Annotated in this window: 107 protein-coding genes and 3 tRNA genes (1 of these 110 only partly in view); 69 read left to right on the top strand and 41 right to left on the bottom strand. The window is 71.2% G+C overall.

The genetic code is table 11. From position 1 onward, the window contains the following. Both EDF55_RS17760 and EDF55_RS17755 read right to left on the bottom strand, forming a co-directional pair. Positions 1-1280, bottom strand: partial view of a DUF4032 domain-containing protein gene (locus tag EDF55_RS17760; protein ID WP_123656309.1) — the 5' portion only. The gene continues 31 nt to the left of window position 1, outside the view; only the first 1280 of its 1311 coding nucleotides appear in the window; its start codon is at positions 1278-1280; its stop codon lies off the left edge, out of view. 119 nt (positions 1281-1399) lie between these two features. Further along, positions 1400-2500 carry an ABC transporter ATP-binding protein gene (locus tag EDF55_RS17755; protein ID WP_123656308.1) on the bottom strand — a complete coding sequence of 367 codons (1101 nt, stop codon included), beginning with the start codon at positions 2498-2500 and terminating at the stop codon, positions 1400-1402. Positions 2501-2779: 279 nt separating this feature from the next. On the opposite strand from EDF55_RS17755, the gene EDF55_RS17750 reads away from it, so the two are divergent. Next, the gene (locus EDF55_RS17750) at positions 2780-3754 is read left to right on the top strand and encodes a thioredoxin domain-containing protein (RefSeq protein WP_123656307.1); all 975 of its coding nucleotides are present in this window, start codon (positions 2780-2782) and stop codon (positions 3752-3754) included. 45 nt (positions 3755-3799) lie between these two features. Here EDF55_RS17750 and EDF55_RS17745 read toward each other — a convergent pair whose 3' ends face one another. Next, positions 3800-4693, bottom strand: a complete 894-nt coding sequence (locus EDF55_RS17745; protein ID WP_123656306.1) for a neutral zinc metallopeptidase — start codon at positions 4691-4693, stop codon at positions 3800-3802. 163 nt (positions 4694-4856) lie between these two features. Between EDF55_RS17745 and EDF55_RS17740 the strand changes: the two genes are divergently transcribed. Continuing rightward, entirely contained in the window at positions 4857-6002 is a 1146-nt protein-coding gene (locus EDF55_RS17740; RefSeq protein WP_123656305.1) for a glycerol dehydrogenase, read from the top strand. Positions 6003-6026: 24 nt separating this feature from the next. Continuing rightward, positions 6027-6968 carry a 2-deoxy-5-keto-D-gluconate 6-phosphate aldolase domain-containing protein gene (locus EDF55_RS17735; RefSeq protein WP_123656304.1) on the top strand — a complete coding sequence of 314 codons (942 nt, stop codon included), beginning with the start codon at positions 6027-6029 and terminating at the stop codon, positions 6966-6968. Positions 6969-6999: 31 nt separating this feature from the next. Here EDF55_RS17735 and EDF55_RS17730 read toward each other — a convergent pair whose 3' ends face one another. Then, on the bottom strand, positions 7000-7698 hold the full coding sequence (locus tag EDF55_RS17730; RefSeq protein WP_243698208.1) for an NAD(P)H-hydrate epimerase: 699 nt from the start codon (positions 7696-7698) through the stop codon (positions 7000-7002). Between the two features lie 34 nt (positions 7699-7732). Between EDF55_RS17730 and EDF55_RS17725 the strand changes: the two genes are divergently transcribed. Together EDF55_RS17725 and EDF55_RS17720 are read left to right on the top strand one after the other, a co-directional pair. Then, positions 7733-8521 carry an alpha/beta fold hydrolase gene (locus EDF55_RS17725; RefSeq protein WP_123656302.1) on the top strand — a complete coding sequence of 263 codons (789 nt, stop codon included), beginning with the start codon at positions 7733-7735 and terminating at the stop codon, positions 8519-8521. 198 nt (positions 8522-8719) lie between these two features. Next, a complete protein-coding gene (locus EDF55_RS17720; RefSeq protein WP_123656301.1) occupies positions 8720-9751 on the top strand; it encodes an aldo/keto reductase in 1032 nt (343 codons plus the stop codon). Between the two features lie 194 nt (positions 9752-9945). Here EDF55_RS17720 and EDF55_RS17715 read toward each other — a convergent pair whose 3' ends face one another. From EDF55_RS17715 to msrB, 3 genes are all read right to left on the bottom strand, one after another. Beyond that, complete coding sequence (locus EDF55_RS17715; RefSeq protein WP_123656300.1) at positions 9946-11469, bottom strand: glycosyltransferase family 39 protein; 1524 nt, start codon at positions 11467-11469, stop codon at positions 9946-9948. Between the two features lie 33 nt (positions 11470-11502). Next, positions 11503-11578 (bottom strand) — tRNA-Thr (locus tag EDF55_RS17710). A gap of 42 nt (positions 11579-11620) precedes the next feature. After that, the gene (gene msrB, locus EDF55_RS17705) at positions 11621-12031 is read right to left on the bottom strand and encodes a peptide-methionine (R)-S-oxide reductase MsrB (protein ID WP_123656299.1); all 411 of its coding nucleotides are present in this window, start codon (positions 12029-12031) and stop codon (positions 11621-11623) included. 55 nt (positions 12032-12086) lie between these two features. Here msrB and EDF55_RS17700 point away from each other — a divergent pair, with 55 nt between their 5' ends. The 6 genes from EDF55_RS17700 to groL all read left to right on the top strand — a co-directional run bounded on the left by EDF55_RS17700 (position 12087) and on the right by groL (position 16869). Continuing rightward, positions 12087-12569, top strand: a complete 483-nt coding sequence (locus EDF55_RS17700; RefSeq protein WP_123656298.1) for a GNAT family N-acetyltransferase — start codon at positions 12087-12089, stop codon at positions 12567-12569. Next, complete coding sequence (locus EDF55_RS17695; protein ID WP_123656297.1) at positions 12566-13555, top strand: DUF2332 family protein; 990 nt, start codon at positions 12566-12568, stop codon at positions 13553-13555. Before EDF55_RS17700 ends, EDF55_RS17695 begins: the two co-directional genes overlap by 4 nt. A 106-nt stretch (positions 13556-13661) precedes the next feature. Continuing rightward, a complete protein-coding gene (locus EDF55_RS17690) occupies positions 13662-13964 on the top strand; it encodes a DUF3263 domain-containing protein (protein ID WP_243698209.1) in 303 nt (100 codons plus the stop codon). Next, positions 13961-14545: a LytR C-terminal domain-containing protein gene (locus tag EDF55_RS17685; RefSeq protein WP_123656296.1), complete on the top strand. Its 585-nt coding sequence runs from the start codon at positions 13961-13963 to the stop codon at positions 14543-14545. Before EDF55_RS17690 ends, EDF55_RS17685 begins: the two co-directional genes overlap by 4 nt. Before the next feature lie 286 nt (positions 14546-14831). Next, positions 14832-15035, top strand: a complete 204-nt coding sequence (locus EDF55_RS17680) for a cold-shock protein (RefSeq protein WP_056120541.1) — start codon at positions 14832-14834, stop codon at positions 15033-15035. Positions 15036-15246: 211 nt separating this feature from the next. Beyond that, entirely contained in the window at positions 15247-16869 is a 1623-nt protein-coding gene (gene groL / locus EDF55_RS17675) for a chaperonin GroEL (RefSeq protein ID WP_123656295.1), read from the top strand. A gap of 159 nt (positions 16870-17028) precedes the next feature. Here the strand turns inward: groL and EDF55_RS17670 are convergent, their stop codons facing one another. From EDF55_RS17670 to EDF55_RS17645, 6 genes are all read right to left on the bottom strand, one after another. Further along, a complete protein-coding gene (locus EDF55_RS17670) occupies positions 17029-17943 on the bottom strand; it encodes a hypothetical protein (protein ID WP_123656294.1) in 915 nt (304 codons plus the stop codon). Positions 17944-18206: 263 nt separating this feature from the next. Beyond that, entirely contained in the window at positions 18207-19904 is a 1698-nt protein-coding gene (locus tag EDF55_RS17665; protein WP_123656293.1) for a cell wall metabolism sensor histidine kinase WalK, read from the bottom strand. Between the two features lie 97 nt (positions 19905-20001). Further along, positions 20002-20697, bottom strand: a complete 696-nt coding sequence (locus tag EDF55_RS17660) for a response regulator transcription factor (RefSeq protein WP_123656292.1) — start codon at positions 20695-20697, stop codon at positions 20002-20004. A gap of 62 nt (positions 20698-20759) precedes the next feature. Next, positions 20760-22457, bottom strand: coding sequence for a DNA repair helicase XPB (locus EDF55_RS17655; RefSeq protein WP_123656291.1), 1698 nt, complete (start codon positions 22455-22457; stop codon positions 20760-20762). A gap of 30 nt (positions 22458-22487) precedes the next feature. After that, entirely contained in the window at positions 22488-24257 is a 1770-nt protein-coding gene (locus EDF55_RS17650) for a helicase-associated domain-containing protein (RefSeq protein ID WP_123656290.1), read from the bottom strand. Positions 24258-24285: 28 nt separating this feature from the next. Continuing rightward, positions 24286-24588 carry a multidrug ABC transporter ATPase gene (locus tag EDF55_RS17645; RefSeq protein ID WP_123656289.1) on the bottom strand — a complete coding sequence of 101 codons (303 nt, stop codon included), beginning with the start codon at positions 24586-24588 and terminating at the stop codon, positions 24286-24288. 50 nt (positions 24589-24638) lie between these two features. Here EDF55_RS17645 and EDF55_RS17640 point away from each other — a divergent pair, with 50 nt between their 5' ends. After that, complete coding sequence (locus EDF55_RS17640) at positions 24639-25016, top strand: cold-shock protein (protein ID WP_123656288.1); 378 nt, start codon at positions 24639-24641, stop codon at positions 25014-25016. After that, on the top strand, positions 25013-25627 hold the full coding sequence (locus EDF55_RS17635) for a DUF3027 domain-containing protein (protein WP_123656287.1): 615 nt from the start codon (positions 25013-25015) through the stop codon (positions 25625-25627). Before EDF55_RS17640 ends, EDF55_RS17635 begins: the two co-directional genes overlap by 4 nt. Before the next feature lie 81 nt (positions 25628-25708). Here EDF55_RS17635 and serC read toward each other — a convergent pair whose 3' ends face one another. After that, entirely contained in the window at positions 25709-26827 is a 1119-nt protein-coding gene (gene serC, locus EDF55_RS17630) for a phosphoserine transaminase (RefSeq protein ID WP_123656286.1), read from the bottom strand. 123 nt (positions 26828-26950) lie between these two features. Here serC and EDF55_RS17625 point away from each other — a divergent pair, with 123 nt between their 5' ends. The 5 genes from EDF55_RS17625 (at position 26951) to EDF55_RS17605 (ending at position 31365) form a co-directional block, all read left to right on the top strand. After that, positions 26951-27646 carry a metal-dependent transcriptional regulator gene (locus EDF55_RS17625; RefSeq protein ID WP_123656285.1) on the top strand — a complete coding sequence of 232 codons (696 nt, stop codon included), beginning with the start codon at positions 26951-26953 and terminating at the stop codon, positions 27644-27646. A 284-nt stretch (positions 27647-27930) separates the two neighbouring features. Then, positions 27931-29004 carry a C40 family peptidase gene (locus EDF55_RS19190; RefSeq protein WP_123656284.1) on the top strand — a complete coding sequence of 358 codons (1074 nt, stop codon included), beginning with the start codon at positions 27931-27933 and terminating at the stop codon, positions 29002-29004. 338 nt (positions 29005-29342) lie between these two features. Next, positions 29343-29837 (top strand): HNH endonuclease, encoded by a 495-nt coding sequence (locus EDF55_RS17615; protein ID WP_123656283.1) that lies wholly within the window; start codon positions 29343-29345, stop codon positions 29835-29837. Positions 29838-30010: 173 nt separating this feature from the next. Further along, entirely contained in the window at positions 30011-30901 is an 891-nt protein-coding gene (locus tag EDF55_RS17610) for a PrsW family glutamic-type intramembrane protease (protein WP_123656282.1), read from the top strand. Next, complete coding sequence (locus EDF55_RS17605) at positions 30898-31365, top strand: DUF1648 domain-containing protein (protein WP_123656281.1); 468 nt, start codon at positions 30898-30900, stop codon at positions 31363-31365. The genes EDF55_RS17610 and EDF55_RS17605 overlap by 4 nt, the downstream gene beginning before the upstream one ends. Here EDF55_RS17605 and EDF55_RS17600 read toward each other — a convergent pair. After that, positions 31355-31759, bottom strand: a complete 405-nt coding sequence (locus EDF55_RS17600) for a heat-shock protein HtpX (RefSeq protein ID WP_260233320.1) — start codon at positions 31757-31759, stop codon at positions 31355-31357. The two genes, EDF55_RS17605 and EDF55_RS17600, sit on opposite strands and share 11 nt — an antisense overlap. A 44-nt stretch (positions 31760-31803) precedes the next feature. Here EDF55_RS17600 and EDF55_RS17595 point away from each other — a divergent pair, with 44 nt between their 5' ends. The 4 genes from EDF55_RS17595 (at position 31804) to EDF55_RS17580 (ending at position 36092) form a co-directional block, all read left to right on the top strand. Then, positions 31804-32904, top strand: coding sequence for an epoxide hydrolase family protein (locus EDF55_RS17595; protein ID WP_123656280.1), 1101 nt, complete (start codon positions 31804-31806; stop codon positions 32902-32904). Between the two features lie 59 nt (positions 32905-32963). Continuing rightward, positions 32964-33038: transfer RNA gene (locus tag EDF55_RS17590), tRNA-Arg, on the top strand. Positions 33039-33127: 89 nt separating this feature from the next. Beyond that, positions 33128-34036 carry a polyphosphate kinase 2 gene (ppk2, locus tag EDF55_RS17585; RefSeq protein ID WP_123656279.1) on the top strand — a complete coding sequence of 303 codons (909 nt, stop codon included), beginning with the start codon at positions 33128-33130 and terminating at the stop codon, positions 34034-34036. 106 nt (positions 34037-34142) lie between these two features. Beyond that, positions 34143-36092 carry a potassium transporter Kup gene (locus EDF55_RS17580; protein ID WP_123656278.1) on the top strand — a complete coding sequence of 650 codons (1950 nt, stop codon included), beginning with the start codon at positions 34143-34145 and terminating at the stop codon, positions 36090-36092. A gap of 95 nt (positions 36093-36187) precedes the next feature. Here the strand turns inward: EDF55_RS17580 and EDF55_RS17575 are convergent, their stop codons facing one another. Then, the gene (locus EDF55_RS17575; RefSeq protein WP_123656277.1) at positions 36188-37066 is read right to left on the bottom strand and encodes a LysR family transcriptional regulator; all 879 of its coding nucleotides are present in this window, start codon (positions 37064-37066) and stop codon (positions 36188-36190) included. 92 nt (positions 37067-37158) lie between these two features. Between EDF55_RS17575 and EDF55_RS17570 the strand changes: the two genes are divergently transcribed. Beyond that, positions 37159-37881 (top strand): SDR family oxidoreductase, encoded by a 723-nt coding sequence (locus EDF55_RS17570; RefSeq protein WP_123656276.1) that lies wholly within the window; start codon positions 37159-37161, stop codon positions 37879-37881. A 24-nt stretch (positions 37882-37905) separates the two neighbouring features. Here the strand turns inward: EDF55_RS17570 and EDF55_RS17565 are convergent, their stop codons facing one another. Then, the gene (locus EDF55_RS17565) at positions 37906-39312 is read right to left on the bottom strand and encodes a serine hydrolase (RefSeq protein ID WP_260236100.1); all 1407 of its coding nucleotides are present in this window, start codon (positions 39310-39312) and stop codon (positions 37906-37908) included. 84 nt (positions 39313-39396) lie between these two features. On the opposite strand from EDF55_RS17565, the gene EDF55_RS17560 reads away from it, so the two are divergent. Continuing rightward, on the top strand, positions 39397-40536 hold the full coding sequence (locus EDF55_RS17560; protein ID WP_123656274.1) for an AI-2E family transporter: 1140 nt from the start codon (positions 39397-39399) through the stop codon (positions 40534-40536). A 25-nt stretch (positions 40537-40561) separates the two neighbouring features. Continuing rightward, a complete protein-coding gene (gene nadE, locus EDF55_RS17555; protein ID WP_123656273.1) occupies positions 40562-41383 on the top strand; it encodes an ammonia-dependent NAD(+) synthetase in 822 nt (273 codons plus the stop codon). Positions 41384-41471: 88 nt separating this feature from the next. Here nadE and EDF55_RS17550 read toward each other — a convergent pair whose 3' ends face one another. Further along, the gene (locus EDF55_RS17550; protein ID WP_123656272.1) at positions 41472-42170 is read right to left on the bottom strand and encodes an SDR family oxidoreductase; all 699 of its coding nucleotides are present in this window, start codon (positions 42168-42170) and stop codon (positions 41472-41474) included. Between the two features lie 104 nt (positions 42171-42274). On the opposite strand from EDF55_RS17550, the gene EDF55_RS17545 reads away from it, so the two are divergent. Beyond that, positions 42275-42853, top strand: coding sequence for a TetR/AcrR family transcriptional regulator (locus EDF55_RS17545; RefSeq protein WP_123656271.1), 579 nt, complete (start codon positions 42275-42277; stop codon positions 42851-42853). Positions 42854-42866: 13 nt separating this feature from the next. Here the strand turns inward: EDF55_RS17545 and EDF55_RS17540 are convergent, their stop codons facing one another. Next, positions 42867-44231 carry an NtaA/DmoA family FMN-dependent monooxygenase gene (locus EDF55_RS17540; protein WP_123656270.1) on the bottom strand — a complete coding sequence of 455 codons (1365 nt, stop codon included), beginning with the start codon at positions 44229-44231 and terminating at the stop codon, positions 42867-42869. Positions 44232-44374: 143 nt separating this feature from the next. Between EDF55_RS17540 and EDF55_RS17535 the strand changes: the two genes are divergently transcribed. Then, positions 44375-45784, top strand: coding sequence for a flotillin family protein (locus EDF55_RS17535; RefSeq protein WP_123656269.1), 1410 nt, complete (start codon positions 44375-44377; stop codon positions 45782-45784). 13 nt (positions 45785-45797) lie between these two features. On the opposite strand, the gene EDF55_RS17530 is transcribed toward EDF55_RS17535, so the two are convergent. Both EDF55_RS17530 and EDF55_RS17525 read right to left on the bottom strand, forming a co-directional pair. Further along, a complete protein-coding gene (locus EDF55_RS17530) occupies positions 45798-46229 on the bottom strand; it encodes a hypothetical protein (RefSeq protein WP_123656268.1) in 432 nt (143 codons plus the stop codon). A gap of 72 nt (positions 46230-46301) precedes the next feature. Continuing rightward, a complete protein-coding gene (locus tag EDF55_RS17525) occupies positions 46302-47237 on the bottom strand; it encodes a phosphotransferase (RefSeq protein ID WP_185017518.1) in 936 nt (311 codons plus the stop codon). 159 nt (positions 47238-47396) lie between these two features. Between EDF55_RS17525 and EDF55_RS17520 the strand changes: the two genes are divergently transcribed. The 9 genes from EDF55_RS17520 (at position 47397) to EDF55_RS17480 (ending at position 57800) form a co-directional block, all read left to right on the top strand. Continuing rightward, the gene (locus tag EDF55_RS17520) at positions 47397-49559 is read left to right on the top strand and encodes an MDR family MFS transporter (protein WP_185017516.1); all 2163 of its coding nucleotides are present in this window, start codon (positions 47397-47399) and stop codon (positions 49557-49559) included. A 58-nt stretch (positions 49560-49617) separates the two neighbouring features. Then, entirely contained in the window at positions 49618-50214 is a 597-nt protein-coding gene (locus EDF55_RS17515; protein ID WP_243698212.1) for a TetR/AcrR family transcriptional regulator, read from the top strand. A gap of 332 nt (positions 50215-50546) precedes the next feature. Continuing rightward, positions 50547-51887, top strand: a complete 1341-nt coding sequence (locus EDF55_RS17510) for an enolase C-terminal domain-like protein (RefSeq protein ID WP_123656266.1) — start codon at positions 50547-50549, stop codon at positions 51885-51887. Between the two features lie 48 nt (positions 51888-51935). Continuing rightward, on the top strand, positions 51936-53171 hold the full coding sequence (locus EDF55_RS17505; RefSeq protein WP_243698213.1) for a sugar ABC transporter substrate-binding protein: 1236 nt from the start codon (positions 51936-51938) through the stop codon (positions 53169-53171). A 107-nt stretch (positions 53172-53278) separates the two neighbouring features. Then, positions 53279-54253 (top strand): carbohydrate ABC transporter permease, encoded by a 975-nt coding sequence (locus tag EDF55_RS17500; RefSeq protein ID WP_185017514.1) that lies wholly within the window; start codon positions 53279-53281, stop codon positions 54251-54253. Next, a complete protein-coding gene (locus EDF55_RS17495) occupies positions 54246-55154 on the top strand; it encodes a carbohydrate ABC transporter permease (RefSeq protein ID WP_123656264.1) in 909 nt (302 codons plus the stop codon). Before EDF55_RS17500 ends, EDF55_RS17495 begins: the two co-directional genes overlap by 8 nt. A 41-nt stretch (positions 55155-55195) precedes the next feature. Beyond that, positions 55196-56521 (top strand): alpha-L-fucosidase, encoded by a 1326-nt coding sequence (locus tag EDF55_RS17490; protein ID WP_123656263.1) that lies wholly within the window; start codon positions 55196-55198, stop codon positions 56519-56521. Then, positions 56521-56844: an L-rhamnose mutarotase gene (locus EDF55_RS17485; protein ID WP_123656262.1), complete on the top strand. Its 324-nt coding sequence runs from the start codon at positions 56521-56523 to the stop codon at positions 56842-56844. Before EDF55_RS17490 ends, EDF55_RS17485 begins: the two co-directional genes overlap by 1 nt. Beyond that, entirely contained in the window at positions 56841-57800 is a 960-nt protein-coding gene (locus tag EDF55_RS17480; RefSeq protein WP_123656261.1) for an aldo/keto reductase, read from the top strand. Before EDF55_RS17485 ends, EDF55_RS17480 begins: the two co-directional genes overlap by 4 nt. 155 nt (positions 57801-57955) lie before the next feature. Here EDF55_RS17480 and EDF55_RS17475 read toward each other — a convergent pair whose 3' ends face one another. From EDF55_RS17475 to EDF55_RS17450, 6 genes are all read right to left on the bottom strand, one after another. Beyond that, complete coding sequence (locus EDF55_RS17475) at positions 57956-58234, bottom strand: GlsB/YeaQ/YmgE family stress response membrane protein (protein ID WP_123656377.1); 279 nt, start codon at positions 58232-58234, stop codon at positions 57956-57958. Between the two features lie 113 nt (positions 58235-58347). Beyond that, entirely contained in the window at positions 58348-59025 is a 678-nt protein-coding gene (locus EDF55_RS17470; RefSeq protein WP_123656260.1) for a FadR/GntR family transcriptional regulator, read from the bottom strand. Between the two features lie 94 nt (positions 59026-59119). Then, positions 59120-59872 carry an SDR family NAD(P)-dependent oxidoreductase gene (locus tag EDF55_RS17465; protein WP_123656259.1) on the bottom strand — a complete coding sequence of 251 codons (753 nt, stop codon included), beginning with the start codon at positions 59870-59872 and terminating at the stop codon, positions 59120-59122. Next, positions 59872-60720: a fumarylacetoacetate hydrolase family protein gene (locus EDF55_RS17460; RefSeq protein ID WP_123656258.1), complete on the bottom strand. Its 849-nt coding sequence runs from the start codon at positions 60718-60720 to the stop codon at positions 59872-59874. Before EDF55_RS17460 ends, EDF55_RS17465 begins: the two co-directional genes overlap by 1 nt. Positions 60721-60762: 42 nt before the next feature. Continuing rightward, entirely contained in the window at positions 60763-61749 is a 987-nt protein-coding gene (locus tag EDF55_RS17455; RefSeq protein ID WP_221180781.1) for an amidohydrolase, read from the bottom strand. Between the two features lie 230 nt (positions 61750-61979). Further along, complete coding sequence (locus EDF55_RS17450; RefSeq protein ID WP_123656257.1) at positions 61980-62243, bottom strand: glutaredoxin domain-containing protein; 264 nt, start codon at positions 62241-62243, stop codon at positions 61980-61982. 73 nt (positions 62244-62316) lie between these two features. On the opposite strand from EDF55_RS17450, the gene EDF55_RS17445 reads away from it, so the two are divergent. The 7 genes from EDF55_RS17445 to EDF55_RS17415 all read left to right on the top strand — a co-directional run bounded on the left by EDF55_RS17445 (position 62317) and on the right by EDF55_RS17415 (position 69386). Continuing rightward, the gene (locus EDF55_RS17445) at positions 62317-63270 is read left to right on the top strand and encodes a PrsW family intramembrane metalloprotease (RefSeq protein WP_123656256.1); all 954 of its coding nucleotides are present in this window, start codon (positions 62317-62319) and stop codon (positions 63268-63270) included. Positions 63271-63358: 88 nt separating this feature from the next. Continuing rightward, the gene (locus tag EDF55_RS17440) at positions 63359-65062 is read left to right on the top strand and encodes an adenosylhomocysteinase (protein ID WP_123656255.1); all 1704 of its coding nucleotides are present in this window, start codon (positions 63359-63361) and stop codon (positions 65060-65062) included. Further along, a complete protein-coding gene (locus EDF55_RS17435) occupies positions 65059-66366 on the top strand; it encodes an amidohydrolase family protein (RefSeq protein WP_311316790.1) in 1308 nt (435 codons plus the stop codon). Before EDF55_RS17440 ends, EDF55_RS17435 begins: the two co-directional genes overlap by 4 nt. Positions 66367-66373: 7 nt before the next feature. After that, a complete protein-coding gene (locus EDF55_RS17430; protein ID WP_123656254.1) occupies positions 66374-66850 on the top strand; it encodes a cupin domain-containing protein in 477 nt (158 codons plus the stop codon). Positions 66851-66938: 88 nt separating this feature from the next. Beyond that, entirely contained in the window at positions 66939-67760 is an 822-nt protein-coding gene (locus tag EDF55_RS17425) for an ABC transporter substrate-binding protein (protein ID WP_123656253.1), read from the top strand. Position 67761: 1 nt separating this feature from the next. After that, a complete protein-coding gene (locus tag EDF55_RS17420; RefSeq protein WP_123656252.1) occupies positions 67762-68640 on the top strand; it encodes an amino acid ABC transporter permease in 879 nt (292 codons plus the stop codon). Next, on the top strand, positions 68637-69386 hold the full coding sequence (locus EDF55_RS17415; protein WP_123656251.1) for an amino acid ABC transporter ATP-binding protein: 750 nt from the start codon (positions 68637-68639) through the stop codon (positions 69384-69386). The genes EDF55_RS17420 and EDF55_RS17415 overlap by 4 nt, the downstream gene beginning before the upstream one ends. A gap of 167 nt (positions 69387-69553) precedes the next feature. Here the strand turns inward: EDF55_RS17415 and EDF55_RS17410 are convergent, their stop codons facing one another. Next, positions 69554-71041 carry a DHA2 family efflux MFS transporter permease subunit gene (locus tag EDF55_RS17410; RefSeq protein ID WP_123656250.1) on the bottom strand — a complete coding sequence of 496 codons (1488 nt, stop codon included), beginning with the start codon at positions 71039-71041 and terminating at the stop codon, positions 69554-69556. Between the two features lie 79 nt (positions 71042-71120). Between EDF55_RS17410 and EDF55_RS17405 the strand changes: the two genes are divergently transcribed. Further along, positions 71121-71726, top strand: a complete 606-nt coding sequence (locus tag EDF55_RS17405) for a TetR/AcrR family transcriptional regulator (RefSeq protein WP_123656249.1) — start codon at positions 71121-71123, stop codon at positions 71724-71726. Positions 71727-71817: 91 nt separating this feature from the next. On the opposite strand, the gene EDF55_RS17400 is transcribed toward EDF55_RS17405, so the two are convergent. Beyond that, positions 71818-72795, bottom strand: coding sequence for an NAD(P)H-quinone oxidoreductase (locus EDF55_RS17400; RefSeq protein ID WP_123656248.1), 978 nt, complete (start codon positions 72793-72795; stop codon positions 71818-71820). Between the two features lie 123 nt (positions 72796-72918). On the opposite strand from EDF55_RS17400, the gene EDF55_RS17395 reads away from it, so the two are divergent. Continuing rightward, entirely contained in the window at positions 72919-73371 is a 453-nt protein-coding gene (locus EDF55_RS17395) for a hypothetical protein (RefSeq protein ID WP_123656247.1), read from the top strand. On the opposite strand, the gene EDF55_RS17390 is transcribed toward EDF55_RS17395, so the two are convergent. The 4 genes from EDF55_RS17390 to EDF55_RS17375 form a co-directional block, all read right to left on the bottom strand. Beyond that, complete coding sequence (locus tag EDF55_RS17390) at positions 73368-74246, bottom strand: aldo/keto reductase (RefSeq protein ID WP_123656246.1); 879 nt, start codon at positions 74244-74246, stop codon at positions 73368-73370. The genes EDF55_RS17395 and EDF55_RS17390 overlap by 4 nt on opposite strands. 34 nt (positions 74247-74280) lie before the next feature. Further along, complete coding sequence (locus EDF55_RS17385; protein WP_123656245.1) at positions 74281-75558, bottom strand: FAD-dependent oxidoreductase; 1278 nt, start codon at positions 75556-75558, stop codon at positions 74281-74283. A gap of 136 nt (positions 75559-75694) precedes the next feature. Next, positions 75695-76159: a DUF6264 family protein gene (locus EDF55_RS17380; protein ID WP_123656244.1), complete on the bottom strand. Its 465-nt coding sequence runs from the start codon at positions 76157-76159 to the stop codon at positions 75695-75697. Positions 76160-76168: 9 nt separating this feature from the next. Next, positions 76169-77041, bottom strand: a complete 873-nt coding sequence (locus tag EDF55_RS17375; RefSeq protein WP_123656243.1) for a CoA ester lyase — start codon at positions 77039-77041, stop codon at positions 76169-76171. Between the two features lie 312 nt (positions 77042-77353). Here EDF55_RS17375 and EDF55_RS17370 point away from each other — a divergent pair, with 312 nt between their 5' ends. Both EDF55_RS17370 and EDF55_RS17360 read left to right on the top strand, forming a co-directional pair. Next, positions 77354-81064 carry an AAA family ATPase gene (locus EDF55_RS17370; protein WP_395867452.1) on the top strand — a complete coding sequence of 1237 codons (3711 nt, stop codon included), beginning with the start codon at positions 77354-77356 and terminating at the stop codon, positions 81062-81064. Between the two features lie 363 nt (positions 81065-81427). Continuing rightward, positions 81428-82018, top strand: coding sequence for a CDP-alcohol phosphatidyltransferase family protein (locus EDF55_RS17360; RefSeq protein ID WP_165931372.1), 591 nt, complete (start codon positions 81428-81430; stop codon positions 82016-82018). A gap of 190 nt (positions 82019-82208) precedes the next feature. Here the strand turns inward: EDF55_RS17360 and mscL are convergent, their stop codons facing one another. The 3 genes from mscL to EDF55_RS17345 all read right to left on the bottom strand — a co-directional run bounded on the left by mscL (position 82209) and on the right by EDF55_RS17345 (position 83639). Beyond that, positions 82209-82709: a large conductance mechanosensitive channel protein MscL gene (gene mscL, locus EDF55_RS17355; protein ID WP_123656240.1), complete on the bottom strand. Its 501-nt coding sequence runs from the start codon at positions 82707-82709 to the stop codon at positions 82209-82211. Between the two features lie 71 nt (positions 82710-82780). After that, on the bottom strand, positions 82781-83053 hold the full coding sequence (locus tag EDF55_RS17350; protein ID WP_123656239.1) for an FmdB family zinc ribbon protein: 273 nt from the start codon (positions 83051-83053) through the stop codon (positions 82781-82783). Between the two features lies 1 nt (position 83054). Then, positions 83055-83639 (bottom strand): 5-formyltetrahydrofolate cyclo-ligase, encoded by a 585-nt coding sequence (locus tag EDF55_RS17345; RefSeq protein ID WP_123656238.1) that lies wholly within the window; start codon positions 83637-83639, stop codon positions 83055-83057. A 114-nt stretch (positions 83640-83753) separates the two neighbouring features. On the opposite strand from EDF55_RS17345, the gene galU reads away from it, so the two are divergent. The 4 genes from galU to EDF55_RS17325 all read left to right on the top strand — a co-directional run bounded on the left by galU (position 83754) and on the right by EDF55_RS17325 (position 86754). Beyond that, positions 83754-84644, top strand: a complete 891-nt coding sequence (galU, locus tag EDF55_RS17340; RefSeq protein WP_123656237.1) for a UTP--glucose-1-phosphate uridylyltransferase GalU — start codon at positions 83754-83756, stop codon at positions 84642-84644. An 88-nt stretch (positions 84645-84732) separates the two neighbouring features. Further along, positions 84733-85392 carry a GNAT family N-acetyltransferase gene (locus EDF55_RS17335; protein ID WP_123656236.1) on the top strand — a complete coding sequence of 220 codons (660 nt, stop codon included), beginning with the start codon at positions 84733-84735 and terminating at the stop codon, positions 85390-85392. Positions 85393-85479: 87 nt separating this feature from the next. Continuing rightward, entirely contained in the window at positions 85480-86607 is a 1128-nt protein-coding gene (locus EDF55_RS17330) for a hypothetical protein (protein ID WP_123656235.1), read from the top strand. A 71-nt stretch (positions 86608-86678) separates the two neighbouring features. Further along, a tRNA-Ala gene (locus EDF55_RS17325) sits at positions 86679-86754 on the top strand. A gap of 79 nt (positions 86755-86833) precedes the next feature. Here EDF55_RS17325 and EDF55_RS17320 read toward each other — a convergent pair. Beyond that, positions 86834-87358, bottom strand: a complete 525-nt coding sequence (locus tag EDF55_RS17320; protein ID WP_123656234.1) for a hypothetical protein — start codon at positions 87356-87358, stop codon at positions 86834-86836. Between the two features lie 243 nt (positions 87359-87601). Between EDF55_RS17320 and EDF55_RS17315 the strand changes: the two genes are divergently transcribed. Together EDF55_RS17315 and EDF55_RS17310 are read left to right on the top strand one after the other, a co-directional pair. Next, the gene (locus EDF55_RS17315; protein ID WP_123656233.1) at positions 87602-88015 is read left to right on the top strand and encodes a VOC family protein; all 414 of its coding nucleotides are present in this window, start codon (positions 87602-87604) and stop codon (positions 88013-88015) included. Positions 88016-88068: 53 nt separating this feature from the next. Beyond that, complete coding sequence (locus EDF55_RS17310) at positions 88069-89112, top strand: amidase domain-containing protein (RefSeq protein ID WP_123656232.1); 1044 nt, start codon at positions 88069-88071, stop codon at positions 89110-89112. Positions 89113-89244: 132 nt separating this feature from the next. Here the strand turns inward: EDF55_RS17310 and EDF55_RS17305 are convergent, their stop codons facing one another. From EDF55_RS17305 to EDF55_RS19015, 3 genes are all read right to left on the bottom strand, one after another. Further along, positions 89245-90456 (bottom strand): hypothetical protein, encoded by a 1212-nt coding sequence (locus EDF55_RS17305; protein ID WP_185017512.1) that lies wholly within the window; start codon positions 90454-90456, stop codon positions 89245-89247. A 61-nt stretch (positions 90457-90517) separates the two neighbouring features. Continuing rightward, positions 90518-92377, bottom strand: coding sequence for a glycoside hydrolase family 2 protein (locus EDF55_RS17300; protein WP_123656231.1), 1860 nt, complete (start codon positions 92375-92377; stop codon positions 90518-90520). An 83-nt stretch (positions 92378-92460) separates the two neighbouring features. After that, complete coding sequence (locus EDF55_RS19015; protein WP_207909564.1) at positions 92461-93570, bottom strand: MaoC/PaaZ C-terminal domain-containing protein; 1110 nt, start codon at positions 93568-93570, stop codon at positions 92461-92463. Positions 93571-93698: 128 nt separating this feature from the next. On the opposite strand from EDF55_RS19015, the gene EDF55_RS17290 reads away from it, so the two are divergent. After that, on the top strand, positions 93699-95012 hold the full coding sequence (locus EDF55_RS17290; RefSeq protein WP_123656230.1) for a maltokinase N-terminal cap-like domain-containing protein: 1314 nt from the start codon (positions 93699-93701) through the stop codon (positions 95010-95012). Positions 95013-95105: 93 nt separating this feature from the next. Here the strand turns inward: EDF55_RS17290 and EDF55_RS17285 are convergent, their stop codons facing one another. Then, on the bottom strand, positions 95106-95468 hold the full coding sequence (locus EDF55_RS17285) for a DUF1844 domain-containing protein (protein WP_123656229.1): 363 nt from the start codon (positions 95466-95468) through the stop codon (positions 95106-95108). A 308-nt stretch (positions 95469-95776) separates the two neighbouring features. On the opposite strand from EDF55_RS17285, the gene infC reads away from it, so the two are divergent. The 15 genes from infC (at position 95777) to tyrS (ending at position 112249) form a co-directional block, all read left to right on the top strand. Next, positions 95777-96451 (top strand): translation initiation factor IF-3, encoded by a 675-nt coding sequence (gene infC / locus EDF55_RS17280; RefSeq protein ID WP_123656228.1) that lies wholly within the window; start codon positions 95777-95779, stop codon positions 96449-96451. 95 nt (positions 96452-96546) lie between these two features. After that, on the top strand, positions 96547-96741 hold the full coding sequence (gene rpmI / locus EDF55_RS17275) for a 50S ribosomal protein L35 (protein ID WP_071273122.1): 195 nt from the start codon (positions 96547-96549) through the stop codon (positions 96739-96741). A gap of 28 nt (positions 96742-96769) precedes the next feature. Then, positions 96770-97153: a 50S ribosomal protein L20 gene (gene rplT / locus EDF55_RS17270; RefSeq protein WP_056120821.1), complete on the top strand. Its 384-nt coding sequence runs from the start codon at positions 96770-96772 to the stop codon at positions 97151-97153. Between the two features lie 84 nt (positions 97154-97237). After that, positions 97238-98086, top strand: a complete 849-nt coding sequence (locus EDF55_RS17265; protein ID WP_260236098.1) for an RNA methyltransferase — start codon at positions 97238-97240, stop codon at positions 98084-98086. A 67-nt stretch (positions 98087-98153) separates the two neighbouring features. After that, positions 98154-99194: a phenylalanine--tRNA ligase subunit alpha gene (pheS, locus tag EDF55_RS17260; protein WP_123656226.1), complete on the top strand. Its 1041-nt coding sequence runs from the start codon at positions 98154-98156 to the stop codon at positions 99192-99194. Then, positions 99194-101683 carry a phenylalanine--tRNA ligase subunit beta gene (gene pheT, locus EDF55_RS17255; protein ID WP_123656225.1) on the top strand — a complete coding sequence of 830 codons (2490 nt, stop codon included), beginning with the start codon at positions 99194-99196 and terminating at the stop codon, positions 101681-101683. Before pheS ends, pheT begins: the two co-directional genes overlap by 1 nt. Before the next feature lie 75 nt (positions 101684-101758). Beyond that, positions 101759-102856: an N-acetyl-gamma-glutamyl-phosphate reductase gene (locus tag EDF55_RS17250; RefSeq protein ID WP_123656224.1), complete on the top strand. Its 1098-nt coding sequence runs from the start codon at positions 101759-101761 to the stop codon at positions 102854-102856. After that, the gene (gene argJ, locus EDF55_RS17245) at positions 102853-104166 is read left to right on the top strand and encodes a bifunctional glutamate N-acetyltransferase/amino-acid acetyltransferase ArgJ (RefSeq protein WP_123656223.1); all 1314 of its coding nucleotides are present in this window, start codon (positions 102853-102855) and stop codon (positions 104164-104166) included. Before EDF55_RS17250 ends, argJ begins: the two co-directional genes overlap by 4 nt. After that, positions 104166-105191: an acetylglutamate kinase gene (gene argB, locus EDF55_RS17240; protein WP_123656222.1), complete on the top strand. Its 1026-nt coding sequence runs from the start codon at positions 104166-104168 to the stop codon at positions 105189-105191. Before argJ ends, argB begins: the two co-directional genes overlap by 1 nt. 50 nt (positions 105192-105241) lie before the next feature. Further along, positions 105242-106402, top strand: a complete 1161-nt coding sequence (locus tag EDF55_RS17235) for an acetylornithine transaminase (protein WP_243698233.1) — start codon at positions 105242-105244, stop codon at positions 106400-106402. After that, the gene (gene argF / locus EDF55_RS17230) at positions 106399-107388 is read left to right on the top strand and encodes an ornithine carbamoyltransferase (RefSeq protein WP_260236097.1); all 990 of its coding nucleotides are present in this window, start codon (positions 106399-106401) and stop codon (positions 107386-107388) included. The genes EDF55_RS17235 and argF overlap by 4 nt, the downstream gene beginning before the upstream one ends. 26 nt (positions 107389-107414) lie before the next feature. After that, entirely contained in the window at positions 107415-108611 is a 1197-nt protein-coding gene (locus EDF55_RS17225; RefSeq protein WP_123656220.1) for an argininosuccinate synthase, read from the top strand. Positions 108612-108756: 145 nt separating this feature from the next. Next, positions 108757-110226 (top strand): argininosuccinate lyase, encoded by a 1470-nt coding sequence (gene argH / locus EDF55_RS17220; protein ID WP_185017511.1) that lies wholly within the window; start codon positions 108757-108759, stop codon positions 110224-110226. Next, positions 110223-110885, top strand: coding sequence for a DNA-3-methyladenine glycosylase (locus EDF55_RS17215; RefSeq protein WP_123656219.1), 663 nt, complete (start codon positions 110223-110225; stop codon positions 110883-110885). The genes argH and EDF55_RS17215 overlap by 4 nt, the downstream gene beginning before the upstream one ends. A 47-nt stretch (positions 110886-110932) precedes the next feature. Next, on the top strand, positions 110933-112249 hold the full coding sequence (gene tyrS, locus EDF55_RS17210; RefSeq protein WP_260236096.1) for a tyrosine--tRNA ligase: 1317 nt from the start codon (positions 110933-110935) through the stop codon (positions 112247-112249). Positions 112250-112743 lie beyond the last annotated feature (494 nt).

Raw genomic sequence — 112743 nt, 5'->3', positions numbered from 1 at the left:
TCGGACTCGTCGACGTCCCCGTCGGCGTCCACGATCGGGATCGGCATCGTGATCGACGAGGTCGGCGGGTTGATGAGCAGGCGCTCGTCCCGACGGTGCCGGAGCACGTCGTTGATGTAGGCCGTGGTCGCCTCGGGGAGTGAGACCGCACGTTCCTCCTGCTGGGACATGAACCAGCGGTGCTCGAGGAGCTCGTGGAAGACCTCGGCGGGCTCGAGCCGCCCGCGCAGATCCCGCGGGATCGCACGGACGACGGGCTCGAAGACCTTCGAGACCCACTCGTGCGCGACCATCTCCTCGTCGAGCTCGTCGCGGCCGTTCCGGGCGCGGTAGGCATCGAGGTCGTTGAGCAGGCGACGTGCCTGGTTCTCACCCGCGTCGAGTCCGGTGAGCCGGAGCAGCCGACGCTGGTGGTGTCCGGCGTCGACGACCTTCGGCTGGATCCGGACCTCGCCACCACCGGGGGCCGCGTTGATCGACAGCTCCTCGATGTCGAACCCGAGGGCGTTGAGCCGCTCCACGCGGTCGTTGATGCGCCAGCGCTCCTTGGCGTCGAACTGCTCGGTGCCGGTCAGTTCCTTCCACAGCGTGCGGTACTGCGCGACGATGCGGTTCGAGACGTCCACCGCGTCGGCGTTCTCGTCGAGGCGCCCACCGGCTTCGAGGTCGAGGAGCTCGCCGGCGATGTTGACCCGCGCCACCTCGAGGTCGTTCTCGCGCTGCCCGTTCGACAGCCCGCCCGGGTAGAGCTTGCCGGTCTCGGCGTCCACCAGGTACGCGGCGAAGGACCCGGCGTCGCGGCGGAACAGCGTGTTCGACAGCGAGACGTCGCCCCAGTAGAAGCCGAGGATGTGCAGGCGCACGAGGAGCAGGGCGAGCGCGTCGACGAGCCGGGTGGCGGTGTCCGGGCGCAGTGTCTGCGAGTACAGCGCGCGGTAGGGGAGCGAGAAGCGCAGGTGCCGGGTGACGAGCACGGGGTGCAGCGGTTCACCGTCCACGCTGAACCGGTTCGTGATGACGGCGACCGGGTCCACGCACGGCACGTCCATCCGCTGCAGGGTGCGGAGCATCTCGTACTCGGAACGGGCGATCTCCTCGCCGGTCTCCTTCACGGCGACGACGTACCCGCCGAGGTGCACGAACCGGACCAGGTGCCGGGAGATGCCCTTCGGCAGCGCGACGATCGTCTCCTCGGGCCACGCGTCGAGGGGCAGGTCCCACGGCAGGTCGAGTAGACCGGGATCCACGGTGGCTGCGGTGATGGAGAGCGATTCGGGCACGGTGGGTCCTTCTGGCGGTGCGGGTACCGGCGGCGTGGGCCCAGGCCGCCGGTGCGGAACGACGAGAGCCCGCCACCCGCCCTTGTGAGGCGGGCGCGGGCTCCCGGGTGGTGCGCTTCCTAGGCGCTGACGACGGCCTTGTCGTCGAGACGCTCACCGGACTCGGAGTCGAACACGTGGACGTGGCCCTGCTTCGGGCTCACGACGATGGTGTCGCCGATCGAGGGGTGGTTGCGGCCGTCGACGCGGGTGACGATGTCGGTACGCGTACCGTTCACATCGGCGTGGCCGTACAGGTAGCCGTCGGCGCCGAGCTCTTCGACGACGTCGACGGTGACGGGGAGGCCTTCGCCCGAGTTCGAGACGATGATGTCCTCGGGGCGGACGCCGACCGTGACCGAACCGGAACGCGCGTTGCCGAGCGTGTCGCGGTCGACCGGGTGGTTGAGCGAGCCGAAGGTGATGCCGCCCTCGACCACGGAGGCCGGGAGCAGGTTCATCGCCGGCGAACCGATGAAGCCGGCGACGAACACGTTGTTCGGCTTCTCGTAGAGGTCGCGCGGGGTGCCGACCTGCTGGAGGATGCCGTCCTTGAGGACCGCGATGCGGTCACCCATGGTCAGTGCCTCGGTCTGGTCGTGCGTGACGTAGACCGTGGTGACGCCGAGACGACGCTGCAGCGAGGCGATCTGCGTACGGGTCTGCACGCGGAGCTTGGCGTCGAGGTTCGACAGCGGCTCGTCCATGAGGAACACCTGCGGCTGACGGACGATCGCGCGGCCCATCGCGACGCGCTGACGCTGACCACCGGAGAGCGCCTTCGGCTTGCGGCCGAGGTACTGCTCGAGGTCGAGGAGCTTGGCGGCTTCCTGCACGCGGGTGGCGCGCTCTTCCTTGCCGATGCCGGCGATCTTGAGCGCGAAGCCCATGTTCTCGGCGACGGTCATGTGCGGGTACAGCGCGTAGTTCTGGAAGACCATCGCGATGTCGCGGTCCTTCGGCGGGACGTCGGTGACGTCGCGGTCACCGATGCGGATCGCGCCGGAGTTGACCTCTTCCAGACCCGCGAGCATGCGCAGCGAGGTCGACTTGCCACAGCCCGACGGGCCGACGAGGACGAGGAACTCGCCGTCAGCGACGTCCAGGTCGAGGGAGTCCACCGCGGGGCGGTTGCCTCCGGGGTAGAGACGGGTTGCCTTGTCATAGGTGACGGACGCCATGAGCGTTCGGTCCTTTCTCCACCGGCAGGTACGTGCCGGACGATCCGAGTGAAGCGGTGTGCCCGTTGGGGCCCCGGATGGTCGCCGTCGACCATCGAGGTTCATACAACACGAGTTCTCCTGGGTGCGCCAGTGCCACTTTCCCCACGGACGGAAGCGGTCGGCGGACTCCCAGCGCTGATTGGGTGGTTCCCAGAGCCCCCCACTACGATCGTTCGGGTCCGTCCGCCGTGCGGGGGTGAGCGCGTGCGGACCCCGATCAGGAGGACCCGGAATCCCATGACGAACCGCCCCGAGGGTGAAGCCCGCGCCGAGCGGAACCAGCGCCGAGCAGCAGCACGCGAGCGCGCCCAGCGCGCCCGACTCCAGCACAAGCGCCGGCAGCGTGGTCTCCGCCTCGGCCTGCAGATCGGACTCGGCGTCGTGCTCCTCGCCGCCGCGACCGTCGTGACGCTCGTGCTCGTCGACTCGACGAAGCCCGCCGGTCCGGGCCCGTCGTCGATGTCGCAGGGCGGCATCACCATCGGCCAGGACCTCAAGGCCGTGTCCGGGGCCTCGTCCTCGACGCCGACGCCGTCGGCCACCGCCGGAGCCGACCCGGTGCGCATCACGATGTACATCGACTACCTCTGCCCGATCTGCGGCGACTTCGAGCAGACGAACAGCGACTACATCGAGGGGCTCCTCGACTCGGGCGCCGCGACGGTGGACATCCACCCGATCGCGATCCTGTCGAACCGCTCGCAGGGCACGAAGTACTCCCTGCGTGCCGCCAACGCCGCGGCGTGCGTGGCCGAGTCGTCGCCGGACCAGTTCTGGGCCGTGAACCAGGCGCTCTTCGCGAAGCAGCCGGAGGAGGGCACGGCCGGGCTCACCGACGCGCAGCTGACGAAGCTCGTCACCGGGGTGTCGGGCATCCGGTCGAAGTCGACCATCGCGAAGTGCATCGACGAGCAGCACTACGGCAAGTGGGTCGACGAACGCACCAGTGCGGTGACCGGGGGCGACATCCCCGGCTCGACGCTGACGGAGTTCCCGGGCACGCCGCTCGTGCTCGTGAACGGGCAGCGGTACGAGTACTCGCAGCCGTTCACCAACGACGAGTTCCGCACCTTCGTGATCACGGCCGCCGGCTCCGGTGAGGAGACCCCGACGCCGACGCCGACCCCGTCGGGCTCGGCGACGCCGACGCCGACGCCGACGCCGACGCCGACGCCGACGTCGACACCGTCGGCTTCCGCTTCCGCCAGCTGATCCGGCCAGGCCCGGCCCGGCCCGGTCGGCCCGGCGTCGGCGCGGCTAGAGGGACGAGCCGGGGACGCTGAGCGTGTCGCAGGACGTCGCGCCCTGCTCGTACCCGCGCTCGAACCACCGCTGCCGCTGCGCGCTCGACCCGTGCGTGAACGAGTCCGGGTCGACGTGCCCGCTCGAGCGCTGCTGGATGCTGTCGTCGCCGACCGCGCTCGCGGCGGACAGTGCATCGGCGATCTGCGCGCGGGTGATCGGCTCGAAGAAGGTCGTGCCGTTCGCGGACTTCGTCGTGGCCGCGTCCCCGACCCAGGCGCCGGCGTAGCAGTCCGCCTGCAGCTCGACGCGGACGCTGCCGGAGGACGCCCCGGTCCCGCTCCGGTCGGTGTCGGCGAACGTGCCCTGGAGCTGCTGCACGTGGTGCCCCCACTCGTGCGCGACGACGTACATCTGCGCGAGGGGACCGCCGGAGGACCCGTACTGCGACTGCAGGTCGTCGTAGAACGCGGTGTCGAGGTAGATCGCCTTGTCGGGCGGGCAGTAGAACGGGCCGGTCGCGGCCGATGCCGTCCCGCACGCGGTGTCCGTGGACCCGTCGAACAGGAAGAAGTCCGGGGAGGTGTACCCGATCCCGAGCTGGCGGCTCTCGGTCGTCCAGTACGTGTCCAGCGACTCCGCCGCGCCCTCCATCCGGCAGTCGATGCTGGCGTTCGCGTCCCGCCCGGTGCGGCACTCGGCGACCGGTGACGCCTCGGAGCCGGCGTCCTGGATCTGGGTCACGCCGCCACCGTCACCGACGAGTCCGCTGAGGTCGACGCCGGTGAACTGGGCGATCAGGAACACGACGACGGCCGCGACGCCGACACCACCGCCGGCGATCGCCGTGGTGCGCCCGCGCCGCTTGACCTTGCCGCCCCGCAGCTGGGAGTCGTCGTTGAACGTCATGCACCGAACCTACGGACGGATGGCACGTCGCGGTGCGGCGCCTCGGACGGATGGCACGTCGCGGTGCGGCGCCTCGGACGGATGTCGCGTTGTGGTGCGGCGCGTAGCGTCGCGGAGGACGGCACGAACCGACACCTGTCGCGCAACACGGAAGGAAGCAGCCATGCCCACCCCCATCAACACCGTGATGAGCCCCGCCCGCTACGTGCAGGGTCGTGATGCGATCACCCGGGTCGGCGAGTTCATCGCCCCGATCGGCACCAAGCCGCTCATCGTCGCCGACGACGTCGTGTGGGGGATCGTCGAGGCGAAGCTCACCGAGAGCTTCACGGCGGCCGATCTGCCCGTCGAGCGTGTCGGGTTCGGCCGGTTCGCCACCCCGGCGGCGGTGGACGAGCTCGTCGCGAAGATCCAGGAGACCGGCTCCGACGTCGTCGTCGGGCTCGGCGGGGGTTCGGCCATCGACGCGGCGAAGGCATCGGGCCACCTCGCGGGCATCCGCTGGGTCAGCGTCCCGACGGCGGCCTCGACGGACGCCCCGACCTCGGCGCTCGCGGTGATCTACTCCGAGGAGGGCGAGTTCATCGAGTACCGCCTCTTCCCGCACAACCCCGACCTGGTGCTCATCGACACCCAGCTCGTCGCGAACGCGCCCGTCCAGTTCCTGATCGCGGGCATCGGCGATGCCCTGGCCACCTGGGTCGAGGCCCGAGCCGCCAAGCGCGCGCACGCGGACACCATGGCCGGTGGGCTGCAGACCGAGACCGGCGTCGCACTCGCGGAGCTGTCGTGGACGCTGCTGCACGAGAACGCCCTGCAGGCCATCGAGGCGGTCAAGGCGAAGGTCGTCACCCCCGCGCTCGAGAAGGTCGTCGAGGCGAACACGCTGCTCTCCGGCCTCGGCTTCGAGTCCGGCGGCCTCGCCGCCGCGCACGCGATCCACAACGGGCTGACCGCCGCTCCGCAGGCACACGGCCTGGCCCACGGGCAGAAGGTCAACGTCGGCACCATCGCGCAGCTCGTGATGGAGGGTGCCCCGGCCGAGGAGATCGAGGACTTCGTCGTCTTCACCACGAAGGTCGGGTTGCCGAACACCCTCACCGAGATCGGGCTCTCCGTCGACGACACGACGGAACTCCGCGCGGTCGCCGAAGCCGCCACGGTCGAGACCGAGACCATCCACAACATGCCGTTCCCGGTCACGCCCGAGCTCGTCGTCGACGCACTCGTCGCGATCGAGGGGCTGTCCCGGTCGATCCGCGCCGCGCACGGCCTGCCGGAGCCCGTCCGGTACGTTGCGAAGCACTGAGGACTGAGGGAGTAGCAACGGAGCATGCCCGTACTCGATGCAGCCCACCCCCTGTTCCTGTTCGCGATGGACCAGCGTTCGTCACTCCTCGAGCACACGTACGACGAGTCCGGCGGCGAACCGATCGACGAAGCCGAGGCCGAACGCGTCCGCGCCGGCAAGCAGCTCGTCTACCGCGGCGTCCTGACCGCGCTCGCCGCCGGTGCCGCGCGGGAGCACACCGGCGTCCTGGTCGACGAGCGGTACGGCGCGGACGTCGCACGACTCGCCAAGGACGCCGGCCTGCAGCTCGCGATGCCGATCGAGCGGTCCGGCCGCGAGTGGTTCGAGCTCGAGTACGGCGACGACTGGATGGCCCACGTCGACGCGTTCGACCCGGACTGGGTGAAGGTGCTCGTCCGCGACAACCCCGCGTTCGACGCCGATCGGCGCGCGCAGCAGGCGTCCGATCTGGCCGCCGTCGCGTCGGCACTGCACGACGCGGGACGGCCGTTCCTGGTGGAGCTGCTGGTACCGGGGACCGACGAGCAGCAGGCGTCCGTCGAGGACTACGACCGTGACCTCCGCCCCGACCTCGTCGTGCAGGTGCTCCAGTACCTGCAGGACCACGGGGTCGAGGCGGACGTCTGGAAGCTCGAGGGGCTCGACGCCCGGAGCGACGCCGAGCGGGTCGTCGCCACGGCTCGGCGGGACGGCCGGGACGCGGTGCAGTGCATCGTCCTCGGTCGGGACGCCCCCGAGGAGCAGCTCGACCACTGGCTCCGCACGGCGGCACCGGTGGACGGGTTCGTCGGGTTCGCGATCGGCCGGAGCAACTGGGAGGAACCGCTCGAGGACGTCGTCCGTGAGCACCTCGACACCGAGGCAGCCGAGGGGCTCATCGCCGCGAACTACCGGCACTTCGTCGACACGTGGCTGGAGGCCAGGGGCGACGTCGAGCACGGCGTGGACGCCGGCGCGATCTGACCTCGGCGGCGGTCGGACCGAACCGTGGCGGTCAGGTCCGGAACAGCGGCTCCACCGCAGCGAGGTCGCCGGCGATCCCGACGTCGACGAGCTCGATCCGTCCGGCGAGCGTGGCGGCCGGCCCCCGCAGGAGTCCCGCCTTCACCCCGCCGAACGTGACGGTGACGTCGGCCTGCAGCACGTGGTCGTCCGCGACGGCCCCGGTGTCCACGTCGATCCCGCTCGGCACGTCCACCGCGACGACGTACGGCGCACGCTGATCGCGGGCGAGCTCGCGGATCGCACCCACGACCTCGCGCGCCGGGGAGCGGAGCGCTGATGCTCCGGAGACCCCGATGCCGAGGATCGCGTCGAGCACCAGGTCCGCGCGGAGCGCGGCAGCGGTCGCGATCACCGCCGGTTCAGCCGGGTCGGACAGGAGGCTCGCACCGGCATCCAGCGCGGCCCTGAGGCCCGCCTCGTGGACACGTGAGCCGACACGGAGGATCTCCACGTGCCTCCCGGCCGAGGCGAGGTGCGCACCGGCGAACAGGGCGTCACCGCCGTTGTCGCCGCTGCCGACCAGCAGCAGGACCGATCCCGGGCCGTCACCCGGTCGCTCCGCCGGGTCGTCGAGCAGTCGCCCGACGATCTCCGCCAGCCCCGCAGCGGCACGCTGCATCAGCGGCTCGCCCGCGTCGAGGTGCGGCCGTTCCGCCGCCCGGATCTGATCGCCGCCGTAGCCGTCCATGCGGGCCACAGTGCCCCGATACCCTGGGGACGCCATGTCACTCGTCCCCGCAGCACCCCAGCCCCGCGCCGTGATGTCGCCCGACGGGCAGCGCATCGCCACGTACGACTTCGGCGACCCGGACGCCCCCGTGGTGGTGGCCGTGCACGGCTTCGCCTCCGCAGCGGTGCTGAACTGGCACGCGTCGGGCTGGACCCGTGACCTCGTGCGTGCCGGGTACCGTGTCATTGCGCTCGACCAGCGCGGGCACGGGGCGTCGTCGAAGCCGCACGAGCCGGGCGCCTACTCGATGGACCTGCTCGTGGCCGACGTCACCGCCGTCATCGACACGTACCTGCTCGACGACGTCGCGTTTCTCGGGTACTCGCTCGGCGCCCGCGTCGGGTGGCACACGGCGGAGCGGATCCCGGACCGGATCACCCGCGCGGTCTTCGGCGGGATCCCGGACGCCGACCCGATGCGCCGGGTGCGCGTCGACCAGGCGCGTGCGTACATCGCGGATGGCACGCCGATCGAGGACCGCGTGACGAACGGCTACCTGACGATGGCGGGGAACGTCGAGGGGAACGACCTGGCGGCGCTCGTGGCGATGGTCGAGGGCATGCGGAACAGCATCGAGCCGACGCCCGAGAACGCGCCGTCGCAGCCGATCCTGATGGCTGCGGGCAGTGAGGACGGCATCCGGGACAGCGCGGTGCGGTTGGCCGCTGCGGCGCCCGATGCCTCGTTCTTCGAGATCCCCGGCCGGAACCACTTCAACGCACCGACGAGCCGGGCGTTCCGGGAGGCGGCGATCGCGTTCCTGGGCGGAACCACGCGGTGACACCGTTCGGCGCACCGACGAGCCGGGCGTTCCGGGAAGCGGCGATCGCGTTCCTGGGCGGAACCACGCAGTGACACCGTTCGGCGCACCGACGGGCCGGGCGTTCCGGGAAGCGGCGATCGCCTTCCTGTCCGAGACGCGCTGACGGGTACTGCGGGGGCCTCTCGGTCCCCGGGCCTCCGGCGTAGCGTCCGCGGCATGGAATACAGACTCCTCGGGAACAGCGGGACAGCGGTGTCCTCCCTCACCCTCGGCACCATGACGTTCGGCAGCGAAGCCGACGAACCCACCTCGCACACCATCATCGACACGTTCGTCGAGGCCGGCGGCACCCTCATCGACACGGCCGACGTGTACTCCGGCAACGAGTCCGAGCGCATCATCGGGCGGTGGCTCGCAGCGCACCCGACCGAGGCCCAGCAGGTCGTCCTCGCGACGAAGGGCCGCTTCCCGCAGGGCGACGGCCCGAACGACCTCGGGCTCTCCCGCCGGCACCTCCGTGTGGCGCTCGACGCGTCGCTCGATCGGCTCGGCGTCGACCACATCGACCTCTACCAGATGCACGCGTGGGACGCCCTGACCCCGATCGAGGAGACCCTGCGCTTCCTCGACGACGCCGTCTCCGCCGGGAAGATCGGCTCCTACGGGTTCTCGAACTACCTCGGCCACCAGATCACCAAGGCCGTGTACGAAGCGAAGGCGCACCACTTCGCGCCGCCCGTGACCCTGCAGCCGCAGTACAACCTGCTCGTCCGTGACATCGAGCACGAGATCGTCCCCGCCTGCCTCGACGCCGGCATCGGACTGCTGCCGTGGTCGCCGCTCGCCGGTGGCTGGCTGTCCGGCAAGTACCAGCGCGACGAGGCCCCGACCGGCTCGACGCGGCTCGGCGAGAACCCGCAACGCGGCATGGAGGCGTGGGAGGCCCGGAACGGCGACGAGCGCACGTGGGAGGTGCTCGACGTGCTGTCCGGGGTGGCCGAGGCGCACGACGCGTCGCGGTCCCAGGTCGCCCTGGCGTGGCTGCTCGCCCGGCCCGCCGTGACCAGCGTCATCCTCGGCGCACGCACCGTCGAACAGCTGTCGGACAACCTCGGTGCGGCCGACCTCGTGCTCGACGACGCCGAACTGCAGGCGCTGACGGACGCCAGCGCACCGCGCATCGACGACTACCCGTACGGCACCGCCGGTGTCGCACAGCGGGAACGCAAGATCCGCGGCGGTCGCTGAGGTTCCTTGCGGGATACCGCGATGTCGGCGCAGCCCCTGGACGACCGGGTCGATGAGGTGTCATCATCCCGGTACGGCCGGCTGGTTACCGCGCCGAGCGCCAGGAACGCCCCCTGATCCGTGTTCCACCTGCGCCGAGAGCCCCGAGCGACCACGTCGCCCGGGGCTCTCGCTCGTCCGGAGCGCGGTGTGGTTCAGCGCGGGACGACGTCCCAGCCGGCCGCGGTCTTCACGAGCCGGCCGTCCGGCACCAGGACCTCGACGTCGTCGAGGTGGAACACCCGGAACTCGTCCGGGTGCGCCGCGACGTACGCCGGGATCGACGGGTCCAGCGTGTACCGGTCGTCCTGCCCGATCACGACGAGGTCGAACGGCCCCGCGTTCGGGTCCCGCGTCTGCCGCTTGAAGACGAACGCGGCGACCGAGGACGGGGACTGCCGCTGCGCCAGGACGAAGCCGTCCTCGCGGTGGGTCTCGGCCAGCACCTCCGGCAGTCGGCCGATCCCCATCGGGTGCATCGTGGCGGTCGCGACGGACAGCCGCACGCTGGTGGTCGCGGCGACGGCGACGATCGCGAGCGCCGCCGCGAAGGCTGCGGCGCGGAACCAGCCCGGGCCACGCAGGGTCGCGATCCGGCCGATGCCGATCGCGGCCAGGGCGACGAGCATCGGCATCCAGGCGAGGTAGTACTCGCCCAGCGCGACGTCGCTGACCCCGAGGAAGAAGACGAAGTACGGCACCGCGGCGAGGGCGAGCCAGAGCACCAGGCGGGACGGTCGGATGAGGAACGCCGCGAGCACCCCGACGGCCAGCACCGCGCACTCGAGCGTGCCGGTGCCCTGCCACTGGTACCAGAGGTTCGCCCACCAGGGGGAGTGCCGCGTGATGATGCCGGCGACCTCGACCAGGTGGCCGTCTGCGGCGTGCTGCCGCTGGAACGCGATCATCTCGCTGATCGTCGACACGACGCCGAACGGCAGGTACGGCACGACGACGGTGACCGCGAACCCGGCCGCGAACACGAGCCCGCCCCAGAGCAGCCCCCACCAGCGGCGGTACAGCAGCGGGAGGACGAGGAACACCGGGACCAGCAGGACACCGATCTCCTTCGAGGTCACCGACAGCCCCGCGGCGAGCCCGGCCGCCAGGATCCACGGCCACGCCCCGCCGCGGACCCACCGCCAGCCGCACCACATCGCGATGACGCCGAACGCCACCATCGGGCCGTCGAGCAGCGCCAGGCGGTCGATCCGGCTCGGGTCGTCGAGGATCCCGTGCGGTGGGAGCCACCACAGCCCGGCGGCCAGGAGCCCGGTCCACCACCCGACGTCGCGGCGCAGCCAGACGAACAGCACGAGGCCGGTGACCAGCCCGAGCACCGCGACGGCGATCCGTGCGGAGGGGACGCCCTCGCCGAACACCAGCTGGGCGAGGCCCATCAGGTACTTCGCGGTCGGCGGGTGCTGCCGGTTGTCGCTGAAGTCACCGTGCAGGTAGTCGTAGCCGGGCTGCTGGTACGCGGGTTCGTCGGTGACGACGTTGCCCGAGCCCAGCCGCCAGAACTGCTGGTAGACGGCCCACAGCGCGACGACGGTGAACGCCGTCCAGCGCGTCCACGGTGCGGTCGCGAGCGGGAGCCACCGTCCGGTGGACGGTTCGCGGCGGCGGCCACGCGCACGAGCGTGTGCTGGCGCCGCCGGCGCGGTCTGCGTGGACATCCGGGCCAGTTTATTGCGGGTCCGGGGAAGATCTGGGGCCAGCAGCGGGACTTGAACCCGCAACCCCCGTATTACAAGTACGGTGCGCTACCAATTGCGCCATGCTGGCTGACCCGCCCATCTTACCGACGAGCGGGTCGGGACTCGCGTGCTACTCGGCCGTGGTCTTCTCGGCGAAGTTCAGCGACAGCGAGTTCATGCAGTAGCGGTCTCCGGTGGGGGTGCCGAAGCCGTCCGGGAACACGTGCCCGAGGTGCGAGCCGCAGTTCGCGCAGCGGACCTCGGTGCGGGCCATGCCGAGCGAGTTGTCCTCGATCAGCTTCACCGCGTCCGGGTTCACCGACTCGTAGAACGACGGCCAGCCGCAGCCGGAGTCGAACTTCGTGCCGCTCTTGAACAGCTCAGCGCCGCACGCCGCACACGTGTAGATGCCGGCGCGCTCCTCGTCCAGGAGCTCACCGGTCCACGGGCGCTCCGTCCCCGCCTGCCGGAGGACGGCGTACTGCTCCGGGGAGAGTTCCTCGCGCCACTCGGCGTCGCTCTTCTCGACGTTGTATGCCATGGGTTCCTCCTGCTTCCGGTCGGGGTTCGTCGACCACTTCAGTAAACTCGTCGGGATGTCCGAGCATTCCGTGCACCGCACTCGATGGGCCCGCCTGACGACGGACGAACTGTACGGCATCGTCCGTCTGCGGAACCGGGTCTTCGCCCTCGAACAACACGTCTCGGACGAGGACTTCGACGGCCGCGACCGCGAGCCCGACACCGAGCACTGGTGGTTCGGAACGGACGGCGCGACGGACGGGTCGGCAGCGCTCGGGTACCTCCGCCTGATCCGCCCGGCGGCAGCGGAGGTGCACCCGGACGGCTCCGCCCCGCCGGCCTGGGTGATCGGCCGGGTCGCCACCCACCCGGACCACCGCGGGCAGGGGATCGCGAGCCGTCTCGTCGCCGCGGTCCTCGCGGCCCACGGGCACGAACCGATCGTCCTGCACGCACAGGAGTACGTCGCAGCACTCTACGAACGCCACGGCTTCGTGCGGTTCGGAGCCCCCTACGTGGAGGCCGGCATCACCCACGTCGGGATGCACCGGGCGTGAACACCCGGGCCCGCTACCGCGCCTACGCGGACCGGATCGCTCCGGTCTCGCCGTCGTACGCCGCATGGGCCCGGTCGCTCGACGACGACCTGGTCGCCCTGCTCGAGGAGGTCCCGGAGTCGAAGCGGCAGCCGGAGCTGCTCTTCGCGGTCGCGCGCCGGTTGGGTGCGGACCCGTCGGACCCAGCCGCGCTCCGCGCACTCGGACGGGAGGCCGGGCCCACCCTGGTCACGGACCTCGCCACCGCCACGGTGCAGGCCAACGACCCGCGGCGGCTCGGTCCGCTCGTCCCCCTGTTCGCGGCGCTCGCCGCGTCGGCGTCGCGGCCGCTCGGGCTCGTCGACGTGGGTGCCGCCGCGGGGCTGTGCTCGATCCCGGACCGCGTCACGCTCGACTACCGCACGTCGGACGGCACCGTGCGGATGCACACCGCGCAGGAAGACCCCTCGATCCGGTTGGTCGCCGACGCCTCGGGTACGGTGCCGGCGCCGGCCACTGAGCCGATCCGGATCGGGGCGCGCGTCGCCCTCGACCCGAACCCCATCGACCTCGCAGCGCCCCGTGCGTTCGACCGGTTGGTCGAGGCGGTCCCGCCGGAGGCCCTGGAGCGGACCGCCCTGATGCGGGCGGCCGCGCGCGCGACGCTCACCGTGCCTCCCGTCCGGATCACCGGCCGTGTGCCGGACGACCTGGACCGCGCGGTCGACGCCCTGCCGGACCGCCTCGAACCCGTCGTGCTGACCGCCGGCACCCTGATCTACGTGCCGGGAGCCGAGCGGCAGCGGTTCGTCGACCGGATCGCCGAACGCGGGCTGCACTGGATCGCGCTCGAGCGCACCGGGATCCTGACCGGGGTGGCCGCGACGCTGCCGGCGGACGTCGACGTAGCCGACCCGGCGTCCTTCGCGACCGTCTCCGTCGACGGGGTCGCCGTGGCCGTGTGCGACGCCTTCGGGACCGCGATCCGGTGGTTCCGCGAGCTGTGACGCTTCCCGGGTGGAATCCGCGACAGTCCAGCGCCATGCCAGGGTCGACATCGACCGCACCCCTACGATGTGCGAGACCCGTTACCCGAATGTGATCGGAACCGTCGTGACCACCATCCCCGCGGACGAGCTCAGCGAGCTCGCCAAGCACGTGCTCGCCTTCGAGCACGAGCGGGCACGGCACGACCGCACGAAAGAGGCGGAGATCCGGGTCGAGTTCGACATGTCGCCGGCGCGGTACTACCAGGTGCTGAACCGGGTCATCGACTCACCCGCGGCACTCGCGTACGACCCGCAGCTGGTCGGTCGCCTGCAGCGCCTGCGGCACGCGCGCACGAGCGCACGAGCGGCGCGGAGCTTCGTCGCTCCCGCCGCCGCCTCCGCCACCGGAACCGAAGAGGAACGATGACGAGATTCCCCCATGACCGTTTCGACGACGTGACCGACGGTCCGCGCGTCGGAGCGCACCGCGGCATGCACCGTCGTGGCCGCGGCTGGATCGCGTTCGCGTGGGCCGCGCTCGCCACCGGCGTGCTCGTCGGGATCGGGGTGCTCGTCCTGGCGCTCCTCAACGGCAGCTACTCGTTCTCCGGGGACGACGACGCCACGTCGTCGCCGTCGGCGTCCGCGTCGTCGTCCGCGTCCTCCTCGTCGTCGTCGTCACCGTCGGCGTCGTCGTCGTCCGCGCCCACCGCGGCGAAGCCCTCCGAGCAGGGCGACACCACGGTCGTCGTGCTCAACGGGACCACCACGGCCGGACTCGCGGCGAAGGGCACCTCGGCGCTGACCACCGCCGGGTGGACGGTGACGTCGAGCGGCAACGCGGGCACCACCGGGACCACGTCGACGATCGTGTACTACCAGCAGGACTCCCAGGCGGCCATCGCACGCGGTGTCGCCGCTGCCCTCGGTGTGACCGCCGTGCAGCAGTCGGCAGCGTTCCCGAACGCCGACGTGAGCGTCGTGCTCGGGTCCGACTACACGGGCTGATCCGACGCTTCCCGGAGTCGCCCGGGTGCGTTTCCCGGTCGTTCTGCGCAGCGCTTTGTAACGGCTGTGTTTCCGGCACGTTGAGTTCCGGCGGAATCAGCGTGAAATGTCCGTCACACCCCTTGCCGAAACGCACTTCCTGATTAGAGTCACAAGTGGTCACCGGAGTGATCGGAATGTCGTCGGACCTCGGTACGCACGATGCGGAACACCCGGGCTCGGACCCGACGGCGTCACCCGACGGCCCCGTCGTTCGCAACAGCAGTACCGCAGGGAGCAACAGATCATGGCCAACGGAACCGTCAAGTGGTTCAACGCTGAAAAGGGCTTCGGCTTCATCACCGTCGATGGAGGGGGCCAGGACGTGTTCGTCCACTACTCGGCCATCGACATGAACGGCTACAAGGTCCTCGAAGAGGGCCAGGCAGTGACGTTCGACGTCGGCACGGGGTCCAAGGGCCCGCAGGCCGAGTCGGTGCGTCCGGCCTAGTCGCCGAACCACTCCGGACGCGCCGTCCCCTCGGGGGCGGCGCGTTCGTCGTGTCCGGGCGGTGTGCTGGTGGGTGGGCTGGCGGGTGTGCTGGTGGGTGTGCCGGTGTGTGTTGCACTCTCAGGGGTCGAGTGCCAGAATCGGGCTTGGCACTCGCTGACGCTGAGTGCCAGAAGACCCCCACGACGTCCGGGAGGGACGAGAAACTCACATGGCTAAGATCATTGCTTTCGACGAGGAGGCCCGCCGTGGCCTCGAGCGCGGCCTGAACCAGCTGGCCGACGCCGTGAAGGTGACGCTCGGCCCGCGCGGCCGCAACGTCGTCCTCGAGAAGAAGTGGGGCGCCCCCACGATCACGAACGACGGTGTCTCCATCGCCAAGGAGATCGAGCTCGACGACCCGTACGAGAAGATCGGTGCCGAGCTCGTCAAGGAGGTCGCCAAGAAGACCGACGACGTCGCCGGTGACGGTACGACCACCGCGACCGTGCTCGCCCAGGCCCTCGTCCGCGAAGGCCTCCGCAACGTGGCCGCCGGCGCCGACCCCGTCTCGCTGAAGCGCGGCATCGAGAAGGCCGTCGCGGCCGTCTCCGACCAGCTGCTCGCGAACGCCAAGGAGATCGAGACCAAGGACCAGATCGCCGCCACCGCGTCGATCTCGGCCGCGGACCCGACCATCGGCGCGCTCATCGCCGAGGCCATCGACAAGGTCGGCAAGGAAGGCGTCGTCACCGTCGAGGAGTCGAACACCTTCGGCACCGAGCTCGAGCTCACCGAGGGCATGCGCTTCGACAAGGGCTACCTGTCGCAGTACTTCGTGACCGACCCCGAGCGCCAGGAAGCCGTCTTCGAAGACGCCTACATCCTGATCGTCAACTCGAAGATCTCGAACATCAAGGACCTCCTGCCGGTGGTCGACAAGGTGATCCAGGCTGGCAAGCAGCTCCTGATCATCGCCGAGGACGTCGACGGTGAGGCCCTGGCCACGCTCGTCGTGAACAAGATCCGCGGCATCTTCAAGTCCGTCGCCGTCAAGGCCCCGGGCTTCGGCGACCGTCGCAAGGCCATGCTGCAGGACATCGCGATCCTCACCGGCGGCCAGGTCATCTCGGAAGAGGTCGGCCTCAAGCTCGAGAACGCCACGCTCGACCTGCTCGGCAAGGCACGCAAGGTCGTCATCACCAAGGACGAGACCACCATCGTCGAAGGTGCCGGCGACACCGAGCAGATCGCGGGCCGCGTCCGTCAGATCCGCTCCGAGATCGAAGCGACCGACTCCGACTACGACCGCGAGAAGCTCCAGGAGCGCCTCGCGAAGCTCGCCGGTGGCGTCGCCGTCATCAAGGCGGGCGCTGCAACTGAGGTCGAGCTCAAGGAGCGCAAGCACCGCATCGAGGACGCCGTCCGCAACGCCAAGGCCGCTGTGGAAGAGGGCATCGTCGCCGGCGGTGGCGTCGCCCTGATCCAGGCCGGCAAGGTCGCGCTCGACTCCCTCACGCTCGAGGGCGACGAGGCGACCGGCGCGAACATCGTCCGCGTCGCCATCGACGCACCGCTCAAGCAGATCGCGCTCAACGCCGGTCTCGAGCCGGGTGTCGTGGCCGCCAAGGTCCGCGAGCTCGAAGCGGGCTGGGGCCTCAACGCCGCGACCGGTGAGTACGTCGACCTGATCGCTGCCGGCATCATCGACCCCGCCAAGGTCACGCGCTCGGCGCTGCAGAACGCTGCGTCGATCGCCGGTCTGTTCCTCACGACCGAGGTCGTCGTCGCCGACAAGCCCGAGCGCGCCGCGGCCGCTCCGGCCGGCGACCCGACGGGTGGCATGGACTTCTAGTCCGTCGTTCCGGAAGGGCCCTCGCACGCTGCGCGTGCGGGGGCCCTTCCGCGTGCGCCGCGCGCACGCCTCCGCCGCGTCCGCGTCCGGCCACGCCTCCGCCGGTGAGATCGCACTTCGTGTCGGCTGATCTTCGCGCAACCGACACGAAGTGCGATCTCACCGCGGTACCCCGTTGCGCTGACGCAATGCGAACGCCTCGCGGAGACGCTCCAGGAAGTCGGATGGGTGGTGCGCATCCTTCGCGGTGACGTGGATGGTCAGCCAGCTCGCGACAGTGAAGGCGTTGCCACGCGTGCGGTCGTGGCTGAAGGTGTCGCGGTCCGTCCGGTGGTGGTCGCCGTCGTACTCGAGGGCGATGCGGAGTTCGACCCAGGCCATGTCGACGCGCCCGATGAAGCGCCCCGATGCGTCGAAGACGTCCGCGTTCAAGTCGGGCTCCGGGAATCCGGCCTCCACGACGATCAGTCGCACGATCGTCTCCATCGGCGATTCAGCTCCGACTCGGACGAGATCGAGAGCGGCGCGGGCGAGCACGACAGCGCGATCCCCAGGGTGGATGGTCGCGGCGAGTTGCGCTGGAGATGCCAGCCGCCCGACGCCGACGAGGTGATCGCCGAGGATCACCAGTGCGCGGAGACTGAGCAGGGTCCGACATTCGTACCAGAACGCGGCCGGTGTGCTGACCCGCACGCCGAACACCGTGGTGACATCGGCGCGTGAGGGCCGGACGCGATGCCCGATCACGCCCTGCCGGCGTTCCACGGGTCCCGACCCGGTGGTCGACACGTGGAGCTCGCTGTTCGGAGCAGCGAACAAACGGGGGAGCGGGGCACTCCAGAGCCTGGCGGCCGTCGTGTGGCTGAAGTGCTGATCGGGGCGGAGCAAGAGGCCGTGGGCGAGTGCCGTGTCGATGAAGGCGAGCCGGTCGGCAGGGACCCGAACTCCGCGGGCCGGAGCGGCCAGGTCCTTCCTCCGAAGGCGTTCCCGTCCGACGCCCTGTTCGAGTGCGTCGGCGACGAGGAACGGCGTCCGCAGGAACCTGGACGGGAGTGGCTGAGGGTCCGTTGGCATGACGCCAGCGTGCCGAGCCACTGACAGCCGGGGGGCCGCGCCCGCGTTCCTGTGGAGGAGGACCCGCCCGGAACCGGCTGTGCAGGAGCCGCGAGATCGCGCCTTGTGTCGGAAGGCTCAGAGGGGAGGCGACACGTAGTGCGATCTCACCGGGGGTGGGGGTGGGGGTGCCGCGCGGGCGCGCGGGTGCGCGGGCGCGCGGGCGCGCGGGCGCGCGGGCGCGCGGGCGCGCGGGCGCGCGGGCGCGCGGGCGCGCGCCCGCGTCAGGCGGCGGCGGAGCCGGCGGGGGGCTGCGGGGTGTAGTCGCGGGGGAGGAGCGGGAGCCAGATGCGGAAGGTGGCACCGCCGCCCTCGGTGTCGATGACCTCGACGGAGCCCTGGTGCGCCGCGACGATGCCCGACACGATCGCGAGCCCGAGGCCCGACCCGCCGGTGTCCCGTGCGCGCGAGGTGTCGGCACGCCAGAAGCGCTGGAAGATCTTCTCGCGGAGCTGCGGCGGGATGCCCTCGCCGTGGTCGATGACGTCGATGTGCGCCATGCCCCGGTCGTCGTCCACGCCGATGCCGATCTCGATGGGGTCGTCGTGCGGCGTGAACCGCATCGCGTTGCCCATCAGGTTCGTCACGACCTGCCGGATCTTGTTCTCCTCGGCGAGGACGATCGGGGGACGCTTCGGCATCACGACGGTGGGCAGCGGCGTCGTCTCGTCGGAGACCGGCGCGTCGACGTTCATGGCGCGGCTCCGCCGGGCGCGCAGCCGCGCCAGGGTCTGCCGGGAGAACGCGATCGGCCCGGTGGTGTTCGCCGACGGGGACACGGGCGGGTTCTCCGACGACGACGGGGTGACCGCGGGGCCGAACGACGACGGTGCACGGACGGCCTGCGGCACGTCCTCGACGAGGACCTGGATCTCGCGGTCGGGGTTCGACGCCATCGTGTCGAGCGCGGAGTCGCGGGCGATGGCGACGAGGTCGACCGGGCCGAGCTCGAGCGGCTTCGACTCGTCGATGCGGGCGAGCTGCAGGAGATCCTGCACGAGGAGCCCCATCCGCTGCGCTTCCTTCTCGATGCGCTCCATCGCCTGGGCGACGTCCTCTTCCTTGCGGAGGGCACCCATCCGGTACAGCTCGGCGTACCCGCGGAGCGAGACCAGCGGGGTGCGGAGTTCGTGTGAGGCGTCACCGACGAACCGGCGCATCTGGTCGATGGTGCGCTGCCGGTCCTCGAACGCGCTGTCGATCCGCTCGAGCATGGCGTTGAGGGAGCGGTTCAGGCGCCCGACCTCGGTGTTCGGGGTGTCGTCTTCGAGTCGCTGGTTGAAGTCACCCGCGGCGAACCGGGCGGCGGTGTCCTCGACGTCGCGGAGCGGGTCGAAGGTCGCGGTGACGAGCAGCCGGGTGAGCATCGCGCCGAGCAGGATGACGGAGATGCCGAACCCGAGGAAGATCACCGTGAACCGGGCGATGGTCTGGTCGGTGTCCGCACTCGACACCGCGACGAGCACGTAACCGGTCTCGGTGGCGCCGGTGGAGATGTTCTGGAGGTTCGCCGGGATGACCTGGGCACGCCACTCGTGGTTGTGCTGCTTGTCGTAGAGGCTGAACGGGTTGCTGGTCTTCGTGGCCGCGGCGAAGTCGACCGACGAGATGTCAGGCTGCGATGTGGACTGGGTGTCGCAGATCTGCTTGCCGTCGCTGTCGTACGCCGCGACGTAGGAACTCTTCTCGAGCACCACGGAGAGCTTGCAGTACTGCTCACCGTCGGAGACGTTCTGCCCCTCGAGCTGCGACGTCGTCGTGGTGACCTGGTTGTCCAGGCGGGACACCAGGTAGGTGGAGAGCACCGTCATGGTGCCGAGCCCCGCGACGAGCAGGCCGAGCGCCACCAGGAGCACCGTGATGCCGGTGATCTTGGTGCGCAGGGAGATGCCGTCCCACCAGCGGTTCATTCTGGAGTGCATGCTGCCTCAACGGTAGACGGCGGCCGCCCGGTGAAACCGGACGACCGCCGAGAAAGACGGGCCAGACGAACGACCACGAGGGCCGGCCCGACGGAGCCTAGGAGGCCTTCGACGCCTTCAGCATGTAGCCGAACCCGCGCTTGGTCTGGATGATCGGCTCCGCCGAGTACTGGTCGAGCTTCCGACGCAGGTACGAGATGTAGGACTCGACGATGCCGGCGTCGCCGTTGAAGTCGTACTCCCACACGTGGTCGAGGATCTGCGCCTTCGACAGCACACGGTTCGGGTTGAGCATGAGGTAGCGGAGCAGCTTGAACTCGGTCGGGGAGAGCTCGATCTGCGCGTCGCCGATGGTGACCTCGTGCGTGTCCTGGTCCATCGTCAGCTCGCCGGCGCGGATGATCGCGTCTTCTTCGTCGTTCATCGTGCGGCGGAGGATCGCCTTGATGCGCGCGACGATCTCGTCGAGCGAGAACGGCTTCGTGACGTAGTCGTCGCCGCCGACCGTGAGGCCGGTGATCTTGTCCTCGGTGTCGTCCTTCGCGGTGAGGAACAGGATCGGGGAGGTGTAGCCGGAGGAACGGAGGCGCTTGGTCACGCCGAAGCCGTTCATGTCGGGCAGCATCACGTCGAGGATGATGAGGTCCGGCTCTTCCTCGAGCACGGCGGAGATCGCCTGCGCCCCGTTGCCGACCGCGCGCACGGCGAACCCGGCGAAGCGGAGCGAGGTCGTGAGGAGATCGCGGATGTTCGGCTCGTCGTCGACGATCAGGATCTTGGGGCCATCGGTCATGGTCCTATCTTCTGGCCGTTCCCTAAGCGTTACCTGGGAGCGACGCGAGAGCGTGGCGGGCGTCAGCCCACCGCGGCCTGGACCTGATCGGCGTCGAGGATCGTGTACGAGTACCCCTGCTCGGCGAGGAACCGCTGCCGGTTCTGCGCGAAGTCCTGGTCGACGGTGTCCCGTGTGACGAGCGTGTAGAACGACGCGGGCAGGCCGTCCTTGTTCGGGCGGAGCAGCCGGCCGAGGCGCTGCGCCTCTTCCTGCCGGGAGCCGAAGGACCCGGAGACCTGGATCGCCACGGTGGCGTCGGGCAGGTCCACCGAGAAGTTCGCGACCTTGGACACGACGAGCACGTCGATCGCGCCGTCGCGGAACGCCTGGTACAGCCGTTCCCGTTCGTCGATCGGCGTCGCTCCGGTGATCTTCGACGCGCCCAGGGAGTCGGCCAGGTCGTCGAGCTGGTCGATGTACTGCCCGATCACGAGGATCTGCTCGCCCCGGTGCTTCTCGATGAGTTCCCGGACGACCGGGGTCTTCGCCGGGGTCGTCGCCGCGAGCCGGTAGCGCTCGTCGTCGCTCGACGCCGCGTACTCCAGACGGTCCTCGTGGGGCAGGTCGATGCGGACCTCGAAGCAGGACGCGGGGGAGATGTACCCCTGCGCCTCGATCTCCTTCCACGGGGCGTCGTACCGCTTCGGCCCGATGAGGGAGAACACGTCGCCTTCGCGCCCGTCCTCGCGCACGAGGGTCGCGGTCAGGCCGAGGCGTCGACGGGCCTGCAGGTCGGCGGTCAGCTTGAAGACCGGGGCGGGGAGCAGGTGCACCTCGTCGTAGACCACGAGTCCCCAGTCGAGTGCATCGAGGAGCGACAGGTGCGTGTACTCGCCCTTCCGTCGTGCGGTGAGGATCTGGTACGTCGCGATCGTGACCGGCCGGATCTCCTTGACGCTGCCGGAGTACTCGCCGATCTCGTCCTCGGTCAGGGAGGTCCGGCGGAGCAGCTCGGACCGCCACTGCCGCGCGGACACGGTGTTCGTCACGAGGATGAGCGTCGTCGCCTTCACGGTGGCCATCGCCCCGGCGCCGACGAGCGTCTTGCCGGCGCCACAGGGCAGCACGACGACGCCGGAGCCCTGCGCGAAGAAGCTCTGCACGGCGTCCTGCTGGTACGGCCGCAGGTCCCACTCGCTGTTGTCGAGGTCGATCGCGTGCGGCTGCCCCGGCGTGTACCCGGCGAGGTCCTCGGCCGGCCAGCCGATCTTCACGAGCTCCTGCTTGATCTGCCCGCGGGCCCACTGCTGCAGCTCGATCGCGGTGTCGGAGCGCTTGTTCCCGAGGAGCGGTTTGATGCGCTTGGAGCGGACGACCTCGGCGAGGACTGTCGGATCCGTCGCGGTGAGCAGCAGCGTCGGCTGGCGCTCGAGTTCCTCGGAGGGGGAGTTCGCGATGACCGGCGCGTCGGCCGGGTCCTCGCGACGGATCACGAGCCGGCCGTACCGGGCGACGGTGTCGCGGATGTCGACGGTGACGCTCTGCGGGACCGGGAACTTCGCGAAGCGCTCGAGGGTGTCGATCATGCTCTCGGCGTCGTGGCCCGCGGCGCGCGCGTTCCACAGGCCGAGGCGGGTCACCCGGTAGGTGTGCACGTGTTCCGGGGCGCGTTCGAGTTCGGCGAACACGGCGAGCTCGTGGCGTGCGTCCTCGGCGTCGGGATGCGCCACCTCGAGCAGCACGGTGCGGTCGCTCTGGACGATCAGCGGTCCGTTCATGGCCTTCCAGCCTAGCCGTCGCCGACTGGGTCAGGCTTCGCTGTCGACGGACACGACCAACGACAGGGGCAGTGTGCGCTCCACGTCGGCGGCGGTGTCCTTCCCCCGGATGCGTCCGGCGGCGACCGAGGTCGGCACGATCGAGAACGGCCGCTCCGAGCCGTCCGGCATCCGGACCGTCACCCGGATCGGCGTGCGACCGCGCACGGCGAGGTCGATCTGTCGACCGAGCCACTCCTGTTCCGGTTCGGCAGCACCGCGTTCCGTCGTCAGTCGGAGCCGACCCACGACGGCGCGCGCTGCGGCTTCCGGGGTGCGCTGCGGCAGACGGCGACGGCCTGGAGGCCCGTGGTGCGTCTCGGGGCGGGCGCCGGGTTGCAGGACGGCCGGGTAGCGCTGGTCCTCCAGCGCCGCGTGGACCACGTGCGGTGGGTAGCGGGTCACCAGGGTCGTCAGGTCGGGGCGCTCCCACGCCAGCTGGCGGAGTTCGGCGTCGACCCCGATGAGGTCGAGCTGGTCGGCGGTGCCCCGCACGACCGATCCGAGGCCGTCCTCGGCGCGGTCGACCACGATGCTGCCGTCCCGCGCGGCGACCTGGTCGACCAGGTAGGCGAGGGGCTGCGGGACGCCGGCGAGCCCGATCCGCTCGAACAGTGCGACGACCTGGTCGCGGGTGCTCCCGGCGCGGAGGGCACGGCGGAGCGAGTCCTCGGACACGCGGTACCGGGCGGCGAGTCCCGGCGACTCGAGGTCGGCGACGCTCCGGAGTTCGGCGTCGGCATCCGGCGCGAGGGGCCCCGGTGCGATGACGGTGAGGTCGTGCTGGAGGTAGACGCCCTCGACGGTGTGCGGGAGGTCGGCGGTCGCCGCGCGCTCCGCAGCGTCGCGGTCCGCGCCGAGGAGCGTGCGACCGGTCTCGGTGACGATGCCGTCGACGGTGATGCCGAGCGCGTTCGCCGTGCCGGCGACGTCGAGCAGGGTCGCGTCGAGCCACCGCGCGCCGGCGGGGTACGCCCAGCGGCCGAGGCTCGGCAGGTCGCGCCAGTCGTCGCCGGCCACGTCGAGGACTTCACGGACGGCGTCGTCGAGTTCGTCGTGCCAGCGCTCGACGAGGTCCGTCCACCGGTCCGGCCACGCGGTCGTCAGCCAGGCGCGCCCGGCGTCGGTCAGGGACCACGTGCCGTCGTCCGTGCCGGTGAAGCGGATCCGCTCGAGCAGCTCGAGCCGGCCGGGCACCACCTCGGGGTCGGCGCCGGAGCGTTCCGCGAGCGCACGGGCGAGCGGTGAGCCGATGCCGCCCTTGACGAGTTCGCGCACGCCGCCGTCGTCCACGGACCGGAGGAGCTCGGCCAGCACCGTCATCGTCGCGAACGCGTGTTCCGCGCCCGTCGCACGTGCGGCACCGGACGTCCCGGTCCCCGTGTCGGGGGCAGCCTGGCGGACCGGTGCCGGGCCTCCCGTCAGCGCAGTGAGGTCCGGGTGCGCCGCCACGCGCAGCGCGACCGCGTCGTCGACCCGGCCGTCCGCTTCGGCCAGGCCGAGCGCGACCGCCGGGGCGAGTGCGTCACCGGCTTCGCCGTCGCGGAGCGCGACCAGCGTCCGGCGCGGGAGCCGTTCGACGGCGGCGTCGACCGCGGCGTCGGCGCGGAACGCCTCGGCCAGGTCGAAGAAGTCGGTGATGCTCTGGGGGCCCGTCTCACCGAGCACCGCCGCGGGGAGCCCGCGCGCGATGATGAGCCGTTCGAGGTCGTCGTCCGGCATCGCCCGCAGTCGGGCGGCGAGGTCGGCGGTGGTCGTCATCGTCCTCCGCATGCGTCCGGAGCGGACGTCAGCGGGCCTCGTTCCGGTGTGCGCGTGCCTTGCGGGTCCAGGTGACGGCCAGCAGCACGAAGATCAGGACCAGCGCGATGGGCGGTCCGAAGTACAGGATGCCGAGGACCACGGGCCAGATGCCGGTGCCCGGGATCGTCCCGAGGGTCAGCCAGCCGATGATCATCGCCGCGAAGCAGAGGACCGTGAAGAACACGATGCCGCCGATCATGAACGCGAGGGTGCGTTCGGTACGATTGAACGTCGCCGGGGATTCCGCGGAGTTCCGCGTGTCCTCGGTGGATCGGGTCGGCTTGGCCATCGCCCCAGGATATCCGCACCACGGCCGCACACCTATCGAGGAGTCCACGCATGCCCACCGGCAAGGTCAAGTTCTACGACGACCAGAAGGGTTTCGGGTTCATCACCGGAGACGACGGCGACCAGGTCTTCCTGCACGCCTCCTCGCTGCCCGACGGCGTGACCACCGTGAAGGCCGGTGCGCGCCTGGAGTACGGCGTGGTCCAGGGCAACAAGGGATCGCAGGCGCTGTCCGTCCGCCTGCTCGACCCGAAGCCGTCGCTGTCGAAGATGTCGCGCCGCTCGGCGGACGACATGGCCGTCATCGTCGAGGACCTCGTGAAGGAACTGGACCGGATCAGCGGAGACCTCCGCCACGGTCGCTACCCGAAGAACGGCACACGCATCGCCGCGATCCTGCGGCACGTCGCAGACCAATTGGACGCATGACCATGACGACCGACAACACCGACCTGACCGCACTCGCCCGCAGGGCGCTGCTCGAGGTCACCGAGGAGTCGACCGTCGGGTCCTCCGTCGGCACCACGGACGAGGGCGACGGGGTCGTCTCGGTCCTGTTCGCGAACCGGATGCCCGGGTACCCGGGGTGGCGCTGGACCGTCAGCATCGCCCAGGTCGAGGGCGACGAGCCGACCGTGCTCGAGGTCGAGCTGATGCCCGGTGACGGGTCGCTGCTCGCGCCGGACTGGGTGCCGTGGTCGGAGCGGCTGGCCGACTACCGCGCCGCGCAGGAGGGCGAGGAACACGGCGACGGCGACTCCGACGACGACGCTGACGCGGACGACGACGCTGACGAGTCCGATGAGGACGACGAGGACTACGAGTCCGACGACGAGGATGACGACGACGAGTCGGATGACGACGACGAGTCGGATGACGACGACGACGCGGACGACGACGACGACGCGGACGACGACGAGGACGACGACGACGACGAGTCGGACGACGACGACTTCGACGACGACGAGGACGACCTCCCCGAGTCGGACGACGACGAGATCGACGGCGTCGACGTCGACGAGCTCGACGACCAGCGCTGACACACCGCCGTCCTGCCGAGACGCCGCACGAACGACGAAACGCCGCCGGACCCGGCGGCGTTTCGCGTTGTGTGCGGCGTCTCAGCCCTTGAGTGCGCCCACGACGTAGGTGATCGCGCCGACGAGCTTCTGCACGTCGTCGGGGTCGATCGCGGTGAACGTCGCGACGCGCAGCTGGTTGCGGCCGAGCTTCCGGTACGGCTCGGTGTCGACGATGCCGTTCTCGCGGAGGGTCGCGGCGACCGCCTTCGCGTCGATGGAGTCGTCGAGGTCGATCGTCGCGACGACCTGCGAGCGGTGCTCCGGGTCCGTGACGAACGGCGTGGCCCAGTCGACCGACTCGGCCCAGTCGTACAGCGTCGAGGACGAGGTCTTCGTGCGGGTGTCCGCCCACGCCAGGCCGCCCGAGTTGTTGATCCACGAGATCTGGTCGTCGAGGAGCAGCAGCGTCGAGATCGCCGGGGTGTTCAGCGTCTGGTTCAGGCGCGAGTTGTCCACCGCGTTCTTCAGCGACAGGAACTCCGGGATGTACCGGCCGGACGCGGCGATGCGCTCGACGCGCTCGATCGCGGCGGGGGAGAACAGCGCGAGCCACAGCCCGCCGTCCGAGGCGAAGTTCTTCTGCGGGGCGAAGTAGTAGACGTCCGTCGCGCTGACGTCGAACAGGGCGCCGCCGGCAGCGCTCGTGGCGTCGACGACGGTCAGCGCACCGGGGTCGCCCTCGGCGCGGACGACCGGCGCCATGACGCCGGTCGAGGTCTCGTTGTGCGGGTAGGCGTAGACGTCGACACCGTCGACGATCTCGAGCTCGGAGCGCGAGCCGCCCGGTGCCTCGACCACGTGCGGGGCCTGGAGCCACGGCGCGGCGGCGGCCTTCGCGAACTTCGACCCGAACTCACCGAAGGAGAGGTTCTCGGCGCGCTGCTCGATGAGCCCGAACGCTGCGGCGTCCCAGAACGCGGTCGAGCCGCCGTTGCCGAGGACGACCTCGTAGCCGTCCGGCACCTGGAAGAGGTCGGCGAGGCCGGAGCGCACGGAGCCGACGAGGTCCTTCACGGGCTTCTGCCGGTGGGAGGTCCCGAGGATCGTCGCACCGCGGGTGACCAGGGACTCGAGCTGGGCGCCACGGATCTTGGACGGACCGCAGCCGAAGCGTCCGTCGGTGGGGAGGAATTCGGCCGGGATGACGATGTCTGCCATGGATCGATCCTACCGATCGCTGGTATCCCACTCGATTCCTTGCGCCGTGCAAGAGTTGGTCGTTCCGTGTCGGCCCGAACAAGTAGGGTGGGTCGCGCTGGGCCCAGACAGGAGAGGCGGACCGTGACCGATCTCGTCGACACCACGGAGATGTACCTGCGGACGATCCTCGACCTCGAGGAAGAGGGGATCGTCCCGCTGCGCGCGCGCATCTCCGAGCGCCTCGGGCACTCGGGTCCGACCGTCTCGCAGACGATCGCCCGGATGGAACGCGACGGACTCGTCGTCGTCTCCGGGGACCGCCACCTCGAACTCACCGGCGAAGGCCGCTCCCGCGCGACCCACGTGATGCGCAAGCACCGCCTCGCCGAACGACTGCTCTCCGACGTCATCGGCCTCGACTGGGCGTTCGTCCACGACGAAGCGTGCCGCTGGGAGCACGTGATGAGCGAGCAGGTGGAAGTGCGCCTGCTCGAGATGCTCGGCAACCCGACGGAGTCCCCGTACGGCAACCCGATCCCCGGCCTCGCCGAGATCGGTGGCCCCGACGCTGGCGGCTTCCTCGACGGCGTCCGCAACATCGTCTCCGCGACCGAGGGAACCGACGCCGTCGCGACCGGTGTCATCCGCCGCCTGGGCGAGCCCGTCCAGTTCGAGCCGGAGCTCCTGCACCAGCTGCGATCGGCGGGCGTGATGCCCGGCCGGCTCGCGAGCGTGCAGCGCGCAGGCGCCTACGTGGCGGTGCGCGTCGACGGCGAAGACGCCGGCATCGAGCTCCCGACCGAGGTCGCCCAGCACGTCTACATCGACGCCGCGTAACAGCGTCACCGACCCCGTCGGGGTACAGCTCCGGGGGACGACGTCGACCGCTTGACGTGGTGCCTGTCGCAAAATCAAACTCCGGCTCTGACCAGGGATTCTTTACCGTTCTGTTACAAAGCGGCGTTTTCGTCTCGACAAGGTAACGACGCGCCCGTACACTCGACGAGTCCCCGGGCTGACAACGACCCGGGAACCCGTGGCAGGACGTCTCGAACCCGTCTCCTGCCTCGATCGGAAACGATGACGAACGGATGGGGTTGCGCACGCACGGCGATCAGCACATGACGATCTGCCGGGCGGGTGATGACGAGACGCCGGAGACCCCACCCTTGACGCAGACCGGTTCCGCCGCGGACACGACGCCCGCGAACCCGACGAACTCAGGCCTTCCGAACACCGGCCACACCGACGCCCCGCTCACCCGGCGGGCTGCCCGCGACGCTGAAGCCAAGTCGAGCCGCCGCAGCGCGACGACGCCGGCCCGCCGCAGCACGACCGCTGCCCGCGCGGAGTCGCCCCGCCGTGCGAACGTCGCCGGTGCGATGCGTGCAACCGGCACCCACGCCGCGCGCCCCGCTGCCACCACCGCCCGCACCGCGTCGGACAAGCCCACGTCGAGCTCGCGCAAGCGCAAGTTCATGGCCCCGATCGTCCTGACGGTCGCCGCCGGCATGTTCGGCACGATGGCCGTCCCCGCAGCCTTCGCCAGCACGCAGTCGACCGGTGCCTCCGACACCGCGACCGCCCAGCAGGCGATCCGCACCACCCAGAGCCAGCAGCTGTCCGTCTCCGACGCGGCCGCCCTCGCCGACACCAGCCGCGACGGCTACTCCGCGACGTCGACCGCGACGCTCGCGTCCGAGAAGCACGCCGCCGAGGTCCAGGCAGCCCGCGCCGCGACCGCCAAGCAGTACGCGTCGTACTCCGGCCCGACGGCCACCGACTACCTCGCGTCCTCCTCGACGACGTCGACCGCCGCCAGCACGGCCACCACCGTCGCCCCCGGGACGCCGTTCTCGCTGCCCGCCGTGGTCGCCACCGCGAAGCAGTACATCGGCACCCCGTACGTCTTCGGCGGCGCCACCCCCGCCGGCTTCGACTGCTCGGGCTACGTGATGTTCGTCTACGCGCAGTACGGCATCAACCTCGCGCACTCGGTGCCGCTGCAGGACCAGGCCGGCACCACGATCCCGGAGTCCCAGGCCCAGCCCGGCGACGTCGTCATCTTCAACAACGAAGCGCACGACGGCTTCTACATGGGCAACGGCATGATCATGGACGCGCCGAAGCCCGGCGGCTCCGTGTCGATCCGCCCGATCTGGACGAGCGACTACCACATCGTCCGGATGGGCTGACGCCCGACCGGCATCTGAACAGTCCGAGAACCGGCCCAGCACACCTCGTGCTGGGCCGGTTTCTGGTTTAGCCTGAGCGCATCGGCCCGACACGGCCCGAACAGGAGACCCCATGTCATCGTCACGCACGACCCGCACCATGGGTCGGCGCGCGCACTTCGACATATGGTCGACCACGACCTGCGTGCACCTGCACGCCCCAGCGTGACGGAGAGCACTGCCCCCAGGGGTGGTGCTCTTCTTCGTTCCGGGACCGGTTCGCGGTCACTCGTTCGTCGTCGTCCGGTCCGGTGCCCCGCACCGCCTGGAAGCCGTCCAGGCTCGTCGGAAGGGAACCCATGCGCACTCTCGTCCTCAACGCCGGTTACGAGCCCCTCGCGGTCATCTCGTTCCGTCGGGCCCTCGTGCTGGTCATGAACCAGAAGGCCGCCATCGTCGCCGCCGACATCGAACACCCGGTCACCGGGTCGACGTCGAGCTTCGACCGTCCGTCCGTCATCATCCTCACCAGGTACGTGCGCATCCCGCACTCCAGGCTCGTGCCGGTGTCCCGACGCGGGGTCCTCCGCCGGGACGCCAACCGGTGCGCGTACTGCGATCGGCATGCGACCACGATCGACCACGTCCAGCCGAAGTCGCGCGGGGGTGAGGACTCGTGGGAGAACCTCGTCGCGTGCTGCCTCGCCTGCAACAACACCAAGGGGGACCGCACCCCGCGGGAGATGGGCTGGAACCTGCGGTTCCGTCCGAAGGCCCCGCACGGCTCGAGCTGGGTGGTGCGCGGGATGGAGCGGACGGAGCCGGACTGGGACGAGTTCCTGGTCGCCGCGTAGCGGCGTCACCACACCGGGGAACGGACACGGCACCGCGGAGTCGCGTGGTGCTGTGTCCGTTCGTCGTTCCGGACGGGAGGCCCGGTGCCAGGCCGGCCCGGGCCTCCCGTCCGGTCCTGGTCACCGCCGGTGACCGCCGCCGTCGATGACGGTGGCCTGGTAGTTTCGGCGGCATGTCGCGATCTCAGGGGACCGCACCACTCGTCGTCGGCCTCGGGGGCGCGCTCGCCGGTGCGCTCCTGGGGTACTGGGGCGGCACGCTGATGCTCGCCGTCGATCGCACCACCGGCGACGATCGTCCGACCTACCCGCTCGTGGTGGTCGTCGCCGCAGCGATCATCGGCATCGGTGTCCCGCTGGTCGCCCTCGGGTGGTACCTGCGGCGGAAGGTCCCCCTCGTCCGGACACCCCACCGGGTCCAGGCGCTGTGGATCGGTCTCGCCTGGGGGACCGTCGCGATGCTGCTGGCGGGGACCCTCAACGGTGTCGCCAGGCTGCTCCCGGGCGGTGCGATCTGGCCCGGACTCGTCGAGGAGTTCCTGAAGCTCCTGCTCCCGGTCGTCCTGCTCCTGTCCTCCCGTGCCTACCGGTCGCCCCGGCTCGCCATCTGGCTCGTCTTCGTCACGGCCGCCTGGTTCGGCTTCCTCGAGGGGATCAGCTACATCATCACGTCGCTGGACCCGATCCTCGACGGCGGGAGGGCGCCGGCCGACGCGCCGTTCATCATGATGATGGACGTCGTCGTCCGGATCATCGCCGAGGTCTCGCACCCCCTGATCACCGTCGGCGCCGCGGTCGTCATCTGGCTGGCCGCGAGGGCGCGGCCGAAGGGTGCGGCGATCGGCATCGGCGTGGTCGCGTACCTCGGTGCTGCCGCGATCCACGGCCTCAACGACGCCGTGATCGACGGCCCCGTCCGCGACTGGAGCGTCCCGGTGAGCATCGTCCTCGAGGCCGTGTACGTCGTCGCGGTCTTCCTGTTCTGGTTCCGGCCGCAGGTGCGGCGCCTGCAGCGGGACGACGCCGATGAGCTCGCCGTGTCAGCTCGGTCGGCGGTGCCGTGATCGCCGGTCGGCGGGGGCCGAGCCCCGCGCTCGTCGTGGCCGCGGTGATGTCGTGGGTGCCGCCCGTCGTCCTCGTGGTGGCCCGGCTCCGGTGGGCCGACGTGCCGGCGCGGGTGCCGACGCACTGGGGTGGCGCCGGCGTCGCGGACGGCTGGGGCTCGTCGGGCGCCGTGTTCTGGGCGCTGCTCGTGCCCGGTGTCGTGGGGGCGCTGATCTGTGCGGTGCTGGCGGTGACGCTCGCGACCGACACCACACGGGGCAGGGCAGCGCTCGCGATCGGCGTCGTCTCCGCGGTGACCGGTGCGATCGCCATGGCGTGGTTCACGATGGTCCTGAGCGCGGAGGGGGGCGCCGGAGCCCTACTGCCGGTGTTCGGTGCCCTCATGTGGGGCGGGCTCGTGGCGGCGGTGTGCCTGCTCCGCCGCGAACCAGCGTCGCTCGCCCCGCAGTCCGCTACGCCGTGAGCTCGGCGACGAGGTCCTCGACGCGGCGGCGGATGTCGTCGCGGATCGGGCGCACCGCCTCCAGGGGCAGTCCCGCGGGGTCGGTGAGCTCCCAGTCCTCGTAGCGCTTGCCCGGGAAGACCGGGCACGCGTCGCCGCACCCCATCGTGACCACCACGTCGGCCCGCCGGACGGCGTCGGTGGTGAGGATCGCCGGCTGCGCACCGAGGAGGTCGATGCCCTCCTCGGCCATCGCTGCGACCGCGACGGCGTTGACCCGGTCCGCGGGCTCGGAGCCGGCGGAGAACACGTCGATGCGGTCACCCGCGAGGTGCCGTAGGTAGCCGGCGGCCATCTGCGAGCGGCCGGCGTTGTGGACGCAGACGAACAGGACGGCGGGCTTCGAGGAGGTCACGGTGTCCATCATCGCGTGTCGGTGGCGGTGCGTATCGTCGGGGCATGACCGGGATGTGGATCGACGACGACACCATCGAAGACCTCCGTGCGCGGCTCCGCGCCACCCGCTGGCCGGACGCGCCCGCCGGCACCGGGTGGTCGCTCGGCGTCGACGTGGACGAGCTCCGCGACCTCGTCGCGTACTGGGCGGACGGGTTCGACTTCGACGCCCACCGGAACGCGTTGGCCGCGCTGCCGAGCCGCACCGTCCAGGTCGACGGTCTCGGGATCAACGTCCTCGTCGCGCCGGCTGACGGCGGACACGGATCCCCGTTGCTGCTCGCGCACGGCTGGCCGGACTCCAACTGGCGCTACCGGAAGGTGCTGCCGCTCCTGACCGCCGCCGGGTTCGACGTCGTCGTGCCGGACATGCCCGGGTACGGCTTCTCCGAAGCCCCGCCCTCGCCCCTGGACGCCCGTCAGGTCGCCGGGCTCTGGGCGCCGCTCATGACCGAGCTCGGGTACGAGCGGTTCGCCGTCGCCGGCGGTGACATCGGCACGCACGTCGCCCGGTTCCTCGCGCTCGACCACCCCGACCGGGTCGTCGCCGTGCACCGGATCGACGGCGGACTGCCGTGGCCGGGGATCGACGTGGACACGCTCTCGGCCCCGGAGCAGGCGTTCGTGGCCGCGACGACCGCGTGGCGGAACGCCGAGGGCGCCTACGCGATGATGCACCGGACGAAGCCGCAGACCGCCGCGGTCGGGCTGAACGACTCGCCCTCGGGACTCGCAGCGTGGATCGTCGAGAAGCTCCGCTCGTGGAGCGACTGCGACGGGGACCTCTGGTCCGTGTACGCGCGGGACGAGGTCCTGGCGCTCGTCACCGAGTACTGGGCCACGGGCACGATCGGCTCCGCGATGCGGATGTACCACGCGAACGCGGCGATCCCGCCGGAGCAGTCCGCACGACGGGTGGAGACACCGTCGGGGTTCTCGCTCTACCCGGGGGACCTCGTCACGGCGCCGCGGGAGTGGCTCGAGCGGACGACCAACCTGGTGTACCTCGCGGAACTGCCGCGGGGCGGGCACTTCGCGCCGTTCGAGCAGCCGGGGTCGTACGCGGCGGAGCTCGTCCGGTTCCTCGAGCCGTACCGGGCCTGACGGGCCGGAGCCGGTGGCGGGCGGGCCCTCGGCCGGCTCCCGCTAGAGTGGTCGGGCCGGCCTCTGTAGCTCAATGGAAGAGCAGTTCCGTCCTAAGGAAAGGGTTGGGGGTTCGAGTCCCTCCAGGGGCACCAGCCGGTCGCGTTCCGCTCCCGTTCACCACGACCCGGTAGACACGGGGCAGCGCCGCACGGACGACAGCGGCCGGACAGGGAGCACGACGATGCTGGACGCCACCCCGACCGCGGACCTCCGCGAGTACATCGAGGACCTCCGCCAGCGCGGGTTCACGGTCAGCGACGCGCACACGCCCGACCCGGAGCTGATCGACCCCCAGGGCAACCCGATCCACACGTGGCGCGAGGACTACCCGTACGACGAGCGGATGGACCGCGACGAGTACGAGTTCGAGAAGTACCGCCTGCAGGTCGAGCTGCTGAAGTTCCAGTACTGGCTCGAGGACGAGGGCCGCAAGGCGATCATCCTGTTCGAGGGCCGCGACGCCGCGGGCAAGGGCGGCACGATCAAGCGGTTCACCGAGCACCTCAACCCGCGGACGTCCCGGGTGGTCGCCCTGTCGAAGCCGAGCGAGCGCGAGCAGGGGCAGTGGTACTTCCAGCGCTACGTCGAGCACCTGCCGAGTGCCGGTGAGATCGTGATGTTCGACCGCTCCTGGTACAACCGGGCCGGGGTCGAGCGGGTGATGGGCTTCTGCTCGGACGAGCAGTACGAGACGTTCATGACCCAGGCGCCGTCGTTCGAGCGGATGCTCGTGGACGCCGGCATCCACGTGACGAAGTTCTGGTTCTCGGTGACCCGGAAGGAACAGCGGACCCGGTTCGCGATCCGGCAGCTCGACCCGGTCCGCCGGTGGAAGCTCTCGCCGATGGACGTGGCGTCCTTGCGGGTGTGGGACGACTACACCGCGGCGAAGGAGGAGATGTTCCGCCGGACCGACAAGCGGTACGCGCCGTGGACCATCGTCCGGTCGAACGACAAGAAGCGTGCGCGCGTCAACGCGATGCGCTACTTCCTCGCGCAGTTCGACTACGAGGGCAAGGACCCGGAGGTCGCGCTGCCGCCGGACCCGCTCCTCGTGATGCGCGGGAAGTCGCTCCAGCTCGAAGAGTGACCGGGCCGGGCTCCGAGAGTGACCGCGTGCTGCGAGGCGCACGGGCAGACGGTGGCAGGATGAGCGCGGGCCGCTTCCCTGGCGGTCAGATCTGGAGTGATCGAGCGTGACCGAAACCTCCGCCGCGGCACCCGTCAGCGAGGACACCGCGACCCCCGAGCACGACGGGCCGAAGGGCACCACCGCGCTCGCACTCGCTGCACTCGGCGTCGTCTTCGGCGACATCGGCACGAGCCCGCTGTACTCCCTGCGGACCGTGTTCACGATCGACAACGGCATCGTGAAGCCGATCCCGGAGGACGTCTACGGCGTCATCTCGCTGATGTTCTGGAGCATCACGGTCATCGTCTCGATCAAGTACGTGCTCGTCCTGATGCGCGCCGACAACAACGGCGAGGGCGGCGTGATGGCGCTCGCTGCTCTGGCCCGTCGGCTGTACGCGAAGCGCCGAGGGGGCGCGACGATCTTCCTCATCGTCGGGATCGTCGGCGTCTCCCTGTTCTACGGCGACTCGGTGATCACACCGGCGGTGTCCGTGCTCTCCGCGGTCGAGGGCCTCGGCACCGCGGCTCCGGCGGTGGGGCACCTGATCGTCCCGATCGCCGCCGTGATCCTGGTGATCCTGTTCTTCGTGCAGCGGTTCGGCACCGGCAAGGTCGGCACGCTGTTCGGCCCCGTGATGCTGCTCTGGTTCGTGGTGATCGCGGTGGCCGGCGTCCCGTTCATCGTCACGCACCCCGACGTCCTGCAGGGCCTCTCCCCGACGTGGGCGATCGTGTTCGTCTTCGCCCACCCGTACATCTCCTTCGTGGCGATGGGTGCCGTGGTGCTCGTCATCACCGGTGCCGAGGCGCTCTACGCCGACATGGGGCACTTCGGCCGCGTGCCGATCCGCCGTGCGTGGTTCTTCGTGGTGTTCCCGGCGCTCGTCCTCAACTACCTCGGTCAGGCGGCGCTCGTCCTCGAGCGCCCCGAGGCGACGAAGGACCCGTTCTTCCTGCTGTTCCCGAACTGGGCGCAGCTGCCCGTCGTGGTGCTCGCGACGGCCGCGACGGTGATCGCGAGCCAGGCCGTGATCTCCGGCGCCTTCTCGCTGACCCGGCAGGCCGTGCAGCTCGGGCTCCTGCCGCCGCTGACGATCCGCCAGACCTCGAAGGAGGAGGGCGGCCAGATCTACCTGCCGGCCGTGAACCTGCTGCTGTTCATCGGCGTGATGGCGATCATGCTGGCGTTCCGGTCGTCGGCGAGCCTGGCGACCGCGTACGGGGTGTCGGTCACGGGCGCGCTCGTGACGGACACGATCCTGCTGCTCCTCGTCGTGAAGCCGCTCTGGCACTGGGCGACGTGGAAGCTCGTCGTCGCGGCGGTCGTGTTCGGCGGCCTCGAGCTGACGTTCCTCGCCGGCAACCTGTCGAAGGTGCTCCACGGCGGGTGGGTGCCGCTCCTCATCGCGCTCGCGGTGATCACGGTCATGACGACGTGGCGCCGCGGTCGCCAGCTCGTGCAGGAGGAGCGGAAGGAGCGGGAGGGCTCCCTCGACGACTTCATCGAGCGGGTCAACACGGCGCACATCCCCCGGGTCGAGGGCGTCGCGGTGTTCCCGCACCCGAACAAGGAGACGACGCCGCTGGCGCTCCGGGCGAACACCGAGCACAACCACGTGGTGCACCGCCGGGTGATCATCGTGTCGGTCATCACGGCGAACGTCCCGCACGTGCCACATGCGAAGGCGTTCATGCGCGACGACCTCGGCTACGCGGACGACGGCATCGACCACGTCACGGTGAAGTTCGGGTTCTCCGACGACCAGGACCTGCCGCACGCGCTGCACGCGGCATGCCTGTCGGAGGTGCTGGACCTCGACCCGGAGGAGATGGCGAACGCGTCGTACTTCATCTCCCGTGGCGCACTCCGGCCGATGCGGGGGAGCCACGGCATGGTGGCGTGGCGGAAGAAGCTGTTCGTGGCGCTGGCCCACAACGCCGCCGACCCGGCAGCACGCTTCGGCCTGCCGCCGCAGCGCACGGTCACGATGGGCAGCGACGTCGAGATCTGACGACCGAGTGCGCGGACGATGCGCTCCTGCCGAGCGCAGAGCCCCACTGCTGCGCACTCGACCCCGGAAGCACGGCGCCGCCCCGGAGAGTCCGCTCAGGCCGAGCGGAACGCCGCGAACGCGTCCGCCGCCCTGATCGCGTTCCGCACCGCGCGTGCGACGTCCGGCGAGGTCGACGCGGCCGGCCACGCGATCACCGTCGTGGCGAGCGGGGCGTCGAGCACGGGGACGGCGACGTGCTCCGGCCACTGCAGGGTGCGGCTCGACCGCGGGATGACGATGACGGTGCGCCCGAGCGCGACCAGCTGCGCGAGCTGCGACTGGGAACGGACCTCGGGCCCTGGTCCGTCGGGGTAGGTACCGTCGGCCAGCGGCCACCGTGCCGCCGGCAGGTCGGGCAGGTCGCGCAGGTCGGCGGCGGCGAGCGCCGGCCGGGACGCCAGCGGGTGCGACCGCGGCAGGATCGCGACCTGCTGCTCGGTGCGCAGGTCCTCGGCGTCGAAGCCGGTGAGGTCGTCGTACGTCCGGTGCATGAGCGCGACGTCCGCGGTCCCGTCGCGCAGGAACGCCGCCTGCTCGTGGACCTCGCCGAACACCACCTCGACCGGCAGCGCGTCCGGGTCCGCGTCCTGCACGTCGAGGAACGCCTGCAGGATCTCGTGATCGGCACCGGCTTTCACGGCGAGGACGAGCTGACGCGTCGGCCGTCCGGCGCGCTGCGCTCGTCGGCCGGCCGCGGCCACGGCAGCGAGCGCCGGGCGGGCATCGCCGAGCAAGACCGTCCCGGCCGCGGTCAGGGTGACCCCGCGCGGCTCCCGCACGAACAGTGCCGTGCCGATGCGCTGCTCGAGCTGTCGGATCGCGCGGGACAGCGGCGGCTGCGACATGCCGAGGCGCACGGCCGCACGGCCGAAGTGCAACTCCTCGGCCACGGTCACGAAGTACCGGAGTTCGCGCGTCTCGAGATCGTCCACACGCGGAGCCTACGTCGTCGATACCCACCGGGTATCGACGGACACCGAACGGGTCTTGGACACGGGTGTCGGCCCGGACCGAGGATCGGGGCATGACAACAGCAACGACCGCCCTGGTCACCGGGGCGAACAAGGGCATCGGTTTCGCGATCGCAGCATCGCTCGGGAGGCTCGGCATGCGTGTCGTCGTCGGCGCGCGTGACGAGACGGCCGGCTCGGACGCCGCGGCCCGGTTGGTCGCCGAGGGCATCGACGCGACGAGTGTCCGGATCGATGTGACGAGCGACGAGGGCGTCGCGGCAGCGGCACGCGAACTCGACGAGCGGTTCGGCACGCTCGACGTCCTCGTGAACAACGCGGGCATCTCCGGACCCTTCGACCCGGAGACCTGGGAGCAGGACCCCACCGCCATCGACCTCGACGTGCTGCGCAGTGTCGTGGACACGAACGTGTACGGCGTGGTCCGGGTGACGAACGCGATGCTGCCGTTGCTCCGGCGGTCGGAGCACCCGCGGATCGTGAACGCGTCGAGCAGCATGGGGTCGCTCGCACGGCAGCCGGGCCCGGTCATGGCCGACTACTCGTCGTCGAAGACCTTCCTCAACGGTCTCACCGTGCAGTACGCCCGCGCGTTCGCGGACACCCCGGTGATCGTGAACGCGGCCTGCCCAGGGCTCGTCGCGACGGACTTCAACGGGTTCGCCGGGGATCGGACTCCCGAGCAGGGTGCGGCCACGGCGGTGCGCCTGGCGACGCTGCCGGACGGCGGTCCGCGCGGCGGGTTCTTCGACGATGCGGGTGTCGTCCCCTGGTGAACCGGGCGCGGCCGCGCCGCGCGCTCAGCCGGAGGCCGGGCGGTGCAACGTGCCGATCCGGTCGTGCAGCGGCTCGGTCATCCAGGACGCCGCGAACGTCCGGGTGACCGGGTCGAGCCGCAGCCGGAGCAGGTGCGGGGTGTCGACGAAGCGGAGCGCCACGACGACCTGGCCGTCCGCATCCACGGCTGTGCTCGCCGCGGTGGAGCCGGACACCGCCCAGCGGCCCTCGCCGAGCGGGGCGCGCACGGCGGAGCCGTCCTGGGTCACGGTGAGCACCCAGCCGTCGTCGCCGGCGTGCTCGAGCTCCACAGCGGTGAGCAGGGGTACCCCGGGGCCGGAGCCACGGGTGAAGGCGACCCCGGCCTCCAGGCCGACGGACCCGACAGATCCGACGGATCCGACGGAACCGAGTTGCGAGCCGGCGACCGGGGGCAAGGCCAGCCCGGACAGGTCCACCGGACCCGCCGGACCCGGCCGGTCGATCGCCGGCAGCAGGTGCTCCCACACCGCGTCGAGGACTGCCTGCATCTCGATGCTCTGGCCGGTCATCGCGAGCACGACGTCGTGCTCCGGCAGCACGATGCAGAACTGCCCGTAGGCGCCGTCGCCGCGGAACCCGTGCCGTGCCATCCAGAACTGGTAGCCGTAGCCGGCTGCCCAGTCCGGGTGCTCCGGGTCCTCGTTCGGGACCTGGAGCCGGGTCGCCTCGTGGACCCAGCCCTCGTCGAGGATCCGTGCGCCCTCCCACACCCCGCGCTGCAGGTACAGCTGCCCGAGCTTCGCGATCGCCTCGGTGGTGGCGTAGAACCCGCTGAAGCCGAGCTCACCGGTGGCGTCCCGCTTCCAGGCGACCTGGCCGATGCCGAGCGGGTCGAAGAGGCGCGGGCGCAGGTACTCGAGCAGCGTCGTGCCGCTCGCCCGGCGCACGATCTCGGCGAGCGTGTACGTGCACGGCTGGTTGTAGGCGAAGACGGTGCCCGGGTCCTCGTCCGGCGGGAGCAGCAGGAAGCCGCGCACGATGTTCGTCGGGTCGGTCTCCCGCGCCCGATCGAGGGTCTCCTCCCGGTGGCCGCTCGCCATCGCCAGGACGTTCCGCAGGGTCATCCGGCGGCTCCGTGCGTCGGTGACCTCGGCGTCGAGCTCGGGGAAGTGGCTGAGGACGGTGCTGCCCAGGTCGATCAGGCCCTCGCGCGCGGCGATGCCGACGGCCGCGGCGGTGAAGCTCTTGCTCAGCGAGTAGAGCAGGTGCGGTCGGTCCGCGGAGTACGGCGCCCACCAGCCCTCGGCGGCGACCTGACCGTGCCGGAGGAGCAGCAGGCTGTGCGGTTCCACGTCGGGCGTGGACTCGAGGGCCCGCACGAGCGCTTCGACCCCCGATGCGTCGATGTCGAGAGCGGACGGGGTACTGCGCGGGAACGTCGTCGTCACGAGCCTGAGCGTAGTCACGGGCGGCCTGACATCATCGGGGGAGCGCTCGACAGCAGATCGCACCACCGTCACGACAGGATCCGCATGCCGTTCTTCTCCCCGTCCACGTCCGCGCCGAAGGACCTCCCGCCGACCGGCGCACGGCGGGCCTGGTCCGACTCGTTCGGCGGCCTGGCCACCCGGTGCCTGCAGGTCATCATCGTGCTGGTCATCGTGATCGGCATCGTCTACGCCGCCTCCACGCTGAGCGTCGTCACGATCCCGGTGCTCCTCGCGCTCATCATCGCCTCCGCGATGCACCCGGTCGTGTCCTGGCTCCGACGGCACCACGTCCCCTCGGTCCTGGCGACGCTCGCGGTGCTCCTCGGCGTGCTCGTGGTGCTCGGACTCGTCGCGTGGCTGATCGTCGTCGCCGTGGAGAGCCAGTGGTCCGACCTGCAGGACTCCGCCGTCGACGGGTTCCAGCAGCTGCAGCAGTGGGCGACCTCGCTGCCGTTCTCGATCTCGGAGTCGCAGATCGACGACGCGACGAAGACCGTCACGGACTTCATCACGAGCGCCCAGTTCGGTTCCGGCGCGCTCGCCGGGGCGTCCGCGACCGCGAACTTCCTCACCGGGCTCGTGCTGATGGTCGTCGTGCTGTTCTTCTTCCTCAAGGACGGCCCGAAGATCTGGGAGTTCCTGCTCCGTCCGTTCACCGGCCAGCGCTACGCCCGCGCCCGCCGCGTCGGCGACCGCATCGTGTCCACCCTCGGCGGCTACGTCCGTGGCACGGCGACCGTGGCGGCGGTCGACGCGATCGGCATCGGCGTCGGCATCGCGATCGTCGGGGTCCCGCTCGCGCTGCCCCTGGCGGTCGTCGTGTTCATCACCGCGTTCATCCCGATCGTCGGTGCGACCGCCGCCGGCATCCTCGCCGCGCTCGTCGCACTGGTCGCGCTCGGCCCGGTGCAGGCGCTCGTCGTGATCGGCATCGTGGTCCTGGTGAACCAGCTCGAGGGCAACTTCCTCCAGCCGGTGCTGATGGGCCGGACGCTGCGCCTGCACGGCCTGGTCATCCTGATCGGCCTGACCGCCGGCACCGTCCTCGCCGGGATCTTCGGCGCCGTCATCTCGGTGCCGCTCCTCGCCGCCGCGTGGGGTGCCGTGCAGGTCTGGGACGGCCCGGACCAGCCCGCGAAGATGTGGCGACAGAAGCGCTCCGAATCGGTCGAGGCACGCTGACGGGTCCACGGTGAATACTGGACCGGTGCGTGAACTCCAAGCCGCCATCGCCGCGGACCTCAACGTCCAGCCCGTCATCGACCCGGCCACCGAGGTGGACCGTCGCGTGGGGTTCCTCCGGGACTACCTGCTGACCACCGGCGCGAAGGGCCTGCTCCTCGCGATCAGCGGCGGCCAGGACTCGACGCTCGCCGGGCGCCTGTCGCAGCTGGCGGTCGAGTCGCTCCGCGCGGAGGGGCACGACGTCACGTTCACGACCGTCCGGATGCCGTACCGGGTGCAGGCCGACGAGGACGACGCCCAGCTCGCGCTGCAGTTCATCGCCGCGGAGCCCGGGCTGACCGTCAACATCGAGCACGGGGTGGACGGCGTGGTGCAGGACACCACGGGTGCGGGGGTGCCGCTGAGCGACTTCGTGAAGGGCAACGTCAAGGCGCGGATGCGCATGGTCGCCCAGTACGCGGTCGCCGGGCAGCAGGGGCTCCTGGTCGTCGGCACGGACCATGCGGCAGAGGCGGTGACCGGCTTCTTCACGAAGTACGGTGACGGCGGCGTGGACACCACGCCGCTGACGGGGCTCACCAAGAGCCAGGGTCGCCAGCTGCTCGAGCACCTCGGCGCACCGGCCCGCCTGTACGAGAAGGCGCCGACCGCCGACCTCCTCGACGAGACCCCCGGTCAGACGGACGAGGCGAACCTCGGGCTCAGCTACGCGGAGATCGACGCGTACCTGCAGGGCCACGACGTCCCGATCGAGGTCGCCGAGGCGATCGAGACCCGGTACCGCTCGACGGAGCACAAGCGGCAGGTGCCGGCGACGCCGTTCGACGCCTGGTGGCGTTCCTGAGGCCATGATCGTCCTGATGTGACGGACGGGAGGCCCGGTGCCGGAAACGCACCGGGCCTCCCGTCCGTCTCGGGGTCCGTTCCGTGCGTCAGCCGGCCAGCGCGGCGTAGCGCTCGCTGATCGGGGCGCCGAGGGACGCGCGGACGCTGCGCGTCAGCTCGTCCGCGAGCACCTCGTGCTCGCCCTGCTCGACACCGTCGAAGACGGCCGTGACGACCTCTTCTGTGGTGTTCTTCGGGGCGTCGACGCCGTCGGTCATCGGGGTGTCCGTGTAGCCGAGGTAGGCGCCGACGACCTGGACGCCGTCGCCGGCGAGCTCCAGGCGGGTCGAGTCGGTCGCCGACCAGAGTCCGGCCTTCGAGACGCCGTACGCGCCGCTGCCGCCGAGCCAGCTGAGGACCGACGCGACGTTCACGACGGTTCCGCGTGTCGCGCGGAGTGCCGGGGCGAAGGCGCGGGTGACCAGGAGCGGGCCGATGAGGTTCGTCTCGATCTGGGTGCGGATGTCCGCCAGGGGGCCGTCGACCAGGCCGCCCGGGCGGAGCAGGCCGGCGTTGTTCACGACCACGGTGACGTCGGACGCGGTGGCTGCCGCAGCGGACACCGAGGCCTCGTCGCTGACGTCGAGCACGAGGGGGACGATGCGTGCGTCGTCCCAGTCACGGGGGCGTCGTGCGGCGGCGTACACCTTCGTCGCGCCGCGCTCGATGGCCTGGCGGACGAACTCGGTGCCGAGTCCGCCGTTCGCGCCGGTGACGAGGACGATCTGTCCGCTGAGTTCCGTCATGGGGTTCCTTCCGTCGGGGCGCCGATCGGTGCCGCTGGAGGAGGCAGCAATATGACCGGTCGTCTTATTCCGCTGTCCCGAACTCGGGGTGCGAAGATCGTTCCATGCCCCGAGCCAGTCTCCGCGACGCGATCGTCGACGCCGCCCTCGTCGAGTTCCACCAGCACGGGTACGCCGGCACCGGCGTCGCCGCCATCACCGGGGCAGCCGGGGCGCCGAAGGGCTCGTTCTACAACCACTTCCGGTCCAAGGCCGACCTGGCGATCGAGGTCGCCGACCGCTTCGCCGCCGCTTCGCCGACCGCGCTGCTCGACGACGAGTCCGTGCCGCGTGCCGTCGACCGCATCACCGGGTTCTTCGACGCCATGCTCGACCGGCTGGCGGGGATCGAGTTCCGGTACGGGTGCCTGCTCGGGAACCTGGCGATCGACACCGCGACCGACGAGCCCGCCGTCGCCACCCACGTCGACGGCGTCTTCGACGAGTGGGTCGCGCGGTTGGCAGCGGCGGTGCGGGCCGCGCAGGAGCAGGGGGACGTGTCGGACGCGCTCGACGCGTCGCTCGTCGGGGCGCAGCTCGTGGACCTCTGGGAAGGGGCGGCGCTGCGGGCGAAGGCGCGACGGGACGGCGAACTCACGCGGCGGGTCGTGACGGACGGGGTCCGGCGGCTGCTCGGGCTCTGACGGGCGCCGCGCGTCAGGCGGGGACGCTCGTGTGGCGGTGCGACGCGGCCGGGTGCGATGCGGGGAGCCGAGCCGGGCCTCCCGTCACGCGCTCGCGCAGGGTCTCGCCGTCGGTGTAGCGCTCGGGCAGGCGGCCGCGCTCCCGGAGGAGCGGGGTGACGTACGTGCCGAAGTCCCGGACGGTGTCGAACGAGTGGTACTGCCGCAGGTTGATCCCGTCGATGCCGTCGTCGTCGAGCCAGCCCTCGATCTGCTCCGTCACGGCCTCGGGGACGCCAGCCGCCCAGAACGCGCCGTGCCACGCCTCGTTCACGCGGTCGAGCAGCTCGCCGACGGTGGCGTCGAGTGCGACGCGGCCGACCAGGCGTTCGCCGCCCTCGACACCCTCGGCCTCGAGCGCGTCCCGCACGGTTCGGCTCCGCGGGTGCGACAGCGCGTCGAAGGGGACGCTGCCGTGCACGAGCGGACCCTCCTCGCTCGCGAAGGCCTTGTACTGCGCGACCTTGTCCTCGACCTCGCGCTGCGTCGGGGCCGTGATCACCGCGGCCTGCGTGACGAACCTGACGTCGCCGCGGTCACGCCCGGCGGCCTGGGCGGCGTCGCGGACGGCGTTCGCGGTGCGCTCGACACCGTGGCCGCCGGTGAAGACCACCTCGGCGTGCTGCCCGGCGCGGGCGATGCCGGCGGGGGAGCCGGTCGCCAGGAACAGCGTCGGTGTGCGCTGCAGCGACGGTTCGGACAGGTGCGGGCCGGCGACGCTGAAGTGCTCGCCGACGTGGTCGATCGGGTGCACCTTGTCCGGGTCCGTGTAGACCCCGCGCTCGGCGTCCCGGAGCACGGCGTCGTCCTCCCACGACCCCTCCCAGAGCTGGTAGAGGACGTCGAGGTACTCGTCCGCGATCTCGTACCGGGTGTCGTGCGGGATCTCCGTCGCGAGCCCGAAGTTCCGCGCGGCGTTCGGCAGGTAGCTCGTGACGACGTTCCAGCCGACGCGGCCGTTCGTCAGGTGGTCGAGCGTCGACATCCGGCGGGCGAAGGCGAAGGGCGGCTCGTAGCTCGTGGAGAACGTGATGCCGAAGCCGATGTGGTCCGTGACCGCGGCCATCGCCGGGACGACGAGCATCGGGTCGTTGTTCGGGATCTGGAGTCCCTGGCGGAGGGCGGGCGCCGCCGAGCCGCCGTACACGTCGTACGCGCCGAGGACGTCGGCGATGAACACCGCGTCGAACTGGCCGGCCTCGGCCGTGCGGGCGAGCTCGGTCCAGTACCGGATGTCGGTGTAGCGGTGCCGGTTGTTGCCCGGGATCCGCCAGAGACCGTGCGTGATGTGCCCGACACAGTTCATCTCGAAGACGTTGAGGAGGAGGCGCTTCGGCATGGTCGAGAGGCTACGGAACCCGCGGGTCCCGATGCCGGTTCGTGACCTCGTGTTTCACCCCGGGAGTCGGTCGGTTCCCCTAGGATCAGAACCAGAACGTCAGATACAGCATCCAGGTCGCATGCCTGGGCAAAGGGGGAACAATGTCGGCACTGCTCGCACTCGGGGCGATCCCGCTGGTCGTCGGCGCGGTGATCGTCGTGGCGGTCATCGCGCTCGTCTACGCCAAGGTCGTGTACCGGAACGCCGGCGCCGACGAAGCGCTGATCATCACGGGCAAGCGCTCGCGCAAGGTCAAGAACGACGACGGCACCGAGACGGTGGAGTCCGGCATCAAGGTCGTGCTCGGCGCCGGTGTCCTGGTGCGCCCGTTCTTCGAGAAGGTCGCGAAGCTCTCGCTGAGCTCCCGGGCGATCGACATCAACGTGAACGCGCAGGACTCCCGCGGGGTCACGATCGACGTCGAAGCGGTGGCGCTCGTCAAGGTCGGGGAGACCGACGCCTCCATCCGGGCCGCTGCGCAGCGGTTCCTCGGGCAGGAGAAGAAGATCGACGACTTCGCACGTGAAGTCCTCTCCGGGTCCCTCCGCGCCTCGATCGGTGCGACGGACGTCTCCACCATCATCCGGAACCGCGACCAGCTCACCGTCGCCGTGCTCGACGTCGCGAAGGACGCCCTGCACAGCCAGGGGCTCGACGTCGACTCCTTCGAGATCAAGGGCATCTCGGACCGCAACGAGTACATCAGCGACCTCGGTCGTGCCGAGCGTGCCCGGGTCCGGCTCGAAGCCGAGAACGCCGAGGCGCAGGCCGACCGCGAAGCCCGTGAAGCCCGGGCCCGCGCCGACCAGGCGATCGCGGAAGCGGAGAACACCCTGGCGATCCGCCGCGCCGCACTCCAGCTCGACGCCGACCGCGCTGCCGCCGAAGCCGCCGCCGCGGGCCCCCTCGCCCAGGCCCGCGCATCGCAGGGCGTCGTCGAGCAGGAGCAGATCACCGCGCAGAAGCGTGCGGAGCTCCGTCGCGCCGAGCTCGAGTCCGAGGTCAGTGCCGTCGCCGAGGCGAACGCGCGCAAGACCCGGGTGGAGGCAGAGGCCGCTGCGGCCGCACAGGTCGAGACCGCCCGCGCCCAGACCGAGGCGCGCAAGCTCGCGGCCGAGGCGTCCCGCGCCGAGGGTGAAGCCACTGCCGACGCCATCCGCGCGAAGGGCGCCGCCGAAGCGGAAGCCACCAAGGCGCAGGCTGACGCCCTCGCACAGCACTCCGAGGCGGTCCTCCGCGTCAAGGCCCTCGAGACCCTGCCGAGCATCGCGCGGGAACTCGCGGCGCCGATGGGGAACATCGACTCGCTGACGGTGGTGTCCTCGGACGGCGCCGGGTCGCTCTCGAAGAGCGTCGTGAGTCAGTTCAGCGAGGTCGATGCGTTGCTCGGGGCGACCGCCGGCTTCACGCTGAGCGACATCGTCCGGAGCACGACGACCGGGCACGCTGCCGCGCGAGCGATCTCGCGCGAGACCGTGCCGGAGTCGCCGGAGGTCTCGGCCGCCGAGTAGCGGTCAGCGCTCGTCAGCGCTCGTCGGCGCCCGAGTGGTCGGGACCGCCGTCGTCGGAGTCGCCTCCGTCGGCGTCGACCCGACCGTTCCCACTGTTGTCGCCGGCAGCGCTCTCGTTGCCGGACGCCAGGCGCTCCTGCCAGACGATCGCGGACGCGGCACCGCCGAGGACGTCCTCCACGGTTCGTCCGGTCTGGGCGGCGAGTGCGCCGCTCAGTCCCGCGGTGATGGTGCCGCCCGCTGAGGCCAGGCGTTGCACGACCTCTTCCTGCCGGGGCGTCAGGGGTTCGTCGATCAGTTCGTCGATGGTCTCGCGGATGTTCTCTTCGCTCGCGTTCAGAGCCGCCTCGTCGCCGGAGTGCAGCGCAGCCGCCTCTCCGACGACGACGAGTCCGAGCCGCGCAGCGTCCGCTTCCGGACGGTGGCCTTCTCGCTCGTCGTTCATGCGATGGACCGTACGCGCGGCCCCACCGCGGTTCCTGGACAATCGGGGGACCACGGCCTCGAACGCGTCGGGTCACACGCCCCAGCGGCGGAGGAGCCACCGCGCCGCGGTCATGCCCTCGGTGCGCTGGAAGGCGCGCAGCGTCGGCATGTTCGGCGGCGCGGGCTGTGCGGCCTTCTCGAGGAACATGCCGGCGAGTCCGGCGAGCACCGCGTCGACGAACTCCGGCGGGACCCCGGCGAACACCGGGTGCGTCGCGAGGTGCTGCTCCACGTCGACGTGCTCGCCGCGGACGAGTGCGTCGAGCAGGTACGTCAGCGGGTCGAGCCAGTGTGCGCCGATGCCCGCCCAGGGCCAGTCGACGACCCAGACGAGCCCGTCGGCGTCGACGAGCAGGTTGTCCGCGCGGCAGTCGAGGTGCACGAGGTGCTCGCCGTCGACCGCGGCGGCGCCCGTCTGCGCCGCTTCCGCGAAGCGCGGGGCGACGGCGGCGACGTCGGCCGGGACCACGTCCGGCAGCCCGGTCGCGAGCATCCGGTCCCATGCCGCGAACTCGGTCGCCAGGTCGGGCGCAGCCCGGGGCAGGTCGGCGAGCGTGCCGGTGGCCTCCGGCAGCGTGTCGAGCGCGTCGAGCACGGCTGTGACGTCGGAGCCGTCGAGTGCCGCGCCGGGGTGGTGTCCGTCGACGTCGTCGAGGACCAGCGCGATCCACTCGTCACCGTCGACGACGGTGGTGAGCGAAGCCCTGAGCCGGGGTGCCTGCACCCCGGACGGCAGCGCGGCGACGACCCGGGCCTCCCGTTCGTGGAAGCCGTACCCGTCTGCGTTCCGTGACCGGGAGAGCGTCTTGACGAACGCGCGGGTGCCGTCCGCCGTCGTGACGCGGTCGGCACCGCCGGGGGAGTACCCGCCCGCCTGTGAGGCGGCGTCGACCACCGGACCGCCGAGCACCCCTTCCACGCGTGTGCGCAGGACGAGCGGGACGTCGGTCCAGGTGGTTCTCCCCATGCGGCTCGACAGTAGCGGGCCCGGTTCCTGAAGGTGCATTCAACAACGTGCACAATCGGCAACTTTGCGGTGGCGGCAAGTCTTCCTGCGATGTAAACTTGCACGGTCTGCAAGGAAGCGGACCGATCACGAACCACGAACCGCCCTGAAGGACTCCCCATGTCAACTGCCACAGCACCCGTCACGGTGTCGGGCGGACGATCATCAGCACCGGCCGGCACGCCCGGCAAGCCGATCATGTCGCACCGCCAGATCCTCCTCGTCATCTACGGCCTGATGGCCGGCATGTTCCTGTCGTCCCTCGACCAGACGATCGTCGGCACGGCGATCCGCACCATCGGTGACGACCTCCACGGCCTCGACCAGCAGGCCTGGGTCACGACCGCGTACCTCATCGCGTCGACGATCACCACACCGATCTACGGCAAGCTCTCCGACGTCTTCGGCCGTCGCCCGCTCTACATCTTCGGCATCGCGGTCTTCATCCTCGGCTCGCTGCTCTCGACCATGTCGACGTCGATGATCATGCTCGCCGCGTTCCGCGCCTTCCAGGGCATCGGTGCCGGTGCGCTGATGTCGCTGCCGCTCGCGATCATGGGTGACATCCTCGCCCCGCGTGAGCGTGCCAAGTACCAGGGCTACTTCCTCGCGGTCTTCGGCATCTCCTCCGTCATCGGCCCGCTCATCGGTGGTCTCTTCGCCGGTGCGTCGACCATCCTGGGCGTCACCGGATGGCGCTGGGTCTTCCTGATCAACGTCCCGATCGGTGTCGGCGCGCTCCTCATGGTCATCGCGTTCCTGCACCTGCCGAAGTTCGGCGACGCCAAGGCGAAGCCGCGCATCGACTGGTGGGGTGCCACCTCGGTCATCGCGACCCTCGTCCCGCTGCTCCTCGTGGCCGAACAGGGCCGCACCTGGGGCTGGGGCTCGGCCGGCGCGATCGCCTGCTACGTCATCGGTGCCGTCGGCCTCGTCGCCTTCCTGGTCATCGAGACGCTCATGAAGGACGACGCGATCATCCCGCTGAAGCTCTTCCGCTCCAGCGTGTTCTCGATGGCGACGATCCTCGGCTTCCTCGTCGGCTTCGCGATGTTCGGCGCCATGCTGACCATCCCGCTGTACCTGCAGATCGTCACCGGGCTGACCCCGACCGAGTCGGGCTTCGCCACGCTGCCGATGATCGGTGGCCTGATGATCGCGTCGATCGCCTCGGGTCAGATCGTCGCCCGCACCGGCAAGTACCGCCAGTTCCCGATCATCGGCACGGCGCTCGTGTCGCTCGGGTACGTCGTCCTGACGTTCATGACGATCGACAAGCCGCTCTGGTTCCTGATGATCGGCATGTTCCTGATCGGCCTCGGCCTCGGGCAGCTCATGCAGAGCATCACGCTCGCCTCGCAGAACTCGGTCCAGCCGCGCGACATGGGCGTGGCCACGTCGTCGGCGACGTTCTTCCGTCAGATCGGTGGAACGCTCGGCACCGCGGTGCTCCTCTCCGTGCTGTTCTCGATCATGCCGGCGAACATCGTGCACGCCACGGCGGACAAGGGGAACCTGACCACCGCGCTCGACGCGGCGCTCAACCCGACCGTCGCCTCGGCGAAGGCGAACCAGGGCGTGATGGACCAGATCTGGAACCCGATCGTCACCCCGATCAAGCAGCAGGTCGCGTCCGGCCTGGCCGAGGGCACGACGGCGGCGAAGCAGGCGGCCGACCAGGCCGTCACGCAGCAGGTCACCGCAGCCGTGCAGGCGCAGGTCGCGGCGGGCACCGTCCCGGCTGCGGCAGCGCAGACCGTCATCGACCAGCAGGTCGCAGCGGCCACCCCGGCTGCCGAGGCCAGCGCACTCGCGCAGGCCGCCGACAAGGCGCACGCCACGGTGTCCGACGGGGCCCTCGTGGTCGACTGGTCGAACAAGGCCGACCGGACGTACTACGTCGACCAGGTCGTCCCGACGCTCGTCAAGCAGATCGACAAGGGCACCGGCTCCTCGAGCAGCTCCAGCGCCGAGACCAGCGACACGTCGTACCTCAACGGTGCGAACCCGGCGCTGACGCGGCCGTTCATGACCGGGTTCAACGCCTCGGCCGTGACCGTGTACTGGGTCGGCTTCGCGGTCATCCTCCTCGCGTTCGTGCTCAGCTTCTTCTTCAAGGCGCCGCCGCTCCGCAAGAGCTCGGCCCTGCAGGAGCAGGCCGACGCCGACGGGACCGCTGACGACCTCGAGGTCCAGGCAGTCGCCGCCGCGAACACGATGGGCTCGCCGACGGCGCCGTCCACCGGTTCGATCCCCGTCCAGCGTCCCCGGTCGGACGCGTAGCCCACTCGGGGCCTCCCGCACCACTGCGGGAGGCCCCGACCCGCATCAGGAGCACCACGTGAGCACCACCGAAGCGCTGGACACGGCCGTCGACCCGGAGTCGTGCGGCCTGCGGGAGCGCAAGAAGCAGCGCACCCGGCAGTCCCTCCACGAGTCGGCACTCGCACTCGTCACGGAGCGCGGGCTCGCCGGCGTCACCGTCGAGGAGATCTGCGCCGACGCCGGCGTCTCCCCGCGGACGTTCTTCAACTACTTCCCGTCGAAGGGCCACGCCGCGCTCGGGCTGCCCGCGACGGCGATCCCGGCCGAGGCCGCCGCGGTCTTCCTCGCGTCCGACGGCCCCCTCGTCGCTGACCTCTGCCGACTCGTCGCGCACACCGTCGACCTGCCGGCGGACCGGTCCCGGATGAAGGCGCTCGTGCAGGCGCGGCCCGAGATGGTCCCGACGATGCTGCAGTGGATGGCCGAGGCGCGGCTCGCGGTGTACGAGGTCGCGTGCGAGCGCACCGACGCCGACACCGCACGCACCGCGGTGACGCTCGTGATGGCGGCCGTGATCGAGACCGCGCACCGGGTCACTGTCGGCTCGCACGACGAGCTCGCCGAGCGCGTTCGCGGCGTCGTCGCAGAGATGGGACGTCTGGCCGCGTCCTGAGCGGCGGCGGCGCGCAGCCGCGGCGGCCGCCGCGGAGTGGTCGGCGAAAGCGACAGTGGTCGCGCGGGTTCCGCGCGACCACTGTCGCTTTCGCGCACCTGTCGACGCGGCCGGGCACACGGAGGCGTGCGCGGCCACGGACGCGCCACGGGCCGGACGGGAGGCTGGGCACGGGCCCGCCACGAGCCTCCCGTCCGCATTCGGGCCCAGTCATCGGACGGCTGCCGCCCGCGGGGCGCCGAAACGCGACCAAAGAAGTGCTTGACGCGGCAGACATCGGATGTTTTGATGAGTCCGTTCGGTCGACGGCGACCGGACGGGCAGGAGCAACGATGAGTCGCATCACCGGTCTGCGCGTGCGCGACATCCGGTTCCCCACCTCGCGGGAACACGACGGGTCCGACGCGATGAACCCGGCTCCCGACTACTCCGCCGCCTACGTCGAGATCACGACGGACGCCGCCGACGGCCTCACCGGCTCCGCGTTCGTCTTCACGATCGGCCGCGGCAACGAGGTGCAGGAGGCAGCGATCGCCGCCCTCCGCGGGCACGTCGTCGGGCGGGACGCGGAAGCGGTCCTCGCGGACATGGGCGGCATGTGGCGGGCACTGGTGCACGACTCGCAGCTGCGGTGGCTCGGCCCGGAGAAGGGCGTCATGCACATGGCGATCGGCGCCGTGGTGAACGCCCTCTGGGACCTCCGGGCGAAGCGCGCCGGGCAGCCGCTGTGGGCACTGCTGGCGGACATGAGCCCGAGGGAACTCGTCGACCTGGTGGACTTCCGGTACCTCACCGACGCGATCACCCCGGCCGATGCGCTGGCGCTCCTGGAGCAGGCGGTCCCACTCCGGGCCGAGCGACGCCGCACGCTGGAGCAGATCGGCTACCCGGCCTACACGACCACGCCGGGATGGCTCGGGTACGACGACGAGAAGCTCGTGCGCCTCTGCCGCGAGGCCGTCGACGAGGGCTTCACCCAGATCAAGCTCAAGGTCGGCGGCGACGTCGACGAGGACATCCGCCGGATGGGCATCGCCCGCGACGTCGTCGGCCCGGACATCCGGATCGCCATCGACGCGAACCAGCGCTGGGACGTCGACGAGGCGGTGGCCTGGATCGACCGACTGCGCCCGTTCGACGTCGCCTGGGTCGAGGAGCCGACGAGCCCGGACGACGTCCTGGCCCACGCCGAGATCGCCCGCCGGATCGCGCCGATCCCGGTGGCGACGGGGGAGCACATGGCGAACCGCGTCATCGCGAAGCAGCTCATCCAGGCCGAGGCGATGTCGGTCCTGCAGATCGACGCGACCCGGGTCGCCGGGGTCAACGAGAACCTCGCGATCCTGCTGCTCGCCGCGAAGCACGGGGTCCGGGTCTGCCCGCACGCCGGCGGTGTCGGCCTCTGCGAGGCGGTCCAGCACCTCTCGATGTTCGACGCCGTCGCGCTCTCCGGGGCGCTCGACGACCGGTGCATCGAGTACGTCGACCACCTGCACGAGCACTTCGTGACCCCGGTCGACGTGCACGACGGCCGCTACTGGCCGCCGACCGCGCCGGGAGGCGGCACCGAGATGCTCGCCGGTTCCCTCGACACGTTCTCCTACCCCGACGGCCCGGTCTGGGCGACCGACACCGCCGTCGACCCGATGCGCGACGCCGTCCGCGTCGCCTGACGCGAACCACACCCGAACAGACACACCCACGACGAAGTGGAGACACCCATGCAACGACGTTTCATCGCGGGGATCGCGGCAGCAGCTGCCGCGGCCCTCGTGCTCACGGGCTGTTCCGCAGGGAGCAGCGCCAGTGACGGCCAGTCCAAGGACGCCCTCACCTGGGCGATGTGGATCGGCGGGAAGGAGGACAAGGCCGCGTGGCAGAAGGTCGCCGACACCGTCGACACGAAGGACAGCGTCAAGGTCACCATCCAGGGCTCGCCGTTCAACGACTACTGGACGAAGCTCCGCACGCAGCTCTCGACCGGCACCGCGCCCTGCATCGTGAGCATCCAGTCGCTCCGGGCCGCGAACTACACGGACGTCCTCGTCCCGCTCGACGACCTCGCGAAGAAGGCCGACCTCGACCTCAGCGAGTACGACCAGACGGCGCTGACCGGCATGAAGGTGGACGGGAAGCTCTACGGCCTGCCCTACGACACCGGCCCCATGCTCGTCTTCTACAACAAGGACCTGCTGAAGAAGGCGGGCGTGGACGACCCGAAGCCGGGCTGGACGACGGACGAGTTCGAGGCCGCAGCCGCCAAGCTCAAGGCCGCCGGCACCACCGCGTACGGCACGAGCATCGCGGACATCCCGCTCGAGTCGCAGATCCTCGGCTACAACGGCGGCCGGGTGATCACCGAGAGCGGCAAGCTCGACGCCACCGACCCGAAGTTCGCGGACGGCCTCGACTGGCTCGCCGGCCTGGTGAAGAAGGGCTACGCCACGCAGGCCTCGTCCGACTCGTCCGCCGACGGCAACGCCTTCGTCAGCGGTGACGTCGCGATGTACAGCGACGGCCCGTGGTCGCTGATCAGCCAGAAGGCCAAGGTGAAGTTCGACCTCGGCGTCACCACGGTGCCGTCCGGGACCTCCGGAGCGTCGTCGTACGCGGCCGGGTCGGGCTTCGGCGTCTCGAAGCAGTGCAAGTACCCGGACCAGGCGTTCAAGGCCATCGAGACGATGACGAGCGAACCCGTGCTCACCTCGCTCGCGAAGCAGGGTCGCGCCTTCCCGGCACGCACCGCAGCGCAGCAGGCCTGGTACGACAACGCCGGCATCGACGGTGCCGAGGACACGCTGAAGGCAGCGCTCGACAAGGCCACCCCGCTGCCGGGCAACAAGCAGAGCGACCAGCTGAACCAGCTGTTCACGCAGTACGCCCTGCAGGCGGTCAACGGGCAGACGAGCGGCAAGGACACGATGTCCTCGATCTCGAGTCAGCTCGGCTCGCAGTGACCGGCGTCACCACCTGACGGACTGGAGGCTCGGGTCGACCCCGCCCCGAGCCTCCCGTCCGGTTCTCCCCCAGCCCAGGACCGCGCGAACGACGAGGAGGTCGTCGCATGACCACCATCCAGGACCCCGCGACCGAGACGGCGGTGCCCGCCGTCGCGACCGCGGTCGCCGCCGGCGCACCCCGCCGTCGAGGCGGTGGTGACCAGGCGAGCGAGGTCGGACGCCGATCGTGGTGGGGCGCGGCCTTCGCCGGACCACACTCGATCGGACTCGTCGTGTTCACGGCGTTCCCGATCCTGGCGTCGCTCGTCGTCAGCTTCATGAACTGGCCGATGCTCGGCGAGCGCACGTTCGCCGGCTTCTCGAACTACGAGAAGCTCTTCACCGACCCGATCTTCCGCACGGTGACGCTCAACACGGCCGTGTTCGTGGTGCTCTACGTGCCCCTCAACCTCGTCGTGTCGCTCGGGCTCGCCGCCTGGCTGACGCCGAAGATCAAGCACCGGCACGTCTTCCGGGTGCTCTTCTTCATCCCGACCGTGACCCCGATCGTCGCGAACGTCGTCGTCTGGCGGATGCTCTACCAGCCCGGCGGCGCCATCGACGCGACGCTGCAGTCGACCATCGGCGTCCACGCCCCGAACTTCCTCGCCGACGACAAGTGGGCGATGCTCGCGGTCGTCGCGATGAGCGTCTGGCAGGGTTTCGGCTACAACATGCTGATCTTCTCGGCGGCCCTCGACTCGGTGCCGGAGAACCAGCTCGAAGCGGCGGAACTCGACGGGGCGAACGCGTGGCAGATGTTCTGGCGGATCAAGTTCCCGCTCATCTCGCCGTCGATCTTCTTCGCCACGATGATGACCCTGATCACGTCGTTCCAGGTGTTCGTGCAGCCGTTCGTGTTGACGAAGGGCGGACCGGGCACCGCGACGGAGACCCTCGTGCAGTACATCTACAACACGGGCTTCCAGACGCAGCAGCTCGGACTCGCCTCGGCGGGCGCCTGGGTGCTCTTCGTCATCATCCTCGGGATCACGGCCGTCCAGTTCCTCGGGCAGAAGCGGTGGGTGCACTATGAGTGAGCTGACCAGGGTCCGCCCCGCCACCTCGGCGAACCGGACCGTCAACCCGCGGTCACTGCCCCGCCGGACCCGGCAGGTCGGCCGCGTGCGGCACGCCATCGGCTACGTGCTGCTCTGCCTCGTCGCGTTGCTGTTCATCGCGCCGCTGGTCTACATGGTGGCGACGAGCCTCAAGCCCGCGTCGGAGACCTTCACGACCCCGCCGACGCTCTGGGGGTCGTCCTTCGAGTGGTCGAACTACGTGCAGGCGTTCACGTACCTGCCGTTCGCGCGGTTCATCCTGAACGGGGTGTTCGTCGCCGCTGCCGGCACGATCATCAACGTCGCCGTCGCAGCGCTCTCCGGGTACGCGTTCTCACGGCTCCGGTGGCGCGGCCGGAACGCGGTGTTCGTGCTGTTCCTCGCGACGCTGATGATCCCGCAGGACGTCCTCGTCATCCCGATGTACGTGATGATGCAGGGCTTCGGATGGGTGGACACGTTCCAGGCGCTCATCATCCCGTGGGCGTTCACGGCACTCGGCGCGTTCCTGGTCCGGCAGTTCTTCCTCACCGTCCCGCAGGAACTCGACGACGCCGCCCGGGTCGACGGGGCCGGCGCCGTCCGGACCTTCTTCTCGGTGATGCTCCCCCTCGCCCGGCCGACCCTGGCCGTCCTCGCGGTGTTCTCGTTCATCTCCTACTGGAACTCGTTCCTGTGGCCGCTCGTCGTCGTCAACGACGTCGAGGCGCACGGCACCATCCCGCTCGGCCTGCAGCAGTTCTTCGGGCAGCAGGGCAGCGAGTGGAACCTCGTGATGGCCGCGTCGGTGATCTCGATGCTGCCGACCGTCATCCTGCTCGTCTTCCTGCAGAAGCACCTCGTCAAGGGCATCGTCACCTCCGGCCTCGGCGGCCGCTGACCCCCTCCGCTCCTCCTTCCGTCCAGAAAGGGATCTCCCGCATGACCATCACCGCACCTGCAGAGCCGCAGACCGCGACCGACGCGTCCGGACTGCCCGCGTGGTTCACCCACGACCGCTTCGGCATGTTCATCCACTGGGGGCTCTACGCCCTGCCCGCCCGGCACGAGTGGGTGAAGAACCGTGAGCGGATCACGGACGCCGACTACCAGAAGTACTTCGACCACTTCGACCCGGACCTGTTCGACCCGACCGACTGGGCGCGACGGGCCCGCGAGGCCGGCATGAAGTACGCCGTCCTCACCACCAAGCACCACGAGGGCTTCGCGCTCTGGGACTCGGCGCTCACCGACTACAAGGCCACGAACACCCCGTTCGGCCGGGACATCGTGCGCGAGTTCGTCGACGCCTTCCGCGCCGAGGGGATCCGGATCGGCTTCTACCACTCGCTCATCGACTGGCACCACCCGGACTTCACCATCGACGGGGTGCACCCGCGCCGGGACGACGGCGACGCCGCGATCGCCGCGCTCAACGAGGGCCGTGACATGGCGCGGTACCGCGAGTACCTGCACGGGCAGGTGACCGAGCTCCTGACGGACTACGGGCAGATCGACTACCTGTTCTACGACTTCTCGTACCGGGACAACGACCACGAGGACATCTGGGGCGGGAAGGGCTGTGACGACTGGGGGTCGACCGAGCTCATGGCACTGACGAAGCGCCTGCAGCCGGGCATCATCGTCAACGACCGGCTCGACATCCCCGGCGACCTCGTCACCCCCGAGCAGTACCAGCCCGACAAGCCGATGGAGCGTGACGGGGTGCAGGTGCCGTGGGAGGCGTGCCAGACCTTCAACGGGTCGTGGGGCTACGACCGCGACAACCAGGACGTGAAGAGCGTCGACCTGCTCGTCCGGATGCTCACCGACGGGGTGTCGAACAACGGGAACATGCTGCTCAACGTCGGCCCGACCGGCCGCGGCGAGTTCGACCCCGTCGCACGCCGTGCGCTCGCCGGCATCGGCGAGTGGATGCACCAGCACGACCGCTCCGTGTACGGCGCCGGTCCCTCGACCTTCACGGCACCCTCCGGCACCGTCTACACGCAGCGGGGCGACCGGCTGTACCTGCACCTGTACACGTGGCCGTTCGAGCACGTGCACCTGCCCGACCTCGCCGGTCGCGTGGCGTACGCGCAGTTCCTGCACGACGCGTCCGAGCTGCACTTCCGGGAGATCCCGCCGGACACCCGCGCGCAGAACACCGGCCTCGGCGGACAGCCCGCCGGCACCCTGACGCTGACGCTCCCGGTGGTCCGGCCCGACGTGGCGGTGCCCGTCGTCGAGCTCTTCCTCCGCGACTGATGCAGCGGATCCTTTCCCGCACCCGGCTGCGGGCGGGTCGCGAGGGCGCCTACGAACGGGCGCACGCCGCGATCCCGCCCGAGCTCGTCGTGCGGCTCCGCGGTGCCGGCGTGACGAACTGGAGCATCTGGCGCGACGGGCAGGACCTGATCCACCTCATCGAGGTGACGGACTACCGGGCGATGCGCCGCTCCCTGGCGGACGACCCGGTGAACGCCGCCTGGCAGGAGGTCATCAACCCCCTGCTCGAGGCCGACGACGACTACTCCGGGAACGACGACGGGGTGCCGCTCGTGTGGACCCTGTCGGAGCAGACGTCGTGACCGCGCCGTTCGACCTCGACACCGGGCCGTTCTGGTTCGGCGGCGCCGGCATCGGGAACCTGCTCCACCCGGTGACGGACGACGACGCCCGCGCCACCGTCGACGCCGCGTGGGACGTCGGCGTGCGCGGGTTCGACACCGCGCCGCACTACGGACTCGGACGCTCCGAACGCCGGCTCGGAGCGGCGCTCGCCGACCGCCCACGGTCCTCGTACCGGGTGTCCACGAAGGTCGGACGACTGCTCGTGCCGGGCTCCGGCGACGGCACCGACCTCGCCTCCGGCGGGTTCGCGGTACCGAACGACCTGGTGCGGCAGTGGGACCCGTCGCCGTCCGGGGTCCGTCGGTCGCTCGACGAGTCCCTCGAGCGGCTCGGGCTCGACCACGTCGACATCGCGTACCTGCACGACCCGGACGTGTACTCGCTGACGGACGGTCTGACCCAGGCTCTGCCGGCGCTCGCCGCACTCCGGGACGAAGGGGTCGTGCAGGCCGTCGGGGTCGGGTCGAACTCGGTGTCCGCACTGTCGGCTGCCGTGGACACCGGGCTCTGCGACGTGATCATGCTGGCCGGGCGGTACACGCTGCTCGAACAGCCCGCGGCCGAGCTCGTCGCCCGCTGCGCCGCGCTCGGGGTCGACGTCGTCGCGGTCGGCGTCTACAACTCGGGGCTGCTCAGCAACCCGCTGCCCGCGCCGGACACCACGTACGACTACGCCCCGGCGCCGGCATCGGTCCTGGAGCGGGCCCGGGCGCTCGCCGCGGTCTGTTCGCGACACGGGGTCACGCTGCCCGATGCCGCACTGGCCTTCCCACGCCGGGCTCCGGCGGTGCGCACCGTGGCGGTCGGCGCCCAGTCCGCGGCGCAGGTGCGGGAGAACGCGGCGCGTGCTGCCGCGGTCGTCCCCGAGGAGCTGTGGGCCGACCTGCGCGCAGAGGGGCTGCTCCCCGCCTGAGGGCGACGGGCCCCGCTGCGGCCGGGCCGCTCCGTCGCGCGTCTGGTGTCAGACGTCCCCGCACAACGGAAAGCGGCTCGCGCCACGGAGAACCGTGGTGCGAGCCGCTTCCGATGGTGCGGCGCCGATCGGCACCGCTGCCGCTGCCGCTGGGGTCAGCGGCGCGAGGCGCTCCGACCGGCGAAGCGCGTGTAGATGAAGAGCACGATGACCGCGCCGATCACCGAACCGATGATGCCCGCCGGCTGGAAGAAGCCGTCCATCGGGTCGTGCTGGAAGATCAGGAACCCGAGGAACCCGCCGACGAACGAGCCGACGATGCCGAGCACGATGGTCATGAGGATCGAGATGTGCTGCTTCCCCGGGATGATCAGGCGCGCGAGCGCACCGGCGATCAGTCCGATGATGATCAAGCTGATGATGAGACCGAGCACGGTGTCCTCCTGGTGGAACGAACGAATCGGCACCGGCGGGTTCGCCGGTGCCGAGGTCAGCCACTGAGTGAACACGTGATCAACTGCACGCGGCCACATGTGCGCAGAACGGATCAGTCCAGGGAACGCCGCAACCAGCGCTCGACACCCTCGACGTGCGCCACGACGAGGGCCTGCACGAGCTGGGGGTCGCGGCGACGGATCGCGTCCACGATGGCGGCATGCTCGTCGAGGGTCCGCTGGACGGAGCCGTTCTGGGTGAGGCCGCGCCACACCCGCACCCGGACGGTCTTGCTCGACAGGGCGTCGAGGAGCCCCGAGAGGTACTGGTTCCCGCCGATGCCGGCGATCGTGGAGTGGAAGAGCAGGTCGTGGGCGACGAGGTCCTCGACGCCGGTGTCGTCGTCGACGGTCGCCATCAGCGTCGCGAGCTCGTCGATCTGCTGCTCCGTCGCGCGGGCGGTGGCGAGCACGGCGGAGGCGGGCTCCAGGATGCGCCGGACCTCGAGCAGGTCGACGAGGGAGCGGTCGTGGTGCATGTCGACGACGAAGGAGACCGCTTCGAGGAGGACCGAGGGCTCGAGGCTCGTCACGTACGTCCCGTCCCCGCGGCGGACGTCGAGCACGCGGATCAGCTCGAGTGCCTTCACCGCTTCGCGGAGGCTGTTCCGGGACAGCCCGAGGGACTCGCTCAGCTCCTTCTCCGGCGGCAGGCGCTGCCCGGGAGCGAGCTCGCCGGAGACGATCATCTGCTGGATGCGCGCGATCGCGTCGTCGGTCAGCGAAGCCATGCGGTGCCCTCTTCCTGAGCCGGTTGGGACGGGACCTCCCGACGATACCCGGGCCGAGCCTCCCGACCGATGCGGCGGCGCCGCGAACCGGCCATCAGGCGGGCCGGAGCCGGAGTGCCTGCATCCCGCCGTCGACGGCCAGGTCGACGCCCGTCGTCGAACGGGCGAGTGGGCTCGTCAGGTACGCGACGGCTTCGGCGACCTCCTCCGGCGCGACGAGCCGACCGTGGGGCTGGCGCGCTTCGAGCGCCGCGCGTTCGGCCGCCGGGTCCCCGGCGGTGGCGAGCAGCCGCGCGACCCACGGGGTGTCCGCGGTGCCCGGGTTCACGGCGTTGACGCGGATGCCCTCACGGATGTGGTCGGCCGCCATCGCCCGGGTGAGCGCCGCGATGGCGCCCTTCGTCGCGGAGTAGAGCGCCCGCTGGGGGAGCCCCGCGGTCGCAGCGATCGAGCACGTGTTGACGATGCTCGCGTTGCTCGATCCGCGGAGGTGGGGGAGTGCGGCGCGGGAGAGCCGGACGGCGCCGAGCACGTTGACCTCGTACACGCGCCGCCACTCGTCGTCGGGGTTGTCCTCGACCGTGCCCTGGGCGCCGATGCCGGCGTTGTTGACGAGCACGTCGAGCCCACCGAGGGCCTCGACGGCGCTGGCGACCGCGGTGCGGACGCTCTCGTCGTCCCCGACGTCGCACGGGACGGCGATCGTGCCGTCGGTGACGCCGGACGTCTGCAGGTCGAGTACCGCCACCGTCGCCCCGCGCTCCCGGAGTGCCGCGGTGATCGCCGCGCCGATCCCGGAGGCGCCGCCCGTGACGATCGCCCGGAGACCGGCGTGCGTGCCGGGCATCAGGCTGCCCCGACCGTCTGGCGCTGCGATCCGAGGCCCTCCGCCGTCAGCTCGACGACGTCGCCCGGCTGCAGGTACGGGGCGTTGCCGGCGAGCGCGACGCCCGCCGGGGTGCCCGTGCTGATCACGTCGCCCGGGTAGAGCACCATGAACTGGGACAGGTACCGGACGATCTCCGCCGGTCGGAAGATCATGTCGGCGGTCGTGCCGTCCTGCCGGACCTCGCCGTTCACGCTGAGGCGCAACGGGAGCGCCGCGGGGTCGACCTCGTCCGGGGTCACGAGCCACGGGCCGAGCGGGTTGAAGGTCTCGCAGGACTTGCCCTTGTCCCACTGCCCGCCCCGCTCCAGCTGGAACTCCCGCTCGGAGACGTCGTTCGCGATGGCGTAGCCGGCGATGTGGGTCGCGGCCTCGTCCTCGGACTCGCAGTACTTCGCGACCGATCCGATCACGACGGCGAGCTCGATCTCCCAGTCGGTCTTCGTGCTCGCGCGGGGGACGAGCACCTCGTCGTCCGGGCCGATCACCGTCATCGGGTCCTTCATGAACACGATGGGCTCTGTGGGGATCTCCGCGCCGGTCTCGGCCGCGTGGTCGCGGTAGTTCAGGCCGATGCAGACGACCTTGCCGGGGCGGGCCACGGGTGCGCCGCGGCGCAGGGCGTCGGCGTCCGGGACGGGCTTGAGGTCGCCGGCTTCACGGGCGTGCCGGACGCGGCCGACGGGGTCCGATGCGAGGAACGCCCCGCTGATGTCCGTGGTGATCGGGCGGAGGTCCCATGCCTGCCCGTCGGTGTCGAGGGCCACGGGGACCTCGCGTCCCAGGGGGCCGAGTCGTGCGAACTTCATCGTTCCTCGCTCTCTCCGCTGCGCCGGTGCAGCGGAAACATCCTATGTCTGGGGCTGGTCTTCGGCAAGGTAGACGCGTGCCGCGGTCCGGTGGAACACGGCGTCGCGCTCGTCGTCGCTGAGGTCCACGAGCGCGTGCTGCGTCGTGTGCACGACGGTGGCGTAGTCCGCCGCGAGCGTGGAGACGGGCCAGTCGGAGCCGAACATCGCGCGGTCGGGGCCGAAGGCCTCGACGGCCTCGCGGGCGTACCGGGCGACGGGGCGCTGCCGCCAGTCGGCGCCGGCCTCGGTGAGCAGGCCGGACACCTTGCACGACACGTTCGGCCGCGCGGCGAGGTCCTGCATGCGGGCCCGCCAGGCGATGCGCACGGTCGGGTCGTCGGGATCGTCCGCGATGGCGGGCTTGCCGGCGTGGTCCAGCACGAAGGTCCCGTCGGGCACGGCGTCGACGAGGGCGATCGCGGCGGCGTGCTCCCGCGCGCCACGGACGAGCAGGTCGAACACGAACCCAGCATCGGCGACGGCCCGGACCCCGCGGACCACGTCGGGCCGGGCGAGCCAGTCCGGGTCGGGTTCGTCCTGCGCCTGGTGCCGGATGCCCACCAGTCGCGGGTGCTGCCGGAGCGCGGCGAGCCGGTCGGCCACGTCCTGGGCGGTCAGGTCCACCCACCCGACGACGCCGGCGACGGGAGCAGGCTGGGCGAGGAGCCACGTGGTCTCGCCGGGGTCGTGCACGGCCTGGACGACGATCGTGGCGGTGATGCCGTCGCCGGGGCTGCTGCCTGCGCCGCCGTCGCGGGGGCTGCTGCTGGCGCCGCCGTCGCGGGGGCTGCTGCTGGCGCCGCCGTCGCGGGGGCTGCTGCCTGCGACGTCCCCGGTCGCCCAGGCCACCGCCCGGGTCGCCGGCCCGCTCGCCGCGCGCAGGTCGTCCAGGTCGAACCGCCGCCGGAGCGGGGCGACCGAGTCGTCCATCCAGGGGTACGGCCGGTCGGCGGGATCCCAGAGGTGGTGGTGAGCGTCGATGATCACGCGGCCATCATGCCCGATTCATCCGATGTCCGTGGGTCGGAGCGTGGCGGCTCGCTCCGAGGCGGGCCCAGGCGACGAAAGCGACACCGTGCAGCCAGATGCGCCGCGCATTCGGCGGGGAGGTGTCGCTCGTGGACCGGTCGAGCGTCGGGCGCGACAACGGGTACACGAAAGCGACAGTGGAGCCGCCGTTTCCGGCGGACCACTGTCGCTTTCGGGGAGTACTGCGCTCAGACCGCGCCGGCGAGCTCCAGCTCCGCCTGCAGCTCGGCGTCCGAGGGCTCCACGAAGTGCTTCCCGTTCGGCAGCACGACGACGGGGATGTTCTTCCGCCCGCTGATCGCCTCCGCCCGGGACGCCCCCGAGGCCTCCACCTCGACGTCGACGTACGTGTACGCCACGCCGAGCTTGTCGAGCAGCGCCTTGGAACGCCGGCAGTCGCGGCACCAGTCCGCGCCGAACATGGTCACCTGGTCGAAGGTCTCGTCGGTCATGGTGTCCACTACAACAGACCGACGTCGGACATTCCCGTGAGCAGTCGCCCGGTCGCCGCGGCACGATGGGCGCATGGCCCTGACCAGCGACGCACCCGTGGACCACCCGCACCACCGGCACGGCTGGTGGTGGAAGACGCTCGTCGTCGGCTTCGTGCTCTGGGTCGTGACGATCGTGGTCACGGTGTTCACGAGCAACACCAACCTGGTGCCGACGATCATCCTGCTCGGCAGCTTCCTCGTCCCCTTCACCGTCGTCCTGTTCGTGATCGAGCGGGTGACCGGCACGGTGAGCACGATGCAGCTCGTCACGGCGTTCTTCGTCGGCGGGATCCTCGGCGTGCTCGGGGCGTCCCTGCTCGAGTCGAACCTGCGCCAGGGCGCGGCGCTCTACCTGCTGGTCGGCTTCGTCGAGGAGTTCGTCAAGGGCGTGCTGCTCGTGGTCGTCGGCTGGCGGGTGCGCCCGAAGACCGCGAGACAGGGGGCGCTCCTCGGCGCGACGGTCGGTGCGGGCTTCGCCGCGTTCGAGTCCGCCGGCTACGCGTTCAACGCCGCGATCACGTCGCGTGGCATCGACCTGGTGTCGCTGCTGCAGACCGAGGTCCTCCGCGCGATCCTGTCGCCGGTGGGGCATGTGCTCTGGACGGCGATCCTCGGCGCCGTGCTGTTCGGCGTCGCACACGGCCGTCCCCGGTTCCGGTGGACGTGGACCGTGCTGGTCACGTACGTCGTCGTCTCGCTGCTGCACGGGCTGTACGACTCGAACTCGACCATCTCCACGGTGCTGGCGTTCGTGCTGACGGGGACGCCGCTCTCCGCCGCGCAGAACGGGACGGTGCCGATGGCGATCGCCGGACTCGCGACGACGCTCTACCTGGTCGGGCTCGCGATCGTGTCGGCGATCGGCGTCGCGGTGCTGATCGGCGTGCAGGTGCACTTCCGGAACCGTGCCCGCCGGGCGACAGCAGCGGTTCCCGTGGGAGCGACCGGCTGGGACGACGCACCGCCGCCCCACGCACTGCGCTGACCGCCGCACGCCGCACGCCGCACGGCAGGCGCCGCACGCTGACCGCCGCACGCCGAGATGCCCGAGCGCGCGGCCCTACGCTGAGACCATGCCCCCAGGACCCGACGCAACCACGCGAGCCTGGGCATCGGCGGCCGTCCGGCACTTCGCCAGGACCACGAACCTGCTCGTCGCGGCCCGTCGGTTCCGGATCATCGGCGGTGACCCCCGCGACGCGGCCGTCCTCCGCGCGCTGCTCACCGGCCTCGGCGCGCGCGAGACAACCGAACACGACCACGACCACGACCACGCCGACCAGCTCTGGTGCCTCGGCACCCCGGAGGAGAGCACCCCGGCGATCGAACACGAGGCCGACCGCCCCCGCGGCAGCACCCTCGTCGTCATCGACGCCGGCCGACACCTCCCCGCGGTCGACGAGGACGCCTTCGGCCCCGTCGCGCCGGCACGGCCGGGCGTCCTCGGCGTCCCGATGCTGTCCGACGACGTGTTCCTCGTCTCGACGGGCCGCGACCCGGAGGACGACTCGGCAGCCGATGCGCGCCTCCGCTGGGCTCGCCGCTCGATGCCGGTCTCCCGCGCGGTGGGCGCCGAACTCCGCGACGGCGGGCTGCTCCGCGGCACCCGCATCGGCGTCGCGATGGTCCTCGAGCCGAAGACCGCCGTCCTGAGCCTGCTCCTCCGCGACGCCGGCGCCGACGTCGTCGTCTACGCCCACGCCGACGAGACCGACGACGCCGTCGCGGAGGCGCTGCGGACCACCGGGATGACCGTGCACGCGAGCAGCACCGCGACGCTCGCGCAGCAGAAGGACCTGGCGCTCGCGATGCTCGACACGCGGCCGCACGTGCTCCTCGACGACGGCTCGCACCTGATCCGGCTCGCGCACCAGGAACGGCCCGACCTGCTCGGGGCGATGCTCGGCGCAGCGGAGGAGACGACGAGCGGCCTCCGTCCCCTGCGGGTGCTTGCCGAGCGCGGGCAGCTCGGCATCCCGGTGATCGCCGTGAACGACGCCCGCACGAAGACGTTCTTCGACAACCGGTACGGCACCGGGCAGTCGACGGTCTTCGCGGTGCTCGACCTGGTCGACCGGCTCACGTCCGCCACTCCTCACCCAGCGCTGACGGGAGGCTCGGCTGTCGTCGCCGGGTTCGGGCACGTCGGCGAGGGGGTCGCCCTGGTGCTCCGCGCGCTCGGCTTCCGGGTCACGGTCACCGAGACCGACCCCGTCCGTGCGCTGCAGGCGCAGTTCGCCGGGTACGCCGTCGCACCGCTCGTCGACGCCGTCCGTGACGCCGACCTGGTGATGAGCGCAACGGGCGTCCGCGACACGATCACCGTCGAGGCGCTGCGGGCCTGCGCTCCCGACGCCGTCGTCGCGGTCGCCGGCGGGGTCGACCAGGAGATCGCGATCGACGACGCGCTCGCCGCCGGTGCCACCCGGACGACGGTGGGGCCGAAGGCCGAGCGGTTCACGTTCCCGGGCGGCGAGCACGGGGTCCTCGTGCTCGACGACGGCGGGTGCATCAACATCACCGCGGCCGAGGGCAACCCGATCGAGATCATGGACCTGTCGTTCGCCGTGCAGCTCGGGGCCGTCCGGATGCTGCTCGAGCACGGTGACGAGCTGCCGCGCGCCGTCGTGCCGATCGACCCGGAGGTGGACGAGGCGACCGCCCGCGTGGCGCTGGCCGCGTTCGGGAGCCGAGCCGAGCCTCCCGTCGGCCCTGCTGAGCAGCCTGCGGAACGCGAGCCCGACGTCCGGACCCGCCGATTCGGGGACCCGTCGTGAGCGACCACCCGACGACCGTGCACTCGGCGCGCATCGTCGTCCCGATGACCGCGCCGCCGATCGCGGACGGTGCCGTCGCCGTGCGCGACGGGCGGATCCTGCACGTCGGCGAGCGCTCCTGGGTCGTGGACCAGCTCGACGGCACGCCGTTCACCGAGCGACGCTGGCGCGGGGCGCTGCTGCCCGGCCTGGTCAACGCGCACTCGCACCTGCAGTACACCGGCATGGCCAGTGTCGGCCGAGGCCAGTACGACGGATTCGAGGACTGGGCGGCCGCCTTCAACGAGGAGTACGCCGAACCGCACGACTGGCGGGCCGAAGCCGCCGAGGGGGCCGCGCAGTCGATCGCCGCGGGCGTGACGAGCATCGCCGACATCGTCACCGACATCGAGGCGGCGACCGCACTCGAGACGCACGGCCTCGGCGGCATCGCCTACTGGGAGGTGATGGACTGGGAGAACGCGGCCTGGCAGGAGCACGGCCGCGACCAGGTCCTCGACGAGCTCGCGCGCATCCCCACCACCCCGGGTGCCGGTCTCTCGCCGCACGCGCCGTACTCACTCGACGTCGCGCCGCTCCTGGAACTGCCCGACATCGTCCGGCAACGCGGACTGCGGCTGCACCTGCACCTCGGCGAAGCAGCCTTCGAGGGGGAACGGCTGGCCACCTCGCTCGAGCACGGCACCGACTGGCACCTGGCGAACGTGCCCTCGTTCCGGGCGATGCGTGCGCTCGGGTTCGGCGCGAGCGCGACCTCGTTCGTGGACCGGCTGGGGGTCCTCGGGCCGGACTGCCACATCGCGCACGGGGTCTACATGACCGCGGCGGACCGGGCGCTGCTCCGGGCGCGCGGCACCGCCGTCGCCCTCTGCCCGCGGTCGAACGCCGTGATCGGGCTCGACCCGCCGCCGGTCGCGGACTACCTCCGCGAGGGCAGTCCCATCGCGATCGGCACCGACTCGCTGTCGTCGTCGCCGTCGCTCGACCTGATGGCGGACGTCACCGCGCTGCACCGGATCGCCCGGGCACAGGGGTACGGCGACCGTGACCTGCACGAGCGGTTGCTCGCCGCGGCGACGCTCGGCGGAGCGCACGCGATGGGACTTGCGGTCGGGACGGACCGGATCGGACACCTGGCCGTCGGGGCGCGCGCCGATCTCGCCGTGTTCGACGTCGATGCCCGGACGGTGCCCGACGCACTCGCCGAACTCGTCGAGGACGGCGCTGGACGGGCTGCCGCGACGGTCATCCGCGGCACGGTGCGGGCGCTCGACGGTGGGTCGGAGGGTCTGGGCGCGGGATGATGGTCCGATGAACGATCAGGTGGCACGACGAACGGTCGACGGCGAGCTCATCGAGTGGCTCGACGTCCCGCGCCGGGCAGCGGCACTCGGCATGGAACCGCACCCCGAGGGCGGCTGGTACGTCCGGACGTGGACCTCGCCGGCCACGGTCACGACGGCGGCGGGCGAGCGGCCGGCCGCGACGCTCATCCACTTCCTGCTGCCGCCGGGCGAAGCGTCCGCGTGGCACCGGGTGACGAGCGACGAGATCTGGATGTGGCACGGGCCGGACTCGGTCGTGCTCGAGCTCGGCGGCGACGGCGACCAGCCAGAGCCGGGGCAGCAGATCACCCTCGGACCCGACGCCGGCCGCGACCGGGTGAACGACGCCCAGGCGTTCGTCCGCGGGGGCGTGTGGCAGCGGACGCTGCCCGGGGACGGCGAGGTGCTCGTGAGCTGCCTGGTGTCGCCGGGCTTCTCGTTCGAGGACTTCTCCCTGGCCTGAGGCGCACCGTGACGCCCTGGTCGCGGTGGTGTACCAGTTCCCCGTACGATTCTCCCTGCCCCCTCGACCCCCTCACGAAGGCCCGACCGTGACCCGTACCCTGCGTCTCTCCCTCGCCGTCGCGACCGCCGCCGTCGCCGCGCTCGCCCTGTCCTCCTGCGCCTCGGGGAGCGGTGACAGCGCCGACGGCACGGTGACCGACGGCAAGCTCACGATCGCGACCGGGCAGCCGGCGTACTCGCCCTGGGTCGAGGACAACAAGCCGCAGTCCGGCAAGGGCTTCGAGTCCGCGGTGGCCTACGCCGTCGCGAAGGAGATGGGCTACGACAAGTCCGACGTGGTCTGGAAGCGCAGCACGTTCGACAGCGCGATCGCCCCCGGGCCGAAGGACTGGGACCTCAACGTCCAGCAGTTCTCGATCGACGCCAAGCGCAAGAAGGCCGTCGACATGTCCTCGCCGTACTACACGACCACGCAGGCCGTCGTGACGACGACGAAGTCGGACGCGGCGGACGACACCACCGTCGCCGCGCTCAAGAAGGACGCCATCGGTGTGGCGACCGGCTCGACCAGCATCGCGAGCGTGAAGAACACGCTCGGGGTGACCCCGCAGGTCTTCAACTCGAACGACGACGCCGTCCTCGCCCTGAAGTCCGGTCAGATCGACGCCATCGTCACCGACCTGCCCACGGCGTTCTACATGGCCGCCTCGCAGCTCGACGACGGCACCGTCTCCGCACAGTTCCCGGCCGACGGCAAGGGCGACCAGTTCGGCTTCGTGCTCCCGAAGGACTCGGAACTCACGAGCAAGGTCGACAAGGCCCTGAAGACGCTCGACGACGACGGCACGCTGCAGGACCTGCAGACGAAGTGGCTGTCGTCGGAGACGAACACCCCGGTCCTGCAGTAGCGTGACCCTCCCAGCAGGAGCGGGCACGCCCGTCACGTCGCCCGCGCCGAGTCAGATCGAGCTCGAACGGCAGATCTTCCGCCGGCAGCGTGGACGCCGGGCGATCCTGGTGTCGATCGCGTCGACGCTCGTCGTCCTGGCGATCGTCTACTTCGGTGTCGTGAACACCCCCGGGTGGGCCGCCGTCCAGCAGTCGTTCTTCGACCCGGGCGTCGCCGCGTCGACGTTCCCGGACATCCTGCTCGGCCTCTGGCTGAACATCCGGATCCTGTTCTTCGCGGCGATCGGCGTCGCCGTGTTCGGCACCCTGCTCGCGGTGGTCCGGGGCCTGACGAACCCGGTCTTCTTCCCGCTGCGGATGCTCGCCACCGGCTACACCGACCTGTTCCGCGGGCTGCCGCTGATCATCGTCCTGTACCTGGTCGGGTACGGCATCCCGGGGCTCGGCATCTTCCCGCGCCTGCCCGCCGAGGTGTGGGGCACCGTCGCGATCGTCCTGACGTACTCGTCGTACATCGCCGAGGTGCTCCGTGCGGGCATGGAGGCCGTGCACCCCTCGCAGCGCCTCGCCGCCCGGTCGCTCGGGCTCTCGCATGTGCAGACGCTCCGGCTCGTCGTGATGCCGCAGGCGATCCGCAAGGTGACGCCCGCGCTGATGAACGACTTCGTCTCGATGCAGAAGGACGTCGGGCTCGTCTCGATCCTCGGCGCGGTCGACGCCGTCCGCTCGGCCCAGATCGCCCAGGCCGAGACCTACAACTTCACGCCGTACTTCGTCGCCGGCCTGCTGTTCGTCGTGATCAGCCTGCCGCTCATCCGCGTCACCGACGCCATCGCCCGCCGGCAGCAGCGTCGCGAGCAGATCGGGGGAGCCGTATGAGCACCGCACCCGCCGCACCGGTGCTGGAGCTCCGTGGGCTCCGGAAGTCGTTCGGCGACCAGGAGGTCCTGCGCGGCATCGACCTCACCGTCGACCGGCACGAGGTCATCTGCGTCATCGGGGCCTCGGGTTCCGGCAAGTCGACACTGCTCAAGACGGTGAACCTGCTCGAGGGCATCGACGACGGACAGATCTTCCTGCAGGGCGCGGACATCTCCGACCCGCGGGTGGACGTCGACGCCACCCGGGCCCGCATCGGCGTGGTCTTCCAGCAGTTCAACCTGTTCCCGCACATCACCGTGCTCGACAACGTGACGCTGGCGTCCCGGAAGGTGCACGGGATCGACCGTGCCACCGCCGAGGCGACCGCCCGTCGGCTGCTGGACCGGATCGGGCTCGGCGAGTTCGCGGGGGCGTACCCGGACCGGCTGTCCGGCGGGCAGCAGCAGCGCGTGGCGATCGTCCGGGCGATCGCGTCCGACCCGGAGCTGCTCCTGCTCGACGAGGTCACGAGCGCCCTCGACCCGATGCTCGTCGGGGAGGTGCTCGACCTGGTCACCGAACTGCAGCGCCAGGGCTCCACGATCCTGATGACGACGCACGAGATGCACTTCGCGCGGAACGTGGCCGATCGCATCGTGTTCCTGCACCGCGGGGAGGTCGTCGAGCAGGGCGCTCCCGCCGAGCTCCTCGACGCGCCGCAGCACCCCGCCCTGGTCGAGTTCCTCTCCCGCGTCGGCGCGTAGCGCGCCTCGGCCACCGCGGTGCCCACGGCGACCGCCTGGAGGCCCCGTGCCGGTCCGCCGGACCGGCACCGGGCCTCCAGGCGGTTCGGTCGAGGCCCGCACAACAGCAACCAGCTCGCACCACGTGATCCCGTGGTGCGAGCTGGCCGTGGTTGTGCGGCGTGCCGCTACGCGGCCGGCGCGGGCGAGGGCGCTGGCGCGGCCGCCGCGGGCGCCGCGCCGACCGCGGTCGCTGCGTCCGGCACGCCCGCGGGCGCGGCGCCCGCCGCCTCCGGCGCCGCCGCCGCGACCCCGCGCCCCGCGGGCAGGAACAACGCCACCAGCGCGGAGACCGCGACCACGCCCGCCCCGACGAGCACCGCCGGCTGCGCCGCGTCCACGTACCCGGTCGGCGTCAGCTGCCCGCCGGCCCCGGTGAACACCGCGGTCAGCACGGCGATGCCGAGCGCGACGCCGATCTCCCGGAGCGTGGAGTTCGCGCCGGAGGCCTTCGCGTGGTCCTCCTGCGGCATCCGGGCGAGCACCGCGGTGGAGATCGGCCCGAACACGGCGCCCATGCCGATCCCCGCGAGCAGGAACCCGGGCAGCAGACCGGCGAACGTCACGTCCGCGGACATCGCGCCCGCGATCCAGAACAGTCCGGCGGACAGGAACGCCATCCCGCCGGCGATCAGCACGCGGGTCCCGACCCGGGGCGCGACCATGCCGGCGAGCGGCGCGATCACCATCGGGGCGAGGGTCCAGGGCATCGTCCAGACGCCGGCCTCGAGCGGGGAACGGCCCTGCACGACCTGCAGGAACTGGATGAGGATGAACACCGCGCCGAACGCTCCGAACGAGAACGTCATCGCGACGACGTTCGCGAGCGCGAAGCTCCGGTCGCGGAAGAACCGCAGCGGCAGGAGCGGGGCGCTGGTCGTGGCCTGCCGGACGACGAACGCCACCAGGAGCAGCCCACCGCCGACCAGTCCGACGAGCACCTGGGCCGAGGTCCAGCCGGCGTCGTTGCCCCGCACGATCCCGAAGACCACGCCGAGGACACCGAGCCCGGCGAGCACCACGCCGAGGAAGTCCGCACGCACGCGAGCACCGAGGGTGTTCGGGAGTGCCAGGAGGGCGAGCGGGACGGCGACGATCCCGACCGGGACGTTGAGCCAGAAGATGGCCTCCCAGCTCCACCCCTCGACGACGGCGCCGCCGATGAGCGGGCCGAGCGCGACGCCGAGTCCGGAGATGCCGCCCCACGCCCCGATCGCGACGGTCCGGAGCCGGTCCGGGACGCTGCCGACCAGGAGTGTGAGCGAGAGCGGCATGATCGCCGCCGCGCCGGCACCCTCGACGGCGCGCCAGACGATGAGCGCGGTGGGGTCGGTGCTCATCGCGGCGAACGCGGAGGAGATCGTGAAGACGCCGATGCCGGCGATGAAGAGGTGCCGACGGCCGAACCGGTCGCCGAGTCCGACGGCCAGCAGCATCAGCGCGGCGAAGGAGAGCGTGTAGGCGTTGGTGATCCACTGCAGTTCCTCGACGGAGGCGCCGAGGTCCGCGTGCACGGCGGGGAGGGCGCTCGTCACGACGAGGTTGTCGAGGGTCGCCATGAACATCGGGAGGGACGCGGCTGCGATGGCGAGCCAGACCGGGATGCGTCGCTTCATGGGGAGGGTTCCGTTCTGTTGGTAATCGGATGATTACTACACTGGTGGACTGTAGTAATCGACTGATAACCTGTCAACCATGAGTTCCGGATCCGCACGGATGCCCGCCGCCGAACGTCGGGCGATGATCCTCGAGGCCGCCCGTGACCTCTTCGGCCGCCAGGGCTACAACGGCACCACCACCGACCAGATCGCCACGGCGGCCGGCATCAGCCAGCCCTACGTCGTCCGGATGTTCGGCACGAAGGAAGCCCTGTTCCTCGAGGTCTTCCACGCCACCCTCGGGGCCCTCGTCGACGCATGGCGCACCACGCTCGCAGCGCTCCCGTCCGACGCCGACGAACACCGCCGCGCACAGGCGATCGGCGAGCAGTTCATCGACCTGTCCGCCACGCGGGGGCTGCACACGATGCTGCTCCAGGCGTTCGTCTCGGGCGCAGAGCCGGCGATCGGACAGGCGGCACGGGACGGCTTCCTCGCGATCTACCGCTTCCTCCGCGACGAGGCGGGGATGCCGGACGAGCAGGTGCAGGGGTTCCTCGGCAGCGGGATGATCTTCAGCGTCATGCTCGCCATCGACATGCCGTCGCTGTTCGACGCCGACCAGGACGCCGCGTCGCTGCTCCGCGCGACCTTCGGCGAGAAGTGCATGCAGGTGGTGGCGTCGGCCCGCGCGGCCGCGTGACGCGCGTGCCCTGACGGCGACCGACTGGAGGCCCGGTGCCGGTCCGCCGGACCGGCACCGGGCCTCCAGTCGGTCGCGCCCCGCCGCGCGATCAGGGCGTGAGCAGCAGCTTCCCGATCACGTCGCCGGCGGCGAGTCGCCGGTGCGCCTCACCCGCCTCGGCGAGCGGCAGCACGGCGTCGACCACGGGACGGACCCTGCCGTCCGCGACGAACGGCCACACGTTGTAGCGGACCGCCTCGACGATCTCCGCCTTCTCCGTCAGCGGCCGCGCGCGGAGGGTGGTCCCGCTGATCGTCGCCCGCTTCCGCATCAGCAGCCCGAACGGCAGCGTGGCCTCGGTGCCGCTGCCGGACGCGATCACGGCGACGTGCCCGTTCGGCGCGAGGACCTCGAGGTTCCGCGCCAGGTACGCGGGCCCGACGACGTCGAGCACCACGTCGACGCCGGCGCCGTCCGTGAAGTCCGTCGAGCGTGCGACGAAGTCCTCGGTGCGGTGGTCGATGACCAGGTCGGCGCCGAGCTCCCGGGACGCGGCGACCTTCCGTTCGCCGCCGGACGTCGCGATCACCCGGGCCCCGAGCGCCTTCGCCCAGAGGACCGCGTGCGAGCCCATCCCGCCGGTCCCGCCGTGGACCAGGAGCGTCTGTCCCGGACGGAGCCCGGCGAGCATGCCGATGTTCGAGTAGACGGTGCACGCCGCTTCGGGCAGTGCCGCCGCGCTGACCAGGTCGAGGTCGTCCGGCACCGGGAGCAGCTGGGTCGCGGGCACCACGGCGAGCGAGGCGTACCCGCCGCCGGAGAGCAGCGCGCAGACGCGGTCGCCGACGGCCCAGCCGGTCACCCCTGGGCCGAGCGCACGGATCGTGCCGGAGACCTCGAGGCCGAGGATGTCGGACGCACCGGGCGGCGGCGGGTAGTTGCCCTGTCGCTGCTGCAGGTCGGCGTTGTTGACCCCGGCTGCGGCGACCTCGACGAGGACCTCGCCGTCGGACGGCGTCGGGTCGGGGAGCTCGGTGCGGGAGAGGACGGTCTCGTCCCCGGGGTGGTCGAAGGTGATGGCCTGCATGCCCTCGACGGTACGCGTCGGGCGCTCGTGGACGCCCGGCCGCCTGTGCGGCTCCGATGTACGCTCGGTGACGCATCGATGACCCCGGCCGGGGTCTCGACCATCTGCTCCAGGGGGATCACCATGAAGAAGTTCGCTGCACTCACCACGGCTGCCGTCGCCGTCGTCCTGCTCGCCGGCTGCGCGTCCGGCTCGGGCGGATCCGACGGCGACGCCACCACGGCCGCGAAGCCGGTGGCGACGCAGAGCAAGGCCGAGGCCTGCAAGACGCTGGAGAGCGACATGAAGTCCGTGTCGACCCAGCTGCAGTCCCAGATGACGAAGTTCCAGAGCGACCCGACCGCTGCGGTGGCGACGCTGAAGGACTTCGACGGCAAGCTCAAGGCCGCCACCGACAAGGTGACGAACAAGGAGGTCCACGAGACCGCCGCCGGGTTCGAGCAGTCGTTCTCGAACCTCGTCGGACAGCTCGAGGCCTTCTCGAAGGACCCGAAGTCGGTGGACTCGACCAAGCTGCAGGACTCGATCACCGACGTGCAGTCCTCCACGCAGGCGATGAGCAAGGTCTGCGACTAGGCCGCAGCGGCCTCCGAACGGTCGAGTCGGTCGATCTCCTCGGGGCGGAGCTTCACGGTCGCCGCGGTCACCGAGTCGAGGATCGACTGCGGCCGTGAGGCTCCCGGGATCGGCACGACGACGTCGCTCTTCGCCAGCTCCCACGCCAGCGCGACGACCTGCGGGGTGACCCCGTGGGCGCGGGCGACCGTGGCGAAGTCCTGGTAGGTGGTGCCGAGGTCCGACGCTCCGGCGATGCCGCCGAGGGGGCTCCACGGCAGGAAGGCGATGCTCAGCTCGTCGCAGAGCTCGAGTTCGACCTCGCTCGACCGGAACTTCGGCGAGTACTGGTTCTGCACCGAGACGAGCCGACCGTCGAGCACCTCGTTCGCCTGCCGGATCTGGTCGACGTCGGCGTTCGAGATGCCGGCCATCCGGATCACGCCCTCGTCGAGCAGCTCCGCGAGCGCGCCGATCGAGTCCGCGTAGGGCACGGCGGGGTCCGGCCGGTGGAACTGGTACAGGTCGATGGTCTCGACGCCGAGCCGTTTCGCGGAGGCCTTCGCCGCTTCCTTGAGGTACGCCGGGTCGCCGTTCTGCGTCCACGCTCCGGCCGTCGGGCGGAGGTGCCCGCCCTTCGTCGCGATGAGGACCGAGTCCGCGTCGCCGTGGTACTCGCGGACCGCCCGCCCGATGAGCTCCTCGTTGTGGCCCACTTCGTCGTGGCCTCCGAGGTGGTAGGCGTCCGCGGTGTCGATGAGGGTCACCCCGGCCTCGAGCGCCGCGTGGATCGTCGCGATGGCCCGTCGCTCGTCGGGTCGTCCCTCGATGGACATCGGCATGCCGCCGAGGCCGATCGCGCTGACGTTGGTGTCACCGATGGTTCGCTGCTTCATGGGCCCAGCATGCGCCCGGGCAGAGCCGCCCCGTTCAGGTCTGCTCGGTCTCGGTGTCCGAAGCCGGGCGTGCCCACGTCGGCGCGTGCTCCGGCAGCGGACCGAACGCGATCCCCCGCGCGTAGAGCCCACGAGCCGGTGGCACGTACTTCGCCAGCACGGCGGGCAGGATCGGCGGGCCGCCCTGCAGCCGCCCCGCGAACGCGCGCTCGAACACCACCCGGTGCAGCATCCGCTGGGCGCCCTGCACGATCACGGCCGGTGGGGTCCGCCGCCGCTCCACCGCCGCGAGCGCGTGGTTCAGGGACCGTCCGCGGACGCCGCCGACGATCGCCGGCGCGAGGATCGCCGCTGCCGCGACGGCGTCCTGCACCGCGAGGTTGATCCCGACCCCGCCCGCCGGTGACATCGCGTGCGCCGCGTCCCCGATGCACAGCAGCCCCGGCCGCCACCAGCGCCGCAGCCGGTCCATCCGCACGTCGAGCACGTGCACGTCGTCCATCGAGTCGATCGCGGAGACCCGGTCCGCGAACGACGGCCGGATCCGCGCGACCCGCGCCCGGAAGTCCTCAACGCCGAGCGCGCGGAGTCGAGCGTCGGACCCCTTCGGCGCGAAGTACGCGACCTGGTGGTAGTCGCCGCGCGGGAAGCTCAGGAGCACGTCGCTCCCGTCGAACGCGGGGACGAGCGCGGTGTCGGCGTCCCCGGGTCCCTTGGGCAGCCGGAACCACCAGGTGTCGAACGGCACCGGGAACTCCCGCGGGTGCAGTCCGGCCGCGGCCCGGAGCACCGAGTCCCGGCCGTCGCACGCGACGACGAGCTCCGCGCGGAGCTCTTCGTGCTCGCGGTCGGGTTCGTCGTACGGGTGCAGGTGCACGCCCACGACCAGGCCGTTCTCGACGATCAGGTCGGACGCGGCACGGCCCACCACGATGTCGAAGGACGGTTCCTCGCGGGCAGCGCCGACGAGCATGTCGAGCAGGTCCCACTGCGGCACCATCGCGACGTGGTCGTACGGCGGGCGGAGCCGCGAAAAGTCGCCGAGCCGCAGCTGGGAACCGTCGGCCATCGGCAGCGAGAAGTCGTCGAGCCGGGACTGCGGGAGCGCCCGGAACCGGTCGCCGAGGCCGAGCTCGTCGAGGAGCCGGATCGTCGAGGCGTGCACCGTGTCGCCGCGGAAGTCCCGGTTGAAGTCGTCGTGCTTCTCGACCACGCGGACCGCGATGCCGGCGCGGGCCAGGAGCAGCCCGAGGACCACTCCGGCGGGCCCGCCGCCCACGATGGCCACCGTCGTCCGGCTCACCCTGCCCATGCGCGCGACGCTACGCCTCGACGTGGGACGTGCGCCCGGTCCGGGACGTGACCGGTCACCGGCCTGGAGGCTCGTGGCGGGGCCGGCACGAGCCTCCAGACCGGCGCCCATCGCGTCCGGCGCCGGCGGACCCGCGTCAGATCGTGCTGCTGCTCGACGACGAGGTGTCGCCGTCGGCCGCGCCCGCGAACACCACGCCACCCCACGTGATGCACGCGACGGCCAGCAGGAAGCCCACCGCGGCGATCCACCACGAGGTGCGCCGACGGATCCACGCACCGATCGCCAGGACGACCGTCGCCACGCCGATCACGAACGCGCCGCCCACCGCGAGCGAGGCACCGCCGATGTAGCCGCCGGGGGAGCAGCCGGTCGCGGCGTCGCACGTCGCGGTGGCCGAGATCGTCGCGATCAGCGCCACGATGGCGACCACGATCACCAGGATCGCTCCGAAGGCCAGGAGCAGCACCGTGGAGATCCGGTCGGCGAGCCTGCCCGGCGGGAAGAGCGTCGAGCCGCCGCGTTCCCACTGCGACTGCGACTGCGACTGCGAGGGCGGCGGGCCGGACGTGGGGCCGGGCTCGGGAGCTGACCAGGTCATGCGGAACCCCTAACGTGCTTCGACGCCGAAGGCCTCGGCGAGTCGTTGGATCTTCTGGGCACGCCCGAGCCGCGGCAGGTCGGAGCCGTCGCGGATCACGCGGCCGCGGGCCTCGAAGTCGTCGAGGAAGTCCTGCGCCCAGGCGACGTCGGTCGACGTGGGCGAGATCACCTCGTTGATGACGGGCAGCTGGTCGGTGTCGAGGCACAGCTTGCCGGTGAGCCCGAGGGACACGGCGACCTGGGACTGCTCGCGGAGGATCGGGTGCGACGAGCCCACGGTGGGGCCGTCGATCGGGCCGGGGAGGTCCCCGACGCGGGAGGCGACGACGAGCCGGGACCGCGGGTACGCCATCGCGAGGGTGTCCGCCGAGGTGCCGGTGTCGCGGCGGTAGTCGCCGCTGCCGAAGGCCAGGCGGAACGCACCCTGCGCGCGGGCGATGGAGGTCGCCTCCTCGATGCCGAGTGCCGACTCGACCAGCGCGATCACCGGGGTCTGGCCGCCGAGCCGGTGCCAGGTGTCGGTGACCTGCGCCGGGCTCTCGGTCTTCGCGAGCATCACGCCGAGCAGACCGGGCAGCCCGCGGAGCTCCTCGACGTCGTCGGCCCAGAAGTCGGTCGTCACGTCGTTGATCCGCACCCAGGCGTCGCCGCCTCCGGTCAGCCAGTCGGCGACGGTGGCCCGGGCGGCGGGCTTCGCGGCGGGGTCCACGGCGTCCTCGATGTCCAGGATGATCTGGTCCGCGCGGGACCGGGAGGCCGACTCGAAGCGGTCCGAGGCGGTGCCGGCGACGAGGAGCCACGAGCGGGAGATCTCGGCAGGGACCGACCGGCGCCGTGAGGGAGCAGCGGTGGGGGGAGCGGTTCGGTCGTCGATGGCCATGCCACGTTGGTACCACAGACGGGGTCGGGGGACCGCCTCGGGACCGCCCGGATCTCCCGAAACCTCGGTTCATTGCCAGAGTGCTGGTGCGCTTCCGCCTACAGTGGGCGTGTGTGGCGTGCGGACAGGGTGACCGACGGCGAGGACGACGTGAACGGCGACGTCCCCGCTGAGGACGCGCGCGCCGCCGGGGGAGCACGGCCCGACGACCAGCAGCACCGCGACGAGCAGGACGACACGACGAGCACTCCCGACGCCACCGACCGCGACGACGCCGTCCGTGCAGACGAGACCGACACCGACGGCGACGAGCTGGACCGCTCGCTCCGCCCCGAGCTCCAGGTGACGAGCCCGCACGCGATCAGCCTCGGCGACCCGCGGCTCACCGCGACGAACGCGGCGGAACCCGTCTGGGACGCCTGGCGCGCACAGCTGGCGGGCGTCGGCGGTTCCAGCCCGCTCGTGCACTTCGCGGACCACCCTCGCGCCCGCATCGAGCTCTCCACGACCCACCCCGGTGGTCTCGCACAGTTCATCACCGGCAAGACCACGCTGCTCTCGAGCCTGATCCGCGACGAGGTGGCACTCCGCGCCGCCCGCATCGCGGCGAACCACGTCGAGGCGAAGGGCACCGAGCTCGCCACCGTGCGCGGCATCGACGCCGTGAACCTCGGCATCGGCATGGCCGACTGGCAGCGCGGCGACGAGCAGTTCCGCGGCCCGGTGCTGCTCCGCCCGCTGGCGATCCGCCGCCACGGCCGCGACTTCGAGGTCCGGCTCCTCGGCGAACCCGTGCTGAACCCGGCACTCGCCGACGCCCTCCGCGAGCAGTTCGGCGTGACGCTCGACTCCCAGGCGTTCGTCGCCCTGGCGCAGCAGGACGGCTCGTTCACCCCGAACCCGGTGATCGACCGGCTGCGTGGTCTGACGGCGCACATCCCCGGTTTCTCGGTGCACGCCCGGCTCGTCGTCTCGACCTTCGCGGAGGTCGCGACCGGCCTGGTCGAGGACACGAAGGACCTCTCGCACCCCGTGCTCGACGCCCTCGCCGGCAACCCCAGCGCCAAGTGGCAGGTCGAGCAGTCGTACCACCCGGTCGAGCAGACCCCGTCGGACGAGCGCAGCCCGGACACCGACACCCTGCTGCTCGACGCCGACGACGAGCAGGAGAACGTGATCGCGCAGATCACGGCCGGCAACTCCATCGTCGTGAAGACCCTGCCGGGTACCGGCGGCACGCAGACGATCGTGAACGCACTCGGTGGCCTCGTCGCCGCGAACAAGCGCGTCCTCGTGGTCAGCCCGCGTCGTGCGACCCTCCGCGGCATCGCGGCCCGCTTCGGCGAGGTGCACCTGCCGGGTGTCGCCGTGACGCCAGCGACCCTCCGCCGTGACGTGGTCCGGGCCATCGCCCGCAACGAGAAGGCGACCCGCCCGTCCCTGCGTGAGGTCGACGACGCCCTCGTCCGGCTCCGCAAGGTCCTCACCGACTACCGCGGCGGCCTCTCCCGGACCGACCCCGACTTCGGCGTGAGCGTCCTCGACTGCCTGGTCGAGCTCTCCCGCCTGTCGCTGCTGCCCGTGCCCCCGTCGACGACCGCGCGGCTGTCGAAGCAGTCCGTCAGCGCCATGGTCACCGGCCGCTCCCGCGTCGCCGAGACGATGGTCAGCGCGGCGAACCTCGGCGAGTTCCGCTACGGTCCGGACGACTCGCCCTGGTACGGCGCGAAGTTCTCCTCGAGCGACGGTGCGCAGCGCGCCCACAAGATCGCCAAGGACCTGCACGGCGGGTCCCTGCCGACGCTGCTCCAGCGCGCGCACGAACTCATCGCGACGACCCGGATGCGGCAGTTCACGACGATCAACGAGCTCGGGATCTACCTCCGCCTGCTCACCGAGATCCGGGACACGCTCGACCGCTTCCTGCCGGTGGTCTTCGACCGTTCGGTGTCCGAGCTCGTGGCGGCGACCGCCCCGCGCGGCGAGGGCGCCCCGATGTCGTCCACGAACCGACGCCGGCTGAAGAAGCTCGCGCGGGAGTACGTCCGCCCCGGTGTGCACGTCTCCGACCTGCACGAGGCACTGACCCGCGTGCAGCAGCAGCGCGTGCTCTGGCAGCGCTACGTCGCCGCGGGCGTCAACCCCGAGGTCCCCACGGGCATCGCGGACGTCCAGGTGCTGTTCTCGAACGTCGTGGAGGACCTGGCCCGCCTCGACGAGCCGCTCGGTCGCACCAGCCGCGACGAACAGCTCGCGAACATGCCCGTCGACCAGCTCCTGCCGTACATCGGCACCCTGGCCGAGGAGTCCGACGTCCTGCACAACCTGCAGGAGCGCACCGAGCTCATGCAGACCCTCCGCGACCTGCAGCTCCAGCCGCTCATCACCGACCTCGCGAACCGGCACGTCCCGGACACGCAGGTCCCCGCGGAGCTCGAGCTCGCGTGGTGGCAGTCCGCCCTCGAGACGATGCTCGAGTCCGACCGTGCGCTGCTCGGCGCGAACACCGACATGCTCGACCGGGTCGAGGCCGACTTCCGCCTCGTCGACGACGCGCACGCCGCCGGTGTCTCGCAGGGCCTCGCGTGGCAGCTCGCCGAGAACTGGAAGGTCGGTCTCGTCGACTGGCCGGAAGAAGCCGCGGCGCTGAAGTCGCAGCTCAAGGACGGCGCGATCACCTCGCGCCTGCTCCAGGACTCCGCCCCGCACCTGTCCCGGTCGATCGCGCCGGTGTGGCTCGCGTCCCCGTACGAGGTCCCGCAGATCGCCGACACGATGCCGTTCGACACGGTGATCCTCGTCGACGCCGGTGCCGTGACCATCGCCGAGACCGTCGACGCCGTCCGTCGCGCCCGCCAGACCGTCGTCTTCGGTGACCCGGTGACGCAGACCCCGTCGCCGTTCCGGATCGCCGTCGACCCCGCGCACCGTGCGCTGCAGGTGGACGAGGAGACGCTCGACGCCCTGCACGCGGACTCCGCGCTCGCGAAGCTCTCGACGCTCCTGCCGACCCTGTCCCTGACCCGGTCCTACCGCGCCGGCGGCGAAGACCTCGCCGAGCTCGTGAACCGCCGCTTCTACGGCGGCCGGATCGAGTCGCTGCCGTGGGCCGGTTCGTTCCTTGGGCACGGCTCGATCGCGCTCGACTACGTCAGCGACGGCAAGGCCGTCCCGGACCCCGAGTCCGGCGCGGTGGAGAGTGTCGACGCCGAGGTGGACCGCGTGGTCCGGCTCGTCATCGACCACGCCCGCACCCGTCCGACCGAGTCGCTGATGGTCATCACCGCGTCCGCGAAGCACGCCGTGCGCGTCGAGCAGGCCGTGCTCACCGCTGCCGCCGGGCACAAGGACCTCACCGAGTTCGTGATCGGCGACCGTGCCGAGCCGTTCATCGTCGCGACGCTCGAGCAGTCGGTCGCGCAGAGCCGCGACCGCGTCGTGTTCTCGATCGGCTACGGCCGGACCCCGCACGGCCGTGTCCTCCGCGACTTCGGCCCGCTCGGCAAGCCCGGCGGGGAGCGTCTGCTCGCCGTCGCGATGACCCGTGCGCGCCGCTCCATGGTGATCGTCACGTGCTTCCAGCCGTCCGACATCGAGGCGGAGCGGATGGGCCACGGCACCGTCGCCCTCGCCGAGATCCTCGCCGAGGTCCGTGCCCGCACCACCGCCGAGTACGTGCCGGACGACTCCGACCCGCTGCTCGTCGACCTGGCACGCCGACTCGAGATGCGCGGCATCCCGGTCGCGCTCGGCCACCGCGGCAAGCTCGGCCTGGTGGCCGCGCACGGCGGGGTCTGCGTCACGATCGAGACCGACGCGTCGCTCGTGCAGGGATCCCTCCGCGAGTCGCTGCGGCTCCGGCCCGAGGTGCTCCGCCGACTCGGCTGGCACTACGTGCGCGTGCACGCCTTCCAGCTGTTCTCCGACCCGGACCGGGTGGCGAACACGGTCGCGTCGGTCCTCGGCGTCGACCGCGGGGCCACGCAGGAGATCTCCATCCCTCCGGTTCCCGCCCGCCGATGAGCACGCAGGATCGCGATCCCCGCGTGCCCACGTCGGGTCCCGCGCGCCGATGAGTCGGAGGGCCTCCCGGCCCGCCGGTCCGGTGACGCCCGGCACCGACCAGCTGCTGGGCACGTGGACGCGGGCCGACGACGCGGCCGCACCGGAGCCTCCCGTCCGGAGTGAACCGGACCAGGGCCGGACCGGAGGCTCGGGACGGGTCCGCAGACGCGTCACCACCCAGCCGGTGCCGGGATCGGACCCCGCTCCGGCCCCGGAACCGCCTCGGCACAGCCGCGGGGAGAACGACGCCCGACTGCTGGGGGACCGACCTCCCCACTGGTGATGGGTACCCTGGAGGTCCGACCCCGAAGAAAGCACGTGATGACCGACTCCGCAGTGCGCCAGCGTCCCGACTGGCAGACCTGGCCGAACCTCATCACGCTGTTCCGGTTCCTGCTCATCCCGGTGTTCGTGATCCTGGTCGTGACGAGCCACCCCGGCTGGGCGCTGTTCTCGCTCGTGGTGCTCGGCGTCTCGGACTGGGCGGACGGCTTCATCGCGCGGAAGTTCGACCAGACGTCCAAGCTCGGCAAGGCGCTCGACCCCGTCGCCGACCGCCTCGCCATCATCGCGATCGTGCTGTCGCTCGTGCTCGTCGGCCTGCTGCCGTGGATCGTCGTCGTGATCATCGTGGTCGTCGATGCCGTGCTCGCGCTGCTGTCGAGCGTGTGGTTCGGCGGCGACCCGGACCTCGACGTGTCCTGGACGGGCAAGATCCGCTCGGCCTTGCTCTTCGTCGGGTTGCCGGTGCTGCTCTTCTCGGCGACCTCGTGGGCGTCGGACCACTCCTGGATCCGCATCACGGCGCTCGTCTTCGTGTGGCTCGGCACCGCCGGGCACCTGCTCGCCGGCGCGCAGTACTTCGTCGCCCTGCGCGCGAAGCGCCGCCGCGAGCGCGCCCGCGTGGCGTAGCCCGCGGCCCACGCCCGTCGCGGCCGTCGCGGCCGCCGCGCGCGCCCCGTCCCGCGCCGCCGCGCCGCCGCGGCCGCCGCTGGTGCGTTCCGGCCGCGCACAACGGAAACCCGTTCGCACCACGGACTTCCGTGGTGCGAACGGGTTTCGGTCGTGCGGCGCCGATCCGCGCCGAGCGTCCGTCCGCGCGCTAGAGCTTCGTCGTGCCGCTGATGCCGGGACCCTCCGGCGCGTTCGACGGGGCGACGTGGGCGCCGCTGCCGGTGCTCGTGGGCACGCCGTTCTGCGACCGGAGCAGGTCGCGGATCTCGAGCAGCACCTCGACGTCGGTCGGCGGGACGTCCTGCGGCGTCTGCTCGTCGTCGTTCTTGACCCGCTCGAACGCGACCTTCTTGAGGTGGTTCACCGGGAGCACGAGGGCGAAGTACACGACCGCTGCGACGATGACGAAGTTCAGCGCGGCGCCGATGATCGCACCGAAGAGGATCGACGCGTGTCCGCCGGACACGGTCGGGATCTTCCAGACGAGCGCCTCGTCGAGGCTCGACGCGTTGAACACCGCGCCGATCAGGGGGTTGATGAGCGCGTTCACGATCGTGGTCACGATCGCAGTGAACGCGGCACCGATGACGACTGCGACGGCCAGGTCGATGACGTTTCCGCGGAGCAGGAACTCCTTGAAGCCCTTCACGGGACTCCTTCCGGGTCGGGGACGGCCGCCGGGTGGCGACACCTCAACCTATCGAGGAGTGAGAACGCTGGTCAGGACGCGGCAGGCTTCGCGGGCGCGGCCGGCTTGGACTCGGCCTTCTTCGGTTCGGACTTCGCCGGCGTGCTCGAGCCCTCCGACTTCGGCGCCGGACGGGAGTCGGTCCGGTAGAACCCACCACCGTTGAACGTGACGCCGACCGGCGAGAACACCTTGCGCAGCACACCGCCGCACGTCGGGCACTCGGTGAGCGTGGCGTCGGAGAACGACTGCTTGATGTCGAACGCGGTGTCGCACTCGGTGCAGCGGTACGAGTAGGTGGGCACGTCAGCTCCGGAACGTGATGATGCGTGACGGCGTGATGATGCCGTCGACGGGTTCGTCGTGGGGTTCGCGCGGGACCTCTTCGAGGTACTCCGCGTCGAAGATCACAGCATAGACGGGCGGGCGGTTCGCCATGGACCCGAGGGTCTTGTCGTAGTACCCGCGGCCCCAGCCCATCCGGACGCCGTCGCGCCCGACCGCCGCCGCCGGGGTGAGGATCGCGTCGACGTCGTTGATCGCGAGCGGGGACAGGACCTCGCCGACGACCTCGGGCATGCCGAACAGTCCCTCGGTCTCCGAGGACCCGTCGCCGACGGCCCAGTCGAGCAGCCCGTCCTCCCGGGTGATCGGGAGCAGGACGCGGAGTCCGTGCTCGTACGCCCAGTTCAGGAACGGGCGGACGTTCGGTTCGTCGGAGGCCGACAGGTACAGCGCGACGGACTCGAGCTGCCGCTCCTCCGCGAAGCGCTGCAGGGTTGCGGTGAGCGACTCGGTGTCGGTCTCGCGCTCGGTGGTGGTCCTGGTGCGTCGCCGCTGCCGGAGCTCGGCTCGCAGCGCGCGCTTCTCGTTGCCGAGATCGGGGATCATGCGAGGGAGTCTAACGATCGCGATCCTGCGGGAAGCCGCGCTCCTGTCCGCAAAGCCCTTGTCCTCCGTTCCGTTGACATGACCCAGGAGGGGGCATCGGATACGGTCGTGGGCATGGGCTTCCAGATTTCCAAGGCGGTGATCCCAGCGGCAGGGCTGGGCACCCGCTTCCTCCCCGCGACCAAGGCGATGCCGAAGGAGATGCTCCCCGTCGTCGACAAGCCGGCCATCCAGTACGTGGTGGAAGAGGCCGTCGACGCGGGACTCACCGATGTGCTGATGATCACCGGGCGCAACAAGAACGCGCTCGAGAACCACTTCGACCACGTGTCGGAGCTCGAGGAGACCCTCAAGAAGAAGGGCGACCACGAGAAGCTCCAGAAGGTCAACCAGTCGACCGACCTCGCCGACATGCACTACGTCCGTCAGGGCGACCCGCTCGGACTCGGCCACGCCGTGCTCCGCGCGAAGATGCACGTCGGTCGTGAGCCGTTCGCCGTCCTCCTCGGCGACGACATCATCGACGCCCGTGACCCGCTCCTCAAGCGCATGATCGAGGTCCAGGGCGAGAAGAACGCGACCGTCGTCGCACTGCTCGAGGTCCCCGAGTCGCAGACCCACCTCTACGGCATCGCCACGGTCGAGCCGACCGACACCGACGACGTCGTGAAGATCACCGGCCTCGTCGAGAAGCCGGCGCAGGGCGAAGCGCCCTCGAACCTGGCCATCATCGGCCGCTACGTCATCCGCCCCGAGGTCTTCGACGTCCTCGAGAAGCAGGAGCCGGGCAAGGGCGGCGAGATCCAGCTCACCGACGCGCTCATGAAGATGGCGAGCGCCGAGGAGTGGACCGGCGGCGTGTACGGCGTCGTGTTCCGTGGACGCCGGTACGACACCGGTGACAAACTCGACTACATCAAGGCGATCGTGCAGCTCGCCTCGGACCGCGAAGACCTCGGCCCCGACCTCAAGTCGTGGCTCAAGGAGTTCAACGCGGGCGAATGAGTCGACCCATCCCACCCGGGGCCGGTAGCACTGGCCCCGGGTGGGACACCCGCTCCGGGAACCCCCGGAGCACCGGAGGAACCGCCCGATGACGACCATCCCGACCCTGTCCCACGGACGGGTCACGATCCGCCCCCTCCGGCTCCGCGACACGCGCGACCTCGACGCCGCGCTCGCGATGAACCGCTCCTGGCTCCGCACCTGGGAGGCCACGAACCCGTCGGGTCACGTCTCGACCGACGTCCGTGGCAGCATCCGCGCGCTCCAGGCGAACGCCCGCGCGGGACTCGGGCTCCCGTTCGCGATGGAGCTCGACGGTCGCTTCGTCGGGCAGCTGAACGTCTCCGGCGTCACCTACGGGTCACTCGCCAGCGCCTCGATCGGCTACTGGGTGGTCGAGGGCGCCGCCGGCCACAACGTCACGCCGATCGCCGTCGCCCTCGCGACCGACCACTGCTTCCGCGCGGTCGGCATCCACCGCATCGAGGTCTGCATCCGGCCCGAGAACGCTCCGTCGCTCCGCGTCGTCGAGAAGCTCGGGTTCCGGTACGAGGGGCTCCGTCGCCGGTACATCCACATCAACGGGGACTGGCGCGACCACTTCTGTTTCGCGCTCGTCGCCGAAGAGGTGCGCGAGGGCGTCCTCGAACGGTGGGTCTCCGGTCAGGTGCCGCCCGGCGTCGGGAGCGTGCCGCTCGCCGCGCGTGACGAGGCCGCGCTGCCGATCGTCACCGGCCCCCGCCGATAGCGCCCCCGCCGGGAGCGCCTGCGCCGATAGCGCAACACACGCCCGGCAATCACGAGCGCGGGGAACCCCCGCCCCTAGCCTCTCCCCATGGCAGGTATCGGGTCGTGGGGCGGCGGCATCGTGCTGCTCGTCGCCGCGGTGCTCTGGCTCGTGTACCTGATGCCCGCGTGGGCTGCCCGGCGGCAGTACCTCGCCACCGAACGGAACGCGATCCGGTTGCAGCAGACCCTCCGGATCCTCGCGCAGACCGCTGAACTGCCGGACGAGGTCCGCATCGAGATGAACGCGAAGTCCCTCGCCGAGGCGCAGAAGGTCGCGAAGTCCGAAGAGGCCAAGCGCTCCGCCATCGTCCGGGCGCACGAGGCCGCACGGCAGCGGGAGATCACCCGTCGACTCGCGGAGCAGGCTCCGGCGCTCGAACGGGCCGGAGCGGTCCCCGCACTGACCGCGATGCGCATGCGTCGTTCGCGGCTCGGTGCGACCCTGCTCGGCGTCGCCGGGCTCGTCGTCGCGCTCGTGGTGCTCGTCGTCGCGCCCGCCGCCTGGCTCGTCGCCGTCGCGGGGCTCGTCGCCGCCGGAGGGTCCGCAGCCGTCCTCGCCCAGCTGCACCAGGTCGCCCAGGCGCGGAAGACACGTGCCGCGGCGTCCGCGCCGGAGGTCCGCCGAGCCTCCAGGCCGACGACCGCCTGGACCGATCCCGCCCCGCCGCTGACCACCGACCGCCCTGCCGAGCCCGAGGCGGACCGCACCTGGACGCCCGCCCGCGTGCCGAAGCCGCTGTACGTCGAGCGGCCCGCCGCTCCCGCGGCGTCCCCGGAGTCCTCCGCGGAGCTCGCCGCGCGACTCAAGGAACGCGTGGCCGCTGCCAAGGCGGAGGCCGACGCCGAGGCCGCAGCGATCCGTGCGGGGGAGTCGGACCCGACGCTCGCGACGGTGTCCCGGATGCGTCCGGACGTCGAGGAAGCCGTCGCGGCACTGTCCGCGCACGACCAGGGCCGGCTCGCGGAGCGGCTCGGACTCCGGGCTGCGCCCGCCGCGCCTGCGACTGCGTCTGCGCCTGCCGCCCGTGCTGCCGGTGCGCCGGTCGCCGAGTCGGCGCCGGTAGCAGAAGCGTCCGCTCCGCCGAGCAAGTGGGCCGGGATGGGCGTCATCGGGGACGACGACTACCAGCAGGCCGACCTCGACGCGATCATGCGTCGCCGCCGCGCGGTCTGATCGCGGCACGCCCGGCGGGTGCCGCGCGATTTCGGTCCGCGGCGGCCGGGTGCTAGTGTTGTCGAGCACTTGGGGCTATGGCGCAGTTGGTAGCGCGTCTCGTTCGCAATGAGAAGGTCAGGGGTTCGAATCCCCTTAGCTCCACCAAGTGCAACAGGCCCGGACCGCATGGTCCGGGCCTGTTGCGTTCGCGCGCCGGGCCGGCCGCCGGACGGGCACGAGCGCGTCAGCCGCCGTACTGCGCGTCCGCCACGATCGACGACCCGGCGTCACGGCACGCGGTGACCAGCGTCCGACCGACCAGGTCCCAGTCGGCGGTGGTCTCGTCGATCGCCGGTCCGGTCGCAGGCGCCGGGTGGTCCTCGAGGTAGCGCTGCGTGTAGTCGACCGCGGTCGCCATCGTCGGGTCGGTGCTCACCAGCCGCTCGTACCCGAAGCGCACGGACGCCAGGAGCGCCTCGTACTGCGCGTCCGAGAGCTCCCCGCGGCTGTGCCCGGTGCTCGCGTTCAGGGAGATCGTGGTGAGCATGCTGAGCCGCCCGCAGACCGCCGCAGCACTGGTGTCGACGTCGTCCATCACCGGGTCGTCCGAGTCGGTGGTGCTCGCCGCGGTCGTGGGCGTCGCGGTCCGGGTCGGAGCGGGGGTCGCGCCGGCGTCCCCCGTGGACGAGCAGCCGGTGAGCGCGAACGCGGCGCACGCGAGCAGCGCGGCAGCGATGGTGGACGGGCGGGCGGATCGGAGGTTCCCCATGGGCCGATCCTCTCGGACCGGCAGGTGGTGGCGAGCCGTGGTTGCGGAATCGAGATCGGCTCGAGACCGTTCCGTGACGGACGGGAGGCGCGTGGCGGGCCCGCCCGAGCCTCCTGTCCGGAATGCGGTGCAGCAGCACGCGATGGTGCCGCTCCGGAACGATCGTTGCGCGGTGTCCGGAGCGGTGCCACGATGACGGCGAGCGCCGGGAACACGCGCCCGGGCCGGACGAAGGAGACCGACATGACCTCGCGACTGAACCCGTACCTCGGCTTCCGCGACGACGCCCGGCAGGCGATGGAGTTCTACCAGTCGGTGTTCGGCGGCGAGCTCACCCTGAGCACGTTCGGCGAGATGCACGCATCCGAGGACCCGGCCGAGGCGGACAAGATCATGCACGGCCAGCTCGAGACGCCGAACGGCTACCTGATCATGGGCGCCGACACCCCGAACAGCATGCAGTACAGCAGCGGCGGCAGCAGCATCTCGGTGTCCCTGTCCGGTGACGACGCCGAGGACATGCGCCGCTTCTTCGCCGGGCTCTCCGAGGGCGGCACCGTGCTCGAACCGTTGACGAAGGCGCCGTGGGGCGACGAGTTCGGGATGGTGACGGACCGGTTCGGCGTGAGCTGGCTGGTGAACGTCACCGGCGTCTGACGCGCCGCGCGTCCCCTCGTGTGTCGGGGGCCGTCACGTACCCTGGTGACGCCATGACTGCCTCCTTCACGCGCCGCTCACTCCTGTCCCTCGCCGGGATCGCCGGGGTCGGCCTCGCCGTCGCCGCGTGTTCCTCCGACAACGGAGCGGACGGCGGTGCGGACGGCGGGAAGGGCGGTGCGTCGCGGTCCACCGGGTCGACGCCCTCCGCGAAGCCGAAGGCCACCGGACTGACGCCGGCCCAGGTCCCGCTCGCCGGCGGGGTGACCGTCACCGTTGCCGGGACCGGTCTCGCTGCCGTCCGCGGGGTCACCGTCGGCGGGATCGCCGCGCGGGACGTCAAGGCCACCGCGACGAAGGTGACCTTCACCGCGCCGCACCAGGCGATGTACACGGCGGGATCCGCCGACGTCGCGCTGTTCGACGCCGAACTGACGCCCGTCGCGTCCGCGAACCAGAGCTCCGACGGCAACGGCAGCGCGGCGAACGACGGGCAGAGCGGTGCGACACAGGACTCCGCGACCGGCACGCCGACGGCCAGCGCGGCGCCGGTGCCGTCCGCGTCGAGCGCGCTCGCGACGACGTCGTTGTCGTACGCGGCGCTCACCGACGTGGACCGGCAGCTCGCGTACGCGATGCGGTACTGGAAGGACTACAACCTCGCCGAGTACGGCACGATGAACCCGATCGGCGGCGACTGCGCGAACTACGTCAGCCAGACGCTCATCGCCCGGGGCTGGGAGCAGCGCGACGACTGGTACAGCCGCTCCGCGGGAGCAGCGCACTCCGCCACCTGGACGTACTGCCCGTCGATGGACCCGTGGCTCTCGGCCAACGCGGCGACGTTCGGGCTCACCCGCCGCTCGAGTGACGAGCGCGACAAGGTGCAGGTCGGCGACATCGTGTTCTTCGACTGGAACGACAACGACTCCCCGGACCACACCACGATCGTGTCCGAGGTCTTCACGGAGTCCGACGGCACGATCCGCATCAAGTCGGCGAGCCACAACCAGGACGGCCCGTACCGCGACCTCGACGAGATGATCACGGTGCAGCACCCCGGCGGCAAGGCCTGGTTCCACACCTTCGACGCGTAGCCGCGCGGGTCGGCGCCGACGCGCGCAATCGAAACCGTTTCGCACCACGGGATCCCGTGGTTCGGGGCGGTTTGGGTTGTTCGGATCCGAACGGCACCACCGCCGAGCGACACGGCGGCCGCTGCCTGCGCCTCAGGGGTACCCGAGGAACCAGAGCAGCACGATCGCGACCGGCTGCAGGCACACCCCGACGAGCAGCCACGTCACCGCCCGCCGCCGCGTCCGCACGAACACGTCCGACCCGAGCAGCGGCGCCATCGGCATGAGCAGCCGCGGCAGGCTCTGCTGCGGCAGGAACACCGCGACGAGGTACAGCCCGTACGACGCCGTGAACCCGAGCACCTCCTGCCCGAGCGCGCGCACGTCCTTCCGGGTCCAGAACCACACCGCGCCCGCGAGCACCGCGACCACGAGCACGATCCCGACCGGCCCGAGCCACCGCCCCGCCATCACGAACCACGGTGTCAGCGGCGCGAAGTGCTGCCGCCCGACGAACCCCACCCACCACGACAGCTCGGTGTCGAGGTACGCGTTCGGCGTCCCCGTCACCGCCGAGGCGATCACGGGCCACGCCAGCCCCGCGGCCGCGACGACGCACCCCGCGACGACGATCGCGATCACGTCCCGCACCGGGAGCGCGCGGCGTTCCCGGGTCCACCGCACGACCAGGTGCACCGCGAGCGCGACGGCCAGTGCCAGCACCCCGGGCTTCGTGAACGCGGCGACCACGCCGAGCAGCCCGACCAGCCAGTACCGCCGCCGGACGAGCGCGAGCATGCCGCCGAACAGCAGGAGCAGCAGCGTCGACTCGGCGTAGGCCACCTGCAGCAGGAACGCCGTCGGCCCGAACGCGAACAGCGCCGTCGCCCACCGTGCACGGTGCGAACACCCGACAGCGAGCACCAGGCGGTACAACAGCACGCAGGCGCCGGCGCCGGCGAGCGTCGCGACGACGACACCGACGACCCAGAACGACCCGCCCGTCACGGCCATCACGGCCCGGACGAGCGCGGGGAACACCGGCAGGAAGGCCCACGGGTTCGGCAGCACGTGCCCGTCGCCGTCGGTGGGCAGCGTCGACGGGTACCCGTGCTCCGCGATGGTCCGGTAGAACGAGGCGTCCCACGAGCCGGAGAACGTGGCGAACGACGGGTCGCGCCGGTACGACGCGAACTCCCACCCGTTCGCGGTGGCGAGCAGGAACATGCCCAGGAGCAGCGCCGTGCTCACCACCCGCGAGCCGGCCCAGATCACCAGCGGCGCGGTCCAGCTGCTCCGCGGTCCGTCCAGCAGGGCACGGAACCCCGACCGGGAGGCTCGGCTCGTCTCCGCCACGCTCGTCACCCGCCCGATCTTCCCAGACCAGGGCCCCGGTCCGGACGTCCGGACCGGGGCGGACCGCTGGCTAGTGCCCCGTGATCGCGCGTCGGATCTGCTCGATCGGCACCTTCGGCGTGCGGTCAGCGTTCAGCAGGCCGTTCGTCTCCTGCATCGTGTCGGTGAGCTGGGTGTAGCACGAGCCGGCGAGGAACGAGCTGGCCCGGATCGCGTCGTACAGCGCCGTGATGCGGGCGACGTAGTCGTCCCCGTCGGCGGCCGAGGTGTAGCCCCAACCGTCCTCACGCGCCCCGCCCGGCTGGTAGTCGACGCCACCGAACTCGGTCAGCATCACCGGCTGCCCCAGGTCCTCGGCGCCCCCGACGAGCACCCACCGGTCGGACGGGCCCATGCCGTGGAAGAGCTCGGTCCGGGCGGTCTCGTCCGCGTAGGTGCGTGCGAGTCGTTCGCCGACGCCCTCGTAGTCGTGGATCGTGATGATGTCCGAGTTGGTGTGCTCCCAGCCGTCGTTCGAGATCACCGGACGCGTCGGGTCGAGCGCACGGGTGAGGTCGGCGAGTGCACGGGCGTAGGCCTGCTGCGCCGGGTCCGTGCTGATGTGCTGGACGCCCCAGCTCTCGTTCGCCGGCACCCAGGTCACGATCGACGGATGCGACGCGTCGCGTTCGACGGCGTCCATCCACTCCCGCATCAGCCGCTGGACGGCGCGGGGCGAGAACGCGTAGGCGCCGGGGGCTTCGCCCCAGACCAGGAGCCCGAGGCGGTCCGCCCAGTACAGGAACCGGGGGTCCTCGATCTTCTGGTGGTTGCGGGCCGCGTTGAAGCCGAGCTCCTTGATGAGCTCGACCTCACGCCGGAGTGCTGCGCGCGACGGGGCGGCGATGTGCGAGTCCGGCCAGTAGCCCTGGTTGAGGACGCTGCGGACGTCGTAGCTGCGTCCGTTCAGCTGGAACGCGCCGCCGTCGACGCCGACCGTGCGGACGCCGAAGTAGCTCGCGACGGTGTCGATCGGCTCGCCGGTGCGGTCGAGGAGCGCGACGGAGGCGTCCACGAGCCGCGGGGCCTCCGGCGTCCAGTGCAGTTCGTCCTCGGCCTGCCCGTTCGCCTGCCGCGCGATCGGGACCACGACGTCGAACTCGTCCGCGGTGTCGCCGAGGGTGGCCTCGATCGTCGCCAGGTGTTCGTCGCGCTCGTCCCAGCGGGCCTCGACGCGGAGACGCTCGCCGCCGGTCCGGTGTCCCGCGACCCGGACGGTCAGGCGCACGGTGGCGTGGTCGACGTTCGTCCAGCGGAGGTACTCGATCGACGCGGTCGGCACGGCTTCGAGCCAGACGGTCTGCCAGATCCCGGTGGTGCGGCGGTACCAGATGGCGTGTGGGTCCTCGTGCCAGTCCTGCTTGCCGCGGGGCTGGGTGAGGTCGTGCGGGTCGTCCTCGGCGCGGACCACCAGGGTGTGCACCGCGTCGGTGTCCTGGGCCAGCACGTCGGTGACGTCGAACTGGAAGGGGGTGTGACCGCCCTCGTGGGATCCGACGAAGGTGCCGTCGATCCACACGCTCGCGCGGTAGTCGACCGCGCCGAAGTGCAGCACGAGCCGCGGGGTGGCGGCGCCGAGCCCGGCGGCGTCGAGGTCGGCGCGGGTGATGGTCCGGGAGTACCAGACCACGGGGTGGAAGCCCGGCTCGTCGATGCCCGACGCGACCGACTCGGGCGGGAACGGCACGACGATGTCCCGCGCGTCGGGGAAGCCCGACCGCCACGCGGTGTCGTCGCCGTCGTTCCGGAACGACCACGTCCCGTCGAGGTCGGCCCAGTGCTCACGGAGCATCTGCGGGCGGGGGTACGAGCCGTCCTGCCGACTGGCGAGCGGGAGGTCGGTTGTAGGGGCGCTGGTGGATGCGGCGACGGTGCCGTCGAGCGTGCTCATGCGTCCATGCTGGCGCGGACGTACATCGTTGTAAAGGGGGCTGGCAACACCGGTCCGGGTTGCCGCGCGGGTGTGGGCCGCCCTCAGCCGATCGCCGCGTCGCGGGTCAGGACCATGACGTCCATCCGGCCCTGCTGCACGACGTCGCCGTGCTGGTTCCGGAGCGTGACCGTCCGCTCGACGATGCCGGTCTTCCCGGAGCTCGTCAGCCGCGTCGAGAGGATCTCCACCGTGCAGGTGAGGGTGTCCCCGATGAACACCGGCGCCGTGAACCGCCACTGGTCGATCCCGAGCAGCGCCACCGCCGACCCTTCGAACACCCCGGTGCGGGCGATCAGGCCGAGGCAGAGCGAGGCGCCGAGCATCCCGTGCACGATCCGCTGTCCGTACCGGGTGTGGGACGCGAACTCCACGTCGGTGTGCACCTGGTTGTTGTCGTTCGTCCACGAGGCGAACGACACGACGTCCGCCTCGGTGATGGTGCGACCCGGGGTCGTGAAGGTCTGCCCGGCGGTGAGGTCCTCGAGGTAGTGCGGCACCCGCTCATCCTCCCAGAACGCCCCGGCCGCCGGGCGTCGCACCGGGGCGAGCGTCGGGACCGGTTCGTCCGGGCCGTGTCCGTCGTCGCCGGTGGCCTCTGTCAGGGCGGCCTGCGCGCGCCGCCCGACGGGTCCCGCCTCACCGTCGTCCGAGAGCGCCCACCACCGTGCGCTCCGGAGCAGCGTCGTGTCCGTGTCGCCCTCGTCGATGCGCACGTCGGCGACCTCGGCCCGGGCGCGGCCGTCCGCGTCGTGCAGCACGACGAGGGTGGTCGTCGTCACCCGCACCCGGACCGGGAGGAGCTGCGCGCCACCGAGGAGCACCGCGACCGGGTCGTCCGTCGGCGCCTCGGGGCCCGCCGAGCCGGGAGGCACGCCGCCGTGCTCCTCGGAGTCGGGGTCCTCCGGCCCGTCGCCGTGGTCGACGGTCCACGTCCCCGAGTCGGCGCGCAGCAGTTCGATCCCGTCGAAGGCGAGCACCCGGTCCGGGGTGTCCCACAGCGTCTCCCGCTGGGTCACTGTCGGCCGGGAGCGGACGTCGTCCGCGCAGTGCTCGAGCGCCGGGAGTGGTCGGTCGTCCGGGATGCGCCAGGTGTGCCGGGGGTCGTCGAGCGTCCCCGTGGTGGTGTCGGCCGGTGCGTGTGTGGTCTGCATGCGGATCAGTGTCGTGCGGGCCGATGCCCGAGGCGGCGCGTGCTGCAGGTTGTGGAGAACGGGTCGTCGAGCGCGCGTTGTGGAGGACCTGAGTCCGCCGGCCCTCCCGACGCGTAGCCTCCTGACGCATGACCGACGTCGCGCAGTGGATGGCCCGGCAACGCTGGTACGCGGCGAAGGGTGGTGTCCCGGACCTCCGCACGATCGCGGAGATCGACGAGACCACCGACGAGGCGCGGGTCCGCACCCGCTTCGTCATCGACGACGCCCCGACCGGCCCGGTGCTCTACCAGGTCCCCGTCACCGAGCACGCGGCTGCCGTCGACGGGCTCGACGCCGCCCGCATCGACCCGGATCCGGACTCGTCGACCCCGGCGACCGTCGACTACGACGGCCCCCACGACCCCGCGTACGCCAGGTGGCTCCTCGCCCGGATCGACGCCGGCGATGAGTCGCTGACGCCGATCGGCGCGGTCCGGAGTGCCCGGGTCCTCCGCGGCGAGCAGTCGAACACCTCGATCATCTGCGAGACCGAGGACAACGGCACCGTGATCGTCAAGGTGTTCCGCGTCCTGCACCACGGCGACAACCCGGACGTCACCACGCAACAGGCCTTGTCCGCGGCCGGTTCGGCACGGGTCCCTCGGGTCTTCGGTGCCCTCCGTGGCGCGTGGCCGGACACCGGGCGCGCGGACGGCGTCGCGAGCGGTCACCTCGCGTTCGCGCAGGAGTTCCTGCCGGGGCTCGACGACGCGTGGCGTGTGGCACTCGACGACGCACGGCGGGGCGACTCGTTCGCGGTCGGGGCCGACCGCCTCGGCGCGGCGCTCGCCGAGGTGCACGTGACCCTCGCCGGCGTGATGCCGACGGAGCCCGCGACCGCCGACCGGATCGCCCAGGCGCACGCCACGATGCTGCAGCGGCTCGACACCGCCGCTGCCGAGGTCCCCGCGATCGCCGAGCACGCCGACGCCGTGCGGGCCGTCTACGCCCGAGCCGCTGCGGTGCCGTGGCCCGACCTGCAGCGGATCCACGGGGACCTGCACCTCGGCCAGGTCCTCTCGGCACCGGAGCCCCGCGGCTGGGTGTTCCTGGACTTCGAGGGCGAGCCCCTCCGCCCGCTCCACGAGCGCTCGCTGCCCGACGTCCCGCTGCGTGACGTCGCCGGCATGCTGCGCTCGTTCGACTACGTCGCCGGGGCGCTCGCCCACGACGACGACCCGGTCGATGCCGGTGCGTGGGCGCACGAGGCACGGGACGCGTTCCTCGGCGGGTACGAGCGCGGACTCGACGTCGACGTCCGTGCGCACCGCGAGGTCCTCGACGCGTTCGAGATCGACAAGGCGGTCTACGAGGTCGTCTACGAGGCACGCAACCGGCCGACGTGGGTCGGCATCCCGGTGGCCGCCGTGGCGCGCCTGGCCGCGCGCTCGGCGCACTGATCAGGGCCGACAGACGGACGGGAGGCTCGTGGCGGCGCCGCCACGGGCCTCCCGTCCGTCGTCCCGTCCCCTGCTCGGGACGTGACCCGTTCGCTAGTTGACGGGTCCGGTGTACTTCTCGCCGGGGCCGGCGCCCGGCGCGTCCGGGATCGCCGATGCCTCCCGGAACGCGAGCTGCACCGAGCGCAGTCCGTCACGCAGGGGGCGGGCGTGGTGGTCGCCGATCTCGGTGGCGGCCGCGGTCACGAGCCCGGCGAGGGCGGTGATGAGCTTGCGGGCCTCGTCGAGGTCGGTCTGCTCCTGCGGGTCGTCGGCGAGTCCGACCTTGACGGCCGCTGCGCTCAGCAGGTGCACCGCCACGGTGTTGATGAGCTCGACGGCGGGGACCTCGGAGATGTCGCGGGCGGCGTCGTCCGCTCCGTCGTCGAGGGGGAGGTTGGGCGGGGTGTCGGTCACGGTGCTCCTCTGCTAGACTCGTCGCGGCAGATGCTGCCCGTGCGTCCAGTTGGCTTCTCGAATCCATCCGGACTGGCGGGCTTCATCACGAAGAGGAGTCACTCCCACCCGCGGCCACGAACCACCAGGCTACCGGGTCACCACCGCTCCGCCGAGCGCCAGCGTTCGGCAGTCCTGCACGGCTGAGTCAGTCACATGACGGTCTCGGCTGGACAGGAGTCGGGCGGCTGCCGAACGGGTCCCGATCCGTGCGTCAGATCTCCTCTCGTGCCGTCGTCCAGGCAAACGCCCCGGACGGCCACCACTGATTGAAGGAGCTCCGCATTCCCGATCCCCGTACCAACGACCGAATCCGCGTCCCCGAGGTCCGTCTTGTCGGACCCCAGGGCGAGCAGGTCGGCGTTGTCCCCATCGCCGTCGCACTGCGCCTCGCGCAGGAAGCCGAGCTGGATCTGGTCGAGGTCGCGCCGGACGCGAAGCCGCCCGTGGCCAAGATCATGGACTACGGCAAGTTCAAGTACGAGGCCGCTCAGAAGGCCAAGGAAGCCCGTCGCAACCAGGTCAACACCGAGCTCAAAGAGGTCCGGTTCCGCCTGAAGATCGACGTGCACGACTACGAGACCAAGCGCAAGCGTGCCGAGGGCTTCCTCCTCGGTGGCGACAAGGTGAAGGCCATGATCCTCTTCCGTGGCCGCGAGCAGTCGCGTCCGGAACAGGGTGTCCGGCTCCTGCACAAGTTCGCGGAGGAGATCGCCGATTTCGGTGTCGTCGAGTCCCGACCCACGCAGGACGGCCGCAACATGACGATGATCATCGCGCCGCTCAAGAACAAGTCCGACGTCAAGGGCGAGCAGAACGCCAAGCGTGCGGCCGACAAGGCCGAGCGTCGCGCGTCCGAGCACGCCGCAAAGGCGAAGCCGCAAGAAGACGCTGCCCCGGCCGCGTCGACGGAACCGGCCACCACCGAGTCCACGGCCGAATAGGTCTCGGGCCGACAGGTCCACCCAGACCGATCCCGCGCAGTACTCCCATCCGCAATGGCGCGGCCCCCCCATCCATCCCACGGAAAGGCACCACCATGCCCAAGCAGAAGACCCACTCCGGGTCGAAGAAGCGCTTCAAGGTCACCGGCACCGGCAAGATCATGAAGCAGCAGGCCGGTATGCGTCACAACCTCGAGGTCAAGTCGTCCAAGCGCAAGGCCCGCCTCAACGAGGACCAGGTCCTCTCGAAGGCCGACGCGAAGAACGTCAAGAAGCTCCTCGGCCACTGAGCCCCCGGATTCGTAAAGGAACACTGCAATGGCAAGAGTGAAGAGAGCGGTCAACGCCGCCAAGAAGCGTCGCGTCATCCTCGAGCGCGCCGAGGGCTACCGCGGCCAGCGTTCGCGTCTGTACCGCAAGGCGAAGGAGCAGGTCACCCACTCCCTCGTCTACGCGTACCGTGACCGCCACGCGAAGAAGGGCGAGTTCCGTCGCCTGTGGATCCAGCGCATCAACGCTGCGTCCCGCGCGAACGGCCTGACCTACAACCGCCTCATCCAGGGCCTCGCCCTGGCCGGCATCGAGGTGGACCGTCGCATCCTCGCGGACCTCGCCGTGAACAACCCGGAGACCTTCGCCGCGCTCGTCGAGTCGGCCAAGAAGGCCCTCCCGGCCGACACCTCGGCTCCCAAGGCCGCGTAGTCACCTGCGTCTCCGCGAAGCCCCCGTTCCTCCCGAGGAACGGGGGCTTCGCGCATGCCACGGGTGTGCTGCCACACTTGGTGCGTGACTGACCTCCTCGAGAACCCCCGTGCCGGACGCGTCAAGGCCGTGGCCGCGCTGACGAAGAAGGACGTACGTGCCGACACCGGCCTGTTCCTCCTCGAGGGCCCGCAGGCGGTGCGCGAAGCGCTCGAGTACGCGCCGGAGCTCCTCCGCGAGCTCTACGTGACGCCGACCGCCGCGGAGCGCTACGGCCTCGCCGACGCCCCGGTGGACACCTGGTTCGTGACCGAGCAGGTCCTCGCCGCGATGGCGGACACGGTGACCCCGCAGGGCGTCGTCGCGGTGTGCCAGCAGTTCCCGACGTCGGTCCGGCAGGTCTTCCCCGATCCCGGCGCGATCGATCCGGAGGCTCGGGTCGACCCCGCCGCGGACCGCACCCTGCCCGGTCTGGTCGCCATCCTCGAAGAGGTGCGGGACCCGGGGAACGCCGGCACGATCATCCGGGCCGCCGACTCCGCCGGCGCGGATGCCGTCGTCCTCACCGGGCGGAGCGTCGACTCGTACAACCCGAAGGTCGTCCGGTCCACCACGGGCTCGCTGTTCCACGTCCCCGTGTCCGTCGGCGTCTCGCTGCAGGATGCCGTGTCGCGCGCCCGTGCCCTCGGCTACACGATCCTGGCGGCGGACGTCTCGGGCGACGACCTGCCCGAGGTCCGCGCCGAGGGGCTCCTCGACGGACCGACAGCCTGGGTCTTCGGGAACGAGGCCCGCGGGCTCACGGCCGAGGACCTGGCGCTCGTCGACCGTGCGGTGAAGGTGCCGATCTACGGCAAGGCGGAGTCGATGAACCTGGCGACCGCTGCCTCGGTCTGCCTCTACGAGTCGGCGTTCGCACACCGCACCGCCTGACCGGGGTTCTCCACAGTCCACCTGGTGCACCTCGGCGGTATCCCAGGGGCCGGTAGGCTTGGGTCCCGTGTCAGAACCTCTCGAGATCAGCGAATCGGCCGTCGCCGACGCGGTCGACGCAGCCCTCGCGGCCGTCCGTGCCGCCACGACGGTCGCCGAGCTCAAGCAGGCCAGGGCCGAGCACACCGGGGAGCAGTCGCCGCTCGCGCGGATGAACGCCTCGATGCGCAGCGTGCCGCCGGAGCAGAAGGCCCAGGCGGGCAAGCTCGTCGGACAGGCCCGCGGCCGGGTCAACGGGGCGATCGCCGAGCAGGAATCGGTGCTCGCCGAGGCCGAGGAACGCGCGCGGCTCGAAGCCGAGCGCGTCGACGTCACCGCGCTGCCGTCGACCCGGACGCCCGGCTCCCGCCACCCGCTGTCGCTCCTCAACGAGACCGTCGCCGACATCTTCGTCGGCATGGGGTGGGAAGTCGCGGAAGGCCCGGAGCTCGAGCACGAGTGGTTCAACTTCGACGCGCTGAACTTCGACCAGGACCACCCCGCGCGGGCCATGGCCGACACGATCTTCGTCGAGCCGGTGGACCGCCACATGGTGATGCGCACCCACACCTCCCCGGTGCAGGTCCGCTCGCTGCTGTCGCGCGAACTGCCGCTGTACGTCATCGCCCCCGGACGCGTGTACCGCGCCGACGAGCTCGACGCCACCCACCTGCCCGTCTTCACCCAGGTCGAGGGCATCGCCATCGACAAGGGCCTGACGATGGCGCACCTGCGCGGCACGCTCGAGCACTTCGCCCGGCAGATGTTCGGCGCCGAAGCGCAGATCCGCCTGCGCCCGAACTACTTCCCGTTCACCGAGCCCTCCGCCGAGATGGACGTCTGGCAGCCGAACGCCAAGGGCGGCGCGCGCTGGGTCGAGTGGGGCGGCTGCGGCATGGTGAACCCGAACGTCCTCCGTTCTGCCGGCATCGACCCGGACGAGTACCAGGGCTTCGCCTTCGGCATGGGCATCGAGCGGACGCTGCAGTTCCGTAACGGCCTGAACGACATGCGTGACTTCCTCGAGGGCGACATCCGCTTCTCGCAGCAGTTCGGAACGGTGGTCTGATGCGCGTCCCACTCCGCTGGCTCGGTGAGTCGGTCGACCTCCCCGACGACGCCACCCTCGAGCACGTCCACGCGGCGCTCGTGTCGGTCGGCTTCGAAGAGGAAGCCGTCCACACCTACGACCTGACCGGACCCGTCGTGGTCGGCCGGGTGCTCGAGCGCGTCCCGGAGCCGCAGAAGAACGGCAAGACGATCAACTGGTGCCAGGTGGACGTCGGCGAGCCCGAGCCCCGCGGCATCGTCTGCGGTGCGCACAACTTCGACGTCGGCGACCTCGTCGTCGTCACGCTCCCCGGTGCCGTGCTGCCCGGGCCGTTCCCGATCGCTGCGCGCAAGACCTACGGCCACGTGTCCGACGGCATGATCGCCTCGGCCCGTGAACTCGGGCTCGGCGACGAGCACGACGGCATCCTCCGGTTCGCGGACCTCGGCATGGAGCCGTCCGTCGGGGAAGACGCCATCGCGCTCCTCGGCCTCGACGACGCGGCGGTCGAGATCAACGTCACCCCGGACCGTGGCTACGCGCTGAGCATGCGCGGCGTCGCGCGTGAGTACGCCCACGCCACCGGTGTGTCCTTCCACGACCCGGTGGACCGGGTGCCGCCGCGCACCGGAGAGGGCTTCTCGGTCACGATCACCGACGACGCCCCGATCCGCGGCCGCGTCGGCTCGAGCACCTTCGTCACCCGTGTCGTGCGCGGCATCGACGCCACCAAGCCGACACCGGCCTGGATGGTGTCGCGCCTGGCACTCGTCGGCGTCCGCTCCATCTCGCTGCCCGTCGACATCACGAACTACGTCATGTTCGAGCTCGGGCAGCCCCTGCACGGCTACGACCTCGCGAAGGTCGCCGGCGGCCTCGGGGTCCGTCGTGCAGCACCGGGGGAGACCCTGACGACCCTCGACGACGTCACCCGGGAGCTCGACCCCGAAGACCTCGTCATCACCGACGACGACGGCCCCGTCGGGCTCGCCGGGGTGATGGGCGGCGCCCGTACCGAGCTCTCCGGCACCACGACGGACGTCCTGATCGAGGCAGCCGGTTTCGACCAGGTCTCCATCGCGCGCACCGCCCGTCGGCACAAGCTCCCGAGCGAGGCGTCGCGGCGCTTCGAGCGGGGCGTCGACCCGCTCGTCGCCGAAGCCGCGGCGAACCGTGCCGTCGAACTCCTCGTCGAGCTCGCCGGCGGCACCGCGGACGCCCTCGGCTCGACGCTCGTCGACGACGCGCCCCGGCCCGTCGTGACGATGCGCCTGTCCCGTCCGTCCGAGCTCGTCGGCGTCGAGTACACCGACGCCGAGGTCATCGAGACCCTGCGCGCGATCGGCGCCACGGTCGACGTCGACGGTGAGCAGCTGGCGGTGACGCCGCCGACCTGGCGCCCCGACCTGACCGACGACACCACCCTGGTGGAAGAAGTCGCGCGCATCGTCGGCTACGACCGCATCCCGAGTGTGCTCCCCGTCGCCCCTCCCGGCCGCGGTCTCTCGACGCACCAGCGGGCGCTCCGCCGGGTGTCGGCGGCGTTGGCTGCCGATGGCCTGTTCGAGGTCGTCACCGCCCCCTTCGTGTCCGCGGCGACCACCGCGGCGTACCCGGGCATCGACCCGGCCGGCGGTCCGAGCGTCGTGCTCGCGAACGCCCTGGACAGCGAGCAGAACCTCCTGCGCCGCAGCGGCATCCCGGCGCTCCTGGACGTCGCACGTCGGAACGTCTCCCGCGGGCTCGTGGACGTCGCGGTGTACGAGACGTCGCGGGTGTTCCTCCCGACGGACGCCGAGCTCGGCACGACCGAGGTCCCGGCGGGTGCCGCGCACCCCGGCGCGGACACGCTCCGAGCACTCGACGCCTCGCTCCCCGCGCAGCCCTTCCACGTGTCCGCGCTCCTCACCGGCCACCGCGTCGGGAAGCAGCCCGGCACGCAGCCCGAGTCGTTCGGCATCGCGGACGCACTCGACGTCGCACGGACCGTCGCGTGGGCGGCCGGCGCCGAGCTGACCGTGGCGCAGACGTCGCACCCGTCGCTGCACCCGGGCCGCGCGGCGTCACTGCTCGTCGGCGACTCGGTCGTCGGCGTCGCGGGGGAGCTCCTGCCCGAGCTGACGGCCGCGGCGGACCTCCCGCGGGTCGTCGCCGTCGTCGAGATCGACCTCGACGCGGTCGTCGCCGCGGTGCCGGACGTCGTGTCCGTTGCACCGATCGTGTCGTACCCCGCGGCCACCCAGGACCTCTCCCTGGTGGTCGGAGCCGAGGTACCGGCGGGCGAAGTACTGGATGCCGTCCGGACTGGTGCCGGAGAGCTCTTGGAGTATGCTCGCCTCGTGGATGACTACCGGGGCTCCGGCGTGGACGAGGGACAGAAGTCCCTGACGTTCGCGCTGCGCTTCCGTGCCACGGACCGCACCCTGACCGCTGCCGAGGCCTCTGAGGCCCGTGACGGCGCAGTCCGACGTGCCGGCGAGCGATTCGGGGCGACCCTGCGCGACTGATCCCACTGGGACAGCACCGCCCGGGGCCGCCGCCTCCGATCTCTCGACGAACAGTCCGACCAAAGGTGGAATCCCATGTCCGTATCCGTCGCCGTGGCGGGAGCCAGCGGCTACGCGGGCGGTGAGCTGCTGCGCATCCTCTCCGCCCATCCCGAGTTCGACGTCAGGACGGTGACCGCGTTCTCGAACGCGGGGCAGCCGCTCATCGCGACCCAGCCGCACCTCCGTTCGCTGTCGCACCTGACCCTGGTCGAGACGACGGCGGCGAACCTCCGCGGGCACGACGTGGTGTTCCTGGCGCTGCCGCACGGCCAGTCGGGCGCGATCACGGCGGAGCTCGAGGAGGACACCCTCGTCGTGGACTGCGGCGCGGACCACCGGCTCACGGACCCGGCGGCGTGGGAAGCGTTCTACGGCGGGGACTGGTTCGGGGCGTGGACCTACGGCCTGCCGGAGCTCCTGCACGCGGCACCGGCTCCCGGATCGGCTGACGAGTGGCGTGACGTCGACGACATCGTCGCGCAGAGCCGCCAGCGGACCGAGCTCGCGAGCACGAAGCGGATCGCGGTCCCCGGGTGCAACGTCACCGCGGTGACGCTCGGCATCCAGCCGGGGATCCAGGCCGGGCTCGTCCAGTCCGACGACATCGTCGCCGTGCTGAGCGTCGGGCCCTCCGGTGCCGGCAAGAAGCTCGCGCCGACCTACCTCGCGTCGGAGATCATGGGCTCGGCCAGCGCCTACGCGGTCGGTGGGACCCACCGGCACATCCCGGAGATCCAGCAGAACCTGCGGGCTGCCGGCGCCTCGGACGTGACGATCTCGTTCACCCCGGTGCTCGTGCCGATGTCGCGGGGGATCCTCGCGACGACGACGGCCAAGCTGGCTCCGGGCGTCAGCGCGCGGGACGTCCGCCTCGCCTGGGAGCAGGCCTACGCGGACGAGCCGTTCGTGCACCTGCTGCCGGAGGGCGAGTCCCCCCGCGTCGCGGACACGATCGGTGCGAACACCGCGCTCGTCGGGCTCGCCGTGGACGAAGCCGCGGGCCGGGTCATCGCGGTCAGCGCACTCGACAACCTCGCCAAGGGGACCGGCGGTGCCGCGGTGCAGTCGGCGAACATCGCACTCGGGTTCCCCGAGACCCTCGGCCTCAGCGTGGACGGAGTCGCACCGTGACCGACGCCAGCAAGCAGGACCAGACCGAGCCGACCCTCTCCCCGCGCACTCGGCCGGACGGCCGCTCCGCAGGCTCCGCGTCCGACCGGAACCGGCACGAGGGGGCCCAGGCCGACACCGACGCGACTGCCGGACAGGCTGTCACCGCCGGACAGGGCGTCACCGCAGCGGCCGGCTTCCGCGCTGCCGGCGCCACCGCCGGCCTCAAGGCGAGCGGCACCCCGGACGTCGCCCTCGTCGTCAACGACGGCCCCGAAGCCGCGGTCGCCGCGGTCTTCACGAGCAACCGCGCGCAGGCCCACCCGGTGATCTGGTCCCGCCAGGTCGTCGGCGACGGCATCGCCCGTGCCGTGTTCCTCAACTCCGGCGGCGCGAACTGCTTCACCGGGGCCTTCGGGTTCCAGACCACGCACATGACGGCGGAGGCGGTGGCCGAGTCCCTCGGGATCGGTGCCGGCGACGTCGTCGTCTGCTCGACCGGCCTCATCGGTGTCGGCGACCAGACCTTCCGCGACCACGTCCTGCACGGCGTCGCACTCACCAAGGACGCCCTGTCGGAGACCGGCGGCCCGGACGCGGCCACGGCGATCATGACCACGGACACGAAGGCGAAGCAGTCCGAGGTCACCGAAGACGGCTGGACCGTCGGCGGCATGGCCAAGGGCGCTGGCATGCTCGCGCCGGGCCTCGCGACGATGCTCGTCGTGATCACCACCGACGCGCTCCTCGGGTCCGACGAACTCGACCAGGCACTCCGCGCCGCCACCCGGGTCACGTTCGACCGGGTCGACTCGGACGGCTGCATGTCGACGAACGACACGGTGGTCCTGATGTCCTCCGGCGCCTCGGGTGTCACGCCGGAAGTCGGCGACTTCCAGGAAGCGCTGACCGCCGTGTGCGCGGACCTCGCCCGGCAGCTCCAGCAGGACGCCGAGGGCGCGAGCCACGACATCGCGATCCACGTGGTGAACGCCGCGAGCGAAGACGACGCGGTCACCGTCGGCCGCAGCGTCGCGCGGAACAACCTGTTCAAGGCAGCGGTGTTCGGCAACGACCCGAACTGGGGCCGGGTCCTCGCAGCGATCGGCACGACCGACGCCGAGTTCGACCCCTACGCGGTCGACGTGTCGATGAACGGCATCCGGGTCTGCCACGCCGGCGCCCCGGACCGCCCGAGCGACGAGGTCGACCTGACGCCCCGCGACACCGACGTGCTGATCGACCTCGGGGTGGGACCGTACGCGGCGACCATCCTGACGAACGACCTGACGCACGACTACGTCCACGAGAACAGCGCGTACTCCAGCTGATGGGCACCGGAGACGCCCTGTCGAAACAGGAAGAGCACGAGCTGGCCGCCGTCAAGGCCGCCACCCTGATCGAGTCCCTGCCGTGGCTGAAGCGGTTCTCGGGCAAGATCGTCGTCGTCAAGTTCGGCGGCAACGCGATGGTGAACGACGACCTCAAGCGGGCGTTCGCCGAGGACATGGTCTACCTCCGCTACGCCGGGCTGCACCCGGTCGTGGTGCACGGCGGCGGGCCGCAGATCTCCGCCGCGCTCAAGGAGCAGGGCATCCAGTCCGAGTTCCGCGGTGGTTACCGCGTCACGACGACCGAGGCGATCACGGTCGTCCGGGACGTCCTGGCGGGTGAGGTCAACCGCGAGATCGTCGAGCTGATGAACGAGCACGGCGACGGCCTCGGCGTCGGGGTGTTCGGCGACGGCGGGTCGCTGTTCACCGGCGAGAAGAAGGGCGTCGTCGTGGACGGCGAGCACTTCGACCTCGGCCACGTCGGCGACATCACCCACGTCGACCCGTCCGGCGTCCTCGCGGCGATCCGGGCGAACCAGATCCCGGTCGTGTCGAGCATCGCGATCGACGACGCCCACCCGGACCAGGCGCTCAACGTGAACGCCGACGCCGCAGCCGCAGCGCTGGCGATCGCACTCGGTGCCTCGAAGCTGATGATGCTGACCGACGTCCCCGGGCTGTACCGCAACTGGCCCGACCGCGACTCGATCATCGACCTCATCGCAGTCGAGGAACTCCGCGAGCTCCTGCCGTCGCTCGAGTCCGGGATGATCCCGAAGATGACCGCGTGCCTCGACGCCGTGGTCGGCGGGGTCGGCGGCGCGACCATCATCGACGGCCGGATCCCGCACTCGATCCTGCTCGAGGTCTTCACCCTCCGCGGCGCGGGCACCGAGGTGATCCCGGACCCGAGCCGACGAACCGAGAACCAGAACACCCACGCCGAGATCGGCCGACGCGGTCCCGCGAGCCCGATCCAGCACCCAGCAGACAGCAGCGACACGAAGGGGAACGCACGGTGAGCACCGAGACGCAGACCGAGACCTGGAACGACCGGTTCGGGGCGTCGCTGATGCGATCCCTGACCCCGCCGAAGATCATGCTCGAGCGCGGCCAGGGCTGCCGGGTCTGGGACGTCGACGGCAACGAGTACCTCGACTTCCTCGCCGGCATCGCGGTGAACTCCCTCGGGCACGCGCACCCCGCGCTCGTCGAGGCGATCGCCGACCAGGCAGCCAAGCTCGTGCACGTCTCGAACTACTTCGCGACGCCGCCGCAGCTCGAGCTCGCCGAGCGCCTCAAGCGCATCTCCGGTGCCGGTGACGCCGGCCGCGTGTACTTCGGCAACTCCGGCGCCGAGGCGAACGAGGCAGCGTTCAAGCTCGCCCGCCTGAACCGGGGGAAGGACGGCCGCAAGACGCGCATCCTCGCGCTGCAGCAGGCCTTCCACGGCCGGACGATGGGTGCCCTCGCGCTCACCGGCAAACCGGCCCTGCAGGCGGATTTCCTGCCGATGATCCCGGGTGTCGAGCACATCGACACCTCGATCGAAGCGCTCGAGCACGCGATCGACGACACCGTCGCCGCGCTCTTCATCGAGCCGATCAAGGGCGAGGCCGGCGTCGTCGACCTCCCCGAGGGCTTCCTCGTCGCCGCTCGGAAGCTGACCGAGGAGCACGGCGCACTGCTGATCCTCGACGAGATCCAGACCGGCGTCGGCCGGACGGGCTCGTGGTTCGCCTTCCAGCACCTCGGCGTGGTCCCGGATGCCATCACCGTCGCGAAGGGCATCGCGGGTGGCTTCCCGATCGGCGCCCTCGTGACGTTCGGCCACGCCTCCGACCTCTTCTCGGCCGGCCAGCACGGCTCGACCTTCGGCGGCAACCCGCTCGGGACCCGCGTCGCGAACGCGGTGCTCGGCGAGATCGAGTCCGCCGGACTGGTGGACGCCGCGGTGACCAAGGGCGAGCGCATCCGTGCCGGCATCGCCGCGATCGGGTCCCCGCTCGTGGAGGAAGTCCGCGGACAGGGCCTCCTCATCGGCGTCGGGCTGCACCTGCCCGTCGCCGCCGCGATCTCGGCCGCCGCGCTCGAGCGCGGCCTGATCGTCAACGCCCCCAACGAGTCGAGCCTGCGCATCGCACCGCCGCTCATCGTGTCCGACGCCGAGATCGACGAGTTCCTCGCGATCCTGGCGGCGAGCATGACCGCAGTCCAGGAGACCTCCGCATGACCCGCCACTTCCTCCGCGACGACGACCTCTCCCAGGCCGAGCAGTCCGCCATCCTCGACCTCGCGGTCGAGATGAAGCGGGACCGCTGGGCCGCGAAGCCGCTCGCCGGTCCGCAGAGCGTCGCCGTGATCTTCGACAAGTCGTCCACCCGGACCCGGGTGTCGTTCCACGTCGGCATCAGCGACCTCGGCGGCAGCCCGCTGATCATCTCGACCGCGAACAGCCAGCTCGGCGGCAAGGAGACCCCCTCCGACACCGCCCGGGTGCTGGAGCGCATGGTGTCCGCCATCGTCTGGCGCACGTACGGCCAGGCCGGGCTCGAGGAGATGGCGGCAGGCACCACGGTGCCCGTCGTCAACGCGCTGTCCGACGACTTCCACCCGTGCCAGCTGCTCGCGGACCTTCTGACGATCCGCGAGCACCGTGGAACGCTCGCGGGGCAGACCATCGCCTTCGTCGGCGACGGCGCGAGCAACATGGCGCAGTCGTACCTGCTCGCGGCAGCGACTGCCGGCATGCACGTCCGGGTCGCATCGCCGTCCGAGTTCTCCCCGGCTGCGCAGGTCGTGACGGACGCCGAGCACCGCGCCGCCGAGACCGGCGGTTCCGTGCTCGTCGTGACCGACCCGGTCGCCGCCGTGGCGGGCGCCGACGTCGTGGTCACCGACACCTGGGTGTCGATGGGCAAGGAAGACGAGAAGCAGCAGCGCCTCGACACCTTCAAGGACTACCGCGTGGACGACGCGCTGATGGCGCACGCAGCCGACGACGCGGTGTTCATGCACTGCCTGCCGGCCGACCGCGGCTACGAGGTCACGGCCGACGTCATCGACGGCCCGCGCAGCATCATCTGGGACGAGGCGGAGAACCGCCTGCACGCCCAGAAGGCGCTCCTCGCCTGGCTCCTCGCCGCGAACGCCGCGAACGCCGCGAACGCCGCGACCGGTGCGACGGCCGCGACGGCCGCGACCGCCGCGAACAACTGACAACCAACACCCCTAGGAGAAAACCCATGGCAGACCGCGTCGTACTGGCGTACTCCGGAGGCCTCGACACCTCCGTCGGCATCGGCTGGCTCAAGGACGCCACCGGCAAGGACGTCGTCGCGCTGGCGGTCGACGTCGGCCAGGGCGGCGAGGACATGGAGGCGATCCGTCAGCGCGCACTCGACTGCGGCGCGGTGGAGTCCGTCGTCATCGACGCCAAGGACGAGTTCGCCGACGACTACCTCGTCCCCGCCCTCAAGGCCAACGCGCTGTACCAGAAGCGCTACCCCCTGGTCTCCGCGCTGAGCCGCCCGCTCATCGCGAAGCACCTCGCCCTGACGGCGAAGCAGCTCGGCGCCGACAGCGTCGCGCACGGCTGCACCGGCAAGGGCAACGACCAGGTCCGCTTCGAGGCCGCCGTCGCCGCGATCGCACCCGACCTGACCAGCGTCGCCCCGGTCCGTGACCTCGCGCTGACCCGTGACAAGGCGATCGTCTACGCGCAGGAGCACGACCTGCCGATCCTGCAGAGCAAGAAGTCGCCGTACTCGATCGACCAGAACGTCTGGGGTCGCGCGGTGGAGACCGGGTTCCTCGAGGACCCGTGGAACGCCCCGATCGAGGACCTCTACGCGTATACCCAGGACCCCTCGGTCCCGCGTGAGGCGGACGAGGTCACGATCACGTTCGAGCAGGGCGTCCCGGTCGCGATCGACGGCCAGCGCTTCAGCGTCCTGCGCATCGTGCAGGAGCTCAACGCCCTCGCCGGCAAGCACGGCGTCGGCCGCATCGACGTCGTCGAGGACCGTCTCGTCGGCATCAAGTCGCGCGAGGTCTACGAGGCCCCCGCCGCGATGGCACTGATCGCCGCGCACGAGGAGCTCGAGAGCCTGACCCTCGAGCGCGACGTGAACCGCTACAAGCGCGGTGTGGAGTCGGAGTGGGCCGACCTGGTCTACGACGGCCTCTGGTTCGGTGGGCTCAAGCGCAGCCTCGACGCCTTCATCGACGACACCCAGCAGTACGTCTCCGGCGACATCCGCCTGCAGCTGCAGGGCGGTCGCGCGACGGTCACGGGTCGCCGCAGCGAGCAGTCGCTGTACGACTTCGACCTCGCCACCTACGACACCGGCGACACGTTCGACCAGTCGCTGTCGAAGGGCTTCATCGAGATCTGGTCGCTGCCCAGCAAGATCTCGGCACGCCGCGACCTGGCGAACTGAGCCGGTCCCGGACGGCGTGACCCGCTGGTCACGCCGTCCGGACCGTCCTGGAGGCCCGACCCGCCTCCGCCATGCCCCGCGCGACCCACGAGCACCGGGCCGACCGACGAGCACCAGACCGACCCACGACACGACGCAGGACGACATGACGGACGCAAGCGGAGCCTCCCGGCCGGAGACCCAGCACACGAAGACCGACGGCACCAACCAGGGTGCGCTGTGGGGCGCGCGGTTCGCCGACGGGCCGAGCCCGGAGCTCGCCGCCCTGTCGAAGTCGACGCACTTCGACTGGCAGCTGGCGCCCTACGACCTCGCGGGGTCGCGTGCCCACGCCCGAGCCCTGCAGACGGCCGGGTACCTGACCGCCGACGAGCTCGAGCAGATGCTCGGGGGCCTGGACCGTCTCGACGCGGCGCACGCCGACGGCACGCTGCTGCCGGCGGACTCCGACGAGGACGTGCACGGTGCCCTCGAGCGCCTGCTCATCGCCGACCTCGGTCCGGAACTCGGTGGGAAGCTCCGCGCCGGACGGAGCCGGAACGACCAGATCGCGACCCTCGGCCGGATGCACATGCTCGACCACGGGCGCCGCATCGGCCGGCTCGTGATCGACCTCGTCGACGCGATCAGCCAGCAGGCGAGCGAGCACCCGGCGGCGATCATGCCGGGCCGCACGCACCTGCAGCACGCGCAGCCGGTCCTGCTCGCGCACCACCTCCTCGCGCACGCGTGGCCCCTGGTCCGTGACCTGGAGCGGCTCCGCGACTGGTCGACGCGGGCCAGCGTGAGCCCGTACGGTGCCGGGGCGCTGGCCGGCAGTTCCCTCGGGCTGGACCCGTCGGCGATCGCCCGCGAGCTCGGGTTCGACCGTCCGGCCGAGAACTCGATCGACGCCACCGCGGCCCGCGACACCGTCGCGGAGTTCGCCTTCGTGCTGGCGCAGATCGGGATCGACGTCTCGCGCCTCGCCGAAGAGGTCATCCTCTGGAACACGAAGGAGTTCGGCTTCGTCCGGCTCCACGACGCCTTCTCCACCGGCTCGAGCATCATGCCGCAGAAGAAGAACCCGGACATCGCCGAACTGGCGCGGGGCAAGTCCGGGCGGCTCATCGGCAACCTGACGGGCCTCCTCGCGACGCTCAAGGGCCTGCCGCTGGCCTACAACCGCGACCTGCAGGAGGACAAGGAGCCCGTCTTCGACTCCGTCGCGACGCTCGAGGTCCTGCTGCCGGCGTTCACCGGCATGATCGCGACGCTGACGTTCGACACCGACCGGATGGCCGAGCTCGCTCCGCAGGGCTTCTCGCTCGCGACGGACGTGGCCGAGTGGCTGGTGCGCCAGGGCGTGCCGTTCCGCGATGCACACGAGGTCTCCGGTGCACTGGTGCAGTACTGCGAGCAGCGGGGGATCGAGCTCGACGACCCGACCGACGCGGAGTACGCGTCGATCTCGGAGCACCTGACGCCGGGTGTCCGCGCGGTCCTCACCATCGAGGGCAGTGTCGCGTCCCGCAGGGGCGTCGGCGGGACGGCACCGGACCGGGTCGCCGAGCAGCTCGCCGGCCTGACGCAGCGTGTGCACGACCTCGCGTCCGGGGTGCCGTTCACGCGGTGAACGACGCGCTCCTCGCCCTGCTCGCGGAGCCGGCGCCGGTGAGCGCGCCGGCCCTGCTCGGCGCGACGCTCACGGGCAAGGGGGTCACGCTCCGGATCACCGAGGTGGAGGCCTACTTCGGTCCCACCGACCCGGGATCGCACGGGCACCGCGGCATGACGGAGCGCAACAAGCAGCTGTTCGGGCCGCCCGGGACGCTCTACGCCTACCGGTCCTACGGCATCCACACGTGCGTCAACGTCGTGAGCGCACCGGCGGGCACCTCATCCGGATCGCTGCTCCGCGGCGCGGAGGTCGTGGACGGCGTCGCGGTGGCGCGTTCGCGACGGGGCGCGTCCGTCTCCGACGTCCAGCTCGCCCGGGGGCCTGGCAACCTCGGAGCGGCACTCGGGGCGGTCCTCGGCGCCGACGACGGCACGTCGGTCGTCGACGGTCGCGGCCCGTACGTGCTCACCCTGGCACCCGGCCTGGAGGCTCGGCTCGCCGCCGACGGACCGGCCGCGGTCCTCGCGGAGCTGGCTGCAGATCCCCGCATCCTCCGCGGGCCGCGCACCGGTGTCGCGGGCATCGCCGGCGGCCGGTCCTTCCCCTGGCGGTTCGCGCTGGCGGGTGAGTCGACGGTGTCGACGTACCGGCGGCACAAGGCCGCGATCGACTGATCGGACACCGCGCTCGACGCGTCGGAGGTCGCCGCTACGATGGCGTGGTGTCCAGTGATACCGCTCCCGATGTCCTGACGCGCCAGCAGAACGACCCCACCTTCGCCTCGGTGTGGGACGAACTGCGCTGGCGTGGTCTGGTGCAGGTCTCGACCGACGAGACCGCGCTCAAAGAGGCCCTCGACGGTGAGCCGATCACGTACTACTGCGGCTTCGACCCCACGGCGCCGTCGCTGCACTGCGGCAACCTGCTGCAGCTGCTGACGATGCGCCGGCTCCAGCTCGCCGGACACAAGCCGCTCGCACTGGTCGGCGGTTCCACCGGCCTGATCGGTGACCCGCGACCAACGGCCGAACGCACGCTGAACACCCGAGAAACGGTGGCGTCGTGGGTGTCGCGCCTGCAGGAACAGGTCTCCCGGTTCCTCAGCCCGGACGGCGACAACGGTGTGCGCCTGGTGAACAACCTCGACTGGACGGCACCGCTGTCCGCGATCGACTTCCTCCGGGACATCGGCAAGTACTTCCGCGTGAACTCGATGATCAAGAAGGACGCCGTCTCCGCGCGGCTGAACTCGGACGCGGGGATCAGCTACACGGAGTTCAGTTACCAGATCCTCCAGGGGCTGGACTACCGCGAGCTCTTCCTGCAGTACGGGTGCACGCTGCAGACCGGCGGGTCGGACCAGTGGGGCAACCTGACCTCGGGGACGGAGCTCATCCGGCGTGCCGAGGGGGCGACGGTGCACGCGCTGGGGACGCCCCTCATCACGAACTCCGACGGCACGAAGTTCGGCAAGAGCGAGGGCAACGCGATCTGGCTCGACGCGGAGATGACCTCGCCGTACGCGCTGTACCAGTTCTGGCTCAACACGGCGGATGCGGACGTGATCGCCCGGTTGCGGGAGTTCACGTTCCTCTCCCGCGCCGAGATCGACCGGCTCGAGCAGGCCGTCGCGGACGAACCGTTCCGGCGGGTAGCCCAGCGGACCCTCGCGTTCGAGGTCACCGCGCTCGTCCACGGGGTCACCGCGACCCAGGCGGCGATCGACGCCTCCGCGGCACTGTTCGGCAACGGTGACCTGGAGGCACTCGACGGCCCCACCCTCCGGGCGGCGATCGCCGAACTGCCGGGGTCGGTGACGCTCGCACCCGACGCCGACCTGGCGAAGGCGCTCGTCGAGACCGAACTCGTGAAGTCCCTCGGCGAAGCGCGCCGCGCGATCGACCAGGGCGGGGTCTACGTGAACAACGCCCGAGCCGACGATGCGGCCGCACCGCTTTCCGGACTCGCCCTGCCCGGGGGAGTGCTCGTGCTCCGTCGCGGCAAGAAGACCCTCGCCGGCGTGACCCTCGCCAGCTGACCCACCCACGCCCGGAAGCCCGGTTCCCGCAGTGCCCACGCACCTGCGGAACCGGGCTTCTGCGCGTCCGGGGCCGGCGTGTTGCAGGATGCGACACGCCCGGGATGTGGGCTGGCTTGGCGCTCCCGCCGACCCCTGCGTAAAGTAATCACTCGTCACCCCAAAGGTGCGGCGGAGCGGCTGGAGCGAAAGCCCAGAGCACGTCGGCCCTCAAGCGGGACCATCCTTCCACTGGAGTTCAGATCCGGCCTTGCGCTGGACGGCTTCGACGCCTAGGATGACTACTCCACCGGTTCTCTCCCTCGGGATGAGCCACTGATCCAATCGGATCGACGACGCCGGTGGTCAAACCAAGAACGAATGCCTCTCTGGCGGAACCTGTTACGGGTCGAGCGGGGAGTGCGTCTGGTCCTTGAGAACTCAACAGCGTGCACATTGTCAATGCCAATTTATTGACCCCGTGGCGTTCCACTTGTGGGACGTCCGGAGACAAT

Origin of the sequence: Curtobacterium sp. ZW137, from assembly GCF_003762905.1 — a bacterium.
GTDB lineage: Bacteria > Actinomycetota > Actinomycetes > Actinomycetales > Microbacteriaceae > Curtobacterium.
The sequence above is the reverse complement of the archived record's forward strand: the minus strand, read 5'-3'. Positions and strand labels throughout refer to the sequence as shown.

What these genes read in the sequence shown, in the direction of transcription:
- EDF55_RS17505 (WP_243698213.1), top strand. Translation starts at nt 51,936, where the DNA reads ATGCAACGACGTTTCATCGCGGGGATCGCGGCAGCAGCTGCCGCGGCC.
- EDF55_RS17540 (WP_123656270.1), bottom strand. Translation starts at nt 44,231, where the DNA reads ATGCCGAAGCGCCTCCTCCTCAACGTCTTCGAGATGAACTGTGTCGGG.
- ppk2 (WP_123656279.1), top strand. Translation starts at nt 33,128, where the DNA reads ATGCTGGACGCCACCCCGACCGCGGACCTCCGCGAGTACATCGAGGAC.
- EDF55_RS17745 (WP_123656306.1), bottom strand. Translation starts at nt 4,693, where the DNA reads ATGACGTTCAACGACGACTCCCAGCTGCGGGGCGGCAAGGTCAAGCGG.
- EDF55_RS19015 (WP_207909564.1), bottom strand. Translation starts at nt 93,570, where the DNA reads ATGCAGACCACACACGCACCGGCCGACACCACCACGGGGACGCTCGAC.
- EDF55_RS17660 (WP_123656292.1), bottom strand. Translation starts at nt 20,697, where the DNA reads ATGACCGATGGCCCCAAGATCCTGATCGTCGACGACGAGCCGAACATC.
- EDF55_RS17615 (WP_123656283.1), top strand. Translation starts at nt 29,343, where the DNA reads ATGCGCACTCTCGTCCTCAACGCCGGTTACGAGCCCCTCGCGGTCATC.
- EDF55_RS17495 (WP_123656264.1), top strand. Translation starts at nt 54,246, where the DNA reads ATGAGTGAGCTGACCAGGGTCCGCCCCGCCACCTCGGCGAACCGGACC.
- EDF55_RS17755 (WP_123656308.1), bottom strand. Translation starts at nt 2,500, where the DNA reads ATGGCGTCCGTCACCTATGACAAGGCAACCCGTCTCTACCCCGGAGGC.
- EDF55_RS17405 (WP_123656249.1), top strand. Translation starts at nt 71,121, where the DNA reads ATGAGTTCCGGATCCGCACGGATGCCCGCCGCCGAACGTCGGGCGATG.
- EDF55_RS17570 (WP_123656276.1), top strand. Translation starts at nt 37,159, where the DNA reads ATGACAACAGCAACGACCGCCCTGGTCACCGGGGCGAACAAGGGCATC.
- EDF55_RS17385 (WP_123656245.1), bottom strand. Translation starts at nt 75,558, where the DNA reads ATGGGCAGGGTGAGCCGGACGACGGTGGCCATCGTGGGCGGCGGGCCC.
- EDF55_RS17640 (WP_123656288.1), top strand. Translation starts at nt 24,639, where the DNA reads ATGCCCACCGGCAAGGTCAAGTTCTACGACGACCAGAAGGGTTTCGGG.
- EDF55_RS17525 (WP_185017518.1), bottom strand. Translation starts at nt 47,237, where the DNA reads ATGGGGAGAACCACCTGGACCGACGTCCCGCTCGTCCTGCGCACACGC.
- EDF55_RS17380 (WP_123656244.1), bottom strand. Translation starts at nt 76,159, where the DNA reads ATGACCTGGTCAGCTCCCGAGCCCGGCCCCACGTCCGGCCCGCCGCCC.
- msrB (WP_123656299.1), bottom strand. Translation starts at nt 12,031, where the DNA reads ATGGCATACAACGTCGAGAAGAGCGACGCCGAGTGGCGCGAGGAACTC.
- EDF55_RS17235 (WP_243698233.1), top strand. Translation starts at nt 105,242, where the DNA reads ATGCGATCCCTGACCCCGCCGAAGATCATGCTCGAGCGCGGCCAGGGC.
- EDF55_RS17730 (WP_243698208.1), bottom strand. Translation starts at nt 7,698, where the DNA reads ATGGACGGCTACGGCGGCGATCAGATCCGGGCGGCGGAACGGCCGCAC.
- EDF55_RS17720 (WP_123656301.1), top strand. Translation starts at nt 8,720, where the DNA reads ATGGAATACAGACTCCTCGGGAACAGCGGGACAGCGGTGTCCTCCCTC.
- EDF55_RS17645 (WP_123656289.1), bottom strand. Translation starts at nt 24,588, where the DNA reads ATGGCCAAGCCGACCCGATCCACCGAGGACACGCGGAACTCCGCGGAA.
- EDF55_RS17395 (WP_123656247.1), top strand. Translation starts at nt 72,919, where the DNA reads ATGAAGAAGTTCGCTGCACTCACCACGGCTGCCGTCGCCGTCGTCCTG.
- rpmI (WP_071273122.1), top strand. Translation starts at nt 96,547, where the DNA reads ATGCCCAAGCAGAAGACCCACTCCGGGTCGAAGAAGCGCTTCAAGGTC.
- EDF55_RS17440 (WP_123656255.1), top strand. Translation starts at nt 63,359, where the DNA reads ATGCCCCCAGGACCCGACGCAACCACGCGAGCCTGGGCATCGGCGGCC.
- EDF55_RS17470 (WP_123656260.1), bottom strand. Translation starts at nt 59,025, where the DNA reads ATGGCTTCGCTGACCGACGACGCGATCGCGCGCATCCAGCAGATGATC.
- EDF55_RS17530 (WP_123656268.1), bottom strand. Translation starts at nt 46,229, where the DNA reads ATGAACGACGAGCGAGAAGGCCACCGTCCGGAAGCGGACGCTGCGCGG.
- EDF55_RS17550 (WP_123656272.1), bottom strand. Translation starts at nt 42,170, where the DNA reads ATGACGGAACTCAGCGGACAGATCGTCCTCGTCACCGGCGCGAACGGC.
- EDF55_RS17460 (WP_123656258.1), bottom strand. Translation starts at nt 60,720, where the DNA reads ATGAAGTTCGCACGACTCGGCCCCCTGGGACGCGAGGTCCCCGTGGCC.
- EDF55_RS17330 (WP_123656235.1), top strand. Translation starts at nt 85,480, where the DNA reads ATGGCAGGTATCGGGTCGTGGGGCGGCGGCATCGTGCTGCTCGTCGCC.
- EDF55_RS17680 (WP_056120541.1), top strand. Translation starts at nt 14,832, where the DNA reads ATGGCCAACGGAACCGTCAAGTGGTTCAACGCTGAAAAGGGCTTCGGC.
- EDF55_RS17415 (WP_123656251.1), top strand. Translation starts at nt 68,637, where the DNA reads ATGAGCACCGCACCCGCCGCACCGGTGCTGGAGCTCCGTGGGCTCCGG.
- EDF55_RS17700 (WP_123656298.1), top strand. Translation starts at nt 12,087, where the DNA reads ATGTCCGAGCATTCCGTGCACCGCACTCGATGGGCCCGCCTGACGACG.
- EDF55_RS17345 (WP_123656238.1), bottom strand. Translation starts at nt 83,639, where the DNA reads ATGATCCCCGATCTCGGCAACGAGAAGCGCGCGCTGCGAGCCGAGCTC.
- EDF55_RS17315 (WP_123656233.1), top strand. Translation starts at nt 87,602, where the DNA reads ATGACCTCGCGACTGAACCCGTACCTCGGCTTCCGCGACGACGCCCGG.
- EDF55_RS17390 (WP_123656246.1), bottom strand. Translation starts at nt 74,246, where the DNA reads ATGAAGCAGCGAACCATCGGTGACACCAACGTCAGCGCGATCGGCCTC.
- EDF55_RS17450 (WP_123656257.1), bottom strand. Translation starts at nt 62,243, where the DNA reads ATGACCGACGAGACCTTCGACCAGGTGACCATGTTCGGCGCGGACTGG.
- EDF55_RS17375 (WP_123656243.1), bottom strand. Translation starts at nt 77,041, where the DNA reads ATGGCCATCGACGACCGAACCGCTCCCCCCACCGCTGCTCCCTCACGG.
- EDF55_RS17655 (WP_123656291.1), bottom strand. Translation starts at nt 22,457, where the DNA reads ATGAACGGACCGCTGATCGTCCAGAGCGACCGCACCGTGCTGCTCGAG.
- EDF55_RS17535 (WP_123656269.1), top strand. Translation starts at nt 44,375, where the DNA reads ATGTCGGCACTGCTCGCACTCGGGGCGATCCCGCTGGTCGTCGGCGCG.
- EDF55_RS17300 (WP_123656231.1), bottom strand. Translation starts at nt 92,377, where the DNA reads ATGAGCACGCTCGACGGCACCGTCGCCGCATCCACCAGCGCCCCTACA.
- EDF55_RS17735 (WP_123656304.1), top strand. Translation starts at nt 6,027, where the DNA reads ATGCCCGTACTCGATGCAGCCCACCCCCTGTTCCTGTTCGCGATGGAC.
- serC (WP_123656286.1), bottom strand. Translation starts at nt 26,827, where the DNA reads ATGGCAGACATCGTCATCCCGGCCGAATTCCTCCCCACCGACGGACGC.
- EDF55_RS17465 (WP_123656259.1), bottom strand. Translation starts at nt 59,872, where the DNA reads ATGCCCGGCACGCACGCCGGTCTCCGGGCGATCGTCACGGGCGGCGCC.
- argF (WP_260236097.1), top strand. Translation starts at nt 106,399, where the DNA reads ATGACCCGCCACTTCCTCCGCGACGACGACCTCTCCCAGGCCGAGCAG.
- EDF55_RS17665 (WP_123656293.1), bottom strand. Translation starts at nt 19,904, where the DNA reads ATGCACTCCAGAATGAACCGCTGGTGGGACGGCATCTCCCTGCGCACC.
- EDF55_RS17545 (WP_123656271.1), top strand. Translation starts at nt 42,275, where the DNA reads ATGCCCCGAGCCAGTCTCCGCGACGCGATCGTCGACGCCGCCCTCGTC.
- EDF55_RS17400 (WP_123656248.1), bottom strand. Translation starts at nt 72,795, where the DNA reads ATGCAGGCCATCACCTTCGACCACCCCGGGGACGAGACCGTCCTCTCC.
- EDF55_RS17500 (WP_185017514.1), top strand. Translation starts at nt 53,279, where the DNA reads ATGACCACCATCCAGGACCCCGCGACCGAGACGGCGGTGCCCGCCGTC.
- argB (WP_123656222.1), top strand. Translation starts at nt 104,166, where the DNA reads ATGGGCACCGGAGACGCCCTGTCGAAACAGGAAGAGCACGAGCTGGCC.
- EDF55_RS17310 (WP_123656232.1), top strand. Translation starts at nt 88,069, where the DNA reads ATGACTGCCTCCTTCACGCGCCGCTCACTCCTGTCCCTCGCCGGGATC.
- EDF55_RS17430 (WP_123656254.1), top strand. Translation starts at nt 66,374, where the DNA reads ATGAACGATCAGGTGGCACGACGAACGGTCGACGGCGAGCTCATCGAG.
- EDF55_RS19190 (WP_123656284.1), top strand. Translation starts at nt 27,931, where the DNA reads ATGACGATCTGCCGGGCGGGTGATGACGAGACGCCGGAGACCCCACCC.
- groL (WP_123656295.1), top strand. Translation starts at nt 15,247, where the DNA reads ATGGCTAAGATCATTGCTTTCGACGAGGAGGCCCGCCGTGGCCTCGAG.
- EDF55_RS17290 (WP_123656230.1), top strand. Translation starts at nt 93,699, where the DNA reads ATGACCGACGTCGCGCAGTGGATGGCCCGGCAACGCTGGTACGCGGCG.
- EDF55_RS17485 (WP_123656262.1), top strand. Translation starts at nt 56,521, where the DNA reads ATGCAGCGGATCCTTTCCCGCACCCGGCTGCGGGCGGGTCGCGAGGGC.
- EDF55_RS17610 (WP_123656282.1), top strand. Translation starts at nt 30,011, where the DNA reads ATGTCGCGATCTCAGGGGACCGCACCACTCGTCGTCGGCCTCGGGGGC.
- EDF55_RS17335 (WP_123656236.1), top strand. Translation starts at nt 84,733, where the DNA reads ATGACGACCATCCCGACCCTGTCCCACGGACGGGTCACGATCCGCCCC.
- EDF55_RS17410 (WP_123656250.1), bottom strand. Translation starts at nt 71,041, where the DNA reads ATGAAGCGACGCATCCCGGTCTGGCTCGCCATCGCAGCCGCGTCCCTC.
- galU (WP_123656237.1), top strand. Translation starts at nt 83,754, where the DNA reads ATGGGCTTCCAGATTTCCAAGGCGGTGATCCCAGCGGCAGGGCTGGGC.
- EDF55_RS17595 (WP_123656280.1), top strand. Translation starts at nt 31,804, where the DNA reads ATGACCGGGATGTGGATCGACGACGACACCATCGAAGACCTCCGTGCG.
- EDF55_RS17250 (WP_123656224.1), top strand. Translation starts at nt 101,759, where the DNA reads ATGTCCGTATCCGTCGCCGTGGCGGGAGCCAGCGGCTACGCGGGCGGT.
- EDF55_RS17740 (WP_123656305.1), top strand. Translation starts at nt 4,857, where the DNA reads ATGCCCACCCCCATCAACACCGTGATGAGCCCCGCCCGCTACGTGCAG.
- EDF55_RS17685 (WP_123656296.1), top strand. Translation starts at nt 13,961, where the DNA reads ATGACGAGATTCCCCCATGACCGTTTCGACGACGTGACCGACGGTCCG.
- EDF55_RS17725 (WP_123656302.1), top strand. Translation starts at nt 7,733, where the DNA reads ATGTCACTCGTCCCCGCAGCACCCCAGCCCCGCGCCGTGATGTCGCCC.
- EDF55_RS17650 (WP_123656290.1), bottom strand. Translation starts at nt 24,257, where the DNA reads ATGACGACCACCGCCGACCTCGCCGCCCGACTGCGGGCGATGCCGGAC.
- EDF55_RS17490 (WP_123656263.1), top strand. Translation starts at nt 55,196, where the DNA reads ATGACCATCACCGCACCTGCAGAGCCGCAGACCGCGACCGACGCGTCC.
- rplT (WP_056120821.1), top strand. Translation starts at nt 96,770, where the DNA reads ATGGCAAGAGTGAAGAGAGCGGTCAACGCCGCCAAGAAGCGTCGCGTC.
- EDF55_RS17320 (WP_123656234.1), bottom strand. Translation starts at nt 87,358, where the DNA reads ATGGGGAACCTCCGATCCGCCCGCCCGTCCACCATCGCTGCCGCGCTG.
- EDF55_RS17715 (WP_123656300.1), bottom strand. Translation starts at nt 11,469, where the DNA reads ATGTCCACGCAGACCGCGCCGGCGGCGCCAGCACACGCTCGTGCGCGT.
- EDF55_RS17445 (WP_123656256.1), top strand. Translation starts at nt 62,317, where the DNA reads ATGGCCCTGACCAGCGACGCACCCGTGGACCACCCGCACCACCGGCAC.
- EDF55_RS17750 (WP_123656307.1), top strand. Translation starts at nt 2,780, where the DNA reads ATGACGAACCGCCCCGAGGGTGAAGCCCGCGCCGAGCGGAACCAGCGC.
- EDF55_RS17360 (WP_165931372.1), top strand. Translation starts at nt 81,428, where the DNA reads ATGACCGACTCCGCAGTGCGCCAGCGTCCCGACTGGCAGACCTGGCCG.
- EDF55_RS17510 (WP_123656266.1), top strand. Translation starts at nt 50,547, where the DNA reads ATGAGTCGCATCACCGGTCTGCGCGTGCGCGACATCCGGTTCCCCACC.
- EDF55_RS17670 (WP_123656294.1), bottom strand. Translation starts at nt 17,943, where the DNA reads ATGCCAACGGACCCTCAGCCACTCCCGTCCAGGTTCCTGCGGACGCCG.
- EDF55_RS17560 (WP_123656274.1), top strand. Translation starts at nt 39,397, where the DNA reads ATGCCGTTCTTCTCCCCGTCCACGTCCGCGCCGAAGGACCTCCCGCCG.
- pheT (WP_123656225.1), top strand. Translation starts at nt 99,194, where the DNA reads ATGCGCGTCCCACTCCGCTGGCTCGGTGAGTCGGTCGACCTCCCCGAC.
- argH (WP_185017511.1), top strand. Translation starts at nt 108,757, where the DNA reads ATGACGGACGCAAGCGGAGCCTCCCGGCCGGAGACCCAGCACACGAAG.
- EDF55_RS17225 (WP_123656220.1), top strand. Translation starts at nt 107,415, where the DNA reads ATGGCAGACCGCGTCGTACTGGCGTACTCCGGAGGCCTCGACACCTCC.
- EDF55_RS17520 (WP_185017516.1), top strand. Translation starts at nt 47,397, where the DNA reads ATGTCAACTGCCACAGCACCCGTCACGGTGTCGGGCGGACGATCATCA.
- EDF55_RS17635 (WP_123656287.1), top strand. Translation starts at nt 25,013, where the DNA reads ATGACCATGACGACCGACAACACCGACCTGACCGCACTCGCCCGCAGG.